Below are 113,138 nucleotides of genomic sequence, written 5' to 3'. Positions count from 1 at the left end.
AGCGTTCCGCCAGTTCCTCCGGCCAGAGCTGTTGCAGCGGCACCGTCACCTTCAAGACCTTCTTGTTGCTAATGGTTCGCGCCTTATGGCGGCGGGCCGCCCTTGGCAACCTGCCGATGCTGGACAGGGCGCGCCGTGCATGGCAGGCGCTGCGGCATGAGCAGCCAGCCCAATTCCTTCCGCAACCAGCCGGACGAGCGTGGCCATTTCGGCCAGTTCGGCGGCCGGTATGTCGCCGAAACCCTGATGCCGCTGGTACTGGATCTGGAGCGGGAATACCGTGCCGCGAAGGAAGATCCGCGCTTTCAGGCCGAGTTCGACGACCTGCTGGAACATTATGTCGGCCGCCCCAGCCCGCTCTATTATGCGGAGCGACTGACCGATGCGCTGCGGCTGGATGCGCCGGAAGGCATGGGGGCGGAGGTCTGGTTCAAGCGGGACGAGCTGAACCACACCGGCGCGCACAAGATCAACAATTGCATCGGGCAGATCCTGCTCGCCATCCGCATGGGCAAGACGCGGATCATCGCGGAGACCGGTGCGGGGCAGCATGGTGTCGCCACCGCCACGGTCTGCGCCCGCTTCGGCCTGCCCTGCGTGATCTTCATGGGCGCGACCGACGTGGCGCGGCAGCAGCCCAACGTGTTCCGCATGAAGCTGCTGGGTGCGGAGGTGATCCCCGTCACGAGCGGGGCCGCCACGCTGAAGGATGCCATGAACGAGGCGCTGCGCGACTGGGTCGCGAATGTGCACGACACGTTCTACATCATCGGCACCGCTGCCGGGCCGCACCCCTATCCGGAGCTGGTGCGCGATTTCCAGAGCGTGATCGGCCGCGAGGCGCGCGAGCAGATGCTGCGCCGTACCGGCCGCCTGCCCGACCTGCTGGTGGCCGCGATCGGCGGCGGGTCCAACGCGATTGGCCTGTTCCATCCCTTCCTGGACGATGCCGAGGTCAAGATGCTGGGCGTGGAAGCGGCGGGCTATGGCTTGGACCAGAAGCATGCCGCATCGCTGGCCGGCGGCGCGCCGGGCATCCTGCACGGCAACAAGACCTATCTGCTGCAGGACGATGACGGCCAGATCACCGAAGGGCATTCGATCAGCGCCGGGCTGGACTATCCCGGCATCGGGCCGGAACATGCCTGGCTGAAGGAGGTCGGCCGGGTGGAATATACCGCCGTCACCGATTTCGAGGCACTGGACGCGTTCCAGCTGCTGTGCCGCACCGAAGGCATCATCCCCGCGCTGGAGCCGGCCCACGCGATCGCCGCCATCGTCTATCGCGCGCGAGAGATGCCGCGGGACAAGGTGATCCTGGCCAATCTGTGCGGGCGCGGTGACAAGGACATCTTCACCGTGGCCGAACGGCTGGGCGTGCGGATGTGAAGTTCGTGACCTCGCTGGCGACCAGCTTCGCCATCTTCTTCACCGCCCTGGTCGGCGCGCGGCTACTGACGCGCTACCTGCTGTCGCGCGGCGTGACCGTGGGGATGAACGACCTGATCGAAATCGCCATCGGCGCGGCCATCATCGCGCTCGGTGCCACTTTGCTGGGACGCGCATGACCCGTCTTTCCGATGCCTTCGCCAAGGGGCGCCCTGCCCTAGTCTGCTTCATCACCGCCGGCGACGGCGACACGGGCGCCAACCTGGATGCGCTGGTCGCGGGCGGGGCCGACGTGATCGAGCTGGGCATGCCGTTCACCGACCCGATGGCCGATGGCTCGGCGATCCAGGCGGCGGACATTCGCGCGCTGGCGGCGGGCACCACCACGGCCGACGTGCTGGCGATCGCCACCGCCTTCCGCACGCGCCACCCGGCGGTGCCGCTGGTGCTGATGGGCTATGCCAACCCGATGGTGCGGCGCGGGCCGGACTGGTTCGCCGATGCGCTCGACGTGGCCGGCGTGGACGGCGTGATCAGCGTGGACCTGGCGCCGGAAGAGGATGCCGATCTCGGCCCCGCCCTGCGCGGCAAGGGCATCGCACTGATCCGGCTGGCCACCCCCACCACGGACGATGCCCGTCTGCCGGCGGTGCTGGCTGGCGCGGGCGGGTTCCTTTACTATGTTTCCGTCGCCGGGATCACCGGCAAGCAGCAGGCCGCCATGGCCTCCATCGAAGAGAACGTGATGCGCTTGAAACAACAGACCGACCTGCCCGTGGCAGTCGGCTTCGGGGTGCGGACCCCGGACCAGGCCGCCACCATCGCCCGCGTGGCCGATGGCGTGGTGGTCGGCTCCGCCTTCGTGGAACTGGTGGCCGAACATGGCGCCGCCGCGCCCGCGCACCTGCAGGCACTGGCCAGCGGCCTGTCCGCCGCGGTGCATGGCGCCCGGGGGGCCCGCGCATGAGCTGGATCAGCCGCGTCCGCAATTCGCTGCCCTTCGCGCCGCGCCGCGACACGCCCGACAATCTGTGGACCCGCTGCCCGGGCTGCAACGAGATGCTGTTCACCCGGGAATACGAGGCGAACCTGTATGTCTGCCCCAAATGCGACCATCATGGCCGCATCGGCGCCGACACGCGGCTGGCGCAGCTGCTCGACCCGGGATTCCACCTGCTGCCCGATCCCACCGTGGCCGACGATCCGCTGAAGTTCCGCGATACCAAGCGGTATCCGGACCGGCTGAAGCAGGCGCGCGCCAGCAACGCGCATTGCGATGCCTTCACCGCTGCGACCGGCGCGATCGAGGGCCGGCGGGCGGTGGTCGGTGTGCAGGACTTCATGTTCATGGCCGGCTCGATGGGGCAGGCGGTCGGCCAGGCCTTCTGCAACGGCGCTGACGCCGCCCTGCGGGAAGGCCTGCCCTATATCGTCGTCACCGCGGCGGGCGGCGCACGCATGCAGGAGGGTATCCTCAGTCTGATGCAGATGCCGCGCGCCACCGTGATGACGCGCCGCCTGCGCGAAGCCGGTCTACCCTACATCGTAGTGCTGGCTGATCCCACCACCGGCGGCGTCACCGCCAGCTATGCCATGCTGGGCGATATCCACATTTCCGAACCCAATGCCCTGATCGGCTTCGCCGGGCAGCGGGTGATCCAGGAGACGATCCGCGAGCAGCTGCCCCCGGGCTTCCAGCGGGCGGAATATCTGCTGGAACATGGCATGATCGACATGGTCCTGCACCGGCGGGATCTGCGCCCGACACTGGCCATGCTGCTGGATTACCTGTCACCGGCCAAGGCCGCCTGACTCCTGCGCCGGTGAAGGACTTCGCCGCCTCCAGCGATCCGGCGGTGCAGCGCCAGCTTGACCGGCTGGCCGCGCTCAGCCTGCCGCAGGGGCGGCTGGGGCTGGAGGTCGTCCGGGACCTGCTGGGCCGGCTGGGCGATCCGCAGCTGAACCTGCCGCCGGTGTTCCATGTCGCCGGCACCAATGGCAAGGGTTCCACCTGCGCCTATCTGGCGGCCATGCTGGAGGCCGAGGGCCTGGTGGTGCACAGCGCCACCAAGCCGCATCTGGTCCGCTACAACGAACGCATCCGAATCGCCGGCCGGCTGATCGACGATGCGCTGCTGGCCAGCCTGCTGGCCGAGGTGCTGGACGCCGGCGAGGATCTCACGCCCTCCTTCTTCGAGGTGACCACCGTTGCCACCTTCCTCGCCTTCGCCCGTCATCCGGCGGATGCCTGCGTGATCGAGGTCGGGCTGGGCGGGCGGCTGGATGCCACCAACGTGCTGGAGCATCCGGCGGCCACCGCCATTGCCAGCCTGGGCGTGGATCACGAGGCGTTCCTGCTGGTGCCGGAGGACGGCGCCCCGTCCGAACCGCTGGTCCGCATCGCGTTCGAGAAGGCCGGCATCGCCCGCACCGGTGCGCCGATGGTGACGCAGGCTTACGCCGAGGGCATGGAGCTGGAGATCCAGCGCCTGTGCGCCGCCGCCGGTGCCCCGCTGCACATGCGCGACGCCGACTGGTGGGCGGAAGTGGGCGACGATGCCATCGAGTACCGCGACCGGCATGGCGCGCTGACCCTGCCGCTGCCTGCCCTGCCCGGCCGGCACCAGGGCGACAATGCCGCCCTGGCGGTCGCCGTGCTGCGCCACCAGGACCGGGTGAGCGTCGGCCCGGCCGCCATGGCCGCCGGCATCCGCGCCGCCCGCTGGCCCGCACGGCTGCAATTGCTGGGTGATGGGCCGTTGACGGCGCAGGCACCTGGCCGGGCGATCTGGCTGGATGGCGGGCACAATGCCGATGCCGGCGCCGCCATCGCGCGGCACTTCGCCGGTCAGCAGGTGCATCTGGTGATCGCCATGCTCGCCAACCGCGATCCGCAGGCGATCATCGCGCCGCTGGCCGCCAGCATCGCCACACTCTCCGCCGTGCCGATCGAGGGCAGTGCGGCACATGAGGCCAGCGCCTTCGGTCCCGACGCGCGCGCCCATGGCACCGTGGCCGCGGCGCTGGCTGCCTTGCCGCCCGATGGCCTGCCGGTGCTGATCGCCGGCTCGCTCTACCTGGCAGGCAAGGTGCTGGCGGCGAACGGAGAAGCACCGGACTAGCCCCGGCCGGCTGCATCGGCGCTCCACGATACCGTTGCCGTGCAGGACGAGACGAGTTCTGCGGGGAGCCGAGCGGCCCAGCACGAGGCTGCCCGCACCCGTGATGCCGCCGCGCTCGACGCGATGATGCACCCGACCTTCCACGTGAACTCGCCTGAAGGGGAGATGTGGTCGCGCGAGCGGACGCTGGCCCTGTGGCTCAATCGCGGGATCGGCCACAACCGGTTCGAACGGTTCGTGGAAACCGTGTCGCTGGATGGCCACGTCGGCGTCGTGGCCGGACGGGAGGTCGTCCGACCCTCCACCGACAGCATCGCCGGACAGAGGCGGGCCGATGGCGGCCACGCCGTGGAGCGCCGGTTCACCAATGTCTGGCTGTGGAAGGACGGTCGCTGGTGGTTCTTCGCCCGTCACGCCAACGAGACGGTGGCGCGGCCGCCCGCGCCCTAGACCAGCCGCGACTGCGCCAGCGCCGCCTTGATGAAGCCGGCGAACAGCGGGTGCGGGTCGAACGGGCGGCTCTTCAGTTCGGGGTGGAACTGCACGCCGATGAAGAAGGGATGGTCCGGCCGCTCCACGATCTCGGGCAGCAGCCCGTCGGGCGACATGCCGGAGAACAGCAGGCCGCCAGCTTCCAGCCGATCCTTGTAGGCGGCGTTCACCTCGTAGCGGTGCCGGTGCCGTTCGCTGATCGCGGTACCGCCATACACCTGGGCGACATGGCTGTTGCCGGCCAGCACCGCGTCATAGGCGCCGACCCGCATCGTGCCGCCCAGATCGCCCTCGGCCGAACGCTGCTGCAGCCCCTCGGCGCTCATCCACTCGGTGATGATGCCGACCACCGGCTCCGGCGTGGGGCCGAACTCGGTGGAGCTGGCCTCGGCGATGCCGGCATTGTTCCGCGCCGCCTCGATGCAGGCCATCTGCATGCCCAGGCAGATGCCGAAGAACGGCACGCCGCGTTCACGGGCGAAGCGGACGCTGGCGATCTTGCCCTCGCTGCCCCGCTCGCCGAACCCGCCGGGCACCAGGATGCCGTCCATCGGCTCCAACTGGGCGGCGATGGTGGCATCGTCCTGCTCGAACAGCTCGGCATCGATCCACTTGATGTGGACCTTCACCTTGTTGGCCATGCCGCCATGCACCAGCGCCTCGTTCAGGCTCTTGTAGGCATCGGGCAGACCGACATACTTGCCCACCACCGCGATGGTCACCTCGCCTTCGGGGTTCTGGTAGCGGTCCACCACCTCGTCCCACGTGGTGAGGTCCGGCAGCGGTGCGGTCAGGCCGAAATGGCGCAGCACCTCGGCATCCAGCCCTTCGCGGTGGTATTGCAACGGCACGCTGTAGATGGAGTTGGCATCCAGCGCCTGGATCACCGCCTCCGGCCGCACATTGCAGAACAGCGCGATCTTCGCGCGTTCCGCCGGGGGCAGCGGGTGTTCGCAGCGGCACAGCAGCAGGTCGGGCTGCACGCCCAGGCTGGTGAGGTCCCGCACCGAATGCTGCGTCGGCTTGGTCTTCAGCTCGCCCGCGGCGGAGATGTACGGCACCAGCGTCACGTGGACCAGCGCGGTGCGTTCGCGCCCCAGCTCGTTGCGGAGCTGACGGATCGCCTCGATGAAGGGCAGGCTCTCGATATCGCCGACCGTGCCGCCGATCTCGCACAGCACGAAGTCCAGGCCGGCCGTGTCGGCCTGCGCGAATTCCTTGATCGCGTCCGTCACATGCGGGATCACCTGCACCGTCGCGCCCAGGTAGTCGCCGCGCCGTTCGCGCGCGATGATCTGCTGGTAGATCCGGCCGCTGGTGACATTGTCGCTCTGGTGCGCGGACACGCCGGTGAAACGCTCGTAATGGCCCAGGTCGAGATCCGTTTCCGCGCCGTCATCGGTCACGAACACCTCGCCATGCTGATACGGGCTCATCGTGCCCGGATCGACATTGAGGTAGGGATCGAACTTGCGAATGCGGACGGTGTAGCCGCGCGCCTGCAGCAGCGCCGCCAGGCTGGCAGCCATCAGCCCCTTGCCAAGCGAGGAGACCACGCCGCCGGTGATGAAGATGTACCGGGTCATGGGAGTCGGGCCTTAAGCGGGCAAGCGGATTCGGCGCAAGGCCGGGCCGTCACGCTGTGCACAGAAATCGTCGGAAACGCAGCAATGCCGCGCCAGGTGGAAAGCGGGCGCTTACTGCGCCACGCCGGCGAGCGGATCGTCCTGCGCCTGCGGCACGGGCTCGACCGGTGCCTGCCCGTCGAGGCCCGGGTCGCCCGGGATGACATCAGGCGCCTGCTGCGGGTTCTGCGCCGGCGTGGTGACCGTGCGATCCAGGCTGGTGTCCAGCTCGCGCGTACCCGCCTGGTTTACCGCCAGCCCGGCCAGCACGATGGCCAGCGAGACGAAGGCGACCGTCAGCCACTTGGTGGTGCGGGTCAGGAAATCGGCCGCACCGCGGGCCGACATCAGCCCGCCCGGGCTGCCGCCGCCGCCAACGCCCAGCCCGCCGCCTTCGCTGCGCTGCATCAGCACGACGGCGACCAGCGCCACGGCGATGATCCCCTGGATCACGGACAGAAAGATGAACAGCGACATGAACTACCTTAAGGCGAGGCGCGGCGGAGCGCGTGAAGCCGCGCATCTAGTCTGCCGGGCGTGTTTTCTCAAGCATTGCGGGAACCCCGGCCCGCAATGCCCTGCGATCGGGGGCGATCAGTGGTGGCTGTGCTCCAGCCGCTCCGCCGCGGCGACCACGATGCCGACGAAGCTTTCGGCCGTCAGGCTGGCGCCGCCGACCAGTGCGCCGCCGACCTCGTCCGCCGCCAGCAACTCGGCCGCATTGTCCGCCTTGACGGATCCGCCATACAGGATCCGCACCGCCTCCGCGCCGGGGCCATAGACCGCCAGCAATTGCGCGCGGATGGCCCGGTGCATGGACGCCACGTCCTCGACGGTGGGCGTGCGGCCGGTGCCGATCGCCCAGATCGGCTCGTAGGCGACGGTGACCCGCTCCATCACATGCTCGCCGCGGGGCAGCGATGCCTCCAGCTGCGCGGCGACGACCGCCTCGGCATTGCCGGCATCGCGCTGTTCCTCGCTTTCGCCCACGCACACGATCACGGCCAGGCCGACCGACAAGGCGGACTGCGCCTTGGCGCGGACCTCGGCATCGGATTCGCGATGATGGCTGCGGCGTTCGGAATGGCCCACGATCACGAAGCCGGCACCGGCATCCTTGACCATCGCGGCGGAAATGCCGCCGGTATGCGCGCCGCTTTCGGCCGCATGGCAATCCTGCGCGCCCACGCCGATCAGGCTGGCCTCCTTGCGGATCGCCTGGATCAGCGTGGCCGGCGGCGCCAGCGCCACCTCCACCTTGATCAGCCGCTCGGCCGCACGGTCGATGGCGCGCGCCTCCGCGACCATGGCACGGTTCCCGTGCATCTTCCAGTTGCCGACGATATAGGGGCGCTGGGCCATCTATAGTCCTTGATGCTTGTCAATGTACGAATGATCGGTCGATGCGCGGCGGTGCCGCCATCGGCCTGGTCGGATGCCGCTACCCCCGGCCGCCCTCATTGTCAAAGCTGCCGGTGCGGCCGGATGTCCGGCGCCGCCGGCACTGTTGCGGAAGGGTTGCAGGCCGGATACAGCGCCGCCTCGCATGCGTCCGGCCGGGCGCCTGTCGTCCTGTCCTTTCGCAAGAAGCGCCCTGCTCCCATGCTCCAGATGTTCCGCAATCTCACCAAGTCGAAGGTCGGCGTCGGCATCACGCTGGCCTTCCTGGCACTGATGGCCCTCGCCTTTGTCGGCGGCGACCTGGCGAACAGCAGCTTCTTCGGCGGCGTCGCCGGGGGCGACCGGGTGGCCGATGTGGGTGACGAGCGCGTCGACAGCGCCGACCTGGTCAGCAACATGAACAACGCGCTGGAGGCGGAGCGGCAGCAGAACCCCACCCTCACCATGCCGGCCTTCATCGCGCAGGGGGGCTTGCGCCAGGTGCTGGACCAGCTGCTGCGCCGCACCGCGCTGGCGGTGTTCGGGCAGGAGAACGGCCTGCGCGTCAGCGACCGGCTGGTGGACAGCGAATTGCTGCAGATCGGCGCCTTCCGCGGCGCGGATGGCCAGTTCGACGCCAATCTGTTCCGCGCCACGCTGGCTCAGCGCGGCCTGACGGAGGCCGCCGTGCGGGAAGATCTCGCTTCCGGGCTGTATGCCCGCCAGCTGCTGTCGCCGATCGCGCTGTCGCCGGTGATGCCCGCCAGCTTCGGCCCGCGCTATGCCGCGCTGCTGCGCGAACGGCGCCAGGGCGCGATCGCGCTGATCCCCAGCGATGCCTATGCCCCGACGGCCGCACCCACCGACGCCCAGCTGCAGGCCTTCTATCGCGAGACCAGCAGCAGCTACATCCGCCCCGAACGCCGGGTGCTGCGTTACGTCACCTTCGGCACCGATGCGCTGCCGGCCGTGCCCGCGCCGACGGATGCGCAGATCGCCCAGCGGTTCCAGCGTGATGCCGCGCAATATGGCGCCACTGAGCAGCGCCGCTTCACCCAGCTGATCGTGCCGACGGAAGCGGCGGCGCAGGCCATCGTGGCGGAAGTGCGCGGCGGCACCACGCTGCCCGCCTCGGCCGGGCGCAAGGGGCTGCGCACCGCCAGCATCGGCCCGATGACGCAGGGCGCGCTGACCAGCCAGTCCTCCGCCGCGGTCGCCACCGCCGCCTTCGCCGCGGCGAGCGGCGGCATCGCCACCCCGGCGCGCGGCCCGCTCGGCTGGTATGTGCTGCAGGTCGATGCGGTGGAGCGGAACCCCGCCCGCACGCTGGCGCAGGTCCGTGGCGAGATCGCCCAGACGCTGACGCAGGAGGCCCGCACCGCGGCCGTCGCCGGCCTCGGCGCCCGGGTGCAGGACCAGCTGGATGACGGCGCCACCCTGGCGGAGGTCGCTACCTCGGTGAAGGGTACCGTCGCCACCACGCGGCCGGCCACGGCCGAGGGCGTGCTGTATGGCACGACCAGCAACGAACGGGTTCCGGCCGAACTGGTCCGCGTGCTGCCGTCCGCCTTCGAGATGAAGGAAGGCGAGGCGCAGGTTGCCGAACTGGTGCCGGGCGAACGCTTCATCGCCTATGATGTGGGGGAAATCACCCCGTCGGCCACCGCCCCGCTGGCGGAGATCCGGGAGGAGGTTGCCGGCCTGTGGCGCCGGGACCAAGGCGCCGCTGCCGCCCGCGCCGCGGCGCAGCGCATCCAGCAGCGCATCGCCGGGGGTTCCACGCTCGCCGCCGCGCTGACGGCGGAGAACAAGGGGCTGCCCGCCCCGCGCGCCGTCAACCTGACGCGCGACCAGCTGGCCGGACAGCAGCAGGTGCCCCGTCCGCTGGCGCTGTTCTTCTCCATGGCGAAGGGCACGACCAAGACGCTGGAGGAACAGGGCGATGGCGGCTGGTACGTCATCCAGCTGGCCGACGTGCAGGCACCCGTGATCGCGCAGACCGATCCGCTGGTGCTCGCCTCGCTGCAGCAGCTCGGCACGGCCACCGGCGAGGAGTATGTGCAGCAGTTCCTGGCCGCGGTGGAGGCGGAGGTCGGCGTGACGCGCAACGCCGATGCGATCGCCGGCGTCACCGCACAGCTGACCGGCGCGCAGTAAGTGCCGCCGCTCGCCTCCCACGCCCTCGCCAATGCGGACGCCGCCCGCCGCCAGCTCGCCGCCGGGCAGCCGGCGCTGGTGTGGCGGCGCGTAGTGGCCGACACGGAAACCCCGGTCGGCGCCGCGTTGAAGCTGATCGAGCCGGGCCGGGGCGACTTCCTGCTGGAATCGGTCGAAGGCGGCGCCATCCGCGGCCGCTACAGCCTGCTCGGCCTCGACCCGGACCTGGTCTACCGCGCTACCGGCCTGTCTTGCGAGATCAACCGTGCGTGGCAGCAGGACCGTGCCGCCTTCGCCCCGCTGCCCGGCGGATCGCTGGCCGAACTGCGCGCACTGGCCGCATCCTGCCGCATCGACGTCCCGCCCGAACTGCCGCCCGCGCTGGCCTGCCTGGTGGGTTATTTCGGCTACGAGACGATCGGCCTGGTCGAACAGCTGCCCCGCGCGCCGCAGGGCGCGCTGGCACTGCCCGACATGCTGTTCGTGCGGCCGACCGTGGTGCTGGTGTTCGACGGGCTGACCGACGCGCTGTTCTGCGTCGCGCCCCTGTGGGCCGATGGCACCGGCGCCGACCATGCGCTGGCCCGCGCGGCAGAGCGGATCGACGACACGCTGCGCCGCCTGGCCGCACCCGCCCCGATGGCGCCGGCCGCCGCGCCCGAACTGCCGGAGATGGCGCTGAACCCGGTGCTCGCCCCCGGCGACTACCCGGCGATGGTGGCCCGGGCGAAGGAGTACATCACCGCCGGCGACATCTTCCAGGTCGTGCTGGCGCAACGCTTCACCTGCCCCTTCCCGCTGCCGCCGCTGGCGCTGTACCGCGCATTGCGGCGGGTGAACCCCTCTCCCTTCCTGTACTTTCTCGACCTGCCGGGCTTCGCGATCGTGGGCTCCAGTCCGGAGATCCTGGTCCGCGTGCGTGATGGCGAGGTGACCATCCGCCCCATCGCCGGCACCCGCCCGCGCGGGCTCAGCGAGGCGGCCGATCGCGCGGCGGAGGCCGAGCTGCTGGCCGATCCCAAGGAGCTGGCCGAGCACCTGATGCTGCTGGACCTGGGCCGCAACGATGTCGGCCGCGTGGCGACGGCGGGCAGCGTGACGGTGACCGACAGCTTCACCGTCGAACGTTACAGCCACGTCATGCACATCGTCAGCAATGTGGTCGGCCAGCTCGCGCCCGAACGTGATGCGCTCGACGCATTGTTCGCCGGCTTTCCCGCCGGCACCGTCAGCGGCGCGCCCAAGATCCGCGCCTGCGAGATCATCGCCGGGCTGGAGCCGGAGACACGCGGGCCTTACGCGGGTGGTGTCGGCTATTTCGCGCCCGACGGCTCGGTCGACAGCTGCATCGTGCTGCGCACCGCCGTGGTCAAGGACGGCACCATGCATGTCCAGTCCGGCGCCGGCATCGTCGCCGACAGCGACCCGGCCTACGAACAGCGCGAATGCGAGGCCAAGGCCGGCGCCCTGATCGCCGCCGCGCGCGAGGCAGCACGCATTGCCGCCGAACCCGGCTTCGGCCAATGAGTGCGCCCATGACCGCCCCCATCCTCGTCATCGACAATTACGACAGCTTCACCTTCAACCTGGTCCATTACCTGATGGAACTGGGCGCCCCGGTGGAGGTGGTGCGCAACGATGCGCTGACCGCCGCCCAGGCGCTGGACACCGGCGCCGCCGGCATCCTGATCTCTCCCGGCCCCTGCACGCCGACGGAGGCCGGCATCAGCCTGGACCTGGTCGGCGCCTGCGCAGATGCGCGCCGGCCGTTGCTGGGCGTGTGCCTGGGCCATCAGGCGATCGGGCAATATTTCGGCGGCACCGTCACCCGCGGCGGCCTGATGCACGGCAAGACCAGCCCGGTCACGCATGATGGCAGCGGCGTGTTCGCCGGCCTGCCCAGCCCGTTCACCGCCACCCGCTACCACTCGCTGGTGGTGGTCGACATTCCGGACGTGCTGGTGGTCAATGCCCATAGCGAGACACCGGGGCTGGACGGCACGGTCGCCATGGGCTTCCGCCATGCCACGCTGCCGATCCACGGCGTGCAGTTCCACCCGGAAAGCATCGCCACGGAACACGGCCACGATCTGCTGGCGAACTTCCTGCGCGATTGCGGCATCGAGCCCGCAGCACGGCCATGAGCCACCCGCTCCCCGCCGACGAGGCGGAGGCGCTGTTCGGCCGCATGCTCGACGGCGGGATGGACGATCAGGCGATCACCCGCACGCTGGTCACCATGACCGAACGTGGGGAGACCGCGGCCGAGATCGCCGGCGCCGCCCGCGCCATGCGCGCCCGGATGATCCGCGTCGCTGCCCCCGCCAGTGCCATCGACGTATGCGGCACCGGGGGTGACGGTCACCACACGCTGAACGTGTCCACCGCTGTCGCCATCGTCATCGCCGCCTGCGGTGTCCCGGTGGCCAAGCACGGCAACCGCGCTGCCAGCAGCAAGGCGGGCGCGGCCGATACGCTGGAGGCGCTCGGCCTCGACCTGGACGCTGCCGCGCGCACGGCGGAGACGACGCTAGGCACCATCGGCATCGGCTTCCTGTTCGCCGCCGCGCACCATCCGGCCATGGCACGGATCATGCCGATCCGCCGCGCGATCGGCCGGCGCACCATCTTCAACCTGTTGGGCCCGCTGGCCAACCCGGCCGATGTGTCCCGCCAGCTGATCGGCATCGCCCGGCCGGATTACGTCCCGATCTACGCCGACGCGCTGGCACAGCTGGGCACGGCGCATGCCCTGATCGTATCCGGCGACGAGGGGCTGGACGAGCTGAGCCTGGCCGGCGGCAACGAAGTCGCCACCATCCGCGGCGGCACCGTGCAGATGAGCCGGGTGGAGCCGGCCCTCGCCACGCTGCCCACCGCCCCCGTCAGTGCCATCCGCGGCGGCGATGCGGCGCATAATGCCGCCGCCCTGTCCGCCCTGCTGGCCGGGCAGGCCGGTCCTTATCGTGACGCCGTGCTGCTGAACGCGGCGGCGGCGCTGATCGTGGCGGAGGCCGCGCCCGACTGGCAGGCCGGCGCCGCCCGCGCGGCCGAGGCGATCGACAGCGGCGCTGGCCGCGATCTGCTGGCACGGTGGATCGCAGCGGCGCGGTAAGGGCGCGCCCGGGTCTGCAGGCAAGCCCATCCCTCGCCCCTGCCCGTCCACGGCCTGTCGAAGGACGCCGGCACCTCTTTCCATCCGCGCCACCGCAAGCCATAGCGCGCCCATGAACAAGCTGACCGAGATCTGCGCCACCAAGATGGCAGAAGTGGCCGACCGCAAGGCCTACGCCACCATCGCCGATCTCGATCGCCGCGCAGCCGGGGCTACCCCGCCTCGCGGCTTCCGCGCCGCGCTGGAGGCAAAGGCCGCGACCGGCTTCGCGCTGATCGCGGAGATCAAGAAGGCCTCGCCCTCGAAAGGCATGATCCGCGCCGATTTCCGGCCGGCGGAACACGCCATCGCCTATGAACAGGGCGGCGCCGCCTGTCTCTCGGTCCTGACCGACGCGCCCTATTTCCAGGGGCACGAGGACTACCTGATGGACGCTCGCGCGGCCTGCGGGCTGCCGGTGCTGCGCAAGGATTTCACGCTCGATCCGTGGCAGGTGGCCGAGGCACGCGCGATCGGTGCCGACGCGATCCTGCTGATCGTCGCCGCGCTGGAGGACAGCCAGATGGCCGAACTGGAAGCCGCCGCGCTGGAACGCGGGATGGACGTGCTGGTGGAGGTCCACGATGCTGCCGAGATGGAGCGCGCCGCTCGCCTCCGGTCCCGCCTGATCGGCGTCAACAATCGCGACTTGCGCACCTTCAGCACCGACCTCGGCATCACGCAGGCGCTGGCGCCACTGGCACCGGCGGGCACGCTGCTGGTCGGCGAAAGCGGCATCGCCACCCATGCGGATTGCGTCACGCTGGCGGACAGCGGCGTGCGCACCTTCCTGGTGGGCGAAAGCCTGATGCGCCAGCCCGACATCGCCGCGGCCACGCAGTCGCTGCTGAAGGGCTGACCGCGCCGGCGATCCGCCGCCGGTCAGGCTGATGCCGGACCTGCCTGGCGCGTCGCCTGCAGGATGACCGCTGCCGTCTCGCGCGGCATGTCCCACATGGGAAAATGGCCGCTCTGGTCGAACCAGTGCAGCGTTGCGGACGGGAACGCCGCCAGCGCCCGGTGTGCCTGACGCGGCAGGCACAGATGGTCGCGCCTGCCCCAGCCGATGACGATGCGCGCCGCCGGATCTGCGGCCGGGCCGCGCTGCTCCGGACCATTGGCAAGGTCCTCGACCAGGGCATCGAAGGTCGGCGTGTCGGTGATGGCGGTCAGCTCGCCGCAGACCAGGTCCGGCGACAGGGCGGCGGGCTTCGCCGATAGCTGCGCCAGCAGCGCGGTGCGCGCCGCGGCGCTGCGGCTGATCGCCGGCAGGCGTGACCGCAGCAGGCGCAGCAGCCGGGCGGACAGGCCGATGGTGGTGCTGAAGAACCTGCGCTCCCACCCGCGCCAGAACCCGCCCGGGTCCAGCGCGACGACATTGCCGACCTTGCCCCGCCGGGCCAGCTCCAGCACGATCCGTGCCCCCATCGAACTGCCCACGACATCGACGCCGAGCAGATCGTTGGCCACGAGATAGCGTTCGACGCTGCCGACCAGACCGGCGAAGCTGCCGCTGTCCGGCTCGGCCGGGCTGGCGCCGTGGCCCGGCAGGTCGATGGCAATGACTAACCGCTCCGCGGCGAGATCGTCCAGGATGGGCTGCCAGGCGCGCCAGCTGCTGCCCAGGCCATGGATGAGCAGCAACGGTGTGCCGCTGCCGCGGGTGATCTGATGCATGGGTGTACTCTCCTCTTCGCCCGGCAACGATCGGCCGGGCAGAACGGTCCAGGACCGGGGCGAAGACGTCGGTCGTCGCGCAGGCCACCACATCGCATGCGGCGCCTGTCCTACAGCGCCGCCCTGTGCCATGACCCGGCGATGATCCACGTCCGTCCTCCTGCCGCACCCTTCCTGCCCCCGCCGTCCGTGCCCGCGATTGCTCTGGCAGGGTTCCGCCCGGACAGTGTCAGATGTGTCAGCTTCGCCTCCGCATGGGACGTCCTTTCCCGGGCAATCCGGATCGCCGGACAGGGTCACATCGTCGACGCAGGGCCGGCATGGCAGGCAATGCCTTGCACAGTGTCACCCCTGTCACCCCCCCTCGCCGCCGGCACCGCCCGATGAGCCGCCTCACCCACCTGGACGAGACCGGCGCCGCCCGCATGGTCGATGTCGGCGGTAAGGCGCCGACCGCCCGCTCCGCCACCGCAACCGGACGCATCCGCATGACCGCGGAGGCGCTCACCGCCATCCGCGACGGCAGCGGCCCCAAGGGCGACGTGCTCGCGGCGGCGCGCATCGCCGGGATCATGGCGGCCAAGCGCACGGGCGAGCTGATCCCGCTATGCCATCCGCTGGCGCTGGACACCGTCAGCGTCGACTTCGCCTTTGCCGATGATCGTACGCTGGAGGTGACCGCCCGGGCCGCGCTGACCGGCAAGACCGGCGTGGAGATGGAGGCGATGACCGCCGCCTCGATCGCGCTGCTCACGATCTACGACATGGCCAAGGCGATCGACAAGGGCATGATGATCGACGGCGTGCGCCTGCTGGAGAAGACCGGCGGCAAGAGCGGCCACTGGCGCGCCGTCCCGGAACACTCCGTCGGCGATCACGGCGCATGAACCCGCCAATCCCGCTGGAAGAAGCGCAGGACCGCCTGCTCTCCGGCGTCACCCCGCTGGGTTCGGAGGAGGTTGCGACGGAGGCCGCCACCGGCCGCTATCTCGCGGCTCCGCTGGCCGCCCGCCGCACGCAGCCCGCGGCCGACCTGTCGGCGATGGATGGCTATGCCATGCGCGCCGACGACCTTGCCGGGCCGTGGCAGGTGATCGGCCGCAGTGCCGCCGGGCGCCCCTTCCCCGCCGCACTGCTGCCCGGGCAGGCGGTGCGGATCGCCACCGGCGCGCTGGTGCCGGCCGATGCCGGCGCGGTGCTGTTGCAGGAGGAGGCCTTGCGCGACGGCGACAGCCTGGTACTGCTGCCCGGCGGCACGGCCAGCGCACGGCACATCCGCCGTGCCGGGTTCGACTTTGCCACGGGCGCTCCGCTGTTGCACACCGGCACCATGATCGGCGCAGGCCAGATCGCACTGGCGCTGTCCGCCGGGCATGCCGCCCTGCCCGTCGGCCGGCTGCCAAGGCTGGCCGTACTGGACAGCGGCGACGAGCTGGCAACCGATCCCGCCGCCTGCGCGCCGCACCAGATCCCGGCCAGCAACGGCGCCATGCTCGCCGCCATGGCCATGCCGCATGTTGCCGCCATCACCCGCATCGGCCCGGTCGCCGATACGCTGGCCGCCCTGGCCGATGCGCTGGCCGGTATCGGCGACGCCGATGTGCTGGTCACCAGCGGCGGTGCCTCGGTCGGCGATCACGACCTGATCCGGCCGGCGCTGGAGGCCTGGGGGGCGGAAATCGCCTTCTGGCGGGTGGCGATCCGCCCGGGCAAGCCGCTGCTGGTGGCCCGGCGCGGGTCGCAATGGATCATCGGCCTGCCGGGCAATCCGGTGTCGAGCTACGTCACCGCCGTGCTGTTCCTGCTGCCCCTGCTGCGCGCCCTGGCCGGCGCCGCCGACCCGTTGCCCCGCACGCTGCACCTGCCGCTCGCCGCACCGCTGCCCGCCGCGGGTGCGCGCATGGAATTCGTCCGTGCCCGCCTCACCGCGGACGGCGTGCTGCCGGCGGACGAGCAGGACAGCAGCGCCCTGCTTTCGCTGGCGAGCAGCGATGCGCTGATCCGGCGCCCGGTGGGCAGCGCGGCGGCGTCGGCCGGTACCATGGCAGCGGTGCACCTGCTGGCTTGACGGCGCGGGGCGAGTTGCCTACTTGTTCCGTATCCGTTCACGAAACGGCCGGTCAATAATGGGAACAGGCGCCCGATGCTCACCGCCAAGCAGCACGAACTTCTCCAGTTCATCCAGCAGCGGCTGGAGGCGACCGGCATCTCGCCTTCGTTCGAGGAGATGAAGGAAGCACTCGACCTGCGCAGCAAGTCCGGCGTGCATCGCCTGATCTCCGCGCTGGAGGAACGCCAGTTCATCCGCCGCCTGCCGAACCGCGCACGCGCGCTGGAAGTGGTGCGGCAGCCGGACAATGTCACCCGTGTCACCCCCGCTGCCGCGGCCAACGACGTTGCGTCCACCGTGGTCGCCGCCCGCGCCCCGCAGGTGACGCCGGCCCCGGCCAATGATGTGATCGAGGTACCGCTGCACGGCCGCATCGCCGCCGGCATGCCGATCGAGGCGATGGAGGACAACCGCGTCCTCCCCGTCCCCGCCGCCCTGCTGGGCGCCGGCGAGCATTATGCGCTGGAAGTGTCCGGCGATTCCATGGTGGAGGCCGGCATCCTGGATGGCGACTATGCCCTGGTGAAGCGTACCGACAGCGCCCGTGACGGAGAGATCGTCGTCGCGCTGATCCGCGGGGAGGAAGCGACGCTGAAATATCTCTGGCGCGAGAAGGGCGGCATGATCCGCCTCGACCCGGCCAATGCGGCGTACGACCCGCAGCTCTACCCCGCCGGCGATGTGCTGGTGCAGGGCAAGCTGGCGGGTCTGCTGCGCCGCTACAACTGACGGGGTGCGGCGCGCAGCCTAGTGCGCGCCGACCTTCAGCACCTTGTGCAGCACCAGCGCGATGATCGTGCCCAGTACCAGGCCGACGATTGCCGAAATCCCGGCATAGCCCAGCCAGCCCAGCACGCCGCCACCCGCACCGCCATGCGCCGCCAGCCAGTGCTCGGCGCCGTGGGCCCAGTGGGCCGGCGCCGGCAGGCCCAGCACTTCGCCCGAATGCAGCACGATCCCGCCGCCGACCCACAGCATGGCGACCGTGCCGATCACCGACAGCGCCACCAGGATGCGCGGCATGGCATAGAGCAACCCGCGCCCCACACTCTGCGCCCCGGCACTGTCCCGCTTCGCCAAATGCAGCCCGACATCGTCCATCTTCACGATCAGCGCCACGACGCCATAGACCACCACGGTGATCACGATGCCGACCAGCGCCAGCGTGATCCCGCGGGTCACCAGCGTCTGGTCCGCCACTTCGGCCAGCGCGATCGCCATGATCTCCGCCGACAGGATCAGGTCGGTGCGCACCGCGCCGCTGACCCGCGCCTTCTCGAAAGCGACCGGGTCCTCGATCGGATCCTCCAGCGTTTCGCCATGCTTGGCGCCGCCCAGCTTCTCCATCACCTTCTCCGCGCCTTCATAGGCGAGGTAGAGCCCGCCCAGCAGCAGCAGCCAGGTGATCGCGGCAGGCAGCAGCTCGCTCAGCAGCAGCGCACCCGGCAGCAGGAACACCAGCTTGTTGATCAGGCTGCCCTTGGCGATGCGGGCGATCACCGGCAGCTCGCGGTCGGGCGTGAAGCCGGTGACGTAGGACGGGGTCACCGCCGCATCGTCGATCACCACGCCCGCGGCCTTGCTGCCCGCCTTGGCCGCCGCCACGCCGACATCGTCGATCGATGCGGCCGCGACCTTGGCGATCACCGTTATGTCGTCCAGCAAGGCAACCAGTCCACCGGCCAAGATCGTTCTCCATCAAAGATTCGCGCGGCGGTCGTAGCAGATCGCCCGGCGGGTGCGAGCGGATCAGCGTGCTTGCTTTCCGCCCGCCATGCGCTAAGGCCGCCGCTTCCCGCGCCGGCGAACCGCGCCGCGTGGGTCAGCAGAAAGCCGGAGGGGCCGATGCCAGCGCGGGTGACGTGCATGGCGGACAGCCAGCGATCGGCAGGAAGTGAAAGGAAGCGTTGGCATGGCTCTTTATGAGCATGTGTTCCTCGCGCGTCAGGATCTGAGCCAGGCTCAGGTCGACGCACTCGCCGCCTCGATCACGGAGATCGTGGAAGCGAACGAGGGCAAGGTCGTCAAGACCGAGAGCTGGGGCCTGAAGTCCCTGGCATACAAGATCGACCGTAACCGCAAGGCGCATTTCGTGCTCCTCAACCTCGAGGGTCCGGGCGCCATGGTCATGGAGCTGGAGCGCCAGAACCGCATCAACGAGGACGTGATCCGCTGGATCACCATCGCCGTTGAAGAGCACGAGGAAGGCCCGTCTGCGCAGCTGCGCAAGGTCGAGCGCGACCGCAAGCGCCGTGGGGATAGCAACTGATGGCCCGTCCGTTTTTCCGCCGCCGCAAGTCCTGCCCGTTCTCGGCCAAGGACGCCCCTGCGATCGACTACAAGGACACGCGCCTGCTGCAGGGCTTCATGTCCGAGCGTGGCAAGATCGTGCCGAGCCGTATCACCGCCGTCAGCGGCAAGAAGCAGCGCGAGCTGGCCAAGGCGATCAAGCGCGCCCGCCATCTGGGCCTGCTGCCGTATGTCGTGAAGTAAGGAGCGGACGACCATGGATATCATCCTGCTCGAACGGATCGAGAAGCTCGGCGCCATCGGCGATGTCGTGACCGTCAAGGACGGCTACGCCCGCAACTTCCTGCTGCCGCAGAAGAAGGCGTTGCGCGCCAACGACAACAACAAGCGCGTGTTCGAAGCCAACCGGGAACGGCTGGAAACCGAGAACGCGGAACGCCGGAGCGAGGCCCAGGCCGCCGGCCAGACCGTGGAAGGTGCTCAGATCGTCCTGATCCGCGCATCCTCCAACTCCGGCCAGCTGTACGGTTCGGTCAGTGCACGCGACATCGCCGTGGCGCTGGTGGAACAGGGTCACGACGTGGACAAGCGCCAGGTCGTGATGCCCACGCCGATCAAGACGCTGGGCATGTTCGACATCACCATCGCGCTGCACCCTGAAGTGCGCGTGACGGTGAAGGTGAACGTGGCGCGGTCGGCGGACGAAGCCGAGCTGCAGAGCCAGGGCGTCGACGTCATGGCCCGCATGTTCGAGGAAGACCGCGGCGAGAGCGAAGGCTTCACCGAGGGCTACGACCCCAATCGCGAGCTGGGCGAACTGCCGAGCGACGACGAAGAGGAAGCGGCTCCGGAGGCGACCGAGCAGTAAGCTCGGGTCCATCGCGAACCATCAGGAGGGGGCGTGGAACCGGTCGGTTCCGCGCCCCTTTTTCGTGCCGAACCGCTGCTGAACAATCCGCGACAGACTTGCGAGAGAATCGCATCTTTAATGTTGCAGTTGAGAATCACTCGTAGTAGCTGCGCCCTCGAGTTTACTTGGGGGTCTCATGTCTGCAATTCGAACCATTCCGTCGTCCCTCGCGCTCGGCTGCGTCAGCGCGCTGGCCTTTGCCGGCGGGGCGCAGGCCCAGCAGGCAGAGCCGCAGCGTCTCGGCTCCGCCACCGTCACCAGCACCGCGATCGATGACGAAGATGCGGTAAAGGTGGAGGAAGCGGAATCGCCCAAGTACACGCAGCCGCTGCTGGACATTCCGCAGACCATCACCGTGCTGAGCAACACGACGATCCGGCAGCAGAACCTGCTGACCCTGCGCGAGGCGCTGACGACAATCCCCGGCATCACCTTCGGGGCGGGCGAAGGTGGCGGCGGCTATGGCGACAGCATCAACCTGCGCGGCCAGAGCGCGAACAACGACCTGCAGATCGACGGCGTGCGCGACAGTGCGCAGTACAACCGCTCCGACACGTTCAACCTGGAACAGATCGAGGTGGTGAACGGCGCCAACTCCGTCTTCGCCGGCTCCGGCTCAATCGGCGGCACCATCAACCTGATCACCAAGCGTCCGCGCGCCGACGACCTGACGATCGTGTCGGGCGGGATCGGGACAGCCGACTATTATCGCGGCACGATCGACAGCAATGTGCGCGTGGCCGAGAACATCGCCGTGCGGCTGAACGCCATGGTCCACCATAACGAGTTCGCGGATCGCGATTTCGAGAGTTCGGAGCGGTGGGGCGTGGCGCCGTCCGTCACCTTCGGCATCGACGGGCCCACCAGCGTGACGCTGCTGTACCAGCACCAGGAGGACGAGAACACGCCGGTCTATGGCGTGCCTTACTACCCCGCGCTGGGCGGGCTGCTGCCGGGCGCCGATTATGGCGGCTATTACGGATACAAGGATATCGACCGACAGGACCAGAAGATCGATCTGGCGACCGCTATCGTGGAGCATCAGTTCAGCGACACGTTGTCGGTGCGCAACCTGTTCCGTCTCAGCCACATCGATGCCGACATCCTGGTCAATCCGCCGCAGGGTGCATTCTGCCTGGCGAGCGGTACGCTGACGTCGGGCGCGCGCTGCGATGCCGGTCAGGTGCCCGGCACCTTCTATCCCTCCGGTCCGCGCGGCACCACGCGGTTCACGGAAACGGAGCTGCTGTACAACCAGCTGGACCTGATGGCGCAGTTCGACACCGGCGGCGTGCAGCACAACCTGACCTTCGGCGCGGCCTACACCACCGAGGATTACCGGCTGGACAGCGGCAATTCGCTGCGCAACCCGGGCGGTGCCCTGCCCAACCCGGTGCTGCCGCCGATCAGCATCGCCGATCCCGACGCGGTCTATGGCGGCCCGGTCAACTTCATCCGCAACAGCCGGCAGCGCGGCACGACCAGCAACATCGCCGTATACCTGTTCGACGCGGTCGTGCTGAGCGAGCAGTTCGAGATCAATGGCGGCGTCCGGTGGGAGCACAATGATGCGACCTTCCGCGCCGATGCCGTCAGCACCGCCGGCGCGATCACGCCGGGCGTGGTGCAGGAGACGGAGGACGATCTGTTCAGCTACCGCATCGGCGCCGTGTTCAAGCCGGTTCCCAATGCCAGCCTGTATGCCGCCTATGGCAACAGCCGCACGCCGACCTCCAGCTCCGTGCGCGGCGGCTGCGGCACGGCCACGGTGGAGAACGTGCTGGCCGGAACGGAGCCGTGCGGGGTGAACCCGCAGGAGGCCGTGAATTACGAGATCGGCGGCAAGGTGGACCTGTTCGATGCCGGCCTGCAGCTGACGGCGGCCCTGTTCCGCAACGAGCGGACCAACTATCCCCTCGCCAGCAACGATCCCTCGATCGGCAACCTGCAGGTGAATGACGGGCGCAACCGGGTGGACGGCGTGGCGCTGGGTGCGGCCGGGCGGATCACGCCGGAATGGACGATCTTCGCCAACTATACCTATCTCGACAGCGAGGTGCTGCAGTCGACCTCCAACTACTGCCTCGCCAATCCGGGCAGCAGCTATATCTCGCCCAACCCGACCAATCCGCCGACGCGGGTCACCTGCCCGCTGACGGACACGCAGGCCGACAACCCGCTGACCAACACGCCCGAACATTCCGGCAGCCTGTTCACCACCTACACCCTGCCCTTCGGCCTGCAGGTGGGTTACGGCTTCACCTACCAGGGCAGCTTCCTGCTGACGAATACGGCCACGCCCTTCGTCAAGGCGGAGGACTGGATGACGCACCGGTTCTACGTGGCGTACACGATGGATAACGGTCTGGCCGCGCAGCTGAACGTGCAGAACGTGTTCGAGGAGCGGTACTTCACCGGCATCCGCAACAATGGCTGGGCAACCCCAGGCGAAGGCCGGTCCGCCGTGCTGACAGTAAGCTACAGCTACTGAAGCTACTATTGCGAGGTGATTGCATGATAGTGCTTGAGCTTCGGGGGCTTTGCGCGGAGAAGAACGGCCATGCTGATGCGACGCACCGATGGCCTGACGCATGAGGCGGACATGGAGCTGCTGCCAGCACCGAGCCGGTATGGCAGCAACCCGCGCCCCCGCCTTGCGGCGATCGGCATAACGCTGGGGGTGCATGTCGTGCTGGCGCTGGCCTTGCTGGGCCTGGGGGTCAGGGCCAGCCGGCAGGACAGCGCGCGCATCGTGGCGGTGAACCTGACGCCTGGCAGCGAGACGAAGCAGCCGCAGCCGGAACAGGCGCCGCAGCCTTCCCCGATGGAGCCACGCCAGCTGGAGACGGCGATCCGCGCGCCGGATCTGCCGGTGCCCACGGTGCGGCCGGCAATCGCCTTCTCGCCGGCGATGTTGCAGCCGGCCGCGGTGGCGCCGGCCGTAGCCGCGCCTGCGCCCCCGGCAGCGGCGGAGCCGGTGGCCGCCGCTCCGGCACCGCCGGCAGCCGCCGCCACGGTGCAGAGTGGTGATCTGGGTACGCGGGTGCTGTTGGCTCCCCCGCCCCGCTACCCTACGCAAAGCCGGCGTCGGCGTGAGCAGGGAACGGTGGAACTGCTGCTGACGCTGGGGACGGACGGGTCGGTCGAGGCGATCTCCGTCAGCCGCAGCAGCGGGTTCGAACGGCTGGACGATGCGGCGCTGAGCGCGGTGCGGCGGTGGCGGTGGCAGCCGACGGTACAGGCCGGCGCACCGGTGCGGGTGCGCGGCATCGTCGCCATCCCCTTTGTGCTGGCGGAGCGGGCCTGAGCGCCCATGCTGATCGCGATCCCCGATCTGCTGGATGCGACGCGGCTGGCGGCCGTGCGGGCGCTGATCGACGGCGGCGAGTGGGTGGACGGCAACGTCACCTCCGGCCCGCAATCCGCCCTTGCCAAGAGGAACTGCCAGTTGCCGGAGGACAGCGCGGCGGCGCAGCAGGCCGGCCGCCACGTGCTGGAGGCATTGGGGACCAACCCGCTGTTCATTGCCGCGGCGCTGCCGCAGGCGATCTTCCCGCCATTGTTCAACGCCTACGAGGGCGGGCAGCTGTTCGGCACGCATGTCGACAACGCCATCCGCATCCATGCGGGCAGCGGGCTGCGCGTGCGATCGGACCTGTCGATGACCGTGTTCCTGGAGGATCCGGCCAGCTACGATGGCGGGGAGCTGACGGTGGAGACGAATTTCGGAGTGCAGATGGTCAAGCTGCCGGCGGGCCATGCGGTGCTGTACCCCTCCTCCTCCCTGCACCGGGTGGAGGAGGTGACCCGCGGCCGGCGGGTGGCGAGCTTCTTCTGGGTCCAGTCCATGATCCGCGACGATGCCGCCCGCGCGATCCTGTTCGACCTCGACCGCTCGGTACAGGAACTGGCGGCTGCCCACGGCCATGCGGATGCCGCGGTGATCCGGCTGACGGGCGTGTACCACAACCTGCTACGCCGCTGGGCCGATGCCTGAATGATGCGTTGAGCGTTAGGGTCCTATGCGCCAATGCCCGGTGCGTCCTCACCGCTTCGATCGAGATTGCATCAATGCCCCCTTCAAGTCCCGACGCCGGCACGCCTTCCTGGTCGGAAAGTGACCGGGTCGCCGCGCTGGAAGCCTACGGCATCCTCGATACCCCGGCAGAGGCCGACTTCGACGATCTGGTGCGTCTGGCCACCGACACGTTCGACGCGCCGATCGCGGTCATCAACCTGGTCGGCGGCGATCGCCAGTGGTTCAAGGCGGAGCGGGGGATCGGCACGCGCGAGCTGCCGCTGGACGTGTCGATCTGCGCGCATGCCCTGCTGGGGGGCGACCTGACGATCGTGCCGGACCTGCAGGCGGATGCGCGGTTTGCCGCCAATCCGCTGGTGGCCGCGCCCGATGGCCTGCGCTTCTATGCCGGCGCGCTGCTGCGCAACCCCGCCGGCCTGCCGATCGGCACCGTCTGCGTGCTGGACCGCGTGGCGCGCCCGGGCGGCATCACCCCGCATCAGCAGCTGGTGCTGGAGGTACTGGCCCGTCAGGTGATGACGCAGCTGGAACTGCGGCGAGCCCTGGCGGAGCAGGCGCACCGCGCCGAGCTGATCTCTGCCATGACCACACAGCACGGCCATTCGCAGGATGCCCTGCGCGAGATCGAGCAACGCTACAGGCTGGCAGCGCTGGCCACGAACGACGCGGTGTGGGACTGGGATTTCGCCACCGATCAGGTGGTGTGGAACGCCGCGCTGGAGGAAAGCCACGGGCACCACCTGACAGGGGCGGAGGCGACCGGCGACTGGTGGATCGCGCAAATTCATCCGGACGACCGGGCGCGGATCGACGCCAGCATCCATGCCGCGATCGATGGCGGGGCCGACAGCTGGACGGACGAGTACCGCTTCCGCCGGGCCGATGGCACCTATGCCAGCATTCTGGACCGGGGCCATGTCATCCGCGATGCCGATGGCAGCGCCACGCGGATGATCGGCGCGATGCTGGACATGACCGAGCGGCAGGAAAGCCGTGCGGCGCTGGCCATCAGCGAGGAGCGGCTGCGGCTGGCGACGGAGGCGGCGGAGGTCGGCTTCTGGGATGTCGATGTGGTCGAGGACGTGCTGATCTGGCCGCCGATCGTGAAGCGCATGTTCGGCATTTCGGCGGACATGCCGGTAACTCTGGGCGACTTCTATGACGGCATCCATCCGGACGACCGCATGGCCACGGCCGCAGCCTTTACCGCTGCGGCCGATCCGGACACGCGCGCCGTGTACGATGTGGAGTATCGCACCGTCGGCAAGGAGGACCGGCTGGTCCGCTGGGTCGCGGCCAAGGGTCGCGGGATCTTCGCCGCCGACGGGCAATGCCTGCGCGTGGTCGGCACCGCGATCAACGTGACCACGCGCAAGCAGGCCGACCAGGCATTGCAGGAAAGCGAGCGGCGGCTGCGTTTCCTGCGCCTGCTGGACGAGGCGCTGCAATCCGCGGTCGACGCGCCGGACGCCATGGCCGCGGTGGCGGAACTGCTGGCGCAGCAGCTGGGTGCATCACGCTGCGCCTATGCCGATGTGGATGCCGACAGCGATCGCTTCATCATCCGCAACGATTATGCCGCGCCTGGCGTCGCCAGCTCCACCGGGATCTACCGCCTGGACCTGTTCGGATCGCGCGCCGTGGCGGACATGCATGGCGGGCAGACGCTGGTGGTCCGCGATGTCGGGCAGGAGCTCGCCCCGGCGGACGGCCAGGACATGTTCCGGTCGATCGGCATCGAAGCGATCATCTGCTGCCCGCTGGTCAAGGATGGCGGGCTGGTGGCCATGATGGCGGTGCATCAGGATCGACCGCGTGACTGGCAGGGTGCGGAGATTGCGCTGGTGGAGGCGGCGGTCGAGCGCTGCTGGGCGCATGTGCAGCGGATCGGCGCCGAAGCCCGGCTGCGGGAGAGCGAGGAACGGTATCGCACCCTGTTCGAGGCGGTCGATGCCGGCTTCACCATCGCCGAGCTGAAGTTCGACGCCGATGGCACCGCCACCGATTACCGGCTGGTGGAGATGAACCCGGCGTTCGAGCGGCAGACCGGCATGGCCGGCCTGCTGGGCCGGTGGGTGCGTGAGGCGATCCCCGATCTGGAGCAGCACTGGTTCGATACCTATGGCCGCGTGGCGGCCACCGGGAAGCCCGCACGGTTCGAGAACCATGCCGAGCCGATGGGCCGCTGGTTCGATGTGCATGCCTATCGCGTCGGCGAGCCGGGGCAGCATCAGGTCGCCATCCTGTTCAACGACATAACCGTGCGCAAGCAATCCGAACGGTTGCTGCACAAGCTGAACGACGAGCTGGAAAGCCAGGTTGCCGAGCGGACGGCGGAGCTGCGCTTCAGCCGCGACATCATCGAGGCGACCACCTCCCCCATCTGCGCCTTCGATACCGATTGCCGGATCATCGCCTTCAACACCGCCCATGCCCAGGAATTCCGCCGCGCCAACGGCTTCGATGCCGCGCAGGGCGATATCCTGTTCGACCTGTTCGAACCCGGCCAGCGCGAAACCATGCAAGCACTGATGGGCCGCGCCCTGGCCGGGGAGCGGTTCACCGCGGTGGAGGTGTTCGGCCGGGCGGACTGCGCCCTGCCCTGCTGGGAGATCGGCTTCACCCCGATGCGGGACGAGGCCGGCGCGATCGTCGGTGCCTTCTACCTGGCGAAGGACATCTCCGATCGCCTGCGGGCGGAGCAGGAACTGCTCGCCGCGCAGGAGGCCCTGCGGCAGAGCCAGAAGATGGAGGCGATGGGCAGCCTGACCGGCGGCGTGGCACACGACTTCAACAACCTGCTGACGCCCATCATCGGCGGCCTAGACATCCTGCAGCGCAAGGGTGTCGGCGGGGAGCGGGAGCAGCGGCTGATCGGCGGTGCGCTGCAATCGGCGGAACGGGCCAAGGTCCTGGTGCAGCGGCTGCTCGCCTTCGCGCGCCGGCAGCCATTGCAGCCGCAGCCGGTGAATGTGGGCATGCTGGTCAGCGGCATGGCCGACCTGGTGGCCAGCACCTCCGGCCCGCAGACGCGGGTGATCATGGAGGTCGCCGACGACCTGCCCGCCGCGCTGGCCGACCAGAACCAGCTGGAGATGGCCATCCTGAACCTCAGCGTGAATGCGCGGGACGCCATGCCCGATGGCGGGCGGCTGAGCATCACCGTCCGCCATGTGCAGGCAGGGGAAGACCAGCATCCCGGGCTGCAACCGGGCAGCTACGTCCGCCTGTCGGTTGCGGATACCGGCATCGGCATGGATGCCGAAACGCTGAAGCGCGCGGTGGAGCCGTTCTATTCCACCAAAGGCATCGGTCAGGGCACCGGCCTAGGCCTGTCCATGGTGCATGGCCTGGCTGCGCAGCTGGGCGGTGTGCTGACGATCGACAGCCGGCCGGGCCTGGGCACCGACGTCCAGCTATGGCTGCCAACCACCACGGTCAGCCCGGATGCCGCCGAGCGCGTGGAGGATGCAGCACCGGTCACGAGGGCCGGGCGCGCGCTGGTGGTGGATGACGAGGAGGCGGTGCGCGCCAGCACGGCCGACATGCTGGCCGATCTCGGCTACCACATCACGGAAGCGGACTCGGCGGAGCAGGCGTGGGACCTGATCCAGGGCGGGCTGGTGCCGGACCTGCTGGTGACGGATCACCTTATGCCCGGCCACACCGGGACCGACCTGGCGCGCGAGGTGCTGGTGCGTTTGCCCGCCACGCGCGTGCTGATCGTGTCCGGCTATGCCGAGGCGAACGAGATCGCGCCGGACCTGCCGCGGCTGGTCAAGCCGTTCCGGCAGGCCGAGCTGGCCGCCGCGCTCGCCGACGGTGGCTGACACCGCGCGCCGCCGGATGCAGTGGCTCGCCGCGCAGGATCAGGCGGCACGACGGTCTTGCCGCCGTGCCGCCCGTCCGTGTCAGGCCGCGTCGACCAGCACGATCTCCGCGTCGTCCAGTGCCGTGACGGTCAGCACCTCGACATCGCTGATCGCCGCGCCGTCACGCGCGTTCACGCGCACCCCGTCGATCTCCACCGCGCCGGCCGCCGGCACCAGATAGGCCTTCCGGGTCCGACCCAGCTGGTACTCCGCAGTCTCGCCTGCCTTCAGCGTGGCACCCAGCACGCGCGCTTCCGTGCGGATCGGCAGGGCATCATCGTCGCCGGCAAAGCCGCTGGCCAGCGTCACGAACTGGCCGGAACGCTCGCCCTTGGGGAAGGGCTTGGCACCCCATTGCGGGGCATCGCCGGTGGCGGTCGGGATGATCCAGATCTGGAAGATGCGGGTCTCCATATCCTCCATGTTGTATTCCGAATGACGCACGCCGGTGCCTGCGCTCATCACCTGCACGTCGCCGGCTTCGGTACGGCCCTTGTTGCCCAGGCTGTCCTCATGCGTGATCGCGCCTTCGCGGACATAGGTGATGATCTCCATGTCGCGGTGCGGGTGCGGCGGAAAACCGGTGCGCGGTGCGATGATGTCGTCGTTCCAGACGCGCAGATTGCCCCAGTGGACGCGGGACGGATCATGATAGTCGGCGAAGGAGAAGTGATGCTTGGCATTCAGCCAGCCATGATTGGCGCCGCCAAGGCTGTCGAAAGGGCGAAGGTCGATCATCGTGCGGTCTCCTTGTGGCCGGCGGGTCTCGCCGGCGTTGATCGTCATATGGACCTTCTACGCTGTTCCATGCAGAAGGATAAATCCTGACGATCTGTTCGATGGAGTTGAACAGTTGAGCGAACCCGGCACCCCCAGTCTCGATCAGTTACGCATCTTCCTGGCCATCGTGGACGAGGGCAGCTTTGCCGGGGCCGGGCGGCGGCTGAACCGGGCAGTGTCCGTCATCAGCTATGGCATCGCCAATCTGGAGGCGCAGCTCGGCCTCGTGCTGTTCGAGCGGGAGGGCACGCGCAAGCCGCGGCTGACCGAGGCCGGCCGGGCCGTGCTGACGGAGGCACGTGGACTGGCGGAGGGGATGGACGCCTTGCGCGCCAAGGCCCGCGGCTTGCTGCACGGGCTGGAGGCGGAGGTGTCCCTGTCGGTCGACGTGATGCTGCCGCCCGAACGGCTGGGCCGCGTATTGCGGGCCTTTGCGCGCGAATATCCCACCGTGTCGTTGCGGTTGCATGTCGAGGCGCTGGGCGCGGTGACCGCGATGGTGCTGGAACGCGCGGCGGTGATCGGCCTGTCGGGACCGCTGGCCATCGGGGTGCCGGCGATCGACAGCTGTGCTGCAGGATCGGTGCGGATGGTGCCGGTCGCCGCGCCCGACCACCCGCTGGCCCGCATGGACACGATCCCGTCCGGCGCGGCGCGCGGCCACACGCAGCTGGTGCTGACCGACCGTTCCAGCTTCACCGAAGGGCGCACCTTCTCCGTCATCAGCCATCGCACCTGGCGGCTGGCGGATCTGGGTTCCAAGCACGCGCTGCTGCGCGAAGGCATCGGCTGGGGCAACATGCCGCTGCCGATGATCGAGCCGGATCTGGCGGCGGGCACCCTGCTGCGGCTGGCACTGCCCGATCACCCGGGCGGCACCTACCGGTTCTGCGGCATCTGGCGCCGCGACGCCCTGCCCGGCCCGGCGGCCCGCTGGTTGCTCGACCAGTTCGTGGCCGAGGGCGGAGGCGATGCGACACAGGACGCACCGGGTGACCTGTGACCCCTAGCTGTCCGCCACGGCAAACGGGTCGTTCTGCGGGTCGTCGTTCCACCGGTATTCGGCCCGGTGGGCAGCCTCGTCGGCCGTTGCGCGGTCATAGAGCCGCTCGACCAGCGCCAGCGCCATGTCCGTGCCGGCCGACACGCCGGAGGAGGTGACGTACTTGCCGTCCACCACCCAGCGGGCGCGGCCGTGCCACGTTACCTTGTCGGACTGGCGCTTGACCCAGTCGAACGCCCGCTTGTTGCTGGTGGCGTTGCGCCCGTCGAGGACGCCGGCCCGCGCCAGGATCGCCGCGCCCGTACAGACGGAAGTGGTCCAGCTGGTGCTGCCATCCTGCTGCCGCACAAAGCCGAGCAGCGCCGCATCTTCCACCAGCGGCCGGGTGCCCTGCCCGCCCGGCACCATCAGCACATCGAACTGCGGGGCTGAGGCGAAGGACCAGTCGGGCACGATCACGCTGCCCTGGGACGAGCGGACCGGCTGCCCGTCCGCGGTGACGAAGCCGAGTGCGTGATCCGCCAGGCGGCCCCACATCTGCACCGGACCGAACACGTCCAGCGTCTCGAAATCCTGGAACAGCACGATCCCGATGGTGCGGGTCCTGGGCCCAGGCTGCGGTCCGGCAGCGCCGGCATCCTGCGAAACCTGTGCGGTGCCCGCACCGGGCAGCGACGCCAGCCCCATCAGCGTGGTCGCGGTGGCGGTGGACCGGATCATCGCCCGGCGGGAGTAATGGTCGGGCTTGGGCATGACGGCTCCTTCCAGCGAACGGCTTGCGCCATCGGGTGTATCGCAAGCCGGCGGTCGGCGGCAGGCAAAAAGACGGGCGCCGAGATCATGAACCTCGACGCCCGAGAATACGGCCGGCGATACGCGTCGCGGGGGGTCATGGGGTACGACGCGCACCCCGCCGGCCGGTGCGTCAGAACCCCATCTTGAGTGTTCCGCGCAGCGCCACGGCATTGGCATCGTGGCGATCTTCCAGGCGGAGTTCCCCCGCCAGTTCGAACCTGGCCCCGCCACCCAGGGCGCGCAGGCCAGCATACCAGCCGCTTTCCATCTGCTCCGGCGCCAGCGTGAAGCGTTCGCCGGTCTCGCCGAAGCGGGCGGTGGTCGAACCCAGCGTGCCGCCGGCAAGCTCGCGCCAGCCGCCTTCGCCTTCGACGCGGAACCAGCTTTCGTCGCCGCGCGCCTTGCCCATGAAGTCGATGCCGGCGGCGACACCACCATTCACGCCCAGCTCGTCACTGGTGCGGTCCTCCACGATCAGGTTCAGGCTGCCACCGCCGGTCTCGGTATAGCCGTCTTCCTTCAGGCGGGTATAATCGACCGTGACCTGCGGGCGCACGAAGAAGGCGCCGCTGCCAAGCTCGTAGGACAGACCGCCACTGGCCGCGACCACCGTGCCGTTCCAGTCGCCAGCGATATCGCGATCGACCTGCCGTTCGCCCGCATTGCCGGCGAAGGACCGCTCGGACTCGAAGTCGGATCGCCCGATCGAGCCGCGCAGATGCGTCTGGAAGTCGCCAAACGCGCCGCGCCACCAGGCGGCCAGGCCATAGGTGTTGCCGGTCGTCTGGCTGCCGGCATCATTGTCGTAATCGCTCCAGATCCAGCTGGCGCCCAGGCCGAAGGTGCCGAGGCCGGTGTCGACCTCCGCCCCTGCGCCATAGCCAAGCCCGTCCTGGGTGAAGCCGTCGGTCACCCCCTCGCCCTTCTCCGTGCTCCAGCCGGACATGTTCAGGACCACGTTGACCCCGCCGACCGTCCAGGTCGGGCTTTGCGGATCGGCTACCTGCCGGGCCAGCGCGCGCGTGCCCTGGCTGATGCTCTCGAACGTGCCGCCGGCATGATCGGGCAGCATCTGCCGCACGGTGGCGCGGAACTCGCCGCCATCGGTGATGCCCAGGAACACGTCCTCGATCTCGTCCTCGCCGGCGATGGCGGCGAAGATCGCGGGGTAGGCGCTGGTCTGCGAGCGGTTCAGGCCCAGTTCGATCGCCGAGCGGCGGGTGACATCGACCGCCAGCTGGTTGGCCGGCCCGTTGCCGGCGACGCTGGCCTTGAACAGGAACGGGATCAGGGTGGTGTCGGTGACCAGCCCGCCGACGCCGGCGAGGCTGCCGGCCCGCAGGACCGTGTAGCGCCCTTCCGCACTGCCGACATCTGCCAGGCGCAGCTGCAATCGGGTGTCCCTGGCGAAGCTGGCGGCGCCGGTGACGGTCAGGTCGGTGCCCTCGCCCGCCGCCTTGCTGAGCGTGACGCCCAGCGTGGTGCCGGCCGCGAGGTCGAGCGAGGCGATGGTCGCCGTCCGGGCGACATCGAAGGTCCCGCCGCTGACCCGCACCGACAGGTTGGCTGCATTCGCCAGCGAGCCGGCGAAGCGCGCGGTGCCGGCGATCGTCAGCTGGTCGGCTCCGCCGCCGAAATCCGCCGCGCCCGCGAAGATGGCGGTACCCGCCAGGCTGAGCGTATCGCTGCCGCCGCCGAAGGTCGCCGCACCGGCATGGATGGCGTCGCCTGACAGGGCCAGGACGTTGTTGCCCGCGCCGAACTGCACGGTGCCGGCCAGCGTACCGTCTGCCAGTTCCACGCGGTCATTGCCGGCGCCGAGGCGCACGTCCCCAATGATGGACGGGGCGGCAATGCCGGCCGCCACTGGCGTCTGGCGGATGGTCACGCCGGCATTGCTGGCTGACAGGTCGATGGCGACGTTCCGGTTCGATGCGGTCGTCGCCCCGCTGGCGGCGATGGTGCCGCTGTTCTCCACCAAGGTTACCGTGCCGCTGCGGTCCACGATGGCGGTGGCATTGCCGTCCGCCCCGCCGGCCGTGGCGCGGATGGCGCCGCTGTTGCGGATGGTGGGCAGGCTGGCGCCGGCATCGATGGCAATTGCGGTGGTCTGCGCCGCCGCGGCATTGCCGCCGCGCGCCTCCACCGTGCCGGACACCTGCAGCACCGGCGTCGTCGCGCCCGCGCCCAGGCGCAGCGCCGTGGCGCTTGCCCCGTTGGAGTTGGCGATCACCGTCCCCGCAACACCGATGCCGTTGACGACCGACACAGCCCCGCCGCGCCCGCCGATTGCCAGCCCGTTGCCGTTCACGCCGGCATAGACGCCGTCGCCGCCGATCCGCCCGTCGATCTGCAGCCCGAATCCGCTGGACGTGCCCGCGACCGGACCGATGGTGATGGCCCGGTCCGTAGCGCCGATCAGCATCGCAGGCGCCGCGCCCAGCGACACGACGGCTGCGCTGCCCTCGCGCGCATCCTCGATCCCGTCGGCATCCTCGTCATTGTTCGTAGTGGAGGCATCCCGCGGGGGCACGGCCAGCACGATGCCGCCGGTGACATTGCCTTCCACCAGCAGCGCCGGCCCGCCCTGCAGCAGATCGTCCGCATCCAGCCGGGTCGCGCCGGCGGGTGCGGCATTGTAGCGGTAGCCCGTGGCGGTGATCGCCCCCTGCACCACCATCGCGCCGGTCACGTCGCCCGCCAGGTGTGCCGCCATGGCATCCTGCCCGCGCGCCGTCATCGTGCCGGCGAGCCGGACATTGCCGGTGACGCCTTGCGCGCGCAGGCCGATCGCGCGGTCGCCGGTGACCGTGGTGGCGCCATCATGCACCAGCGCGCCGGTCTGCGGGCCACCCAGGCGGATGCCGGCAGAATCATTGCCTTCCACCACGATGGTGCCCGTGTGGCTGATCCGCCCGACATGCGCGCCGTCCGTACGGATGGCGAGGCGGTTGCGACCCAGCGCCAGCGGGCCGTCCAGATCGCCGTCATTGTCGCTGTCGGTGGGGGTATAGGGCTCGTCCAGCGTGATGGTGCCGGTGTTGATGATGTCACCAGTGGTGCCGGCCTGGGCCAGAATGCCGGTGGCATTGTCGGCATTGGCGACCGTGATCGCGCCGGCATTGCTGACCGCGTGGTTGCTGTCGATCGTCACCGCCGCGCCGCCTGTCGGCACGACCGAGCCAGCCGCTGTGATGGTGATGTTGCCGGCCGCGCCATTGGCGATGGTGGCGGTGCGCACCGGATTGGTCACGCGCGTGGTGAGGTCTTGCGCCGCCGCCGGCGCGGCAATGGCCAGCGCTGCCGTGGAGGCAAGCAGGTAACGATGCATTGGAGATCCCTTCCCGTCCAACTCTTGTGGATCAGGACGGACCGGTGCCGGCGCAGCCTTGGCCGCCGGCGCAGTTTTCGTCAGAACGCGGCTTCGAAGCCCAGGCGGACCGTGCGCGGCCGCAGCGGTGTAACCTGCAGGCGATCATCCACGAACGGGGTCCCCAGCGCGAAGCGATTGCCGCGCGTATCGGGAATGTTGGTGATGCCCAGCGTCAGGCCCATGCCGTCACGTCCCAGGCGGATGGCGAGCCCGCTGTCGAGGTAATCGCCCTGGCGCGCGCCCAGTTCGGGCCCGATGCCCAGCCGCGACCGGCCGACATAGCTGACCCAGCCGCGCGCGGTCAGGTCCAGTCCGCCGCCGACCGGCCGGCTCCAGTCGAACCCGGCACGGCCGGAGATATCGGCGATGTTGGGCACCTGGCGCGAACGTTCTATCAGCTCCGTCCGGCTGACGTTGCTGACCACATCCACGCCGGACAGGAAGGATACCGTGCCCGTCTGCACCCGGCTGTCGTTCAACGACAGGCCGCCTTCCAGCCGCAGGTTCCGACCGATGGCCATGCTGCCGGAGAGGGTGGCGGTCCAGACCCGGCCGTCGCCGATATTGGCGGTACTGGGAAAGCCGCTGGCATCGATGAAGTCGGCCTGGATGTCGTGCCAGTCGGTGAAGGACAGGCTGGCAGCCAGGTCGAACGGACCGTTGCGGGGCGTGCCGTGGCGGGCGCCCAGTTCGAAGGTGGCGGTGGAATCGCCTTCGAACCGGCGGACGATGTCACTCTCGATCGCCAGGCCGCCGGGGCGGAAGCCCTGCTGATATCGCAGATACAGGGTCGTATCCTCCCGCAATCGGGCCAGCAGCGCGGCGGAGGGAAGGAACACCGTCTCCGTCCGCTTGCCGGTCAGGGCGCGCAGGGCGGCGACCAGCGGCAAGGGCAGGTTCTCCCCCTCCCCACCCAGTTCCGAATGCGTCAGGCGCGCGCCCGCCGTGGCGGTCAGGCCCGGCATCAGGGACAGGCTGCCCTCGCCATAGATCGTGCCTTCGCGGATGCGGTTGGTGACGCCGGTGGTGAAGACGCGGCTCCCGTCCGGCAGGTCCAGCGCGCGGGTTAGGCGGACGCGGTTGCTGGTATAGCTGATACCCGCCAGCCAGCCGAAGCTGTCGCCCCCCGGCTGCCACAGGCGGGTCTCGTGTGCGAACATGCGGGTGTCGTTGTGCTGCACGAACAGGCGCGGAACCGCCGGGTCACGGGTCGCATCGTACCGTTCGCTCAGCTCCTGCCCGGTCAGGCCGGTGGTGGAGCGCAGACGGACCGAGCCGATCCAGCCGGACACGACCAGCTGCCCTTGCCCGAAACTGGCGTCGGAGCCTTCGGTCACCAGCGCGTCCCGCTCAAGCCCGTCGCTGCGGGCCGCTGCTATCCGGTCGGCATACTGGCTGTCGGCAGCGTCGATCCGCTGGCCGATGCCCATCAGGTCCACCGTCCAGCCGGGCGCCATCTCCACCCGGATCGTCGCGCGACCGCCCAGCACGTCGGACCGGTTGACGTCGTCCTGCCCGATCAGCGGCTTGTCGATGTAGCCACCGCTGCGCGATCCATCGACCACCAGCCGCAGCGCCGCGCTGTCGGATGCCAGCGGCAGGTTCAGCGTGGCGCCGGCATCGACCCCGGGCTCGCCATGCCAGGTGACCGACGCACCGATCCGCCCGGCGGCAGTGGTGACGCCCAGCTGGGGCACGTTGGGCACCAGGCGGATGATCCCGCCCAGCGAACCGGCACCGTACAGCGTGCCCTGCGGCCCCTCCAGCACCTCCACCCGCGCCAGGTCCGACAGGCGCAGGTCCGGGTCAGGCGCGTTGTAGCCGAGGCGCAGATCGCCCAGATATTGCCCCACCGTCGCCTGCGTCGGCCCGGTGAAACTGGAATCGGCCATGCCGCGGATGAACAGCTTGTTGCGGCCGCTGCCCAGATGGGTGGAGGAGACGCTGGCCAGTGCCTGCGTGATCCGCTCTGTCCCGCCGACCCCGCCGAAGGTCAGCTCGCGCCCGTCCAGCACGGCCACCTGACCGGCGAAGTCGGCCAGGCTGAGGTCGCGCTTGCTGGCGACGACCGTGATCGGCAGGGTCGGTTCTGCGGGCGGCGGCGGGGCCGGCCGGGGATGCGGGCGGGTCGCAGGCGGCACATCCCGGTGCGGAACGATGCGCCACGCGCCGGCGCCCACCGCGATGGCCTGACCGCCGATCGCGGAGGCGAGGCGCCGCACCGCGTCCTGCGCACTATGCCGCCCCCGGACCGCGCGCACGCGCCGCGCAGCCAGCGCCGGATCGGCGATGACCACGCTGGTGCCGCTCTGCCGGGCGATCGCGATCGCCGCCTGTCCGGCGGTGCCGGCGGGCACGTCCAGCACCACCCGCTCCCCTCGCGCGGCGGCGGGCGGCGATGCGGCGATGGCCAGCAGCAGGAGCAGCGCAGGCGCCGCGCGCCGCATCAGGGTGCCCCGATCATCCAGCTGTCGCCGACGCGGCGGATCGGAACCCCCAGCAGGGCGCCGGCCCTTGCCGGATCGCGGCGCACGGCATCGATCAGGATCGAACCCGTCAGGCTGCCGCGCGGCGCACCGGGTGCGACGGTGAAGACATGGCCACTCGCCCGCGCAAGATCGGCCGCGACCTCCAGCAGGGTGGCGCCGGCAAAGGTCAGCCGCCCGTCGCGCCAGGTGCCGATATCGGCCGGCGTAACCTCGCTGACGGTCAGCGTGTCGCTGCCGGGGGCGATCGCCAGCCGGTCGCCCGCGTCCAGTCGTACTGCGGCAGCGTCGGGATCGAACAGCACGGCCCCTTCCTGGACCGCCACCACGAAACCGGCGGCATCGTCGCGCACGTCGAACACGGTACCGACATCGAGCAGTTCATGACCGCCCGCCTCCACCCGGAAGGGGTCGGTATCGTCGTGACGGACGGTGAACAGGGCACGGCCGCGCTCCAGCCGGGCGAAACGCGGGTTCCTGCGGTCCAGTTCGATGCGGCTGTCCCCTGCAAGGTCGATCCGGCTGCCATCGTCCAGACTGATCGCCAGCACCTGCCCCGGCTCGGTCTGCCGGCTGTGCAGGTCGGGCGCGGTCTGCTGCCAGTAGCCGAAGGTCAGCAGCCCGGCAGCGCAGGCAGCCAGGCCACCGGCGAACCAGCGCCGGTTGACCCGGCGGACCGGCAACGTGTCCTCCGCATCATTGGCCGCCACCAGCGGAGCCGCCACCTCGCCCGCCTCGACAGCGGCACTGGCGATTCGGTCATAGGCCGCGCCATGGGCGGGGCTCGCCTCCAGCCAGCGGGTGAAGTCGTCCCAGTCGGCAAAGGCCGGATCCAGCGTGCGGACCGCCCAGGCCAGTGCCTCGTCCTCCTTCAACTGATCATCCGGCTGCATGACGCGGTCCTCCTGCAGGCAAGACGGAGACGTGACGGCACTGCCTCGACCAGGGAACGGCAATCAGTTCAGACTGCATCGAACTGCTCCCGCAGGTCGGCCAGCGCGCGATAGGCGATGCGCAAGTCGGCCTCTACCGTGCTGAGGCTGATGCCGAACTCGCCGGCGATCTGCCGCTGCGGCACCCCGTCGATCCGGTGGCGCCGGAAGACCGCCGCCACCCGCGGCGGGTGCAGCCGGGCCAGCAGCGCCTCTACCGCGCGGGCCAGGTCGCGGGCCAGCACGATCCGCTCGGCCGATGGTGCATCGGATACCGCCGGATCGCTGCCGCCCTGCGTCTCGCTCCATGCCCGGTCGCGCAAGGTGGCCTGCCGGCGCGCGCGGTAGCGGTCGATCAGGACGGTGTTCGCCGTGCGGTGCAGGTAGGACAGCGGATTGCCCACCGGGCCGGTCTGCGCGGCGGAGATGCGCAGCCAGACCTCCTGCAGCACATCCTCCGCATCCGTGCCGCCCCCGCGTGCGGCAATGAAGCGCAGCAGCTGCGCCCGATGCTGGAGAAAGGCAGCGTGCAGGCCGGAGTGGGGCAAACTGTCCGCCATTGTTCCCTTGCCAGCGATGATCCCGTGTCGCGCTTTGCGTCGCGGACCGATCGCCCGTCAAGCCGTTCGCTTGGCACAGCAGGGGGCCGACTTGTCAATCATCAAGTCCGGACCTGATCTGTCCGGCGGCACGTCAGTATAGCAAATGAATAGTTCAGGAGAGTAACCATGTCCGTTCTCGACAAGCTCGTAGCCGCCGTGACGCCGATGGAATCGGAGGAAGAGCGCGCGCAGGCTCATCGTGATGCTCAGGATCTGGCCGCGTCGAATCCGTGGCTCGACCGCGCCTTGCGCCATCACGAGCAGATCGGCGCCGCGTTCGAGCGTGCCCGCCACGCCACCACCGAAGGCGACGCGACGATGGCGGTGAAGCAGCTGGCCGAAGTGCTGATCGCCCATTCGGTGGCCGAGGAAGTGGTGCTCTATCCCGCGCTGGTGATGGAAGGGCACAAGGCCCATGCGACCATCGCATATGAGGAACAGACGCTGGTGAAGGTACAGATGGCCGAGCTGGAACGGCTGGCGCCGCTGAGCCAGGAATGGCGCGACAAGCTGGAGCATATCCGTGGCGCGGTGATGCACCACATCTATGAAGAGGAAAGCACCTGGTTTCCGGAGATCGCGCGCGAGGTCAGCGAGACCGATCGTGTGCTGCTGGACCAGCGCTTCGCCGAGGAGTTCAACCGCTACATGGGCAAGGCGGCCTGACCTCCACGGCCGACGCATGAATGAAGGGCGGGACCCCGGTCCCGCCCTTTTTCATTTGCGGTCAGCGCGTGGGGTAATTTGGCGCCTCGCGCGTGATCGACACGTCGTGCACGTGGGACTCGGACAAGCCCGCATTGGTAATGCGGATGAAGCGCGCCCGCTCCTTCAGGTCGGCGATGGTGGCCGATCCGGTGTAGCCCATCGCCGCCTTGATGCCGCCGACCAGCTGGTGCACCACATCGCGCGCCGGGCCCTTGTACGGCACCTGCCCCTCGATCCCTTCGGGTACCAGCTTCATCTGGTCCTTGATGTCCTGCTGGAAGTACCGGTCGGCGCTGCCCCGGGCCATGGCGCCGACGCTGCCCATCCCGCGATAGGCCTTGTAGGCGCGGCCCTGGTACAGGAACGTCTCCCCAGGGGCTTCCTCCGTACCCGCCAGCAGCGATCCGATCATCACCGCGGAGGCGCCGGCGGCCAGCGCCTTGGCCGCATCGCCGCTGGTGCGCAGGCCGCCATCGGCGATCACCGGTACGTCGCCTGCCGCCTTGGCACTTTCCATCACCGCGGTAAGCTGCGGCACGCCGACGCCGGCCACGATGCGGGTGGTGCAGATGGAGCCCGGCCCGATGCCGACCTTCACCGCATCGGCGCCCGCGCCGACCAGCGCGCGGGTTGCCTCCGCTGTGGCGACGTTGCCGGCGATGACCTGCACCGAATTGCTCAGCTTCTTGACCCGCTCCACCGCCTTGGCGACTTCGCGGTTATGGCCGTGTGCGGTGTCGATGATGATGACATCGCATTCGGCATCGACCAGCGCCTCTGTTCGTTCGAACCCCTTGTCGCCCACGGTGGTCGCGGCGGCGACCCGCAGGCGGCCCGTCGCATCCTTGGTGGCGTCGGGGTGCGATACGGCCTTCTCGATGTCCTTGACGGTGATCAGGCCGATGCAGCGATAAGCCTCGTCCACCACCAGCAGTTTCTCGATCCGGCGCTGGTGCAGCAGGCGGCGCGCCTCGTCGGAGCTGACGCCTTCGCTGACGGTCGCGAGATTGTCGCGCGTCATCAGCTCTTCCACCGGCTGCGCCGGATTGTCGGCGAAGCGGACGTCACGGTTGGTCAGGATACCACGCAGGCGGCCGGTCACGTCGGTGACGGGGATGCCGCTGATCCGGTGATGGGTCATCAGCGCCTGCGCCTCGCCCAGCGTCGCATCGGGGCGGATGGTGATGGGGTTCACCACCATGCCGCTCTCGAACCGCTTCACCCGGCGCACGGCATCGCATTGCTCTTCCACCGTCAGGTTGCGGTGGAGGACGCCGATGCCGCCCAGCTGCGCCATGACGATGGCCATGCCGGATTCGGTCACCGTATCCATCGCGGCGGAGAGGATGGGAATGTTCAGCCCGATCGCCCGCGTCAGCCGCGTGCGGGTGTTGGCCTGGCTGGGCAGGATGTCGCTTTCGGCCGGCCGCAGCAGGACGTCGTCGAAGGTCAGGCCGGTTTCGATTTCCATAGATGCCACTTTGTCTTGCGCGAAGGGACGAGTCGTGGCGGCCCATGTAACGACGGTGTGTGACGGGGGCTAGAGGGGGAGGCGCTCTGCGTGATCGCCGCGGCGCCGCCACGCCGCTGGCAGGCAGCCGCCGCTCGCGCTAGGCGGAGCTGATGGACCTGCAACTCCTTGTGATCTGCCTGCTGACCGCCGGCATCAACCTGATCGGCACGCTGGCCTATGGCGCGCGGATCGCAGGGGTGCGGACACGGCGCATCGCGATCAGCTTTGCCCTGTTCAACATCCTGGTGCTGGTCTCCCGCATGTCGAACAGCTTCCTCGGCCCGTTCCTGGCGAAGCGGATCGAGCTGCGGCTGGGCGATGGCGGCGGCGAGGCGCTGCTGGGCGATTTCCGGCTGGTGCTGCTGTCCGCCTCAGTCGCGGTGTTCGTCGGCATCCTGCTGGTGCCGACGGCGCAACGGCTGTTCGCCAGCGCGATCAGCTATTTCCAGCAGCACCGCTCCACCACCCGCATGTTGCTGCACACCGCCACGCCGGCGGGCATGCGCACCATCCGCAACGCGGTGGCCATGCCCAGCAGCGGGCAGTTGCAGGCACTGGGGCGCGAGCGCGGGGTCGGCTGGGGCGTGCTGCTGGCCAATTGCCTGGCGCAGGCGCTGCTGACCGTGGGGGTGCTCGCCTCGCTGTATGCCGGATACCTGAACCCGGAATATCGCGTCACCGCCTCGCAGCTGTCCGCCGTGATCAACGGGCTGGCCACCATCCTGCTGTTCGCGCTGATCGACCCTCAGCTGTCCGTCATGACCGACGATGTGATCGAGGGACGGGTCAGCGAGCCGCTGTTCCGCCGGACGATCGTGTGGATCTCCTTCAGCCGCCTGGCCGGCACCATCCTGGCGCAGGTGCTGTTCGTGCCGTCGGCCATGGCGATTGCCTGGGTGGCGAATTTCGTCTGACAGCCAGGCGCCCGACCATTCTAGCGGTTGCTCTCGCGCACCGATACCGCGACGAGGACCGCGGTCGACAGCAGGATGCTCGACACCAGCCCGCCGATTGCCAGGATGCCGCGGGAGGTCAGCTTCACGCGCACATCGAGCCCGACATTCCTGCCGAACCACAGCGATACCTCGCCGGTCTGGCGCACCGGGCCGGACGGCGTTGCGGGCTGTTCATGCGTCGCCATGCTATTCGACCGTCCAGCCGCCATCGATCGTGTAGTTGGCGCCATTGATGTTGCGCGCCTCGTCCCGGCACAGGAACACCGCCATGGCGGCGATCTCCTCCGGCTGGACGAACTGCTTGGTCGGTTGCTGCGCCAGCAGCACCTTGTCGATCACGTCCTCCCGGCTCATGCCGCGGCTCTTCATGGTGTCGGGGATCTGGTTTTCCACCAGTGGCGTCCAGACATAGCCGGGGCTGATGCAATTGGCGGTGATCCCGTCTGTCGCGCATTCCAGCGCCAGCACCTTGGTCAGCCCGGCAATGCCGTGCTTCGCAGCGACATAGGCGCTCTTGAACGGACTGGCGACCAGCGAATGCGCGCTGGCCGTGGCGATGATGCGGCCCCAGCCCGCCTCCCGCATATGGGGAATGGCCAGCCGCGACGTATGGAATGCGGCCGACAGGTTCAATGCGATGATCGCATCCCACTTGGCGGCCGGGAAGTCCTGGATCGGGGAGACATATTGCATACCCGCATTGTTGATCAGGATGTCGACCGGCCCGGCGCCCGCCATCAGTTCCTCGACGCCGGCCGTGGTGGTGAGGTCCGCCGCCACGAAATCGGCGCCAAGCTCCTTCTGCAGCTGCGCGATCGCATCTGCGTCGCCGAAACCGTTCAGCACCAGCTGCGCGCCTTCGGCTGCCAGCGCTCGCGCGATGGCGAGGCCTATGCCGGAGGTGGACCCGGTGACGAGTGCGCGCTTGCCCGAAAGGAACATTCCCTACCTCCTGCCAGTTGATCGGCGTAACCCAGCAGTGAAGCGTCGGGGGATCAAGGGGGTTCCATGCGGCTTAATCCATTCAACCCGGACAGCATCCAGGTGCGTCGCGGTGGCGGCGGCGGTTTTCCCGGTGGCGGCGGCGGGCAGCTTGGCTGCGGTGCGATCGTGATCGCGCTGGTCGGCGCACTGGTCTTCGGCATCGACCCGGGTCAGATGCTCGGCACGATGCAGGAGGCCGGCGTGCAGCAGCAGGCGGGACCGGGCAGCACCTATGGCGCCGGAGAAAGCGCGACGGAGATCTGCGACGACAATCCTTATGCGACCGAGTCCTGCAACGCGCTCGCCTCGCTGAACCAGACCTGGCAGCCGCTGTTCGCGCAGGCCGGCGCACAGTTCCAGCAGCCGACCCTCGTGTTCTATCAGGGTGGCACATCGTCCGGCTGCGGCAGCGCCACATCCGACGCCGGGCCGTTCTACTGCCCGGCGGATGCCGGCATCTACATCGACACCAGCTTCTACGACACCATGGCGCAGCAGCTGGGGGCACAGGGGGATTTTGCCCGCTATTACGTGATGGCGCATGAATATGGCCACCACGTGCAGACGCTGACCGGCATCTCGGCGGCGATCCGCCGGGCGCAGCAGCAGCGGCCCCAGCAGGCCAACCAGTTGCAGGTGCTGATGGAACTGCAGGCCGATTGCTATGCCGGCGTATGGGCCGGCCGCAACCGCAACCTGATCGAGCCTGGCGATTTCGAGGAAGGCATGACTGCCGCCAGTGCAATCGGTGACGATGCGTTGATGCAAGGTGCCGGACGAAGTGTTAACCCGGAGAACTTCACTCACGGTTCAAGCCAGCAGCGTATGCAGGCCTTGCGAATGGGTTTGGAATCAGGCGATGAAACACAGTGTGACCGAATTGTCGAAGCAGGCTAGCACGCTGGGCGCGGTGCTTGGCGTCGTCCTGGCGCTGCCCGTCTGTGCGCAGGAGGTGGTGACGGAGGAGCGGGTGGAGATGCGCGACGTCGCGCTGCTGCCGCTGGCCGACCTCAACCTGTCGCGTGACGAGATCCCGCCCGTGCTGGTGATGGCCAAGGCGACGCCTTATGCCAGCGACGGACTGACGGACTGCATGGCCGTGCGTTCGGCAATCGGTGACCTGGATGCGGTGCTGGGCGAGGATTTCGACATGCCCAATGTCGAGGCCGGCGGGCTGCAGGTCGGCAAGGTGGCGCGGGGCTTGCTGGGGATGCTGATCCCTTATCGCGGGGTGATCCGCGAAGTATCCGGCGCGAATGCCCATGCCAAGAGCTTCAAGGAAGCGATCGTCGCAGGCATGATGCGCCGTGCCTATCTGAAGGGTCTGGGACAGGCGATGGACTGTCCCTATCCCGCACGACCCGCCACCCCGGAAGTGATCGCCACCTCCATCCTGCTGCGCGACCCTGCACCCTACGCCACCCTGGGCGAGCAGCAGGAGCAGACCAGCGGCGGCGAGGTGCCGGTGGAGCCGGTCACGGCAACGCAGCTGGTCACCGCAGACAAGCGCGAACAGGCCCGGCCGTGAGCATGGGGCAGGTAGTGGCATCGTGCTGACGCGGTTCACGCTGTCGCTGGCGCTATTGCTGGCCTCGCCGGTGATGGCGCAGGATCAGACTGCTCCCGCAATGACCGAAGTGGTCATGCAAACCTCGCGCGGGCCGATCACCATCGCGCTGGAGACGGACCGCGCGCCCGTCACGGCGGGCAATTTCCTCGCCTATGTGGATGCAGGTAAGTTCGACGGAACAGTGTTTTACCGCGCAATGCGGCTGGAATGGGGGGAGCAGCCCAACGGACTGATCCAGGGCGGCACGCAGAATGATCCGGACCGCCTCCTGCCGCCGGTTGCGCATGAGCGTACCAGCGATACGGGCGTGCTGCATGGCACCGGCGCGATCAGCATGGCGCGGCTGGCGCCAGGCACGGCGACCGGCGACTTTTCCATTATGGTCAGCCCGCAGCCGGGGCTGGACGCCGATCCTGCCAGCGATGATCCCGATCGACGCGAAGGCTATGCTGCGTTCGGCCATGTCACCGCAGGCATGGATGTCGTGCGTCAGATCTTCGATGCGCCGCTCGACCCGGACAAGGGTGAAGGCTGGCTGAAGGGGCAGATGCTGGCAGAGCCGGTGCGGATCATCTCCGTCGATCGGGTATCGCCGCAAGAGGACTGAGCCGGGCCCTTCCGGCACAAAGGAAAAGGGCGGCCCTGCCGCAGCAGGACCGCCCTTCATCCGTTCAGCCGAAGCGGATCAGTACACCCGCTTCTTCGGCTTGATGTAGCTGATGTCGTCCGTCAGCGTGTATTCGTGCACCGGGCGGTAGTTGATCTGGACGTCGCCGCCCGTTCCGCCCCAGCCGTTGAACCAGGCGATCGTGTGCTTCATCCAGTTCGCGTCATCCCGCTCCGGAAAGTCCTCATGCGCATGGGCGCCGCGGCTTTCCTGGCGATTGGCGGCCGAATGCATCGTCACCACCGACTGCGAGATCAGATTGTCCAGCTCCAGCGTCTCGATCAGATCGCTGTTCCAGATCAGCGACCGGTCGGTCACAGAAACGTCGCTCATGCGCGAATAGATCTCGGCCAGCTTGGCCTTGCCTTCCTGCATCAGCTCGTCCGTGCGGAACACGGCGGCGTGGGTGGACATGGCGCGCTGCATGTCCGTCCGGATCGAAGCGGTCGGGCTGCTCCCGCTGGCGTGACGGAAATGATCGAGCCGGGTGAGCGCGAAGTCGGCGCTGGTCTTGGTCAGCTCCTCCTGCGCGGCGCCGGGCTTGATGATCTCCTTCAGCCGGTGACCGGTGGCCCGGCCGAACACGACCAGATCGATCAGCGAGTTGGAGCCAAGGCGGTTGGCGCCGTGCACGGACACGCAGGCTGCCTCACCCACGGCGAACAGGCCGGGCACCACGCTATCGGGGTTGCCGTCGGCACCCAGGGTGACGACTTCACCATGATAGTTCGTCGGGATGCCGCCCATGTTGTAGTGCACCGTCGGCACGACCGGCAGCGGCTGGCGCGTCAGGTCGACACCGGCAAAGATCTTCCCGGACTCGGTGATGCCGGGCAGCCGTTCGCCCAGCACGGCCGGATCGATGTGATCCAGGTGCAGGAAGATGTGGTCCTTGTTCGCGCCGACGCCGCGACCCTCGCGGATCTCCAGCGCCATGGAGCGGGACACGACATCGCGGCTCGCCAGGTCCTTGGCACTGGGGGCGTAGCGTTCCATGAACCGCTCGCCCTCGGAATTGGTGAGGTAGCCGCCCTCGCCCCGCGCGCCTTCGGTGATCAGCACGCCGGCGCCGTAGATGCCGGTCGGGTGGAACTGCACGAATTCCATGTCCTGCAGCGGCAGGCCGGCGCGCAACACCATGCCGCCACCATCGCCGGTGCAGGTATGGGCGCTGGTCGCGGTGTAGTAGCAGCGGCCATAACCGCCGGTCGCCAGCACCACGGCCTGCGCACGGAAGCGGTGCAGCGTGCCGTCATCCAGGCACATCGCAATCACGCCGACGCACTTGCCGCCCTGCATGATCAGGTCGATCGCGAAATATTCGATGAAGAAGTCCGCGTCGTACTTAAGGCTCTGCTGGTACAGGCTGTGCAGCATGGCATGGCCGGTGCGATCCGCCGCGGCGGCGGTGCGCTGCACGGGCGGGCCTTCGCCCATGTTCTGCATGTGACCGCCGAACGGCCGCTGGTAGATCGTGCCGTCCTTGTTGCGGCTGAACGGTACGCCGGCATGTTCCAGCTCGTACACCGCATGCGGCGCCTCGCGCACCATGTACTCGATCGCGTCCTGGTCGCCCAGCCAGTCCGACCCCTTCACGGTGTCGTACATGTGCCAGGTCCAGTGATCCGGCGAGTTGTTGCCCAGCGATGCCGCGATCCCGCCCTGCGCCGCCACGGTGTGGCTGCGGGTCGGGAACACCTTGGTGATGCAGGCGGTCTTCAGGCCCGCCTCGGCGCTGCCCATGGTGGCACGCAGGCCCGAACCGCCGGCGCCGACCACGACGACATCGTACATGTGATCGACGATCGGATAGGCGAGGCCCGTAGGCTTGTTCGCGGTCTGCTGCCCGCCAGTCGGCACGTCACCGGTATTGGGGGCTACGTTCTCGGCCATCATGCCACTCCAAATGCGATGCGGGCGACCGACACCAGGCCGAAGGCGCCACCGCCGAACACGGCCAGATTCATCAGCACGAGGGCGGTGAACTTGTTGCCGGATGTATGAAAGTAATCCTCGGCCACGACCTGCAGGCCCAGCCGTGCGTGCCAGAAGGTGTTGACCATGATCAGGCTGAGCACCGTGGCGACCAGCGGTTTCGCGATCCAGCCGGTCAGCGTCTCGTAGCCGAAGTTCGGCAGCAGCGCGAAGGAGATCACCAGAAAGCCGACCAGCAGCAGGTTGCCGACAGCGGTGAAGCGCTGCAGCAGCCAGTGGCTGACGCCGTGATGGGCGGAGCCGAGGCCCCGTACACGCCCGAGGGAGGTTCCTTTAGCCATTGTATCCCCGAAAAATAATGCGTCTTGCCGTCAGAACAACAGGATGGCGGCCCAGAAAACCGCCGTCAGGATGATGCCGCTGGCCGTGCATGCCATTGCCACGCGCTTGTTGGTGGTCAGTTCGTACCCGGCGCCGACATCCAGCACGAAGTGCCGCAGGCCGGAGCTCATGTGATTGAAGAACGCCCAGCTGACGCCGACCAGCACGATCATGCCCGGGATCGACCCGGCAATCGCCCGGAAGCTCTCGTACGCTTCCGGCCCGCTGGCCAGCGATCCCAGCCACCACAGCAGCACCGGCAGGCCGACAAAGGCCAGCCCGCTGCCGGATACGCGATGCAGGATGGAGGTCAGCATGTGCGGCCCCCATTTCCAGATCTGCAAATGTGGCGATAGCGGACGGTTTCTCATGTGAACTATACCGGTTGTGTGTGCAGTTCCGCCTCCCTTAGCGGAACCGCCCGGCAGGGCAAGGCTGTCGCTTGGCCGTAACCGCGAGATCGCGTAAGGCGCCGGCCCATATGCAGACGCCTACCATCCTCGTCACCGGATCCAGTCGCGGCATCGGCGCCGCCATCGCCATGCAACTGCGCGATCGCGGCGCCCGGGTCATCGGGCAGGCGACCCGCGCCGCGGATGCCGATACAATCGCGGCCGATTTCTGCGAGCCCGGCGCGCCCGACCTGCTGTGGCACGAGGCGATGGAGCGGGCCGGCGGACGGATCGATGCGCTGGTGAACAATGCCGGCCTGTTCACCGCCAATCCGCTGGACGGCAGCGACATCGCCTGGCTGGACGGGTGGGAGGACACGCTGCGCATCAACCTGACCGCAGCAGCACAGCTCAGCCGCTTCGCCGTGCGCCACTGGCAGGAGGGCAGGACAGGCGGTCGCATTGTCCATGTCGCCAGCCGCGCCGGCCATCGTGGCGACAGCCCGGCGCACTGGCACTATGCGGCTGCCAAGGGCGGGATGCTGGCGCTGCACAAGACCATTGCCCGCGCCTATGCGGCGGAGGGTATCCTGTCCTTCGCGGTCGCGCCCGGCTTCACCGACACGGCCATGGCCGGCGACTACCTGGCAAGCCGCGGCGGGCCCGGCCTGCTGGCCGACATCCCGCTGGGCCGCGTGGCCGAGCCACAGGAGATCGCCGCCATCGCCACCTTCTGCGCGCTGGATGCCCCGGCCAGCATGACCGGCACCACCATCGACGCCAATGGAGCAAGCTATGTCCGCTAGGATAGCCACGCTGGCCGCACTGCTGCTGGCGGGGTGCGCCAGTTCCGGGGTGGCGCAGGAACCTGTCGCAGGGCAGCGGGCCGACCGGGGCGAGGCCTGGGCCGCGCGCTGCACGGACGAGGATCCATGGGACCGCCCGGGCCCACCCTTCCGGGTGCATGGCAACACCTGGTATGTCGGCACCTGCGGCATCACCGCGCTGCTGGTGACGGGCGAGGATGGCCATGTGCTGATCGACGGCGGCACGGAGGCCGGCGCCGCACTGATCGCCGCCAATGTGGAGGCGCTCGGCTTCGCCCTGTCCGACGTCAAGCTGCTGCTGGCGAGCCACGAGCATCACGACCATGTCGGCGGCACGGCGGAGCTGCAGCGGCTGACGGGCGCCCGCCTGCTGTCCTCGGCCGAGGCTGCGCCGGTGCTGGCGAGCGGCAAGGCCGATCCGGCGGATCCGCAGTTCGCGATTGCCGAGACGTTCCCGGCGGCGCGGGTGGACGGCACGGTCACGCCCGGCGTGCCGGTGCGGCTGGGCGACCTGGCGCTGACACCGATCGCGCAGCCGGGCCACACGCTGGGCGCGCTCAGCTGGCAGTGGCAGGCTTGCGAAGGCGAGGTGTGCCGCACGATCGTCTATGCCGACAGCCTGACCCCGATCAGTGCGGACGGCTATCGCTTCACGGCCGCGCCTGCCCTGGTCGAGGAGATGCGCGCCGGGCTTGACCGGCTGGCCGCCCTGCCCTGCGACCTGCTGCTGACGCCGCACCCGATGGCCAGCAGCATGGACCAGCGGCTGCAGGCCGGCGCGCTGGCGGGCGAAGGTCAGTGCCGCGCCTATGCCGACACCAAGCGCCGCGCGCTGGACGAGCGGCTGGCCCGCGAGGCGGCGGGGACCGAACCATGAGCTGGAAATTGCTCGCCCATGCGCCGCGTGATGCCGTGCGGCAGGCGCTGGTGACGCATGAGCGGATGGAAGAGACCGGCGACTGGGACAGCGACATGGTGCTGACCGGCAGCGAGGTGGCGGAAGATCGGCCGCACGACTGGCAGCTGGAAGCCTACCTGCCGCGCAAGCCACTGGCTGCCGACCGCAAGCTGCTGGCGCAGCTGTTCGGCCATGATGCTCCGGAGATCCGGGCGGAGAAGCTTCCCGATACCGACTGGGTGACGGAGACGCAGCGCAGCGTCACCCCGATCCGCGCCGGCCGCTTCCATGTCCATACGCCCGACTTCCCGGCCGACCCCTCGCCGGAGGTGTTCGACTTCACGATCCCCGCGGCGCAGGCCTTCGGCACGGGGCAGCATGCGACCACCGCCGGATGCCTCGCCATGCTCGACGCCATGAAGCAGCGCGGCGTCACCGTGCGCGACAGCGTCGATATCGGCACCGGCACGGGCCTGCTGGCCTTTGCCGCGCTGGCGCTGTGGCCCCGCAACTGCGCGACGGCGAGCGACATCGACGCCGTGTGCGACAGCGTGGTGGCGGAGAACTGCCGGCTGAACGGCATTGCGCAAGGGCCCGGCCCCGGCGCGCTGGCGATGGTGGTGGCGCCGGGCACCGATCACCCGCTGACCCATGCGCGCGCGCCGTACGACCTGATCATGGCCAACATCCTGGCGGGGCCGCTGATCGAGCTGGCAGGCGACTTCGCCGAACTGGCCGCGCCGCGTGGCAATCTGGTCCTGGCCGGCCTGCTGCAGACGCAGGAGGCAGCGGTGCGCGCGGCCTATCGCACGGCAGGCTTCCGGCTGGCCGCGCGGATCGTGAATGGCGATTGGTCGATCCTGTGGCTGCGACGCCGCTGGCAACCCGCCTGATCCGCCGGACCCGGCTGGCCGCGCTCGCGGTAGCTGCCACGGTGGCGCTGTTTGCCCTCATGGCGGGGATCGGCAGCTCCATTCCGCGCAATGCGGGGTGGCAGGCGCCCGCGCATGGCGTGACCATCATGGTGGAGACCAACGGCGTCCACACCGCGCTGGTGCTGCCACTGGTGAGCGAGCAGGTCGACTGGCGACGCGTGTTCCCGGTGCAGCATGTCGCCGCCGCCGGACGGCCCTACACGCATCTGGCGATCAGCTGGGGGGAGCGGGAGGTGTTCCTCAACACGCCAACTTGGTGGGATCTGCGGCCCGGTACCGTCGCCCGCATCGCCGGGCTGGGCGGTGACGGGCTGCTGCACGTGGCGCACTATGTCCGCCCTGCCCCCTCTGCGCAGCTGCGCCCGCTGGTGCTGCGGCCGGAGGAATATCGCCGCCTGGTGGCAGCGATCGGCCGGAGCCTGCCGCCACCGGAAGCGCGGCACTATCCCGGCTATGGTGCGCAGGACGTGTTCTATGATGCGCCGGGCCGCTACACGGTGCGCAATACCTGCAACCAGTGGACCAGCGACATGCTGGCGGCCGCGGGCGTGCGGATCGGCTGGTGGACGCCGGCGGCGGGCGGCGTGATGAAGTGGGTGCCGGAGACGCCGGACGGAAACTCCTGAACCAGCTCAGCCACAAGCCAGCACGACCAAGATCGGACAGCAGGTATCAGACGCGGACGAGCAGGGACGTGTCGCCCATCTCGATCACGGGGATCTCCCATGGATGGGCCGCCACGATGGCCGCCACGGCTTCCGACACACGGGCGAGCGATGCGTCGGCCGGGATGTACACGGTCAGGATCGCAGTGTGTGATGCGGTGGGCGATCCTGCCTCCCCCATGGTGGGGTTGGCCATGCTGTCGGGCGTGAACAGTTCCCACCCGCAGGACAGCTCGACGACGGCCTTGTACATGCCGAAATCACCCAGCGCGTTATCATCCCTGATGATCGCCATGATCCTGGAGAAGGCGGACTGCTGCTCGATCTCGGCAAACCGACCTGCCGAAATCAGCTCCATCGTCCCGCGATCGACGGGGCAGTAGATCCTGAGCACCTTCGCGGCGCGCATCGCCGGGATTGCATCCATCATCGCATCCGCACCCTACCCGGCAGCAGCCACGATGGTCGCCCAGGCGGCCTCGTCGATCACCTCGATGCCGAGTTCCGCCGCCTTCTTCAGCTTGGATCCGGCACCCGGGCCGGCAACGATCAGGTCGGTCTTGGGACTGACGGAGCCGGCGGCGCGGGCACCCAGCCGTTCGGCCTGTGCCTTCGCCTCGTCACGGCTCATCGTCTCCAGCTTGCCGGTGAACACGACGATCTTGCCGGCCACCGCGCTGTCGCGGGTTTCCACCGCGAACGGCGGCGGGCTGACCTCGCCCAGCAGGTCGTCCCACAGTTCGCAGTTGTGCGGTTCGTGGAAGAAATCGCCCAGGGCCTCCACCACCACCGGGCCCACGCCGTCGATCGCCAGCATCTCCGCTGCGGCATCGGTGTCGCCGGCCCGGGCCGCCTCGGCCGCGCTGCGCAAGGCCGGCAGGGTGACGAAATGCTTCAGCAGGTCGCGCGCAGTGACAGCGCCGACATGGCGGATCCCCAGGCCGAACAGCAGGCGTGCGGCATCGGGCTGCCGGTGCCCCTCGATGTTTGCCAACAGATTATCCACAGACTTGTCCTGCCAGCCTTCGCGGCCGACCAGATCGCCGCGGTGGCGGTGCAGGCGGAAGATGTCGGCCGGGCCGTGGGCCAGCCAGCCAAGGTCCAGGAACTCGGCAATGGTCTTCTCGCCCAGACCCTCGATGTCGAGCGCCGCGCGGCTGGCGAAATGGCGCAGCCGCTCGAACGCCTGCGCACGGCAGACCAGCCCGCCGGTGCAGCGCACGTCGACCTCGCCCTCGGCCGCCACGGCCTCGCTGCCGCAGACGGGGCAATGGTCGGGGAACAGGTACGGATCGCGCGGCTCCTCGCGGGTGAGGTTCTCCACCACCTGCGGGATCACGTCGCCGGCGCGCTGGATCACCACCCGGTCACCCGGGCGCACCCCCAGCCGGGCGATCTCGTCGCGGTTGTGCAGGGTCACGTTGGTGACGGTGACACCGCCGACCAGCACCGGCACCAGCCGCCCGACCGGCGTCAGCTTGCCCGTGCGGCCGACCTGGATGTCGATCGCCTGCAGCACGGTCTCGGCCCGTTCGGCCGGAAACTTGTGCGCCAGCGCCCAGCGCGGCGCCTTCGCGACGAAGCCCAGCCGCTGCTGCAGCGCCAGGCTGTCCACCTTGTACACCACGCCGTCGATGTCATAGGGCAGCCCTGCCCGCCGCTCGCCGATGCCGCGATAATGGTCGAGCAGCGCCTCCATGCTGTCCAGACGCACCAGATCGGGCGAGACCGGGAAGCCCCACCCGCGCATGGCCTGCATCACCCCGAACTGGCTCTCGGCCGGCAAGCCGCCGACGGCACCCCAGCCATGGGCCAGAAACCGCAAGGCTCGCTGCGCGGTGATCGCCGGGTCCTTCTGCCGCAGCGATCCGGCCGCAGCGTTGCGCGGCGTGGCGAACTGACGCACCGCCGTCTCGTCGAACCCCTCGCCACCGCTGGCGCGCGCGCCTTCCATCAGGCCGGCGTTCAGCGCAGCAAACGCCTGTTTTTCCATGTAAACCTCGCCGCGCACCTCGAACAGGTCGGGCGCGCCTGCGGGCAGATGCTGCGGGATGTCGGGAATGTAAGCGACATTGGCAGTCACGTTCTCGCCCACGCTGCCATCGCCGCGGGTCGCGGCCAGGGCCAGCCGGCCCCCTTCGTACCGTAAGGAGCAGGACAGCCCGTCGATCTTGTCCTCGGCGGTGAACGCCAGCGGCTCCTCCGCGGGAAGGCTGAGAAACCGGCGGATGCGGGCGACGAACTCCGCTACCTCCTCGTCGCTGAAGGCATTGTCCAGGCTCATCATGCGTTGTGCATGGGTGACCTTCGACAGCGGCGAGGCGGCAACCTCGTGCCCGACGGCGCGACTTGGCGAATCCGGGCGGACGAGATGCGGAAAGGCGGCTTCCAGCTCCGCATTGCGGCGGACCAGCGCGTCATATTCGGCATCGCTGATCTCGGGCGCGTCCTGCGCGTGGTACAGGCGATTGTGGCGGGCGATGGTGCGCGCCAGCCGCATCAGTTCGTTGGCGGCATCGGCTTCGGTCGGATCCTGCGTCATGCCCCGCCCGTAACAATCACCCAGCCGAAGAACAGCACGCAGAAGGTGATCGGCACTGCCGCCAGCACATCGGCGATGCAGGTCAACACGAACAAGGTCCGCGATCGCCGCCCCCTGGCAAGCAGCACGGCCAGCACGATCGCATACGCGCACAGGCCGACCCACAGGAGCGCGGTGGCCTCCACGAGCGGCAGCGCGATCATCATCACCAGCGGCACCAGCGCCAGCAACGGCGCCGCCACCAGCCACCCGGTGCTGAGCAGATAGAACGCCAGCGAGGCGTTCGCATGAGGCACCTGCAACGCAGGGCGATGCTTGATCATTGTGCGATGATCCGCCGGTCGCCGGCAAAGGTCCATGCCCCGTCCACCCAACGCATGGTCCAGCGCGTAGCCGGGCGACCGGGCGCGTTGGTCCAGCCGGTGCAGGTCTGGGCATCGCTGCATGCAAAGCCATAGGCCTGCAGCAGCACGGCGCGCTCCCCGGTGATCCGGTCCATCAGGCCCGGCGCCTGCTCGCACCGGTCGCGCGGCGCAAGGCGCGGGAAGCGGGCCATCAGGGCCGCCTCCTGCTCGGCCGGCAGGGCGTCGGGCGACAGTTCGACACAGACGGTCGGCGGGTCGGGGGTTGCGCCGGGCCCATCGAAGAAGCCGGCCAGGGCATGTTCCAGCAGCGCGGCTCCGGGTGCGGCGCGGTCCTGCGCCAGCGCCGGCGCGGACACATCATGCAATGGCGGCGCGCAGGCCGGGACGGCCATGGCAAGCAGCGGGACCATACAGAGCTTCGGGATTGGCATGGCCGGTCAGAAATCCACTTTGGGCGGCGTGTTGCCGTCAAACGCATTGTCGGCAAACGGTCCATCACGATCGACCCAGTGCAGGAAGAGATGCGCGGACCAGCGGTTCGGATTGGGCGTGGTGCGCCCGTGATGGTGATGCACCCCCTGGTAAAGCACCGCATCGCCCGCCGCCATCGCCACCGACGCTGCCCGCTCCTCCGCCCGGAAGGCGGCATCGGCCCGCTCGTAAGGCGCGGCAATCGCCTCGCTCGCAACCTCCAGCGGCCATGCGAGGTCGTCCGCATAGGCCAGCGTTAGCGACAGGCTGTGCTGGCACGATGGCCGGTCGCCATGCACCCGACAGATGTCGCCCTGCCGATAGACCCGGAAATAGCAGTAGCTGGGCAGCAGCGATGCGCCGACCAGCCCTTCCACGATGGAGGTCAGCCCCCAGTGAAAGGTCGCGAACGGGGCATAGTGGTGCCCGTAGAGTTCGATCGCGGGGGAGGCCAGCAGCGGTCCCTGCTGGCGCAGCCGGGCAAGATCGACGCCCTGCCGGTGGAAGTCGGTCCGCATGCGGGCGAGCAGCCCTTGCGCTACCTCCGCCGATACCAGTGCCCGCAGATGCTGGTATCCGTCAGCCCGGTAATCGCCGGCGACCACTTCCACACTCACGATCAGACCCTTTCCAGCAGACGCTCTGCCTGCGCGCGGGCTTCGCTGGTGATCTCCGCGCCGGACAGCATCCGGGCGATCTCCTCCTGCCGGCCCGCTTCGTCAAGCAGGGTGACGGAGGTGCGGGTCACGGTGCCCTCGCTGGACTTGGCGATCAGGTAATGCGTGCCGCCCCGCGCGGCGACCTGCGGGCTGTGCGTCACCGCCAGCAACTGTCCGCCGCCGCCACCCACCGGGCCTGCCAACCGGGCCAGCCGCTCGCCGATCGCGCTGGCGACCGCGCCGCCCACGCCGCGGTCGATCTCGTCGAAGATGATCGTCGCCGCGCCGCCCTGTTCGGCCAGCGCCACCTTCAGCGCCAGGATGAAGCGGGACAGTTCGCCGCCACTGGCGATCTTGTTCAGCGGCGCGAACGGCGCACCGGGATTGGTGGCGATCAGGAACTCGACCGCATCCATGCCCTGCGGGCCCCAGCGGTCCTGCGGCAGCGCGGTCACCGCCGTGCGGAAGCGCGCGGCGTCCAGCCGCAATGGCGCCAGTTCCGCCGCGACGGCCTTGTCCAGCCGGACCGCCGCCTCCAGCCGGGTGGCATGCAGCGCTTCGGCCGCCTTGCGGTACATCGTACCGGTGCGACCGGCCTCCGTCACCAGGCCGGCAATCTCGGCATCGCCAGCCTCGATCGCATCCAGCGTCACGCGCATCTGCTGCATTCGTGCGGGCAGGTCGTCGGGCTCGCAGCCATGCTTGCGGGCCAGCGCGCGCAGGTCGAACAGGCGGGTTTCCACCCGGTCCAGCTCGTTGGGATCGAAGGCCAGCGCTTCGGCCGCCTCGTTCAGCTTGTCCTCGGCCTCGCCCGCCTCGATCACCGCACGGTCCAGGGCCGCGAGCGTCTCGTTCAGCAGGGGATGCTCGCCGGCGATCCGGTCCAGCCGGCGGGCGGCGATGCGGATCTGGGCGAGCGCGGAATCCGATCCGTCCCACACCTGGCGCAGTGCATCCAGGTCGCCCGCCAGCCGTTCGCCCCGCTGCATGTCCGCCCGGCGCAGGGCCAGCAGCTGCTCCTCGCCCACCTCGGGTTCGGCGGTGGTCAGTTCGGCCAGATGCGCCAGCAGCAGGTCCTGCTCGGCCCGCGCGGCCTCGACCGCGGCACGTGCGGTGGCCAGGCGGGTCTCGGCATCGCGCCAGGCGGCCCAGGCCTGCTCCACCCCGGCGACCTCGCCCCCGGCGTAGCGGTCCAGCAAGGCGCGGTGACCCCGCGGGTTGACCAGGCCGCGGTCGTCATGCTGCCCGTGCAACTCTACCAGCGCCGGCGCGATCTGCCGCAGCAGCGCGGCGCCGACGGGCTGGTCGTTGATGAAGGCCTTCGATCCGCCATCGGCGCGCACGCGGCGGCGCAGGATCAGCGGCTCGCCCCGTTCTGCCTCGACCTCGGCCTCGGCCAGTGCATCGGCGATCAGCGGCGGCAGGTTGCCGAATTCGAAGGTCGCGGTGACGTTGGCCTGATCGGTGCCGGCGCGAACCAGGATTGTCTCGGCCCGGTTGCCCAGCACCAAGCCCAGCGCATCCAGCAGGATCGACTTGCCCGCCCCTGTCTCGCCTGTCAGCACGCCGAGGCCCGGCCCGAAAGCCAGGTCCAGCGCCTCGATCAGGACGACATTGCGGATGGCAAGGGAGGTGAGCATCGTTCACCAACCGTTCTAGTGCATCAAAGGTTGCGCGTCACCTGCGATGCGCGCAACCGCAGCAGCAATCAGCCGCCGACAGCAGCCAGCTGCGCACCGGCATCCGGCGCATGCTTCTCCATCAGGGCGAAGGCCTTCTCGTACCACTCGCTGCCGGGATAGTTCGCGCCCAGCACGGCGGAGTACTTCTGCGCCTCGGCCGGGATGCCCAGCGCCAGGCTGGTCTCGGTCAGGCGATACAGGGCTTCCGCCGCATGGCTGGTGGTCTGGTAGTTCTCGACCACGTTCTGGAACCGCACCTGCGCCGACAGCCAGTTGCCGGCGCGCTGGTAATAGCGGCCGATCTCCATGTCCTTGCCCGCCAGGTGATCGTTGACCAGATCGACCTTCAGCCGGGCATCGGCGGCATATTCGCTGGCCGGATAGCGGCGCTGCACTTCGGTCAGCGCGGTCAGCGCCTGCTCGGTGATCCGCTGGTCGCGGTCGACGTCGCTGATCTGCTCGTAATAGGACATCGCGATCAGGTAATAGGCGTAGGGCGCGTCCTTGTTGCCCGGATGGATCGACAGGAAGCGCTGCGCCGACTGGATCGCCTTGTTGTAGTCGCGCTGCAGGTAATAGGTGAACGCGCTCATCAGCTGCGCCCGGCGTGCCCATGGCGAATAGGGGTGCTGACGCTCCACCTCGTCGAACAGGGCGGCGGCGCGCAGCGTGTCGCCCCGGTCCAGCCGGTCCTTCGCCGCGGTGTAGAGCGATTCCACGTCGCGCGCGACATAGGCGGTGTCCACGCCGCTGCCGCCATCGCGGCCGCCGCCACAGCCGGACAGGACGATCGCGGGAAGGAGAATGGCGGCGAGGGGCAGACGGCGCAGGTTCATGGCTGCGCTATAGCCGCGCGCCGCGTGAACGCCAAGTGAAGTGACGCGGCCCCGGCCGGTCATTCCTCGCCCATCCGCAATGCGGCGATGAACGCCTCCTGCGGGATCGAGACGTTGCCGTATTCGCGCATCCGCGCCTTGCCCTTCTTCTGCTTTTCCAGCAGCTTCTTCTTGCGGCTGATGTCGCCGCCATAGCACTTGGCGGTCACGTCCTTGCGCAGGGCGGCGATGGTCTCGCGCGCGATGACCTTGCCGCCGATGGCCGCCTGGATCGGGATCTTGAACAGGTGACGCGGGATCAGGTCCTTCAGCCGCTCGCACATGCCGCGCCCGCGTTCTTCCGCCACCGCGCGGTGGACGATCAGGCTGAGCGCATCGACCGGTTCGTTGTTCACCAAAATGCTCATCTTCACCAGGTCGCCTTCGCGCAGGCCGATCTGTTCGTAATCGAAGCTGGCATAGCCGCGGCTGATGCTCTTCAGCCGGTCGTAGAAGTCGAACACCACCTCGTTGAGCGGCAGTTCGTAGCTGACCTGCGCCCGTCCGCCGACATAGGTCAGTTCGGTCTGGATGCCGCGCCGGTCCTGGCACAGCTTCAGGATGGAGCCGAGATATTCGTCCGGCGTGTAGATCGTGGCCTTGATCCACGGTTCCTCGATCGTCTCGATCCGGCTGGGATCGGGATAGTCGGCCGGATTGTGCAGCAGGATCTCGGCGGCGTCCTCCGTCCGGCTTGCGCGCAGCTGGATGCGATAGACGACGCTCGGCGCGGTGGTGATCAGGTCCAGATCGTATTCGCGGCTGAGCCGTTCCTGGATGATCTCCAGGTGCAGCAGGCCCAGGAAGCCGCAGCGGAAGCCGAAGCCGAGTGCCGCGCTGGTCTCCATCTCGTAGGAGAAGGAGGCATCGTTCAGCCGCAGCTTGCCGATGCTCTCGCGCAGCTTCTCGAAATCGGCGGCATCGACCGGGAACAGGCCGCAGAACACCACCGGCTGCACTTCCTTGTAGCCGGCGAGCGCCTCCTTGGCGCCGTTCTTCACGGTGGTGATGGTGTCGCCGACGCGGGCCTGCTCCACCTCCTTGATCTGCGCAGTGATGAAGCCGATCTCGCCCGTGCCGATCTCCGGCAGTTCCTCGCGCTTGGGCGTGAAGCAGCCGACGCGGTCCACCAGATGCTCGGTACCGCCCTGCATGAACTTGACGTGCAGGCCCTTGCGGATCGAGCCGTCGATCACGCGCACCAGAATCACGACGCCCAGATAGGGGTCGTACCAGCTGTCCACCAGCATGGCCTTCAGCGGCGCGGTGCGGTCGCCGGACGGCGCGGGAATCTTCCTGACGACGGCTTCCAGCACGTCCTCGATCCCGATGCCCGACTTGGCGCTGGCCAGCACAGCGTCGCTGGCATCCAGGCCGATGATGTCCTCGATCTCGGCCCGCACCTTCTCGGGCTCGGCCGCGGGCAGGTCGATCTTGTTGATGACGGACACGATCTCGTGATCGTGTTCGATCGACTGGTAGACGTTGGCCAGCGTCTGCGCCTCGACCCCCTGCGCCGCATCCACCACCAGCAGCGCGCCCTCGCACGCGGCCAGCGACCGGCTGACCTCGTAGGCGAAGTCGACATGTCCGGGCGTGTCCATCAGGTTCAGCGCATAGGTCTCGCCATCCTTGGCGGTGTAGCTGAGGCGCACGGTCTGCGCCTTGATGGTGATCCCGCGCTCCTTCTCGATATCCATGTTGTCCAGCACCTGCTCGCTCATCTCGCGATCGGTCAGGCCGCCGGTGAACTGGATCAGCCGGTCCGCCAGGGTGGACTTGCCGTGATCGATATGCGCGATGATGGAAAAGTTGCGGATGCGGGAAAGCTCGGTCATTGCGCGCCGATAGCAGCGGGCGCGCCGCTTGGGGAGTGGTTCGGCGCTGGCCGGCGATGTTTACAGCAAACGGCCGAAAAGTGCGCGCACCTGCCGGTCGGCCAGCGGGTTGGTGGTGGCGTGCGCGGTGGCCCGGTCGAGATCGGCGATGGCGGCGAGAAGCGCGGTATCGCTGGACTTGCGCTGCACGCCCTTGAAGATGCCGCGCCACATGCGGGGTTGCACCGTGCCGGTGATGGCCAGTGGCAGGCGCTCGTCACGTGTGAACTTCCAGCGGGGCTGTGTGCGGCCGGACAGCGCCGTGGTCCAGGCGGCGATGAAGGAGCCGGCCGCCGGGTGACGGCGCAGGCGGTAAGCGCTTTCACGGCTGAGGCCGATCATGTGCGCGGCCTTGCGGACGCAACCGGTCTGCGCGAGGAGGCCGATGAAGCGGGCCTGGCGGGCCGGAGTCCAGCCGTCGCGGCGGGCGCGCAACGGCACGGGGAGGAAGGCGGGGAGGCGCAGGTAGCGCTGCATGGGCTTGCGGCGGCGTGCGGTGGTGCGACGGTTGCTCATGCGCGGCGGGGTAGCTGCGTGGTGGGCGTGTAGGAAAATGGTTTGGGGGTTTGCTATTCACCCGCGGTCGCCCCTGCGCAGGCAACGGCCTGTCGACGCTCGCCAACTGGCCCGACGTTGATGGTGGAGGGCTTATCTACGCCCCTGCCTGCGCAGGCGCGACGGTGATATGTTTCCCGGCGGCAGAGATGGGTGGAGAGCCGACACTCAGAAACTCGGTTCGCGTCGGCTTTTCCGCCATGCTTTAACAGCGGCGAAGAAGCAGAATGCAATCCAGAGTATCCCGATGGCAATGATGAACCAGAATGCCTCCGGGCTTTCTGCCCGCGTTATAGTGCCGCCTCTCGTATGAGTGACGCCTGAGCGCACCTCGTAGATCAGCCAAATGCCGCATAGCAAACCGAGTGCGGCCAGCGCGCCCGAGATGATCCTCCACCACATAGAGGCAACTCCAAGAGGCACTTTTCCACGCCATCTTGGCGGCCACCGCTAACGGCCGCAAAGGGGCGTAAGCCGCCACCCACAACCGCTTCGCCATGCCCTCCACCAGCCTGCAGCTGATCCGCTCCCCATGCGGCGCATGGGGAGGGACAGGTCGGATCAGGCGTGGGCGCCGTGGCAGTGCTTGTACTTGTTGCCGGAGCCGCACGGGCACGGCGCGTTGCGGCTGACCTCCTGCCCGGCCCAGGGGTCGGTCATGTCCGCCCCGCCCGGTCCGCTGGCCGCCACCGGCGAACCGGCGAGCGAGCCCAGGAATGCCTCCTGCCCCGTTGCGCGGCTCGACCCGTCGCTGTCATCGGTGCCGAACAGCGGATCGATATGGCCGGTCAGGAAGGCGGGCAGCTCGGGCAGCGGCGGCGGGGCCGGCTGCGGCATGCGCAGCTCGCTCTTCATCAGCACGCGGGTGACATCGGTGCGGATGCCTTCCAGCATCGCCTCGAACAGGCCGAACGCCTCCTGCTTGTATTCGCTGAGCGGGGTCTTCTGCGCATAGGCGCGCAGGAACACCACCTGGCGCAAGGCATCCAGCGTCGCCAGATGCTCCTTCCAGTTGTGGTCCAGCCGGTCGATCAGCACGCCCTTTTCCACGTGGCGCCAGATCTGCGGTTCGATCCCGTCCAGCTTGGCGGCCAGCTTGTCGTCGGCCAGCGCGACGATCCGCTCCTCGATCACGTCGGGCTCGACGGCTTCCTCCGCCAGCCACGCGTCGATCGGCAGGTCCAGGCCCAGCACGTCGTCCGCCCGTTCCCGCAACCCGGCGATATCCCACTGCTCCGGGTAGGAGCCCGGCGGGCAGGCATTGGCGACCATGGTGTTGATCGTGTCCTGCCGCATGTCGTGGACGACATCGTCCACCGTCTCGGCATCCATGACCTCCGCCCGCTGTTCGTAGATCACCTTGCGCTGATCGTTCATGACGTTGTCGTATTCGACGACCTGCTTGCGCGCCTCGTAATTGCGCGCCTCCACCTTCTTCTGCGCCTGCTCGATGGCCTTGCTCAGCCACTTGGAGCCGATCGCCTCCCCTTCGCCGAGATTGCTGTTCATCATCTTGGCGAACAGGGTGTCCGGGCCGAAGATGCGCAGCAGGTCATCTTCCAGGCACAGATAGAACCGCGACAGGCCGGGATCGCCCTGCCGGCCGGACCGGCCACGCAGCTGGTTGTCGATGCGGCGGCTTTCGTGCCGCTCCGTGCCCAGCACGAACAGGCCGCCGGCGGCGCGCACCTGTTCCCGCTCGGCAGAGATGGTCGCCTTGATGCGGTCGATCGCGGCGTCGCGCTCCGGCCCCTCGGGCATGTCGCGCAGTTCGTCCTCTACGGTGAACTCGACATTGCCGCCCAGCTGGATGTCGGTGCCGCGCCCGGCCATGTTGGTGGCGATGGTCACCGCGCCCAGCCGACCGGCCTGCGCCACGATGTGCGCCTCCCGCTCGTGGAAGCGGGCGTTCAGCACCTCGTGCTTCACGCCTTCTTCCGTCAGGAAGCGGCTGAGCAGCTCCGACTTCTCGATGCTGACGGTGCCGACCAGCACCGGCTGCCCGATCTCGTTCTTCTCGCGGATCGCCTTGGCGATGGCGCGGAACTTGTCCTGCGTGTTCTTGTAGAACTCGTCATCCTCGTCGATCCGCTTCACCGGCACGTTGGTGGGGATCTCGACGACGTTCAGCTTGTAGATGTCCCAGAACTCCATCGCCTCGGTCGCGGCGGTGCCGGTCATGCCGGACAGCTTGGGATACATCCGGAAATAGTTCTGGAAGGTGATGGAGGCCATCGTCTGGTTCTCGGGCTCGATCCGCACGCCCTCCTTGGCCTCGACCGCCTGGTGCAGACCGTTGGACCAGCGCCGGCCATCCATCATGCGGCCGGTGAACTCGTCGATGATGACGACCTTGCCGTCCTTCACGATGTAGTCGATGTCGCGCTTGAACATGACCACCGCCTTCAGCGCCTGGTCCAGATGGTGCACCACCATCGTGTTCTCGACATCGTAGAGATTGTCGGTCGCCAGCAGCCCGGCGGCGGCAAGGCGGCGCTCCACCTCCTCCGTGCCGTCCTCCGTCAGCGACACGTTGCGGGACTTCTCGTCCGCCTCGTAATATTCCGCCTCCAGCTCCTTCACGATCGCGTCGAGCGCGACATAGAGGTCGCTCTTGTCGTCGGTCGGGCCGGAGATGATCAGCGGGGTGCGCGCTTCGTCGATCAGGATGGAATCGACCTCGTCCACGATGGCGTAGTTGAACGGACGGTGGACCTGCTGGCTGCGCTCCTGCTTCATGTTGTCGCGCAGGTAGTCGAAGCCGAACTCGTTGTTCGTGCCGTAGGTGATGTCGGCGGCATAGGCCTCGCGCCGCACGGGTTCCGGCAGGTTGGGCACGATCACGCCGGTGGTCAGGCCCAGCCAGCCATACAGCCGGCCCATGGTCTGCGCATCGCGGCTGGCGAGGTAGTCGTTGACGGTGACGACATGCACGCCCTTGCCTGGCAGCGCATTCAGGTAGGTGGCCAGCGTCGCCACCAGGGTCTTGCCCTCGCCGGTGCGCATCTCCGCGATTTCGCCCCGGTGCAGCACGATGCCGCCGACCATCTGCACGTCGAAATGCCGCATGCCCATGACGCGGAGCGAGGCTTCCCGCACGGTGGCGAACGCCTCGGGCAGGATGTCGTCCAGCGACTTGCCGGCGGCCAGCTGCTCGCGGAACTTAGCGGTCTGGGCCTGCAGCGTGGCATCGTCCATCGCCTGGATCTGCGGCTCCAGCGCGTTGATCTGGTCGACGATCTTCAGCAGGCTTTTGACATGGCGTTCATTGGCCGAACCGAACAGCGACTTGGCGAGCGTCTGGAACATGGGTGGTCCTCGGGACTGGGTGCAGCGGCGCAGCGGGCCGGCAGAATGGGGTAAGGCGGCAGGCGCAGCGGGGCGCGGCCTGCAGGGTGGCGCCGACGGAAGGCGCCCGGAAGCGTGCCGGACGCGCTATTCGCGCGCGCGGTCTGCCTTCAGGTAGATCGTGACCGCAGCCACGGCCGGACGCGCACGCGGCACAGGCCCTGCCCGTTGCTCGCCCAACCGGGTGGCCGGGGCAGCGCCGATCAGGCGGACCACCGCCACCGGGGCGGATGCCACCGGCGGTGCCATCGCCTGATCCGCAGCCACCACCACCTGCGCAGCCTGCGCAGGCGTGCCGATTGCGGCAAAGCCGGCACACAGGGCCAGGAAGGTCAGCAAATGGCGGATCATCGGTCGCGGAAATAGGGCACCCTGCCCGGTTCGTCCAGATGGCAACAGGTGCGTTTACCCGGACAAGGCGTGCCGGTATGGGCATCGGCGATGGATATCGCCCGCTCGCCGCTCGCCCAGCCCTTCCCTGCCATTCCGCCGATCGCCGGCGTCACGCTGCGGATTGCCCGGGCACGCTACAAGGATTGGGACCGGGCCGACCTGACCTATGCCGAACTGGCACCGGGCACGGCCGTCGCCGGACTGTTCACGAAGAATATCTGCTGTTCCAGCGAGGTGGAGCTGGGGCGCGAACAGATGAAGGGCGGCCGCGCCCGTGCATTGGTGGTCAATGCCGGCAATTCCAACGCCTTCACCGGCTATCGCGGGCGGGAGGCAGTGGAAGGGATCATGGCGCAGGTCGCCGACCATCTGGGCTGCGCGGCGGCAGAGGTGTTCGTCTCCTCCACCGGCGTGATCGGCGTGCCGTTGCCGCAGGACAAGGCCCGTGCCGGCATCGCGGCGGCGCTGACCTCCGAACCCTGTTCGTGGGAGGATGCGGCCGAAACCATCGGCACCACCGACACCTTCACCAAGGGCGCCGTGGCGCAGGCGGTGATCGGCGGGCGCACGGTGACGCTGGCCGGCATCATCAAGGGCAGCGGCATGATCGCGCCGGACATGGCGACCATGCTGGGCTACATCTTCACCGATGCCGCGGTGGAGCCTGCCTTCCTGCAAGCCTGCCTCAGCGCGGCGAACGAGCGAACCTTCAGCTGCATCACGGTCGACAGCGACACTTCCACCAGCGACACCGTGCTGGCCTTCGCCACCGGCGCCGCCGGCAATGCGCCGCTGGCCTCATTCGACAGCGAAGGCGCCGATGCCTTTGCCGCCGCCATCGCCGACATCTGCCGCCAGCTGGCGCTGCTGGTGGTGCGGGACGGCGAAGGCGCGCAGAAGCTGATCGAAGTGCGCGTGAGCGGCGCCGTCAGCGATGCCAGCGCCCGCCGCGTCGGACTGGCCATCGCCAACTCGCCCCTGGTGAAGACCGCCATCGCGGGCGAGGATGCCAATTGGGGCCGCGTGGTCATGGCCGTGGGCAAGGCGGGCGAGCCGGCCGATCGCGACCGCCTGTCCATCGGCTTCGGCGGTCACTGGACCGCGCGGGAAGGACAGCCGCTGGCGAATTATGACGAGGCACCCGTGGCCGAACATCTGACGGGGCGGGAGATTGCCGTCGCCGTCGACCTGGGCCTGGGTGACGGTCAGGCCGTCGTCTGGACCTGCGACCTCACCCATGGCTACATCGCCATCAATGCGGATTACCGATCATGAGCATGCTTGACCGAGAGATCCTGGCGCTGTGCCGGGACGTGACCGAACGCATCATCCTGCCCCGCTACCGCAACCTGCAGGAGGGCGAGGTAGAGGACAAGGGCGGCAACGACCCCGTCACCATCGCCGACAGGGAAGCCGAGATCGCGCTGTTCGCGGCGCTGGCCCGACTGGAGCCAGGCATCGGTCATGTGGGGGAGGAAGCGACCTTTGCCGATCCCGCCGCGATCGAGCAGCTGCGCGGTCCGTGCTGGATCGTCGATCCGATCGACGGCACGCGCAATTTCGCCAGCGGACAGCCGCCCTTCGGCATCATGATCGCGCGCGCCGATGGCGGACTGGTGCAATCGGGCTGGATCTTCGACTGCCTGACGGAACGGTTCTGCGCCGCGCATCGGGCCGGCGGCGCCTTCGTGGATGGGGAGCGGATCACCGTCCGCACCACCGGCGCCGAGGTGCCGGTCGCGGCGATCTCGCTGATCTTCCTGGATGACGCGCACCGCCAGCGTGTGCTGGATGGCCTGGGTCCGCACTACACCCTGGCCGACATTCCCTACTGCGCGGCCGAGCAATATCCGCGGCTGGCGCTGGGCACGAACGACGTGTCGATCTTCGAACGGACGCTCGCCTGGGACCATGCGGCAGGCACGTTGTGGCTGGAGGAAGCCGGCGGCAAGGCAGCCCGCAATGACGGCAGCCCATATCGGGTAGACGAGTGGGACCGCCGCGGGCTGATCGCCGCCGCCAGCCCGGCGATCTGGCACGCCATGGCCGACCGCCTGAACGCGCTGTAGGGGCCGGCGCGATGAGATCGCGCTGTTTGCGATTGAATTGCAGCAGCAAGTGATTAGGTGGACACATCGCTATCGAGGATTGCATTGTGTCCACTGCCCGCCCCGCCCCTCGCCCGCTGACCGTGCTGGCCCGCCGGAACGTGACGCCCAACATGTTGCGGGTCACGCTGGGCGGGCCGGGCCTGGCCGGCTTCCCCGCAGGGCAGGCGGGCGGCTACCTCAAGCTGCGCTTACCGACCGGCACCGGCCGGCCATGTGTGCGCACCTATACCATCAGCGCGCAACGCGATGGCGAACTCGATGTCGACTTCGCGCTGCATGCTGATCCGCAGGGCCATGCCGGCCCGGCAACCCGCTGGGCCATCGGTGCCCGGACAGGCGAGGTGCTGGAAGTCGGCGGGCCGGGCCAGGCCAAGCCGTTGCCGCCGGGCCACGATTTCTACCTGATCGCGGGGGACATGACCTCGCTCCCGGCCATCGCCGTCAACCTTGCGGCCCTGCCCGCCGAAGCGCGCGGCTTCGCGGCGATCGAGATCAGCGATGCGGCCGACCGGCAGGACCTGCCCTGTCCGGCCGGGGTGGAGATCGCGTGGCTGGTCAAGGAACCGGGCAGCGATCCCGACCTGCTCGCCCGCACGCTGCGCGGGCAAGCCGTGCCTGCCGGATCGCTCTACGCCTGGGTGGCATGCGAGTTCGCCGCGATGCGCGCCCTGCGCAGCTACCTGCGCGAGGAGCGCGGCCTGGGGCCGGACCGGCTGTACATTTCCAGCTACTGGCAGGCCGGCAGCACCGAGGACCGCCACCGGGAGGTCAAGCGCGCTGACATGGAGGCGCTGGCGGCCTGAGCTTCAGACCGGCAGCCCGACATAGTTTTCCGCGATGCTGGTCTGTGCCGCCCGGCTGCTGGCGATGTAGTCCAGCTCCGCCACCTGCATGGCGCGTTCAAACGGGCCATCCTCCGGAAAGCGGTGCATCAGCCGGGTCAGCGACCAGCTGAACCGTTCCGCCTTCCATACCCGCGCCAGCGCCTTGTCCGAATAGCCGCCGATCGCATCCGGGTCATTCGCGCCGAAGAACGCGCGTAGCGCCTCCGTCGCATAGTACACGTCGCTGGCCGCCAGGTTCAGCCCCTTGGCGCCGGTCGGCGGCACGATATGGGCGGAATCGCCGCACAACAGCAGCGAGCCATGCCGCATGGGTGCGAACACATAGGATCGCAGCGGCGCGATGCTCTTCTCGATGCTCGGCCCACGGGTGATGTGCGCGGCCGCCTCGGGCCCCAGCCGGGTCGCCAGCTCGTCCCAGATCCGCTCGTCCGGCCAGTCCTCCAGCCGGTCGGTCAACGGCACGTCGACATAATACCGGCTGCGCGTCGGACTGCGCTGGCTGGCGAGCGCGAAACCGCGTTCGTGATTGGCATAGATCAGCCCGGCGCCGCAGGGCGGCACATCGGCCAGGATGCCCAGCCACCCGAACGGGTAGACCCGCTCGTACTCGCGGCCGACACTGGCCGGCACCGCCCGGCGGCTCGGCCCGTGGAACCCGTCGCAGCCGACCACGAACCGCGCCTCGACCCGGTGCTCGGTTCCGTCACTGCTGGTATAGGTCACGAACGGCGCGTCGGTGGCCACATCGTGCAGCGTGACGCCTTCTGCGCCATAGATCACCTGCAGCCCGCGCGCATCGCAGGCTTCCATCAGGTCGCGGGTCAGCTCGGTCTGGCCATAGACGGTCACCTGCTGACCGACGAGGTCCATCAGGTCGATGTGGATCAGCCGCTCGCCATCGGCCAGACTGAACTCGCCATGCGGCATCCCCTCCGCCTTCAGCCGGGCATCCAGGCCCAGCTGCTCCATCAGGGATACGGTGATCCGCTCCAGCACGCCGGCGCGGATGCGGCCGAGCACGTAACCGGGGGAACGCTGCTCCACCACCACGCAGTCGATGCCCTCGGCCCGCAGCAGATGCCCCAGCAACAGCCCGGCGGGCCCGGCACCGACGATGCAGACCTGTTTGCGCAAGGTGCTCATATCGGGAAATGTCCTGCCTGCGTCTCGACCGTGATCCAGCGCAGTTCCGTGAACGCGTCGATCCCCGCCTTGCCACCGAAACGGCCGTATCCGCTGGCCTTGGTGCCGCCGAACGGCATCTGCGCCTCGTCATGTACGGTGGGCCCGTTGACGTGGCAGATGCCGGACTGGATCTGCCGCGCCACCTTCAGCCCGTTGGCGATGTCGCGGGTGAAAACGGCCGCTGACAGACCATACTCGGTGTCGTTGGCCAGTTCGATCGCATGCGCCTCGTCCCGGGCGCGGGCAATGCCGACCACCGGGCCGAAGCTTTCGTCGCGGAACAGCTTCATGTCAGGCGTCACCCGGTCCACCAGATGCGCGGGCATCAGCACGTTGGCAGTCGTCTCGCCCCCCACCAGCAGCTCGGCGCCCTGCGCCACCGCATCCTCGACCAGCGCCATGCAGTGATCCACCGTCTTGCGGTCGACCACCGCGCCCAGCGGCGTGTTGCCGGCGGCGGGATTGCCCACCTCCATGGTCCGCACCTTGTCCGCCAGCTTTGCCACAAAGGCATCGGCGACCGCATCGACCACGATGATCCGTTCGGTGGACATGCAGATCTGCCCCTGGTTCATGAACGCCCCGAAAGCCGCCGCCTTCACCGCTTCGTCCAGATCGGCATCGGCCAGCACCACGAACGGGGCCTTGCCGCCCAGTTCCAGCAGCACCGGCTTCAGGTGCCCGGCCGCCCGCTGCGCGATGATCCGGCCAACGCCTGTGCTGCCGGTGAAGTTGATGCGCCTCACCTGCGGCGAGTCGATCAACGCGCCGACGACCTCTGCCGCGTCTTCCGGCGCATTGCTGACGACGCTGACGGTGCCTTCCGGGAAGCCTGCCTCGGCAAAGGCTTCGATGATCAGCGCGTGGGTGCGCGGGCATTGCTCGCTCGCCTTCAGGATTACCGCATTGCCGCAGGCCAGCGGCACCGCGATCGCGCGCACGCCCAGGATGATCGGCGCATTCCATGGCGCGATGCCCAGCAGCACGCCCACCGGCTCCCGCAGCCCCATCGCCAGACAGCCCGGCTTGTCGGACGGAATCACCTCGCCGCCGATCTGCGTGGTCAGGGATGCCGCCTCCCGCACCATGCCGGCCGCAAGCTGCAGGTTGAACATCGCCCAGCCCGCGGTCGCGCCGATCTCGCCCATCATGGCGGCAACGAACGCGTCCTTCTTCGCCTCCAGCGCGGCAGCCGCCTTCATCAGCACGGTCCGGCGGGCATTGGGGCCGAAGGTCGACCACTTGGCGAACCCGGCCTGCGCCTGCGCGGCGATGGCGGGAATATCGGCGGCGTGCATCGCCGGCGCCTCCGACGCGACCGCGCCGGTGACGGGATTGTGGCGAGCAAAACTGCGCGGGTTCTCGGCGTTCATCGGTGGCCTCTCCATGACCTGCTTTGTTATTAAACATAGCGGTATGCGGATCGGCCTGCAAGCGGCACGGCAAGGCACGCGGGATCAGCGTGCTGACGCCGTCGCCGTGGGCCCGGGAGCGGGTGATGCGATATGTATCTGAAGGATGGTAGCGGAGGAGGGACTCGAACCCCCGACACGCGGATTATGATTCCGCTGCTCTAACCGGCTGAGCTACTCCGCCCCGAAGGGAAAGCCGCGCCACATGGGCGTCGGCAAGGCGGCGCGTTTACGAAGGACCTGCGCGTTGGTCAACCGCGAAAAGGCCAGCTTTTTACATGGCTCCACGGACCCCCGGCATAGACATGCAGGCCCAGGCCCGCGAAGCGGAAAGCCTCGGCCCGGATCTCGGCCCCAAGCTGGGCCTGCAGAGCCTTCGCGGCAGCGGGCGTGACCTTGTTCTGCACTGTGACGTGCAGCCGGGGACGATGCTGGTCCTGCGCGCTCAGCAGCGACCAGAACCGTTCCGCCAGACCCTCCCGCAGGGCAAGCAGAGCGGGGCTGGCCAGGCGGATTGCCGTGCCGCGTCCCAGCGACATCACGCCTTCGACCTGCCCATCAGGCGCCGGACCGGCGGCCAGGCGCGCCAGCACCTCGCGCAGTTCCGCCTCGCACGAAGGCGGCAGGGCATGGAACAGGGTGACATGGGCGGACAGGTAGTTGCGCTCCGGCGGGAAGTGCGCCTGCCGCAGTGCATTCATCCGCGCCTGCAGGGCCGGCGGCAGCTCGGCCGTCACGATCAGCGCGCCACCGGCGCTTCCGTACCCGCTCAAGCAGGTGTGCAGTCGGCAGGCATTGTTTCGGGCATCGGATGGCACTGCATCGGCATGGCTCCTTCATCGCGCGCACGACTGACGCGCGAAGCGGCCTCCCTGTTCCGGAGCGTGCCGTCTACTCGATCTCGCCCCGTTGCCGGCGCAGCGCGAACCAGCGCGCCACGTTGCGGTTGTGCTCCTCCAGCGTGGCGGCGAACACATGGCCGCCCTTGCCGTCCGCCACCATGTAGAGCGCCTGGGTTGCCGCCGGGTTCAGCACCGCCTCGATGGAGGCGCGCCCGGGATTGGTGATCGGTCCGCGCGGCAGACCGGCCATGCTGTAGGTGTTATAACCATTCACCGCCGCGATTTCGGACTGGCGGATGCGGCGGCCCAGCGGCCGGCCCTGCGTCAGGGGGTAGATGATCGTGGGATCGGCCTGCAGCCGCATCCCTTGCCGCAGCCGATTGGAATACAGGCCGGCGACCATGCGTCGTTCGGCGGGTACGCCGGTTTCCTTCTCGACGATGGAGGCCAGCGTCAGCGCCTCCTGCGGGCTGCGGACCGCGATGTCCTTTGCCCGGGCCGCCCACAGTTCCGCCAGCGTGCGGCGCATGCCTGCCTGCATCCGGGCCAGCACGGCGGTCCGGGCCTCGCCACGTTCGAAGTCGTAGCTTTGCGGCAGCACGCTGCCTTCTGGCGGCACGGAGACGGTCCCGGTCAGCAAGGGCTCCGCCAGCAGCCGTTCCCGCACGAGCACCGACGGCATGCCTTCGGGAATGGTGACGAAGCGGCGGATCACCTCGCCATGCTGCAAGGTATCGAGGATGGCCGCCGCGCTGCTGCCGGCGGGCAGCAGGAACTCGCCTGCCTTCACCGGGTCGCTGCCGCCCAGGACCCGCGCCCGCAGCAGGAACGTGCCGGCGGAGCCGACCAGCTCCTCTGCCCCCAGCCGCCGGGCTACCTCCGCCAGCGTCGCGCCGTTCGGCACGATGAAGGTGGTATCCTCCTCCACGCGGGAGGTGATCCACCAGCCCCCCACGAACCAGCCGCCGGCCGCGGCGACGACGATCGCGAGCGCGATCGCAAGCAGGCAGCCGGTGCGGCGCATGTTATTCGGGACGCACCAGCACCAGGCTGGCATTGGTGCCGCCGAAACCGAAGCTGTTGTTCAGCACCGCGCGGATCTCCCGCTTCTTGGCCTGATGCGGCACCAGGTCCACGCCCACGCAATTCTCGGACGGATTGTCCAGGTTCAGCGTCGGCGGGGCGATCTGGTCGCGCATGGCCAGGATGCAGAAGATGCTTTCCACCGCCCCCGCGCCACCCAGCAGGTGACCGATGGCAGATTTGGTGCTGCTCATGCTGACATTGGCCATCGCATCGCCGAACAGCCGGCGGACGGCACCCAGTTCCAGTTCGTCGCCCAGCGGCGTGGAGGTGCCGTGCGCGTTGATGTAGTCGATGTCGTCCGGCGTCATGCCGGCTTTCTTCAGTGCCATCTGCATGGACCGGAACGCGCCCGAGCCTTCCGGATGCGGCGCGGTCACGTGATAGGCATCGCCCGACAGGCCATAGCCGACCACTTCGGCATAGATCTTCGCGCCGCGCGCCTTGGCGTGCTCGTACTCCTCCAGCACCACCACGCCCGCGCCTTCGCCCATCACGAAGCCGTCGCGATCCACGTCGTACGGGCGGCTCGCCCGTTCCGGCGAGTCGTTGAAGCCGGTGGACAGGGCCCGCGCCTGCGCGAAGCCGGCAATGCCGATCGGGCAGATCGTGCCCTCGGCACCGCCCGCCAGCATGATGTCGGCATCATCGTCGCGGATCATGCGCGCCGCATCGCCAATGGAGTGTGCGCCGGTGGAGCAGGCCGTCACCACCGCATGGTTCGGCCCCATCAGGCCGTACTTGATGGATACCTGCCCGCTGATCAGGTTGATCAGGCGGCCATGCACGAAATGCGGGGACACGCGCGACGGGCCCTTGGCGGCCAGCACCAGCGATTCCTTCTCGATCCCCGGCAAGCCGCCGATGCCCGATCCGATGGAACAGCCCGCGCGGAACCGGGTCGCCTCGTCCATGTCGAGCAGGCCGGCATCCTCGATCGCCTGGCCGGCCGCGTCGATGCCATAGATGATGAACGGATCGACCTGCCGCTGCACCTTGTGATCCACGCGCTGGTCGGGGTCGAAGCCCCACGGATGATCCTTGCCCTTCACCTCGCAGGCGATGCGACACTTCTGGTCGGATGCGTCGAAATGGGTGATCGGACCGGCGCCGCTCTTGCCGGCGATGATGTTCGCCCAGGTGGTTTCAACGTCCGCACCCAAGGGGGTAACGAGCCCCAGACCGGTTACGACCACTCGCCGCATAGTTCATCCTCTCAACGCATGTCCGCCGGATCGGCCGGCTTGTCCCCAAACGCACCAAGGCCCAGCCGCCAGGAAATCCCGGGGGCCGAGCCTTGAGTACCCGTCCGCGCCGGCGCGTGCCGTCGCGGCGGAACGGGTCCGGCAGGGGCGCAGCCGCACGGCCACCGCCCCCGACAGCTTACCCCTTGTGCTCTTCGATATACTTGTTGGCATCGCCCACGGTGTTGATCTTCTCGGCGGCGTCGTCCGGGATCTCGACCCCGAACTCTTCCTCGAAAGCCATCACCAGCTCGACGATGTCGAGGCTGTCCGCACCCAGATCATCGATGAAGCTGGCGTCCGGCGTGACCTTGTCCTCTTCGACGCCCAGATGTTCGACGACGATCTTCTTCACGCGGTCGGCGGTATCGCTCATGTTGTGCCCTCTTTGAAACACGAAGAAACTGTAGTTGGTCCGTTGCCCTAATGAACGCGGCGGAGGCTGGCAAGTGCCGCAGGGCGGCGCAAATTCGCGCCGGTCAGGCGCCTGCCTGATCCACCCGCACCGTTTCCGCCGCGCCGGCACCGGCCGCAGCCCTGGCCCCTTGATCGGCGGTGCGGATGTGCAGCTCGCGCAGTTGGCGCGGGCTGGCCGGGGTCGGCGCGCCCATCATCAGGTCCTGCGCACGCTGGTTCATCGGGAAGGCGATCACTTCACGGATGTTCGGCTCGTCCGCCAGCAGCATCACGATCCGGTCGATCCCCGGCGCGGAACCGCCATGCGGCGGCGCGCCCAGCTTGAACGCCTCGATCATGCCGCTGAAATTGGCGTCGACCTCGGCCTGCGAATAGCCGGCCAGCTCGAACGCCTTGTACATGATGTCCGGCCGGTGATTCCGGATGGCGCCGCTCGACAGTTCGTAACCGTTGCAGACGATGTCGTACTGCCACGCCAGGATATCCAGCGGATCCTGGGTTTCCAGTGCCTCCATCTCGCCCTGCGGCATGGAGAACGGATTGTGGCTGAAATCGACCTTCTTCTGCTCCTCGTCATATTCGAACATCGGGAAGTCGACGATCCAGCAGAACTTGAAGCAGCCCTGCTCGATCAGGCCCAGCTCCTCGCCCACGCGGGTGCGGGCAGCCCCGGCCAGCTTGGCCGCGTCCTTCTCCTTGCCCGCGGCGAAGAACAGCCCGTCGTCCGGGCCCAGGCCCAGCGCGTCATACAGCTGCGCCATCCGGTCCGCGCCGTGGTTCTTGGCGATCGGCCCGCCGAACTCGCCACCCTTACGCGTGACGTAGCCCAGCCCGGCAAAACCTTCACGCTTCGACCAGTCGTTCATGTCGTCGAAGAACTTGCGGCTGCGATCGGCGGTGTTCGGCGCGGGGATCACCCGCACCACGCCACCGCCGCCCACGATCTTGGCAAAGATGCCGAAGCCGCTTTCCGTGAACTCGGCCGACACGTCGCTGATCACCAGCGGGTTGCGCAGGTCCGGCTTGTCGCTGCCATACTTCAGCATGGACTCGGCATAAGGAATGCGCGGGAAGGTGCCCGCCGGCGTCACCGTCTTGCCGCCGCCGAATTCCTCGAACACGCCGGCCAGCACCGGCTCGATGGCGTTGAACACATCGTCCTGCGTGACGAAGCTCATCTCGAAATCGAGCTGGTAGAATTCCGGCGAGCGATCGGCCCGCAGATCCTCGTCGCGGAAGCAGGGCGCGATCTGGAAATAGCGGTCGAACCCGGCGACCATCAGCAGCTGCTTGAACATCTGCGGCGCCTGCGGCAGCGCATAGAAGGTGCCCGGATGCAGCCGGCTGGGCACCAGATAGTCGCGCGCGCCTTCCGGGCTGCTGGCGCCCAAGATCGGCGTCTGGAATTCGGTGAAGCCCTGGTCTGTCATCCGCCGACGCAGTGCCGTGATCACCTGGCTGCGCAGGATGATGTTGCGGTGCAGGCGTTCCCGCCGCAGATCGATGAAGCGGTACTTCAGCCGGATGTCTTCCGGATATTCCTGGTCGCCCGCCACCGGCAGCGGCAGTTCGTCCGCCCGGCTCTGCACCGTCACCGCGCGGGCATAGACCTCGATCGCGCCGGTCGGCAGGTTCGCGTTCACCGTGCCTTCGCTGCGCGCCTTCACGTCGCCGTCGATGGTGATCACGCTTTCCACCCGCAGGCCTTCCAGCACGGGCAGCGCGGGGCTGTCCTCGTCCACCACGATCTGGGTGATGCCGTAATGGTCGCGCAGGTCGACGAACAGCACGCCGCCATGGTCGCGCTTGCGGTGCACCCAGCCCGACAGGCGAACGCTTTCGCCGACATGATCCTGCCGCAGGGCGGCGCACGTATGGGTCCGGTAGGTATGCATGATGGCGCTCATAGCGAAAGTCACGACCGGGACAAGCGCGCGAACACAGCGCTTCTCCGGGGACAATCGCGCAGCCAGCCATTGGCGCGGGGCCCGGCAGTCGCTAACGGCCATCGGTTATGAAGATCCATCCGCTGATCACGGATACGCAGTCGCTCGCAGAACTGTGCACCCGCCTCGCTCAAAGTGATTTCGTCGCCGTGGACACGGAGTTCATGCGCGAGAACACATTCTATCCGCTGCTGTGCCTGGTGCAGATCGGCAACGAGGAGGAGGCCGCGGCGATCGATCCGCTCGCGCCGGGCATCGACCTGGCCCCCCTGCTCGAACTGCTGACCAACAACGAGGACGTGCTGAAGGTCTTCCATGCCGGCGGGCAGGATGTGGAGATCATCTACAACCTGACGGGCAAGACCCCTCACCCCATCTTCGACACGCAGATCGCCATGATGGCGGTCAGCCAGTCCGAACAGATCGGCTATGCCAACCTGGTCGAAAGCTGGATGAACAAGGTGATCGACAAGGGCGCCCGGTTCACGGACTGGAGCCGCCGCCCGCTGAGCGAACGCCAGATCGAATATGCGATCGGCGATGTCACCTATCTGGCCAAGATCTTCCCGCGCCTGCTGAAGAAGCTGATCAAGACCGGCCGCGGGCAATGGCTGGATGCGGAGATGGAGCGGCTCGCCGATCCGGCGAACTACGCCAACGAAGTGGACGAGGCCTGGCACCGCATCCGCCCGCCCAGCCGCAATGCCGCGGTGCTGGGCCGGCTGAAGGCGCTGGCCGCCTGGCGGGAGAAGGAGGCGCAGGGCAAGGACATCCCGCGTGGCCGCATCATGCGCGACGAGACGCTGGCCGACCTCGCCAGCCAGCCGCCGAAGAAGCAGGAGGAACTCGCCAAGGTGCGCGGCCTCAGCCAGGCATGGCGCGACAACGATATCGGCCGACGCCTGATGAAGGTGCTCGAATCTGCCGAGGACCTGCCGGCCGACGAGATGCCCGACCGGCCGCAGCGCGGCCCCGCGCTGGGCAAGGAAGGCGCACTGGTGGCCGACCTGCTGAAGCTGCTGCTGAAGATCCGCAGCCGGGAGATCGACGTCGCCCCGCGCCTGCTCACCCGGTCGGACGAGCTGGAGCTGCTCGCCGCAGGCGTGCGCAAGCTGCCGGTGCTGGAAGGCTGGCGCTATGACACGTTCGGGCGCGACGCGCTGGACCTGGTGGAAGGCAAGCTGGCCTTTGCGGTCGAGAACGGGCGGCTGAAGATGACCCATATCGACGACGCCGTGCCGGCGTCGGCCCCCACCTCGGCCGCTGCCGCTGCCGCAGCAATCGACGAGACCGACCCGGAGTGACCGGGCGATGAGCACCTACCTTCCCACCATCAAGCAGCTGCAATATCTCGTCGCGCTGCACCAGTCGGGGCATTTCGGGCGCGCGGCCGAGGCCTGCTTCGTCTCGCAATCCACCCTGTCGGCCGGCATCCGCGAGCTCGAATCGCTGCTGGGCGTCACGCTGGTCGAACGCAGCCGGCGCGTGGTCCGCTTCACCCCCCTCGGCAATCAGGTGGTGGCGAAGGCGCATCGTCTGCTGCGCGAGGCGGAGGAGCTGTCCGAGCTGGTGCAATCCGCCGGCATGCCGCTGGTGGGCGAGCTGCGGATGAGCGTGATCCCCACGATCGCCCCGTTCCTGCTGCCGCGCATGCTGCCCCGGCTGCGTAAGGAGCGGCCACAGCTGAAACTGTTCCTGCGGGAGGAGACCAGCGATGCGGCGATCGAGTCGCTGCATCAGGGCCGCGCCGATTGCGTGCTGCTCGCCCTGCCCTACGCGACCGGAGAGGTGGAGCACGAGCATATCTGCGACGATCCGCTGCTGGTCGCATTCCCCAAGGATGATCTGCGCGATCCGCCCAGCATCATCCTGCCGGGCACGATCGACCAGGGGCGACTGCTGCTGCTGGAGGACGGACACTGCCTGCGCGACCATGCGCTGGCCGCCTGTGACCGGCCGGGCGTGCGGGCCAGCGCCACGATGATCGGCACCAGCCTGCATACGCTGGTGCAGATGGTGGACAATGGCCTGGGCCTGACCATGCTGCCGCAGATGGCGATCGATGCCGGCATCCTGAACGGCACCAACATCATCGCCCGTCCGCTGCAATCGGACCATGCCAGCCGGGAGATCGCGCTGGTCTGGCGCCGCAACAGCCCCCGCGGAGAGGAATTCCGGCTCCTGGCGCAGGAACTGCGCGCAGGCTGAGCGGCGCGCTGATCTGTCGGCAGAACGCCACGCAGGGCGTGCCCCGCCTGCCGATCCACATACGACAAGGCACGCCTCGCAATGATCGCGAGGCGTGCCTGTCAGTCATTCATGCATGGCCAGCCGGTTAGTGCCGGCCGGCCATGTCGAAGGTCAGCCTACCTCGCCGGCAACCGGCGAACCGATGCCCAGCAGGCCCAAGATGCCTTCCAGCTGCCCCAGCAGGGATGCGTCGGTGCCGGCGAGCTGGACGACCGTGTTGCCGGCCAGCGTGATCTCCAGCAGCCCGTCGCCGCCAACGATCACATCGACCAGGCTGAGATTGGTGCCCGGCTCGAACGCAATGATGTCCGCACCGATGAACGTGCCGAGAAGGCCGGTGTCGAAGTCGACGATCACATCCTCGCCGCCGCTACCCAGCACGAAGGTATCGATGCCGGCGCCACCGACGAAATAATCCACGCCCGTGCTGCCATACAGCGTGTCGTTGCCGTCCATGCCGTACAGTTCGTTGTTGTTGCCACCCGTGGCGCGCAGAATGTCGTTGCCACTCTGGCCATAGATGAAGCTCGAACCTTCGCCAATGACGATGCCGGTCAGCGTGTCGTCGGTACCCAGGTTGAGGCCGGCAACATCACCACCGTAGATCTCGTTGTACACCGTCGAACCGGCAGCCCCCTGAATCGTGGCCGTGACCGTGTCGATGCCGGCACCGGCCTCGACATAGTTATATGCTACGGTCCCGACGCCACCCGTGGTGGACGCGTTCATCGTGATGTTGTCGCCACCGGTGCCGCCATAGGCTTCCTGCCACAGGTTGCCGCCACCGTTCAGGGCTGCCGTCATGTTGATCGTGTCGGCGCCATCGCCGCCGACAGCATAGGACTCCAGCAGCGTATCCGAGAACCCGTTCGACAGAGTGGTATTGGTAGTGATCGTGTCACCACCGATACCGCCATTCAGAACCGAGCCGAGATACCGTGCGCCCGCATTCACGTTCGCCGACAGGATGTCGGCACCGAGTTCGCCATTCTGATAGATGAATAGATCATCCGTGCGATTGGTGATCGTCGTGGAAACCGTGTCTCCGCCGCCGCCCGCATTCACGGTGACGTTGTTGGCCGTGACGGTGATGGTGTCAGCAGCGCCCGTGCCGGTGATCGTTGCGTTGTCGGTGATCCCGTTGATCACGGCGAAGATGTCGTTCTTGCGTGCCATAGTGCTACACTCCACACTGGTAACTGGGTCTTGCGGACCTCCTCGCTGGCAGAAAAGAATTATGGTTTCCAGAAAGATATGATCTTAGGTAATCGTCTGTCCGACAGGATACATCCCCGTCTTTTTTCGAGACAGCGGCCTGAACTGTTCGATAGAATACAGAAGAAAGTTTGGGCGGGACTTTGTCTTGCAGCTGCAATTCGGACCCGGCAATCTCTTCCTCCCACACAGAAACGCGCCGGCAGGGGATCCCTGCCGACGCGTCTGGCCAAGTCCGGCGCAGCCATCTGGCTGCACCGGCTATGACATGGGTTTCAGCCGAACAGCAGTGCTTCGTCCGCGATCGTCACGCCCTGCAGCAGAACGCTGCCACCATCGGCGAAGGTCACGAACGTGCTGCCGTTGGAGATTGCCAGCGAGTCGATGGTCTGCCCATCCGTCAGCACCAGCGTGTCGCTCCCGACCTGGAAGTCGGTGATCACGTCCGCGCCATTGTTCAGACCGATGAAGAAACGGTCTGCTTCGGTACCACCGCTCATGATGTCGATCCCGGTGCCGCCGAACAGCGTGTCGTTGCCGCCCTGGCCGTACAGCTCGTTGTAAAAGCCGCCGATCACCTGCAGCACGTCAGCGCCCGAGCCGCCCGCAATGTAGCTCTCGCCGTAGCCACCTTCGGTCCGCGCGATGATGATGTCGTTGCCGATCCCGCCGGACACTTCGTTGATCAGGTAGTCATCACCGTCACCGAAGGCCGTCGCGAAGATCGTGTCGTCACCGGTGCCGCCGTCGGCATAGTTGTACGCCAGTTCGACATCGGTGCCTTCCAGCACGCGTGCAGTCATGGTGACAGTGTCGTTGCCGGTACCGGCATAAACCTCGTTGTTGATGTTGCCGCCGCTCACGCTGCTCAGCGTGGCATCAACGTCGATCACGTCATCGCCGGTGCCGCCGGTCAGATAGTTCTCGATCAGGACCGTGGCATCTGCGTCTTCGTTGGTCAGCGTGCTGTTCACGGACAGCCGATCCGCGCCAGTGCCACCGTCCAGCTGCGTGTAGGCATAGTTGGTGAAAGCGTTGATCAGCACCGACATCGTGTCATTGCCGGTCCCGCCATTCTGGATCGCGTACAGCTCACCCGTGTAACCGCGCCCCAGCAGGCCGGTGGTCAGGGTGTCATTCCCCACAAGGCCGTTCAGCGTGGTCCGGTTGGTGCCGGTGTTCAGCGTATCATCGCCGGTGGTGCCGTTGACAACCACAGGCTCATTCTCGGCCTGAATAAAAGCGGCAGTATCGAACATCGAAGCCATACAATCTCCTGAGACTAAACCAGCTGCCAGCAAGTTTTCGCCCATTGCTTCGATATTCTTAAATCGAGCAAGCGCAACTTCGGCCGGCGGCGGGCACTTGGGACTTCCTTAGACCCTTTGTTGTGCGGCAGGTTAATGCCCGCTTCCGAGGTAAGTTCCATCCCTCAATCAGGCACGTCCACTTTCAGGACAGATTGCGTCGGTAAGCGTACAAAGTCATCCCGATTGCAATTGATCGCCCACGCAGAAGCCGGCCAGCCTGCGCCGACCGGCAACGGCATCGCCGGCTCCGATAATGTCAGTCCATGTGCTTGAGGCCGACGCGCAGGTAATCCCACCCGGTCACCAGCGTCAGGATCGCGGCGCCCCACAGGCTCACCAGGCCGCACAGCCGGATCCATGCTTCCGCCGGCAGCGCGCCGGCCAGGATCAGCGCACCCAGCGCGATCAGCTGCAGCGTGGTCTTCCATTTGGCCAGCTTGCTGACCGGCACGCTCACCTGCAGCCCGCCCAGAAATTCGCGCAGGCCAGACACCGCGATCTCGCGAATCAGGATGATCAGCCCCGCAACTGCATGCAGGTCCCCGACATAGGGCCCAGTCAGCTGCCCCTTCGCCGTCAGCACCAGGATGACGGCGGCCACCATGATCTTGTCGGCGATCGGGTCCAGGAAGATGCCCAGCCGGCTGACCGCCCCGCTGGAGCGGGCCAGCAGCCCGTCGAAATAGTCGGTAATGCCCATCAGGCAGTACAGCGCGAAAGCCAGGGCATAGCCCGCGTGCCAGGCGGGCCACCACAGCAAGGCGGCGAGCAGGGGGACCGCGACGATGCGCGACAGGCTGAGGAGGTTGGGCAGCGTAAGCATTGTGCCTGCCCTAGCGCGTCCGGGCTCCGACAAAAAGCGTCGCATGCGGCTTGTTCTTGCCGGTCACGTGGCTAGGAACGCTGCTGCCATGCTCACCTCCCTTCACCTGCTGCGCAAGCGGCGCTTTCTGCCGCTGTTCGCCACGCAGCTGCTGAACGCGTTCAACGACAACCTGTTCAAGAACGCCATGGTGCTGTTCGTGGTCTACACCTTCTACGATTCGCAGGCGGAGGAAGCGCAGTTCAGCGCCATCGCCTCGGGCGTGTTCATCCTGCCCTTCTTCCTGCTCTCGGCGCTCGCGGGGCAGCTGGCGGACCTGACGGACAAGGCGGCGATCATCCGCCGGGTCAAGGCGGCGGAGATCGGCATCATGGTGGTGGGCGCCGCCGGGCTGTACCTGGCGTGGCAGAGCGGGCGCGACAGCGACTTCGCCATGCCCCTGCTGCTGGCGGCGCTGTTCGCCATGGGCGTCCATTCCACCTTCTTCGGCCCGATCAAATACGCCATCCTGCCCCAGCACCTGAAACGGGAAGAGGTTCTGGCCGGCACCGGGCTGGTGGAGGCTGGCACCTACGTCGCCATCCTGGCCGGCACCATCCTGGCGGGCTACATCTCCGTCCGCTGGGCTGCGCTGGTGGTGATCGTGGCGGCGCTGATCGGCTATGTCACCAGCCTGCAGGTGCCCCCTGCGCCCCCGTTCGAGAAGCACGGCAAGCTGGACCTCAATGTCTTGCGGTCGTCCATTACCCTGATCCGCAACACCACCGCCCAGCGGGAGGTGTTCTACGCCATCCTGGCGATCAGCTTCTTCTGGACGATCGGCGCGGTCCTGTTCATCCAGTTTCCGCCCCTGGCCAAGAACGTGCTGAACGCCAGCAAGGAGGTCGCCAGCCTGTTTCTGGTGATCTTCTCCGTCGGGGTGGCAATTGGATCGGTCGCGATCAACACGCTGCTGAAGGGCGAGGTGTCGGCCCGCCATGCGCCGGTCTCGGTGCTGTTCATGGGCGGGTTCGTCGCGGTGTTCTATTTCGTGTGCCGTGCCTGGGAACGGCAAGCGACACCGACCGGCCTGCTGGATGTGCCCGGCTTCCTGGCACAGCCACTCGCGCCGCTGGTGCTCGGCACGCTGCTGCTGATCGCCATTGCCGGTGGCATGTTCGTGGTCCCGCTCTACGCCTTCCTGACCACCAAGTGCGATCCCTCGCAGGCGGCCCGCACGGTGGCGGCGAACAACATTGTCAATTCCGGCGCGATGGTGGTCGGGTCGCTGATCGCCGGCGGCCTCTCGGCGCTGGGCATCCCGCTGGTCGAGCAATTGCTGCTGAGCGCCGGGATGTCCGTCATCTCGGCGTGGTTGGGTGCCCTGCTGCACCGGGCGGAGCGTCTGGCCGCCGCTCCCGCCTGATCCGGCCTTGAACGATCAGGCCGGGCCTTTGGGGTCCAGCGCCGTCCCCGGCGCAAGGCCACCCCTGCCATACAGGTAGCTGGAGTCGAACATGCCGTACTCCTCCAGTCGGCGCCGGTCCGAGACATAGAGCGTGCCCCGGCGCAATTCGCCGATCCCTTCCTTGCGCAGCTGCGCCAGTGCCCGGTTCATGTGAATGGCGGTGGTGCCGCACATGTCGGCCAGATCAGCCTGGATCAGCGGTGTCCGCACGCTGTCATTCCGGCCCAGACCCACATGGTCCAGCCGCTGCCACAATTCGGCAAAGACATGCGCCACCCGCCGGGCGGCGGTCAGCTGCTCCAGCTTCATGATCCACTCGCGATGGATTGCAGCATCAAGCAGCGTCGCGAACCACAGGATGCGCGCCAGATGCGGCTCCTTCTGCATGACCTCTTCCAACCGCTCGTGCGGCACGATCCCGACCCGCGCGGGACCGGCGGCCACGAGATCGTGATCCAGCCGCTTCAGCGCGAAGCCATGCAGATCGACGAAGTCTCCCGGGACCTGCAGGCCCAGGATGAAACGGCGGGAGCCCTCTTGCCCGGTGCGCATCATGTAGCCATCGATCAGGATCGTGCTGTGATCGACCAGCTGGCCGCGGTGCAGCATGATGGCGCCGGCTTCGACGGACCTGGTCTCGACAACCAGCTCTTCCAGCAGCTGCCGTTCCCTTGCGCTGATGGAATGTCGCAGGCGGCCCATCAGGAATCGTCCGGTCAGCGGAAAGGCAGCCAGTTCATCGGCAATGCTCTCATCGGTCCCGAAGACGACAGCACCCGTCGACAATCCGTCGGTAAGCTCTCCCTTCACGCCGCGCTCCCGGCTCCGGGGCGCCCGCCCCTGCTATCGAGCCGGACCACTGCGCGATCCTCCAGCCAGTCGACCAGATGATTGCTGCCCGGCCACACCTGGCCTTCCGGCGGATTGGTCATTTCGTGATCGGCGTCGGTCGGCTCACGCAGCTTGCGCCAGGCCCCGGACGATCCATCCCCGCGGCGGCATGGCGCGATCAGGCCCATCAGTGCAAATGCCCGCAGCCAACGCTCCGGCGCCGGCTGGTTCCAGGTGACATGGAACTGCGCCGCGTCGGCCAGCAAAGCGTCCAGCTGCTCCAGCGGCGGCAGCGGACGGGCGCGATATTGATGCAGTGCGACGGCACCTTCGATCCAGCGCGGGGGCATCCCGCGAGCGGCCGCACGCCGCGCCAGGTCCGCCTCGCCGACCGAAAGCGTCCGGTAGGCTTCGTCGAACCCGCCCAAAGCCTGCAGGTCAGCCACCCGGATCGCCCAGTTCGCGCCCCACAGGCCCGTCGCAGTTCCGTCAGCCGGCACCAGGCCGGCTGACGGCACCGGCCGATCGGGATGCGTCTGCGCATCGTCCGCCAGTGCCACCAGATCGGGAACCATCGGCAGGTGCGGGCCGCGCTTCTCAGGCTGCTGCGCTGCCGGCGGCAGGAAGCCGATCCCGCCGGCCATGATGCCGCGCTGCCGCTGGGCGGCGGCGGCGTAATCGTCCATCATCGTGGTCGTGGCCATGCATTGCGGGTCCAGGAATACCAGCAATTCACCCTGGGCCTCGTGCGTCAGCGTATTGCGGACAACCATCGGTCCGGTGCCTTCGGGCAGACGCAATTGCCGGATCGGAAAACTGGCCTGCGGGAGGCGAAGCCGAGCCTCGCCAGTGACGGCTACGATCACCTCGCGCGGGGGGCGCGCGGAAAGGCGCAGCGACAGCAGGGTCTGTTCAAGCGCCTGGGCGGCGCGGCTTTCCTGCGCCGCATACGCGTCACCATCCATGTCGAACGGCATTGCCCAAGCGATACAGACGGAAATAGTCATGGCCTGATCATTGTCTCCAACCCCTCACGGCCGCCCCTCATCGGCGGTGCCATGCACACGGCACGGGCCACCTTACCGGAAACAACCACATGCTTGTTAACCTGTGATACAGGCACCGCGTTCCCGGGTTGATATAAATTGATTTGGATCAAGTTCCATGGGATCGCTGGACAACGCGTTGGCGCAATCACCGGTTCACCTGCGTCGGCTTATATGCTCCAACCAAGCCCATGATCGCCGCCCCGCCCCGCCCTGAACGACCAGCCGTGTTGGTGACCGGTGCCGCACGCCGTATCGGGGCTGCCATCGCCCGTTGCTTCGCCGATGCCGGCTGGCATGTTGTGATCCATGCCCGCCGTCCGGACATCGACGCACAGGCGCTGGCTGACGAACTTCCCAGCGCGGAGGTCATGATGGCCGATCTTGCCGACATCGATGCCGCCCCTGCGCTGGTGCAACGCCTGGCCGCGCGTCTGCCGGACTGGCGCGTGCTGGTGAACAATGCCGCACGGTTTGGCCCGGCACCGAATGCGGCGGATGCCATGGGCACCTTCCGCCTCAATGCGCTGGCGCCATGGACGCTGGCCGATGCATTCCTGCGCCTGCCTCCGCTCGCCGGCGGGCGGCGGGTGATCCACCTGACCGACCAGAAGGTCGCGCACCCCAATCCGGACTTTCCCCATTATACCATGGCCAAGCACGCGCTGGCCGGCGCCGTGGCCGGACAACAGATGGCGCAGGACCAGGCTGGCCGAGCACAGGACCGGATCTTCGCGCTTGCCCCGGGCGCAATCCTGGCCAGCCTGGACCAGAGCGAGGCGGAGGCCGACCGGACGCATCGGCTCAACCTCCTGCGACGCCGCGTCTCTCTGCCGGACATGGCCGACGCGGCGCTGTTCCTTGCCACCGGGCCGCTGGTGGGCGGGCAGACGCTGTTCGTCGATTGCGGCCAACATCTGCTGCGCCAGCCGCGCGACGTCATCTTTCTGGGGCAGGACAGGCAGGCCGACATATGAAACAGCGCCACACCTTCGCCACGCGGCTGTGGCACTGGCTGAATGCGCTGTGCCTGCTGGTATTGCTGATGAGCGGGCTGAACATCTCGAATGCGCACCCATGGCTATACTGGGGCGACTCCGGATTCCAGCCCGCACACGCATGGGCCGCGCTGCCGCGCTTTCCGCACTGGATGACCATCCCGGACCGCTACAGCCTGGCGATCGCGCGGGACTGGCATGTGCTGTTTGCCTGGGTGTTCGCCCTGTCGCTGCTTGCCTACATGCTGGCCTCCCTGCGCAACCGGCATTTTGCGCGCGATCTGGTAACGCGCCGGCGCGAGTGGCGGGTGGGTGCCATTCTTGCCGATATCGCCGCGCACCTCCGCCTGCGCTTTGCGGCGCACGGGGCGAAGTACAACTTCCTCCAGAAGCTGAGCTACGGTGTCGTCATCTTCATCCTGCTGCCGCTGATGATCCTCACCGGCATGGCGCTCAGCCCGGGCGCGGATGCTGCATGGGGGTGGCTGGGACAGGCGCTGGGCGGGCGGCAGAGCGCGCGCTCCATCCACTTCATCACCGCCGCGGCGCTCACCGGCTTCACGATCGGCCATGTGCTGCTGGTGTTGCTGTCCGGCCCCTGGGGGCAGCTGCGCGCCATGATCGGCGGAGGACGGATAGATGAACAGGCGTAACCTCTTGGCGACCCTGCTCGGCACGCTGACGGCCGGCTGTACGAAGATCGGGGAAACCGCACCCTTTGCCTGGGCGGTCGATCAGGCGGAAGGCCTGCACCGTGTCGCGCACCGTGCCATCGGCGGACCGCGTCCGCTGGCGCGCGAATATCCGCCTTCTGCCATCTCCGCCGATTTCCGCGGCAACGGCAGCACGGATGTGCCCACGCCTGCCTATCGCGCGCACCAGGCGGCCGGCTTTGCCGATTGGCGCCTGGTCGTCGGCGGGCTGGTCGAACGCCCGCTCTCGCTCTCCATGGCCGATATCCGCGCACTGCCGCAGCGCACGCAGATCACCCGGCACGATTGCGTGGAGGGCTGGAGCGCGATCGGCCAGTGGACCGGCCCGCAGCTTGGCCCGATCCTCGACCGCGCCGGCCTGCTGCCCGATGCCAGGTTCGTCATCTTCCGCTGTGCCGACCTGCTGTATGGCGCGCCGTACTACGAAAGCTGCGACCTAACGGACGCCTTCCACCCGCAGACCATCATCGCCCATCGGCTGAATGGCGGCGACCTGCCGGTGAAGAACGGCGCGCCCCTGCGGCTGCGGCTGGAACGGCAGCTGGGCTACAAGCATGCCAAGTACCTCACAGGCATCCAGGCCGTCGCCAGCCTGGACGGGTTCGGCGACGGCAATGGCGGCTTCTGGGAAGATCGCGGCTATCAGTGGTATGCCGGGATCTAGCTCAGATAGCGCACCCGCGGCCGCTGCCACGCCAGGCCGATCAGTCCGGCCAGTACAGCTGGGCGGGCCGATGACAGCAGGCAATTGACACGCGGACGAGCGCCCGGTCTATCCTTCTTGCACACTGCCAGGCTGCCGAAAGGAACACCCATGCCGCACCGCGCCCCGACACACCGGCGCCACCGCGCATGAGATCGGCTGAACGCCTGCTGGCGCGCGTGCTCGACCGGCTCGTGCGGCAGGGTACGCTTGCGCTGACCTTTGCCGACGGGACCACCCGCACCTTCGGCACGCCTGCCGCCGCGTTCCCCGATGTCGCGATGCGCTTCGCCGATGCCCGGGTCGCGCGGGACACGCTGCTGGACATGCGCCTGGGCTTCGCGGAAGCGTGGATCGACGGACGCGTCATCATCGAACAGGGGGACATCATGCAGGTGGTCACCCTGCTGCGGCACAATACCCGGTGGGAGGAACGCCGCGACCTCGCCCCGCCCTCCCCTACGCGGAAGCTGGCGGTCCGCCTGCGCCATCTGGCCAAGAGCTTCAACCGCCCGGGCAGCGCCCGCCGCAACGTGGCGCATCATTATGACATCGGCAACGCGCTTTACCGCCTGATGCTGGACGAAACGCACATGCAGTACAGCTGCGCCTACTGGCCGCGCCCGGATATGGAACTGGCCGAGGCGCAGACGGCGAAGCTGGCGCATATCGCCGCCAAGCTGGCGATCACGCCCGGCATGCGCGTGCTCGATATCGGGTGTGGCTGGGGCGGGATGGCGATCTACCTGGCACAGCACACCGGTGCGCAGGTGCTGGGCATCACCCTCAGCGCCGAGCAGCTGGCCCTGGCGCAGGAACGGGCGGCGGCGGCCGGCGTGGCCGACCGTGTGCGGTTCGAACTGGTGGACTACCGCGATCTTGCCACCCGGGGCGAGAGGTTCGACCGCATCGTCTCCGTCGGGATGTTCGAACATGTCGGGCAGCCGCAATTCACCACCTTCTTCCGCGCCTGCGCCGCGCTGCTGGCGCCGGACGGCGCGATGCTGCTGCACACGATCGGTCGCATGGGCGGACCCGGCCGGACCGATGCCTTCACGGCCAGATACATCTTCCCCGGCGGCTACATTCCCGCGCTCAGCGAGACACTCGCCGCCAGCGAGAGTGTGCGGCTGATTGCCACCGACGTGGAGGTCTGGCGGCGCCACTACGCCCCCACCCTGCATGCCTGGTACCGCAAGTGCCTGGCACACCGGGCGGAGATCGAGGCGCTGTTCGACGAGCGCTTCTTCCGCATGTGGACCTTCTACCTGGCGGGCGCCGCCACCGCCTTCGAGACCGGGGGCATGTGCAATTACCAGGTGCAATACGTGCTGGATCGCGACGCCCTGCCCCTGACGCGGGACTACATGGCGGAGCGGGAGCAGGCGCTGCTGGCGGGCTGAGCCGTCACCAGCAACAGAAAACGGCCGGCCCGGGATGATCCGGACCGGCCGTTTCTGTTTGCGCCGCAGGCAGTGGCCGGCAGGTCGAGACCTGCCGGCCAGTCGATCATGCCCAGGCCACGTTCTCCTGGTGGGCCAGGCTGGTCTGGCTGAACGAGCCGGACATCATCGCTGCCGTGCCGCTCTGGCCGATCTCGCCCTGCATGTCCGCCGCGCTGACGCCGATGAAGTCCGCCACCAGCTGGCCACGGAAGAACATCTGCGCACCTTCGGAGCTGTCGAGGAAGGTGACGTTGCGTGCCGCCACGCCCAGCTCCAGGCTGTCCTGCGCGACATTGTAGTCCAGCACCCGGTCGACGCCCTCGTTGGCGGCGGCGAAGCGGAACGTGTCCGCGCCGTTGCCACCCACCAGGATGTCGTTGCCGCGACCACCATACAGGTAGTCGGCGCCGTTGCCGCCTTCCAGGTAGTCGTCGCCATTGCCGCCGAACAGCCGGTCGGCACCGGCACCACCGTACAGGTAGTCATTGCCGGCAGCGCCATCCAGCTGGTCGTTGCCGTTGTTGCCGTACAGGTAATCGTCCTGGTTGCGGCCGTTGATGATGTCCGCACCACCCAGACCACTGATGACATTGGCCTGGTTGGCCCGGCCGGTCAGCGTTTCGGCCTGGTTGTTGCCATACAGGATGAAGCCGTTGTTCACGCCGTCGACCACGAGCTGGACCGACTGCACCTGGAACTCGTACTCCTGCGAGGCCAGCACATCGCGGGCGGCGGTGTTCTCGATGGTCGCGACCGCCACGCCGTTGGCGTAGACGATGGTGTCACCGTCGACTTCCTCGTAACGCACCCGGCCATTGCCCAGCGAGTTGATGCGGAAGGTGTCACCCTCTTCCCAGTCGGTGATCGTGGCGTAGCTGGCATTCAGGAAAGCACCGCTCACCACGAAGGTGTCGTTGCCCGCACCGCCGGTCAGCGTGTTGTTGCCACGGCCGCCCAGCAGCGTGTCGTCGCCTTCGCGGCCGAGCAGCGTGTCGTCGCCATCATTGCCGGTCAGCACGTTGTTCGCCGCATTGCCCAGCAGCACGTCGTCGCCCGCACCACCCGTGGCGTTCTCGATCATCACCCCGCGCGCGATGAGGTAGCCGCCCCAGATATCGTCCACGTACGACACCACGCCACCACCCGTCGGGGTGTAGTCGATGGTCGCCGCGAACAGGTCGATCTGTGCATCACGTGCGCCATCGTACTGGATGGTATCGACGCCGGCCGTATCCCAGATCGTCTCGTAATAGGTGCCGGCATCGTTGACGTCACCCAGCAGGTACACGTTGTCGCCCGTGGCATACTGGTTGATGACGTCATACCGTTCCTGCAGCGCCGCGATGTCGAAGGCGCTCAGCGTGCCGGACCAGCCGCTGTCGATGTTATTGACCGAGTACGGCGTCGGGCCATCCGGATGGAAGTCCCACGCATCGTTGTAGGACATCACGGTATAGATGCCCTGGTTCAGGTCATAGACGCCGTAGGAACCGGTCGCGGAGGTGACGCCCGGCATGATTTCGGACCCGCCACCCCGGTCGTGCGGATGCGCCAGGCCATGTGCATGGCCGAACTCGTGCAGGATGACGGCGAAGGAATAACCGCCCTGCTCCAGGCTGATCTGGTCGCCCGGGATGTTCTGGGTGGAGAAGCCATCCTTGTCCCAGCCGCCGCTGTTCACGTTGAACGCGCCGATGCCCTTGGCATCGCCGTAGGCCGGATCCTGCGGGTAGAAGTAGGCGCCATACTGCGTGCTGGTGGTGGTCAGCAGGCGGAAGGTCGCCGCCGACGCATCGGTGGTGATCTCGTAATTGGTGCCCAGGATCTTCGAATACTCGCCCAGCGCCAGCATGACCTGCTGGATCTCGCGCTCGTTCCAGCCATAGGACGGGATCGGGCTGGTGCCGTCATCCGCGGTCTCGCCGAAGGTCTCGCCGGCATTGGCGAAATAGACATAGGCCGTGTTCGACGAGTCGAACGGCACGTTGGCCGCCGAGTCCCAGATGATCGAGTCGAGCGGATCGAGATCGGCCAGGTCCACAGCGCTGGTCGTGATCGAGAAGCCGCCGGTCTGACCCGAATAGGCAGTCACGTCGAGGTAGTAGGTGCCGGTCTCGGACACGAGGAAGCTGATGCTCGACGACACGTCATTGGGGAAGTTGATGTCGTCACTTTCCGCAACCAGGGCGAAGCTGGCATTGTACAGCGCGATATAGGTGTCCAGCTCGCCCGGCCGTACTTGGAAGCCGGACTCGTAGTCGGCGCCGCCGTTCACTTCGATCGTAACGATCGTGCCCGCAGTGGCCGTGAACTTGTAGGTGTCGATGTCTCCGCCCAAGGACGGGCTGATCGGGTTCGTGGCGGTACTGGCGTCGATGAAGCCGTAGACCACGTCACCGCCGATGATGATTTCCGGAGCCGCTTCCACGGTGTCCGACACGACGTCCGCGCCCGTGTACTCGATCGCGTCCAGCGTGAAGTCGCCGCTGTCGGTCGGATCGAAGGACGCTGCCACGATATAGTACAGGCCGGCAGTCGCCGCCGTGAAGGTGATCAGCGAGTTGATGCCGGCGCCACCGTCATCGTCGCTGACGAGCAGGTTGAACTGCGCATCGTAGATTTCGAGCAGCGGGTCGGCCAGCGGGTTCTCGCCACGACCGAACAGGGAGAACAGGACGGTCTCGCCCGCAGCCAGGTTGATCGTGAACAGTCCGATATCACCCGGCTCGACCGTGCCGTCGATCATCAGTTCGCCCGGCACGGACGTCGACGCACTCGCGGCGCTCAGGGAAACATGGGTGGCGGCGGCGAGTTCGCCCGCGCCATAATAGCCGGCGGACAGCACGTCGCCTGTCTTCGCCATGCACATGGTGCAACCGCAACCCAGGACGTCGGGCGTGTCGGTCTTGTCCATCAGATGTACGTTATTGCGCATGAAGAGATAGTCCTCAACGTTAAGGGCGCCCTCTATGCCTGTCCGCTGTACGGATCCGGTGGCCCGACCCCAAGAGAGCAATGCCGTCTTGTTCATCCAATTTTAACCGAACGCAATAGATGAACATACAAGACGATGAATTTTGTTTTCACAGGAAATCAGCACCCGTGCCTGGCGCAACCACACTGCTCCTGTTCCTGCTTGCCGGCGCCCCCGCCGGCCACCCCGTCACCGCGCAGGAATCGCCGGTGAAGGAAGCCGCGGCCCGGCCCGCCACGCCCGCCCGCCTGCCCTGGGCACGTGGCCGCAGCTTTGCGACGCTGGATGCCTACCTGGCCTATCTGGAGCAGTATAATGGCCCGATCGATCTGCCCTGGTGGCGGGAGATCCGGCCGGGCGTGTACGAGAAGATGGTGCGGTTGCCGGAGGGCAGCCGCGAGGTCGTCACCCGTACGCAGCTGGAACGTCGCTGGGGCTTCGCGCCCCTGCGCTGACCACGCTTGCGCCAGGCGACACCGGGCCGTAGCGTCGCCTCCATGACAGCCTTGCCGGCCCTGCTGCGCCGCTTCCCCCCGCTCGTTCTGCTGTTGCTGGCGCTGGTCCCGGCTTGCGCGCGGGCGGAGGTGACGGCACATTTCCACAGCTTCAACGGATCGGTGATGTTCGGCCGGTACCCGCACACCTTCGTGGTGTTCGACGGGCATCTGGATGACACCAACACGCCCGTGCACGAAAACTGGGGCTTCTCGGCCCGCCGGGTGACGCCGGCGATCCTGTCCGGCCCGGTGGAACACATCGTGATGGTGGAGGAGGAGGCGCAGATCGCCCGTACCAACCGCCATTTCAGCGTGACCCTGTCCGATGCGACCTACCGCCGGATGCGTGCGGAGGTGGACGCATGGCGCGATGCGCCCGGCCGCTATTATGACCTGGACCGCCGCAACTGCATCCACTTCGTCGGCCGCCTGGCGCAGATGGCAGGGCTGACCGTGGACTATCCGCCGGGATTGCTGCGCAAGCCGCGTGCCTGGCTGAACCATGTCGCCGCACTGAACCCGCAGCTGCACGCCGCGCCGATCTGATTTCTGCTTTCCTACGTCTTTGCGGCCATGGCAGGGGCACTGCCCACATTGCCGCGCGCGGATCGTGCTGGTAGGCGCGCGGCGATTTCTTGTCCGGAGCTTTGCATGACAGATCGGCCCCCCATCAAGCGCGTTGTCCTCGCCTATTCGGGCGGGCTCGACACCAGTGTCATTCTGAAATGGCTGCAGGTGACCTACAATTGCGAGGTCGTGACCTTCACCGCCGATCTCGGCCAGGGCGAGGAGCTGGAGCCTGCCCGCGCCAAGGCCCGCCTGATGGGCGTGCCGGACGAGCACATCCATATCGAGGACCTGCGCGAGGAATTCGTGCGCGACTTCGTGTTCCCGATGATGCGCGCCAATGCCCGCTACGAAGGCGACTACCTGCTCGGCACCTCGATCGCCCGCCCGCTGATCGCCAAGCGGCTGGTGGAGATCGCGCGGGAGACCGGCGCCGACGCCATCTCTCACGGCGCCACCGGCAAGGGCAACGACCAGGTCCGGTTCGAACTGGGTGCCTACGCCTTGGCGCCCGACATCCGCGTGATCGCCCCGTGGCGCGAATGGGACCTGACCAGCCGCACCGCGCTGATCGCATGGGCGGAGGCGCACCAGATCCCGGTGCCCAAGGACAAGCGCGGCGAGAGCCCGTTCTCCGTCGACGCCAACCTCCTGCACACCTCGTCCGAGGGCAAGGTGCTGGAGGATCCGTGGGAGGAAGTGCCGTCCTACGTGTTCAGCCGCACGGTCGATCCGGAGGATGCGCCGGACCTGCCGGAATACATCACCGTGGATTTCGAACGCGGTGACGGCATCGCGCTGAATGGCGAGGCGATGAGCCCGGCCACGCTGTTGGCCGCGCTTAACGAGCTGGGGCGCAAGCACGGGATCGGGCGGCTCGACCTCGTCGAGAACCGCTTCGTCGGCATGAAGAGCCGCGGCATGTACGAGACGCCGGGTGGCGAGATCTATGCCCGGGCGCATCGCGGGATCGAGCAGATCACCCTGGACCGCGGCGCCGCCCACCTGAAGGACGAGTTGATGCCCCGCTATGCGGAGCTGATCTACAATGGCTTCTGGTTCTCGCCGGAGCGGGAGATGCTGCAGGCCGCGATCGACCATTCGCAGGCGCAGGTCAGCGGCACCGTCCGGCTGAAGCTGTACAAGGGGCTGGCCAGCGTGGTCGGTCGCAAGTCGCCCAACTCGCTCTATTCTGAGGCGCATGTTACCTTCGAGGATGATGCCGGCGCATATGACCAGCAGGATGCGGCGGGGTTCATCCGGCTGAACGCCTTGCGGCTGAAGCTGCTGGCCAAGCGGGACGGAAAGTAACGATTCGCCACGTCGGGATCGTTCGGGAGCCGTAGCGGCGAGCCGAACGATCCCCGCGACGGGCTGATTCCGAGCCTGCGCGAACGTTCCGGCGAAAGGGACGAGTGGAGCCGAGGACGGGGCCGGCGGAGGCTGATGGGGTTACCGCCAGCGATCATGCACCGTATCCAGTCCGTGGATGGACGGGATGACAAACATGAAGCGGATCGCACTGGCCCTGGCAGCCCTGACGGCTACCGGCACAGCACTCAGTCCGCTGAACGCGACCGAGGTCGCGCAGCCTCTGCCAGCCGAGTATGTCGAGTACGATCCGGCCGAACCCCGGTTCCAGATCGCCGACGATATTTCCGCCGAGATCGCCGAGAATGGCGACCCGATCGATGGCGGCGTGGCCAGCTGGTACGGCCCGGGCCTGGCCGGCCGGCCGACCGCCAGTGGCGAGGCGTTCAATCCGTCCGAACTGACCGCCGCCCATCGCACGCTGCCGTTCGGCAGCATGGTGCGGGTGAGCCATCGCGGCGAATCCGTCGTCGTGCGGATCAATGATCGTGGTCCGTTCCATGGCAACCGCGTGATCGACCTGTCCTCCGCCGCCGCAGAGCGGATCGGCCTGCGCCGCGCCGGATCGGGCCGCGTGCAGCTGGCGCTGCTCGACAGCTGAGCGCCGGTGGCGGGGCATGGCGCCCTGCCCTTCTTCTCCCCGCTACATCCGCGTGATCCTGGGTTCGCACCGGGCCGGTGACACGGCATGGGGGGTGACAGGGGTTGCACTGTGCAGGAGGGCGGCCTTCAGCGCCTTCCCGATCCCTGGATCCGGCCGCAGGCCCGCCTCTGGCTCCCCCTTCACCTCCGGCGCCGCCAAGCCGTCCACCCGGGCGTGGAGCGCGGTGGCGTCCTTGTCCCATTCGGCGCCGGCCTGCTCCTTCGCACTGACGAGCGCGGCGGCACGGGACAGGCGGGCGGCCTGCAGGGCGACGATCTCCGGGTCCTCCGGCTCCTCCTCGTCCGTCGCCTGCTCCCATGCCGCGCCCGCCTTGGCCGCCGCATTGGCGCACCAGGTGGCGCGGGGCGTGGCGGCGCGGGTGGGCGCGTCACCGGCGATGGCGGCGAGCAGCGCATCCAGCCCGGCCTCGTCCGCCGCGATGCGCGGGTCCTCGGCCGCCTTGTCCAGCCGCCCGGCCAGCGCCAGCAGCAGGCGGTTGTCGTAGCGGCGACGGGTGGCGACGACCTCCCCGCGATAGAGCACCGGCTCCTCGATCCCGTTCAGCGCACGGTCGTGGATCACCGCCTCCACATGCACCCGCGCCGCCGCCTGCGCCCCGGCCCAGCCGCGCGCGAACAGCGGATCGCGCCGGCGCAGCTTGTAGGCGGTGTGCGCCGAGGTGCCGACCGCCGCGCAGGCGCTACGCACATTGCCGTTGGTGGCCAGCGCGGAGAGGAACTGCACCTGCCGTTCGGGCGTGAGCTGGTTGGTGGCGGCATCCTCCAGCCCGGGCCACAGCGCGGCGAAGGCCACCTGCGCGCGCGCCTCCGCCTCCCGCCACTGTGTGTAACGCCAGGCGTGATCGTTCTCCTCCTCCGTCAGCGCGGGATCCCACATGTCGTCCTGCTGCGAGGAGATGCGCGGCAGCCGATCGTCGGGCAGGCCGATGTCGCGGTCGCCCGGCACCCAGCCACGTCCGGCATCATGCGACAGGCCGCGCTGCGTGGCGGGGGTGTGCGCGGCGGGTGCGGGTGCGTCCAGGCCGACCGAGCGGCGATACTCCGCCACCTCCGCCCGCAGCTTCAGCTCCCGCTCGAAGGCGTTGGGGGCGTGGATGCGGTCGATCTCGTCAATGCCGATGCACTTCTCCGGGATGGGCCCGAGCGCCGGGTGGCGCGGGGGCTGTTCGGTGTAGGTGCTGGTGCTGGCATGCGGAGCGGGGTGCGGGTGGGAGGCCATGGATCACCTTTGGTCGTGGGCGCGCGGGCGCCGGTGATCGAGGCAGGTATGCTATGTGGGGGGCTGTAGGAAAGTATGTGCGTTCTGTGCAAAGTGACGGGCAAGCCGTTGACCCGATCAACTAGCTGTCTACCCATACTGGTATGAAGCTCAGCCTCAAACATCGCGATCAACGTTTAGGCCCTATGATCAATAAGAGATTGCGTCGGCGAACTGCATCTCAGCGCAAGATTAAAGTTAAGAATCTTCGATCTGCCTGGCCCTACACTCAAGATCGTTATGTGATAAAAGCTCCGCACGCCATCAACGTGCAAGGAAAATCAAACCGGAGACAAAACTCGAAGTTCTTTAATCAAATTAGAAAGTCCATTATAGACCGTGAGATGAAAGCCATCCTTGACTTTTCTGATACTCAACACATACACCCAACAGGAGGTTTGCTCCTGACTGCAGAGCTCGATCGAGCGAAGCGGATCTCGGAGCAGCTCTTTGATGTAAAGATTGTGAACTCCGAGGTGCCAACCATCAATGCTGTGTTAAACCAAATCGGGATAGCGGAAATTTGCGGCGTCGCGCTTGAAGTTGAAGACGCTGATAAAGCTGAGAACGTCCGTCATTGGCGGTTTGCGACAGGCGAGCGGATTAATCATCAGACAACACGGGCGTTTGAGCAGTTTGAAGGTAAGCTAGCGGGTAATCTGCGCAAAGGCATGTGGAAGAGTATTTCTGAAGCATTGGGAAACAGTGCCCTTCACGCCTACGTCGCGCCTCGCGGAACAGGTACGAAACGCATGGGCCACAAGCGATGGTGGATGTTCTCTCAAGAACGAGACGAAAGGCTTACCGTCGTAGTTTGCGACCTTGGCATCGGAATCCCCAACTCCCTCCCGTTGAAAATGGAACCTAGTGCCCTTAGTAGGCTTTATGACGGAATAGTCGGGCAAGGCCGGGATTGCCGCGCAATTCGAGGCGCTATCAAACTGGGTGCGTCTAGTACCGGCGAGGCGCATCGAGGCAAAGGCCTGCCTCAGATTTGGCATGAATTACGTGATTTGAACGCTGATAGTGTAACCATTCTCAGCAACAAAGGAGCGGTATCATGGAGCCGAGAAACCAATTCTGAAAGGAGCTTTGAGTATAACGAAAGTATTTTCGGCACCGTAATTTCTTGGGTCGTGCCATTGGGTTAGTAGGATGACAGAGACTGTGAATATCAACATCGGTCGACAGTTCTCACGGTTTCCGTCAGGTCGGACGCCGATTGATAGCGCATTTTCCGGTGAGGCTTTCCGAGAGAAGTTTCTGCTTGCCCCGTTGAAGGCGGGAAAAGTCGTACAGGTTGAGTTAGACGACGCGATATCTTACGGCTCGTCATTCCTGGATGAGGCGTTCGGCGGATTAGTTCGGAAACACGCCATGTCTGTTCCGTTTTTAAAAGAAAGTTTAAAGTTCGTTTCTTTTGATCGGTCGCTAAAAAGCGAAATTTGGTCATACATTCAAAATACGTAAATAGCTGTGACGGATTTCATAAAGCTCACGGTTCCTGCCATTCTAGTAATAGCTGGCTGGTACGTAGTTTACCGCAACGCGCTGAAACTGGAGTTCCGGAAAGACACGAGAAAGCTGATTGAGATCACAATTGGCATTGTTGAATCAGTCACAGAGGATTCGCGCGATTACTATTCCGAAAGCAATCGCGATCACATCGGTTATCTGTCAGCTCGCATAAAGGCTGACCTCTCGCTCATTTCTCACTATATCTTTATGATCGAGTCCTGTGGCGTGAAGTTCAAAGGTTCTGATGCGTTAGTTGACTTTCGCAAATGCGTGTCGGGATCATACTTCGAAACGACCGATTTCCGGAAGCAAATCGATCTTCCTGGATGGCATTCAGAGCTTTCGGTATCGTCAGCGCGTCTCAAGATGCTGCTTGACAGGTGTTACTTTGAATGGACCAATGCTTTGAAGTCGAAGCATATTGTCAGAACGTACTTGCAGAAGAACTTCAAAGAGTCGCTATAAATAGCAAATGATCCCGCGACCAAGTTACCCGTTATACTTAGGCTCCGAGTAGATCCAGGGCTCGCGCCGCCTCTTCCCGGCAAAGCTATTTCCGCGCGAACGGCATCCTTCACGCATGGTCGGCTAATAACAATCCCCTCTTCGCTCCGTTCTACGACCCGCCGCAATCCTCACGGTAATCAGGGTCAAAGAACTAAATGGCGCCCGGGGCGCATGGGACGCTGTATGTCGGGGTGACCGCCGCCATTGCGGCGCGCGTGATGCAGCATCGGGAGGGGCGTGGGTCCGTGTTCTGCAAGGAGCATGGGTGCCCGCGGCTGGTCTATGTCGAGCGGCATGAGGGGATCGAGGAGGCGATCCGGCGGGAGAAGCAGGTGAAGGCCTGGAAGCGGCAGTGGAAGTTGCGGTTGATCCGGGCGGGTAATCCGGAGTGGCGGGATCTGTTTGAGGATGTGCTGGCGTAGCGCTCGGCCGTCGCCCCTGCGGAGGCAGGCGCGTAGCTGAGCTCTCCAACTTCGATGCCGTACACGGTGGAGGGCTTATCTGGGCCCCTGCCTGCGCAGGGGCGACGGCAATGGTTCGTTGCGCCAAACCCCTCCACCACCCGGCTGCGCCGGGCGGTCCCCCTCCCCATCTTGCGATGGGGAGGATTGGTGTGGCGCTACTTCAGCAGCAGCGGCGCCAGGTACTGGCCGGTGTAGCTGCGTTCCACCTTCACCACCTGTTCGGGCGTGCCTTCGGCGACGATCTCGCCGCCGCGGACGCCGCCTTCGGGGCCGAGGTCGATGATCCAGTCGGCGGTCTTGATGACGTCGAGATTGTGCTCGATCACCACCACGGAATTGCCCTGCTCCACCAGGCGGTGGAGGACTTCCAGCAGCTTGCGCACATCCTCGAAATGCAGGCCGGTGGTCGGCTCGTCGAGGATGTACAGCGTCTGCCCGGTGGAGCGGCGGGCGAGTTCCTTGGCCAGTTTCACGCGCTGCGCCTCGCCGCCCGAGAGCGTGGTCGCCTGCTGGCCGACCTTGACGTAGCCCAGGCCCACCTCGTTCAGCATGTGCATCCGGTCGCGGATGGGGGGGACGGCCTTGAAGAACTCCTCCGCATCCTCGACGTTCATGTCCAGCACGTCCGCGATGGACAGGCCCTTGAACTTCACCTCCAGCGTTTCGCGGTTGTAGCGGCGGCCGTGGCATTCCTCGCAGGTGACGTACACGTCGGGCAGGAAGTGCATCTCGATCTTGAGCAGGCCGTCGCCCTGGCACGCCTCGCACCGGCCGCCCTTCACGTTGAAGGAGAAGCGGCCGGGCTTGTAGCCGCGGGCCTGCGATTCCGGCAGGCCGGCGAACCAGTCGCGGATCAGGGTGAAGCTGCCGGTATAGGTGGCCGGGTTGCTGCGCGGGGTGCGGCCGATGGGCGACTGGTCGATCTCGATCACCTTGTCGCAATGCTGCAGCCCGGTGATCTTGTCATGCGCGCCGGCCAGGATGCGCGCACCGTTGAGCTGGCGGCTGGCGCCGGCCTGCAGCGTGTCGATAGTGAAGGAGGACTTGCCCGAGCCCGACACGCCCGTGATGCAGGTAAAGGTGCCCAGCGGGATGGAGGCGGTCACGCCCTTGAGGTTGTTGGCGCGGGCATTGTGGACGGTGATCTGCTTGCCGTTGCCCTTGCGCCGCTTGCCCGGCACCTCGATCTTGCGGGTGCCGTTGAGGTAGGCGGCGGTGAGCGAGCGCTTGCTCTTCAGGATCTGCTTGAGCGTGCCCTGCGCCACGATCTCGCCCCCATGGACGCCGGCGCCGGGGCCGAGATCGACCACATGGTCGGCGGTGCGGATGGCATCCTCGTCATGCTCGACCACGATGACGGTATTGCCGAGGTCGCGCAGGCGCTTCAGCGTTTCGAGCAGGCGGTCATTGTCGCGCTGGTGCAGGCCGATGGAGGGTTCGTCCAGCACGTAGAGCACGCCGGAAAGGCCGCTGCCGATCTGCGACGCGAGGCGGATGCGCTGGCTCTCGCCGCCGGACAGGGTGCCCGAGGTGCGGTCGAGGTTGAGGTAGTCGAGGCCGACATTGTCGAGGAAGCCGAGCCGCTCGTTGATCTCCTTCAGGATGGCCTTGGCGATCTGGTTCTGCGTGTCGGTCAGCTTCTGCGGCAGGTCGGTGAACCAGGCGAGCGCGTTGCTGACGGAGAAGCGGACGGGGGTGGCGATGTCCTCGTTGGCGACCTTCACCGCCAGCGCCTTGTCGTTGAGGCGCTTGCCGTGGCAGGTCTCGCACGGCTGCGCGGTCTGGTAGCGTTGCAGCTCCTCGCGCATCCAGGCGGATTCGGTCTGCAGCATGCGGCGGTTGAGGTTGCCGATGACGCCCTCGAACGCCTTGTCCACGGTGTAGCTCTTGCGGCCGTCCTTGAAGGTGAGCGGGACCTTCTTGCCGCCGGTGCCGTGCAGGATGGCGTGCTGGTGCTCGGCCGAGAGCTGGTCCCACGGGGTGGCGAGGTCGAAGCCGTAATGCGCGGCCAGGCTGGCGAGGACCTGCATGTAGTAGGGCGATGGCGGGTTGGACTTGGCCCAGGGCACGATGGCGCCCTGCTTCAGGCTGAGCCCTTCGTTGGGGACGACCAGCTGCGGGTCGAACAGCTGCTTCTCCCCCAGCCCGTCGCAGGTGGCGCAGGCGCCTTGCGGGGCGTTGAAGGAGAACAGGCGGGGCTCGATCTCCTCGATGGTGAAGCCGCTGACCGGGCAGGCGAAGCGTTCGGAGAAGGTGATGCGGTCCCCCTGCCCGTCCGCCGGCTCGACATAGGCGAGGCCGTCGGCGAGTTTCAGCGCGGTCTCGAAACTGTCGGCCAGGCGCGTCTCGATCCCTTCGCGCACGGCGATCCGGTCGACCACGACCTCCAGGTCATGCTTGAACTTCTTGTCGAGCGCCGGGGCCTGCTCGATCTCGTACAGCTCGCCATCGATGCGGACGCGGGTGAAGCCGGCCTTCTGCCATTCGGCCAGTTCCTTGCGGTACTCGCCCTTGCGGGCCCGGACCACGGGGGCGAGGAGGTAGAGGCGCGTGCCTTCCGGCAGGGCCATCACGCGGTCGACCATGTTGGACACGGTCTGCGCCTCGATCGGCAGGCCGGTGGTCGGGCTGTAGGGGGTGCCGATGCGGGCCCACAGCAGGCGCATGTAGTCGTAGATCTCCGTCACGGTGGCGACGGTGGAGCGCGGGTTGCGGCTGGTGGTCTTCTGCTCGATGGAGATGGCGGGGCTGAGGCCCTCGATATGCTCCACATCGGGCTTCTGCATCATCTCCAGGAACTGCCGCGCATAGGCGCTCAGGCTCTCGACGTAGCGGCGCTGCCCTTCGGCGTAGATCGTGTCGAAGGCGAGGCTCGACTTGCCGGAGCCGCTGAGGCCGGTGATGACGATCAGCGCATCGCGCGGCAGGTCGATGTCGATGCCCTTGAGGTTGTGCTCTCGGGCGCCGCGGACGGAAATCTGGGTAAGACTCATGGCGCGTATATGTTCGCGCCCCGTTCCGGGTGCAAGGCGGACGCGCGGCCGACCGGGGCTGATCCCGCACTTTCCGGAACCAGCCCCCGATCCGCGCGAGCCGCTACCCGGGCCCGCCGAAGCGGAAGCGTGCGCCGCCGTTCAGGACGAAGCCTTCGAGCGGCGCCCAGGCATCGACCGTCCAGCGTCCGTCGGCGGCCCGGACCGGTCTGAGCAGCGGATCGTACCTGGTCTGTCGGATGCCGAGGATGTTCTCCGCATTAAGGAACAGGCGCGCCTTGCCGACTGCGATCTCGCCCATCAGGCCGAGGTCGAGATAGGCGCGCGAGCGTGTGCGATACGGATTGTCGTCCAGGGACTGGTGGCCGGTGTAGTAGATCTCGAGCCCGAGCCGGCCCTTGTCGTGCTGCTCCCACATGGCGACAAGTCCGGCCGTGTGCCTGGGGGTGAGCGGCACGGGCCTGCGTCCTGATCCATCGGGGTTGCCCTCCTCAGCATCGACATAGACGTAGCTGCCGGTCACCGTGAGGTCCTGCCAGCGGTAACGGAGCAGCAGCTCCGTCCCCCGCGTCCGGGTGGTGCCCGGGACATTGACGAGCCGGACCCGCCCTGCCCCGTTGCCGGTGTCGACCGGCACCAGTTCGGTGCTGTTGCGCATGTCGGCGCCGAACACGGTGATGTTCGCCTCCAGCGGCCCGCGGCGGTAGCCAAGATCGACCGAGGCATTCGTGGCCGTTTCCGCCCGGAGACGGTCGAGGGGGCTCAGCCGCGACAACCCCGCCGCCTCGATCTCCTCCACGAACGGGGTTGGTGCGTAGAACCCGCGGCCGCCCGACAGCCGGACGGTCCAGAAGCCCGGCCGGTAGAGCAGCGACAGGCGCGGGCTGACCCGGGTGCCGAACTCGTCATGAAAGTCGATCCTGGCGCTGCCGGCTATCGTGAGGTCCGGGGAAAGGTCCCGTTCCAGCTGGCCGAACACCCCCGGCACATCGTAGGCATAATCGAAGACCGGGAAGGTCCGCGACCGGAAGGTGTCGCGCTGGAAGGCCACCCCGCCGATCCACGCCGTGCCGCCGGCCATCCCCGACACGGATGCCTCCGCAAAGGCGGTGCCGTGCCGGTCATCTTCCACGATGTCGCCAAACAGGTGCCGGTGGGTCTGGGTCATGCCCGAGCCGCGCAGATGCATGGTCACGCCATCCCCGACGGGCGCCTCGGCGACCAGACCGACATCAAAGCGGTCGGTATCCTGCGCCTGGGGAAAGGCACTGCCGTCGGCGACCGTCCGCCCTTCCAGCGTTCCACCGCGCCGTCGTTCGGTCATCGCGCCGGCCGTCAGGAAGACCTGCGCACCATTGGCCCCTTCCCAGAACAGGCGCGGCCGTACCGTCCACCTGTCGTAGCCCGGCATGTCCACCCAGCCATCATCATCGAGATCCTTGCGCGCCTGACGATGGTAGCCCCCGGTGATCGACCCGCCGATGCCGCCGCCCAGCGGCGCGGCGGCATAGACGGTGACGTCCTGGCCATTGCGCGAGGTGGCATTGAGCAGGGTCTCCGCCTCCGGCATGTCGCCCGGCCGGCGCGATACCAGGTTGATCACCCCGGCAAGCGCCGACGGACCGTAGAGCGCGGAGGCCGCCCCCTTGATGACCTCCACCTGGCCGAGATCGGTGGGCGGGATCTGCAGCAGACCGAGGGACGATGCCTGCCCGCCATAGAGCGGCAGCCCGTCCGCGAGCAGCTGGGTATAACGGCCTTCCATCCCCTGCACCCGGACGTTGGCCGAGCCGAGCGCGGGAGAGGTGATCTGCACGCGCAAACCGCCGGTCTCGCTGAGGATCGTTGCGATGTTGCCGGGCCGCATGAGGATCTTCTCCTCGATCTCCTCGCGGGCGATCACTTCGACCCGGACGGGCTCGTCCTGCACACGGCGGTTGGACCGGGTCGCCTGGACGATGATCTCGTCCTCTCCCTCCACTGCTCCGCCGGGGTCGGGCGGAACGGTCTGGGCGAAGGCGGCGGCGGGCATGAGCAATGATGCGCCCACCAGCAGGGCGCGACGAAACGTGATGGTCAATCCTTGAACTCCTGAGCACGATGTCAGCAAGCAGGCGCGATGCCTGCGGCTTGCAGTGCTCAGGCGGCAGGCGGCTCGATCGGCGGCGCCTGTGCAGCGGAGGTCAGCGCCCAGGTGGGCAAGGCCCAGAGCAACACCCGAACGAGGTGCCGGGTGCCGATGGCCGGCCCGGAGCCGACCGCCGGTGCGACCGGGCAATGATTGTGACATCCATGCACGAGATCGGCCTGCGGGTGACCGTCACCGGCATGATCGACGGAGCGGGCGTGCGCGACAGCACCCGCCTCTGTCCAGACACCGCCATCGGCCTCCGCCGGGGACAGGTGGAGGCCGCACCAGAGCACCGCGATCGCGAGCAGGAGACGGACGATGCGGTGCATGCGGCAGCCCTTAGCCCAGTTCGGCGCCAAGGCCCAGAACCTCTGTCAGATCAGCGATCCTGCGCGATCGCGGGTGGCGGCTTGTCGCGGGCCGTTCCGTGCCCGGCGCCATTGCAGCGAGCGGGCATTGGCGGCGGGCAGGTCCAGCGCGCCGTCCCGCGCGGCGCGCGCGAGGGCGACCGCCGCGGTCAGCTGGGCGTCCGTGGCGTGACGGTAGGCGGGGCGGCGGGGGATGGCGTCGTACCAGCAGCCGCCCACCGCATTGTCGAGCAACACCCGGGCGAAGCAATGGTCGAGCGCGATCGGCCATCCGCGCGCGGCGGCAAGCGCAGGGAGATCGTGGCGGGTCAGCGCCAGCCATTCCTGCTGCAGCGCGGCCCGGTCGGCGGCGGAAAGTGGCGGCATCGCAGACATTCGTTCCGGCTGTGCTCCGCATGCGGCAGGGATGCCTGCCATAAACCGGCGCGGCGGCTTGACAAACGGCCCTGTCGGCCGGGAAGTTGCGCCTGGCGATTGCAGGGGGATTAGGCAGGTCATGCGGCATATTCTTGCGAGCGCGTTCCTGCTGGCGACGGGGCTGCCGGGCGCGCCGGCAGCGGCGGCACGAGGCGAAGCGGAGTTCCGGGCGCTGCTGACCGAGGCGGTGGCGATCGACACCAGCGCGGAGAGCGGATCGTGCACCCCGCTGGCCGAGCTGACCGCGCAACGCCTGCGCGAAGGCGGGCTGCCGGCAGAGGACGTCCACGTCTTCGTCCCGGAGGAGGATGCCAAGGCCGGCATCGTGGTGGCGACTTACCCCGGCACCGACGCAGGCGCCGCGCCGCTGCTGCTGGTCGGTCACCTGGACGTGGTCAACGCCCGGCGGGAGGACTGGACGCGCGATCCGTTCACCCTGTTCGAGGAGGATGGCGTGTTCTACGGCCGGGGGGTCGCGGACATGAAGGCACAGAACGCCATCTGGATCGACACCCTGCTGCGCTTCGCCGAAGAAGGCCATCGCCCGCGCCGCACGGTGAAGCTGGCGCTGACCTGCGGCGAGGAAGGCAGCGGCTTCGTGAACGGCGCCAGCTGGCTGGTCGAACACCAGCGCGACCTGATCGATGCCGGCATGGCGCTGAACGAGGGCGGCTATGGCGAGCTGACGGCCGATGGCGTGCCGGTGGCGCAGACCTTCCAGGCGGCGCAGAAGGTGGTGATGAGCTTCCAGCTGGAGGTCACCAACCCCGGCGGCCATTCCAGCGTGCCGCGGCCGGACAACGCGATCTACAGCCTGGCGCGCGCGCTGGACCGGATCGGCCACCACGAATTTCCAGTGCAGTTCATCGATGCCAATCGCGCCTATTTCACGCAGATGGCCGATGTCGTCGGCGGAGAGGCCGGCGCGGCCATGCGGCGGCTGGTGGCCGATCCCGGCGACGGGGAGGCTGACCGGCTGCTGAGCGCCAACCCGTCATGGCATACGATGCTGCGCACGACTTGCGTCGCCACCATGCTGACCGGCGGCCATGCGCCCAACGCCCTGCCGCAACGGGCGCGGGCGCACATCAACTGCCGGGTCTTGCCGGGGGTCGACCAGGCCGCGGTGCTGGCCGCGCTGGTCGCGGCGGTCGACGATCCGGAGGTTGCGGTCGAGGCGGTCGGCACCTGGCGCCCGATGGAGCCGGCGCCGGTGACCGAGGCATTGCTGGCGCCGGCGCGGGCGGCGGCGGAGGCGGTGTGGCCGGGCGTGCCCGTGGTGCCGTACCTAGCGCCGGGCGCGACCGATGCCGTCGCGCTGACGCCGGCGGGCATTCCGACCTATGGCGTCACCGGCTTGTTCCGCGATCCCGACAATAACGGGGTCCACGGGTTGAACGAGCGGCTGCGGGTGAAGTCCGTGATGGACGGCCGGCGGTTCCTGTATGCGCTGGTGAAGGCCTATGCGGAATGAGGGCCGGCCGGGGGTACGCTCCCTGCCGGTGATGGGCCGGACAGAACGTCAGGCGACCGAGATGCCGGGCTTCACCGTGGCGCGTTTCAGCGCCTCGGCCGCCTGCACCGCCTCCAGCCGCGCGGCGTGGATGGTGGCGGGCTCGCCGGGGATGGCGGCGCGGATGGCGGTGAGGGCCTCCTCCACCTCCTGCTTCACCGGGTCGTACGCCGCGCTGTCCTGACCGTGGGCGGGGCTGATCGCGAGGGCCTGCGTGGCGGAGACGATCATCAGCGCGTCGGTGGTGAAGGCGGCGCGCACCTTGGCGTCGAAGCGGCGGTTGTTGGCGCCTTCGAACAGCGCGGCGCCGAGGGTGGCGGCAGAGGTCAGCACGTCGACAAGCGTGGTCATGGCAGCAGGGTCCCGATCCCGAGCAGCCCCGGCAGCGGGGAGGCGCCGATCCGTGCCAGCCGGTCGAGCAGGCCGAGCACCTGCCGGCCGCCTTCGCGCCGGATGCGCAGCTGCTGTTCGCTGGTGGGCTGGTTCCCGGCGAGCTGCACCAGCCCGGCATGCTGCGCGGTGATGTCGCGCAGCAGGGCGGCGGCTTCGTCATAGGCGGCGGCGGCGGCGGATTGCTGCTCGCCTTGCTCGATCAGCTGGAGCAGCACGGCACGGCGGGCCTCGAAATCCTGCAGCTGCGCCAGGTTGCGATTGGCGACCTGCAGTTGCGCGTTGGCGGCGACCTGATCCGCAGTGCCGACCACGCCGATGCGCCAGGCCTGCATCTGCGCGGCGAGTGCGATCACCGCCCGGTCGAAGGCAGGGCCGCGTTCGCGCACGGTGCGGGCGACGGCATCGCCCTGCCCGCGCGTCTGCGCGATGGCAGCGAAATAGTCGGCCAGCTCCGCCACCGGCCCGGCTGCGCCGACCAGATCGGGCGGTTCGTCGCCGGCGGGTGCCAGCAGCGATGCAAGCAGGTCGAGCGCGTTGGCGGCATCACTGACTGCAACGGTGAACTGCGGCTCCGTCTCCGGCGTGAGCTGCGACAGTTCGCCGAGATAGGCGCCGAGCGCGCCGATCAGCTGCATGGCCCCTTTCGCGGCGCGCGGGTCGATCGGGCGCAGGCTGTAGGTCGTGGACGGGGCGCCGGCGGCCAGCTCCGCATCGGACAGGCACAGGCTGTCTCCGGCGGTGAAGTCGGTCCGCAATTCTATGGCCGGGCCCCACAAGCAGGAGGGTTCGGACGCGACCAGGATGGCGTTCGCCTCCAGCTGGCGGCGGTGGGCCTCGTCGAAGAAGCTGGCGGCCCGGTCGCCCGCCTCCCGCCCGGCGGTGACGAATTCGCGCGTGTCGGTGACGAGCACCGCCTGCCGCGTGGCGCAGCCGGGCAGCAGGAGGACCAGCACTGGAACGAGCAGCAGAGTTGGGTTGCGCATGGTCGGCCCCCGGGGGTTCGGCCGCATCATCCGCCAGTCGGCGCCCGGGTGCAAGCCGGTTTGCTGCGGCCGGCGCCCTTGCCCTACTCCGTGATGTTGGTGCTGAGCATGGTGTAGGGCGGCTGGATGTATTCCAGCGCGCTGGCGGCGGCGCGGCCGTAGCGGTTGCCGCCGGCGAACCGGCGCACGATCTCGCTGAAATTGAGGCTGACGCCGACGAAGACGTGGCGCTTGGGCCGGATGCCGGCCTCGCGATCAGGATTGGTAAAATCCTCCGCCCGGTAGCCGAGATCCAGTTCGAGATAGCGCAAGGGTGTCTCGCGCAAGCCTTCGAACCCGGCGAGCTTGAGCGCGAAGAAGTGCCACTGCGCCTCGAAATGCTTCTTGCCGGACAGACGGTAGCGGCCTTCCTGCGGCTGGATCATCAGCCGGTAGTCAAGCTTCTCGTCCAGCCCCGGGACGGAGTTGCGCAGGGCGGAGAAGCCGGCGCCGAGCGCGTTGAAGGTCACGTCCTCCCACGACCAGCCGCCGCTGGATTCGATCGAGTCCCAAAACTCGGTATAGGCCATCGCGCCGAAGGCCAGCGCGGCGGCGGTGTACTGGATGCCGGGCGCCTCCCCCGTCTTGCGGCGCAGGCGGTGGTGCAGCAGTTCGGCGATGACGTAGGAGCTGTAGGCGTGGGCCAGCTTGTCCACACCCATATTGTTGGTGTCGCGGCCGAACCACCCTTCCACCTGACCGTGCGGCCAGGTCGGGTCCTCGAACAGCTTGGCCCCGTTGGTGGCGGTGTAGAACAGCATGACCGCGCCGAATTCGTACTTCACCGCATCGGCCTGGGACGCGAAGCTGAGCCGCTGCCCGCCGGTATCGGGGTCCGCCCAGCGCGCGGCGGCGGCGGCATCCCGCGGGCCGTAGGTTTCCCGCCGGGGAACGGGGTCGCTGGTGATGGTGTCGAGCGCGGCGTCGCCATCGTCGGTGCCCGCCTGGGTGAAGGCGGAGGCAGGTTCGGCCGTGATGCGCGACAGGTCCGTCGCGGCCGACGGCAGGCGCCAGCCGGCAAGCGCCGGCGCCTGTGTCGTAATGGTGGCGAGGTCGGTCGCGAGAGCCAGGTCGCCGGCCTGCGCGGGGAGCGCGGACAGCATGGCGGCAACGGGGAGAGCGGCGAGGAACACGCCGGGCTTGCAGGTCAAAGGTCGGTTTTCCTGAGGTATCTGGGCATTGCCCGGCGGCTTAGCCTGATCAGGCGATAAACGCCAAGGTCGCGGCAAGGCCGCCGCTGTAGGTGGTGATCACCTGCCGCAGCATGGACCGGCCGGGCTGCGCCGCTGCCGCATCTGCCGCGGGACAGGAGGCACCTGCGGGGAGGAGGGTGCGGAGCCAGTGCCGGGCGATAGCGGGTTGCATGGGCACAGGTTAACAACCCGTAAACCTTCGCCCAAGTGAAATCGCGCGGCCACGGCACATACGAAAAGGGCCGCCCCGCTATGGAGCAGCCCCGTTCGCGTGACGATTACGTCAGGCCGTTGGCGTCAGACCTTGTCGCCCAGCGCGCCCTTGACCGAACCCTTCAGGTTCTGGGCCTCGCCCTTCTTCTCCTGCGCGACGCCTTCGCTGCGGGTCGCCGGATCGTTGGAAGCCTGCTTGGCATTGCCGACCAGTTCGTTGACGGCACCCTTGGCCTTGTCGATGAATTCACCCATGATGGTGTCCTTCTCTGTTGGGCGGCACCGGAGAGTGCCGCGCTTAACATTAGTAACGTTGCGGGCCCGGTGCGGTTCCGGATCAGCCCTCTTCCTGCTGCTTGCTCATGGCGATGATCCGGTCCCAGTGGTCCTGCGTGACCTCCCCCACGGAAAGGCGCGACAGGCGTACCAGCTCCATCTCGGCAAGCGCCGGCTCCGCCTTCACCTCCGCCAGGGTGACCGGGCGGGCGAGCGGCGTCACCGGGGTGACGCGGACGCTGGCCCATTTCGGATCGTCCGAGTCCATCAGCCCGGCTTCCGCCACCTCCATGATGCCGACGATCTCCTTGCCGGTGACCGAATGGTAGAAGAAGGCACGGTCGCCCACTTGCATGGCGCGCAGATTGTTGGCCGCGCGGTGGTTGCGCACGCCGTCCCACAGCGTGTCCCCGTCACGCACCAGATCGTCCCAGCCGAAAGCTTCCGGTTCCGACTTCAACAGCCACAGGCGCTTGGACATGGCGAGGTACGCTCCTTGAATGATTGCCCTGCCCCCTTCTGCTCATTAGGTGGCAGGCGATGCGCGCTTCCTTCACCAAGATGCACGGACTGGGCAATGATTTCGTCGTGCTGGATGCGCGCGGTGGTGCCCTGCCGCCGCTGCATGCGGGCACGGTACGGGCACTGGCGGACCGGCAGACCGGCATCGGCTGCGACCAGCTGCTGCTGCTGGAGCCGAGCCAGGTCGCCGACCTGAAGGTGCGGATCTTCAATGCCGACGGCAGCGAAGTGGCCGCCTGCGGCAATGCGATGCGCGCGGTGGCGCTGCGGGTGGCGGATGACGGCCTGCAGCGGGTTACGATGGAAACCGGCGCGGGCCTGATCGCGGCGGAGGCGGATGGCGCGGAGTTCCGCGTGGACATGGGTGTGCCGCGCACAGAGTGGGACACGATCCCGCTGGCCTACCCGCTGGACACCCTGGCGCTGCCGGTCGGGTGGGACGGGCTGGAGAAGCCGACCTGCGTGAACGTGGGCAACCCGCATGTCGTGTTTTTCGTGCCCGATTGCGATGCGGTACCGCTGGCGCGACTGGGCCCGCGGATCGAGGCCGATCCGCTGTTCCCCGAACGGATCAACGTCAATGTGGCGACGGTGGTGGACCGGGCACGCATCCGCCTGCGCGTATGGGAGCGCGGCGCGGGCCTGACACGCGCCTGCGGCACCGGCGCCTGCGCCACCGCTGTCGCGGCCATGCGGCGCGGGCTGGTGGAGCGCGAGGTCGAGGTCGCCCTGCCCGGCGGTACCCTGCGGATCGGCTGGGGCGCGGACGGGCGGATCAGCATGGCCGGGCCGGCGGCGGAGTCCTATCGCGGATCGTTCGACTGGGGCGATTATCTTTGAGCATCGAGATCATCAGCCTCGGTTGCCGGCTGAACCTGGCGGAGGCGGAACGGATGCGCGGGCTGCTGGCGGGCGCGGATGATCTGGTGGTGATCAACAGCTGCGCCGTGACGGCTGAGGCGGTGCGCCAGACGCGGCAGGCGATCCGCCGGGCGCGGCGGGCGCGGCCCGATGCGCGCCTGCTGGTGACCGGCTGCGCGGCGGAAGTGGAGCGCGACGCCATCGCCGGCATGCCGGAGGTGGACGGGCTGATCGCCAATGCCGCCAAGCTGGATGCGCGCAGCTGGAACGTGGCCGCGCGCGCGGGGCCGGTGCAGCCGCTGCATTCGCGCGGCTTCGTCGCGGTGCAGAACGGGTGCGACCATGCCTGCACCTTCTGCGTGATCCCGCAGGGGCGTGGTCCGAGCCGGTCCTTGGCGGTGACAGAGGTGCTGCGCGAGGTGGAGCGCGACCTTGCGCGCGGCGCGGCGGAAATCGTGCTGACGGGCGTGGACCTGACCAGCTGGGGGCGTGATCTGCCGGAAGCGCCGGCGCTGGGCGTGCTGGTGGCGGCGGTGCTGGAGGCCTTCCCGCAGCTGGCGCGGCTGCGGCTGTCCTCACTGGACGGGGTCGAGATCGACGGCCTGCTGCTGGAACTGCTGGCAGGCGAGGCGCGGGTCATGCCGCATCTGCACCTGTCCCTGCAGCACGGGCACGACCTGGTGCTGAAGCGGATGAAGCGGCGGCACAGCCGGGCGGATGCCGTGCGGCTGGTGCAGACCTTGCGCGCGCGCCGGCCGGAACTGGCGCTGGGCGCTGACCTGATTGCCGGCTTCCCCACGGAGGATGACGCGATGCACGCCGCCAACCTGTCGATCGTGGAAGAACTGGGCATCGTGCACGGCCATGTGTTCCCCTACTCCCCGCGCCCCGGCACACCGGCTGCGCGGATGCCGCAGGTACCGGCGCCGGTGGTGAAGGCCCGCGCGGCCGAACTGCGCCGCCGGGTGGCGCAGGTGCGCGAGGCGTGGCTGGAGACGCTGATCGGGCAGGAGCTGGACGTGCTGGCGGAGCGGGACGGCACCGGCCATGCGGGCAATTTCGCGCGGGTCGCCCTGCCCGCGGACACGGCGCCGGGCACGTTGGTGCGGGTGGTGCCGCAGGTGATACAAGAAGGATTGTTGCGATGAGTGATGCGGGCTGGAGCGAGCGGCTGCTGGGCGCGTTCCGCAAGACCTCCGAACGGTTGGGCGGCAATCTGGCAGGCGTGGTCGGCACGGCCAGGCTGGACGACGCCACGCTGGACGAGGTGGAGGACGCGCTGATCCTGTCCGACCTCGGCCCCGCCGCCGCCGGCCGCATCCGGCGGCGCCTGTCCGACAAGCGGTTCGGCCTGAGCATGACCGAGCGCGAGCTGAAGGAAGCGGTGGCGGAGGAGATCGCCGCCATCCTGCGCCCGGTGGCCAAGCCGCTGGAGGTGACCGCCTTCCCCCGCCCCCAGGTGGTGCTGGTGATCGGCGTGAACGGCAGCGGCAAGACCACCACCATCGCCAAGCTGGCACACCTGTTCCAGGAAGAGGATTATGGCGTGCTGCTGGCCGCCGGCGACACCTTCCGTGCGGCGGCGATCGGCCAGCTGGGCGTGTGGGCGGACCGGATCGGCGTGCCGCTGGTGCGCGGGCCCGAAGGCGGCGACCCGGCCAGCGTGGTGTTCGACGCGGTGAAGCGGGCGACCGATACCGGCATCGACGCGCTGATCGTGGATACGGCCGGCCGGTTGCAGAACAAGCGCGAGCTGATGGACGAACTGGCCAAGATCCGCCGCGTGCTGGGCCGGCTGAACCCCGCCGCCCCGCATGACGTGGTGCTGGTGCTGGACGCCACCAACGGGCAGAATGCGCTGAACCAGATCGACGTGTTCCGCGAGGTAGCCGGGGTGACGGGCCTGATCATGACCAAGCTGGACGGCACCGCACGCGGCGGCGTGCTGGTGGCGGCTGCCGAGCAGTACGGCCTGCCGATCCACGCGATCGGCGTGGGCGAGACGCTGGACGATCTACGCCCGTTCGATCCCGACCTGGTGGCGCGTGTGATCGCGGGGGTGGCGTAATGACCGAGAGCAGGCCCAAGGCGAAATCCGGCTGGATCAACGTGGCGGTCGATTACGGGCCGCTGGTGGTGTTCTTCCTGGCCTATCGCCACTTCTCCCCCACCGGCGAGGATGCCGCGGGCGAGATCCTGGCGGTGGTGAAGAGCACGGCCGCGTTCATCGTCGCATCGCTGGTGGCGCTGGCGGTCAGCAAGTGGCGGCTGGGCAAGATCAGCCCGATGCTGGCGCTGTCCACAGCGCTGATCGTGGGCTTCGGCGCCCTGACCATCTATTTCCAGGACCAGCGTTTCATTCAGTGGAAGCCGACGATCATCTATCTCGGGTTCGGCATCGCGCTGCTGCTGGGCTGGCGCCGCGGCAAGGCGCTGCTGAAGATGCTGCTGGAGGCCGCGTTCGACGGGCTGAGCGACGAGGGCTGGCTGAAGCTGTCGCGCAACTGGGGGCTGTTCTTCCTGCTGCTGGCGGGATTGAACATCGCGCTGACCTACGCGCTCAGTTTCGAGGCGTGGCTGGCCGCCAAGCTGTGGCTGTTCATGCCGCTGAGCTTCCTGTTCACCTTCACCCAGCTGCCCATGCTGCTGCGGCATGGCCTGGCCACCGGCGCGGAGGAACAGGTGCCGCAGAACCCGCCGGTGGAGTGAGCGGACGTGGCCGGCGACATCCCTGCAGGCACGGTGCACCAGCTGCCCGATGATCTGCGGGCGATGCTGGAAGACCGGCCCGACCTCCTGCCCCTGTGGACCGCGCTGACGCCGCTGGGGCGCAACGAATTCATCTGCTGGGTCGAGGATGCCAGGCAGATCGCCACGCGCCGGCGCCGCAGCGTGCGGCTGGCGGAGGAGCTGCTGGAGGGGCGCAGGCGGCCGTGTTGCTGGCAGGGGTGCATCCACCGCACCGACAAGGCGCCGGGCCGCTGGCAGCAGGCGGTGCTGGTCGACAAGGAATGGCGGTGACGGAGCACGACCGGATGGTGCGCGGCGAGCTGTACGACGCGCTCGACCCGGAGCTGGTGGCCCGCCGCAACGCCGTGCGCGCCCTGTGCCGGCAGCTGAACGCCTCCGCCGAAGAGGAGGAGACGCTGCGGCGCGACCTGTGCCGGCGGATCTTCGGCGCCGGCGGGGACAGCGTGTGGATCCAGCCGCCGTTCTTCTGCGATTACGGATCCAACATCACGCTGGGGCAGCGGGTGTTCTTCAACTTCAACTGCACCGTCCTGGACGTCTGCCCCGTGACGATCGGCGACTACACGATGTTCGGCCCGGGCGTGCAGGTGCTGACGCCCATGCACCCGCTGGATGCGGCGCTGCGCCGGCAGCAGGAATATGGCCGGCCGGTGATCATCGGGTCCGATGTATGGGTCGGTGCCGGCGCGCTGATCCTGCCGGGGGTGACGATCGGATCGGGCAGCGTGATCGGCGCCGGCAGCGTGGTGACGCGCGACATACCGCCTAGCGTTCTTGCAGCGGGCAATCCGTGCCGGGTGATACGCGCGCTGGCAGAGAGTGACCGGCCGCTGGTGCCGGCCGATGATGCACGAGCGGCGGAAAAGCGCATTTAGATGCGGGGGTTGCGCAACCCGCGCATCAGGCCCATATGAGTGTTGCTACAGTCGCATATAGACGGTCTATCGGCGCTTTGCGGCTCCTTTCTTCCTTCTTTCCCTGCCCTCGCGCACTCGTCGTCTCACGCGGAGCCGACGTTCAACAAAGAAGGAAATACCATGAGCTTTACCGGAACCGTCAAGTTCTTCAACGCCGACAAGGGCTATGGCTTCATTGCTCCCGATGGTCAGGGCGCCGATGCGTTCGTCCACATCAGCGCCGTCGAGCGCGCCGGCATGACCACGCTGAAGCAGGAGCAGCGCGTGCGTTACGAGCTGGAGCAGGACCGTCGCGGCAAGACCAGCGCGGTCAACCTCGAAGCGGCTGACTAACCCTCAACCGGATGACCGCCGCGCAGGGATGACCTGCGCGGCGGTCTTCGACCACAAGGACGATCCATGGCCCAGGACGCTATCTTCTACCGTGCGCAGGCGGCCAAGGCTCGTGAAGAGGCCGGCGCGGCCGTTCTCGATAATGTGCGCGACCGTGCACTGCGCTCCGTTGCTGCCTTCGAGACGATGGCTGCTTCCGCCGAG

General features: G+C 67.9%; 109 protein-coding genes and 1 tRNA gene (2 of these 110 running past the window's edge). 57 read left to right on the top strand and 53 right to left on the bottom strand.

Going from position 1 to position 113,138, the window contains the following annotated elements; all coding sequences use genetic code 11:
- Positions 1 to 49, bottom strand: the 5' end (the start) of a protein-coding gene (locus PK98_RS03425; protein ID WP_235425384.1) for a (2,3-dihydroxybenzoyl)adenylate synthase. The gene continues 1,571 nt to the left of window position 1, outside the view; the window shows 49 of its 1,620 coding nt (coding positions 1-49); its start codon is at positions 47 to 49; its stop codon lies beyond the left edge, outside the window.
- 107 nt (positions 50 to 156) lie between these two features.
- Here PK98_RS03425 and trpB point away from each other — a divergent pair, with 107 nt between their 5' ends.
- Genes trpB through PK98_RS03395 form a run of 6 tightly spaced genes read left to right on the top strand, consistent with a single transcriptional unit; the run spans position 157 to position 4,961 of the window.
- The gene (gene trpB, locus PK98_RS03420) at positions 157 to 1,389 is read left to right on the top strand and encodes a tryptophan synthase subunit beta (RefSeq protein ID WP_039094304.1); all 1,233 of its coding nucleotides are present in this window, start codon (positions 157 to 159) and stop codon (positions 1,387 to 1,389) included.
- Positions 1,386 to 1,568, top strand: a complete 183-nt coding sequence (locus PK98_RS03415) for a hypothetical protein (protein ID WP_039094302.1) — start codon at positions 1,386 to 1,388, stop codon at positions 1,566 to 1,568. Before trpB ends, PK98_RS03415 begins: the two co-directional genes overlap by 4 nt.
- Entirely contained in the window at positions 1,565 to 2,356 is a 792-nt protein-coding gene (gene trpA / locus PK98_RS03410; RefSeq protein WP_039094300.1) for a tryptophan synthase subunit alpha, read from the top strand. Before PK98_RS03415 ends, trpA begins: the two co-directional genes overlap by 4 nt.
- Entirely contained in the window at positions 2,353 to 3,201 is an 849-nt protein-coding gene (gene accD / locus PK98_RS03405) for an acetyl-CoA carboxylase, carboxyltransferase subunit beta (protein ID WP_039094298.1), read from the top strand. The genes trpA and accD overlap by 4 nt, the downstream gene beginning before the upstream one ends.
- 11 nt (positions 3,202 to 3,212) lie before the next feature.
- Positions 3,213 to 4,511: a bifunctional folylpolyglutamate synthase/dihydrofolate synthase gene (locus tag PK98_RS03400; RefSeq protein ID WP_039094296.1), complete on the top strand. Its 1,299-nt coding sequence runs from the start codon at positions 3,213 to 3,215 to the stop codon at positions 4,509 to 4,511.
- Between the two features lie 39 nt (positions 4,512 to 4,550).
- Positions 4,551 to 4,961 (top strand): nuclear transport factor 2 family protein, encoded by a 411-nt coding sequence (locus tag PK98_RS03395; protein WP_081996017.1) that lies wholly within the window; start codon positions 4,551 to 4,553, stop codon positions 4,959 to 4,961.
- Here PK98_RS03395 and PK98_RS03390 read toward each other — a convergent pair.
- The 3 genes from PK98_RS03390 to tpiA form a co-directional block, all read right to left on the bottom strand.
- Positions 4,958 to 6,589 (bottom strand): CTP synthase, encoded by a 1,632-nt coding sequence (locus tag PK98_RS03390; protein WP_039094293.1) that lies wholly within the window; start codon positions 6,587 to 6,589, stop codon positions 4,958 to 4,960. The two genes, PK98_RS03395 and PK98_RS03390, sit on opposite strands and share 4 nt — an antisense overlap.
- A gap of 111 nt (positions 6,590 to 6,700) precedes the next feature.
- Positions 6,701 to 7,105, bottom strand: a complete 405-nt coding sequence (secG, locus tag PK98_RS03385) for a preprotein translocase subunit SecG (protein WP_052207973.1) — start codon at positions 7,103 to 7,105, stop codon at positions 6,701 to 6,703.
- Positions 7,106 to 7,222: 117 nt separating this feature from the next.
- Positions 7,223 to 7,990 carry a triose-phosphate isomerase gene (gene tpiA, locus PK98_RS03380; RefSeq protein WP_039094292.1) on the bottom strand — a complete coding sequence of 256 codons (768 nt, stop codon included), beginning with the start codon at positions 7,988 to 7,990 and terminating at the stop codon, positions 7,223 to 7,225.
- Between the two features lie 240 nt (positions 7,991 to 8,230).
- On the opposite strand from tpiA, the gene PK98_RS03375 reads away from it, so the two are divergent.
- The 5 genes from PK98_RS03375 to trpC all read left to right on the top strand — a co-directional run bounded on the left by PK98_RS03375 (position 8,231) and on the right by trpC (position 14,178).
- Complete coding sequence (locus PK98_RS03375; RefSeq protein WP_039096177.1) at positions 8,231 to 10,165, top strand: peptidylprolyl isomerase; 1,935 nt, start codon at positions 8,231 to 8,233, stop codon at positions 10,163 to 10,165.
- Positions 10,166 to 11,692 (top strand): anthranilate synthase component I family protein, encoded by a 1,527-nt coding sequence (locus PK98_RS03370; protein ID WP_039094291.1) that lies wholly within the window; start codon positions 10,166 to 10,168, stop codon positions 11,690 to 11,692. It begins immediately after the preceding gene.
- An 8-nt stretch (positions 11,693 to 11,700) separates the two neighbouring features.
- The gene (locus PK98_RS03365; RefSeq protein WP_039094289.1) at positions 11,701 to 12,309 is read left to right on the top strand and encodes an anthranilate synthase component II; all 609 of its coding nucleotides are present in this window, start codon (positions 11,701 to 11,703) and stop codon (positions 12,307 to 12,309) included.
- Positions 12,306 to 13,280, top strand: coding sequence for an anthranilate phosphoribosyltransferase (trpD, locus tag PK98_RS03360; RefSeq protein WP_039094287.1), 975 nt, complete (start codon positions 12,306 to 12,308; stop codon positions 13,278 to 13,280). Before PK98_RS03365 ends, trpD begins: the two co-directional genes overlap by 4 nt.
- A 112-nt stretch (positions 13,281 to 13,392) precedes the next feature.
- On the top strand, positions 13,393 to 14,178 hold the full coding sequence (trpC, locus tag PK98_RS03355) for an indole-3-glycerol phosphate synthase TrpC (RefSeq protein WP_039094285.1): 786 nt from the start codon (positions 13,393 to 13,395) through the stop codon (positions 14,176 to 14,178).
- Between the two features lie 23 nt (positions 14,179 to 14,201).
- Here the strand turns inward: trpC and PK98_RS03350 are convergent, their stop codons facing one another.
- On the bottom strand, positions 14,202 to 14,996 hold the full coding sequence (locus PK98_RS03350; protein WP_039094283.1) for an alpha/beta fold hydrolase: 795 nt from the start codon (positions 14,994 to 14,996) through the stop codon (positions 14,202 to 14,204).
- Between the two features lie 383 nt (positions 14,997 to 15,379).
- Here PK98_RS03350 and moaC point away from each other — a divergent pair, with 383 nt between their 5' ends.
- The 3 genes from moaC to lexA all read left to right on the top strand — a co-directional run bounded on the left by moaC (position 15,380) and on the right by lexA (position 17,835).
- On the top strand, positions 15,380 to 15,883 hold the full coding sequence (gene moaC / locus PK98_RS03345) for a cyclic pyranopterin monophosphate synthase MoaC (RefSeq protein ID WP_039094281.1): 504 nt from the start codon (positions 15,380 to 15,382) through the stop codon (positions 15,881 to 15,883).
- Entirely contained in the window at positions 15,880 to 17,064 is a 1,185-nt protein-coding gene (locus PK98_RS03340; protein WP_039094278.1) for a molybdopterin molybdotransferase MoeA, read from the top strand. The genes moaC and PK98_RS03340 overlap by 4 nt, the downstream gene beginning before the upstream one ends.
- Before the next feature lie 75 nt (positions 17,065 to 17,139).
- The gene (gene lexA / locus PK98_RS03335) at positions 17,140 to 17,835 is read left to right on the top strand and encodes a transcriptional repressor LexA (protein WP_039094276.1); all 696 of its coding nucleotides are present in this window, start codon (positions 17,140 to 17,142) and stop codon (positions 17,833 to 17,835) included.
- An 18-nt stretch (positions 17,836 to 17,853) separates the two neighbouring features.
- Here the strand turns inward: lexA and PK98_RS03330 are convergent, their stop codons facing one another.
- On the bottom strand, positions 17,854 to 18,792 hold the full coding sequence (locus tag PK98_RS03330; protein WP_039094274.1) for a DUF808 domain-containing protein: 939 nt from the start codon (positions 18,790 to 18,792) through the stop codon (positions 17,854 to 17,856).
- Between the two features lie 226 nt (positions 18,793 to 19,018).
- Between PK98_RS03330 and rpsF the strand changes: the two genes are divergently transcribed.
- The 7 genes from rpsF (at position 19,019) to PK98_RS16655 (ending at position 28,135) form a co-directional block, all read left to right on the top strand.
- Complete coding sequence (gene rpsF, locus PK98_RS03325) at positions 19,019 to 19,375, top strand: 30S ribosomal protein S6 (RefSeq protein WP_039094272.1); 357 nt, start codon at positions 19,019 to 19,021, stop codon at positions 19,373 to 19,375.
- Positions 19,375 to 19,599 (top strand): 30S ribosomal protein S18, encoded by a 225-nt coding sequence (gene rpsR / locus PK98_RS03320; protein WP_039094270.1) that lies wholly within the window; start codon positions 19,375 to 19,377, stop codon positions 19,597 to 19,599. Before rpsF ends, rpsR begins: the two co-directional genes overlap by 1 nt.
- Before the next feature lie 13 nt (positions 19,600 to 19,612).
- The gene (gene rplI / locus PK98_RS03315; RefSeq protein ID WP_039094268.1) at positions 19,613 to 20,224 is read left to right on the top strand and encodes a 50S ribosomal protein L9; all 612 of its coding nucleotides are present in this window, start codon (positions 19,613 to 19,615) and stop codon (positions 20,222 to 20,224) included.
- A gap of 178 nt (positions 20,225 to 20,402) precedes the next feature.
- On the top strand, positions 20,403 to 22,757 hold the full coding sequence (locus PK98_RS03310; RefSeq protein ID WP_039094266.1) for a TonB-dependent receptor: 2,355 nt from the start codon (positions 20,403 to 20,405) through the stop codon (positions 22,755 to 22,757).
- Between the two features lie 69 nt (positions 22,758 to 22,826).
- Complete coding sequence (locus tag PK98_RS03305; RefSeq protein WP_052207969.1) at positions 22,827 to 23,573, top strand: energy transducer TonB; 747 nt, start codon at positions 22,827 to 22,829, stop codon at positions 23,571 to 23,573.
- Positions 23,574 to 23,579: 6 nt separating this feature from the next.
- Positions 23,580 to 24,263 (top strand): Fe2+-dependent dioxygenase, encoded by a 684-nt coding sequence (locus PK98_RS03300; protein ID WP_039094265.1) that lies wholly within the window; start codon positions 23,580 to 23,582, stop codon positions 24,261 to 24,263.
- Between the two features lie 74 nt (positions 24,264 to 24,337).
- Positions 24,338 to 28,135 (top strand): PAS domain S-box protein, encoded by a 3,798-nt coding sequence (locus tag PK98_RS16655; RefSeq protein WP_152608521.1) that lies wholly within the window; start codon positions 24,338 to 24,340, stop codon positions 28,133 to 28,135.
- An 81-nt stretch (positions 28,136 to 28,216) separates the two neighbouring features.
- Here the strand turns inward: PK98_RS16655 and PK98_RS03285 are convergent, their stop codons facing one another.
- Positions 28,217 to 28,915, bottom strand: a complete 699-nt coding sequence (locus tag PK98_RS03285) for a pirin family protein (RefSeq protein WP_039096173.1) — start codon at positions 28,913 to 28,915, stop codon at positions 28,217 to 28,219.
- A 115-nt stretch (positions 28,916 to 29,030) separates the two neighbouring features.
- Between PK98_RS03285 and PK98_RS03280 the strand changes: the two genes are divergently transcribed.
- The gene (locus PK98_RS03280; protein ID WP_039094264.1) at positions 29,031 to 29,960 is read left to right on the top strand and encodes a LysR family transcriptional regulator; all 930 of its coding nucleotides are present in this window, start codon (positions 29,031 to 29,033) and stop codon (positions 29,958 to 29,960) included.
- Positions 29,961 to 29,963: 3 nt separating this feature from the next.
- Here the strand turns inward: PK98_RS03280 and PK98_RS03275 are convergent, their stop codons facing one another.
- The 5 genes from PK98_RS03275 to PK98_RS03255 all read right to left on the bottom strand — a co-directional run bounded on the left by PK98_RS03275 (position 29,964) and on the right by PK98_RS03255 (position 38,106).
- Positions 29,964 to 30,713, bottom strand: a complete 750-nt coding sequence (locus tag PK98_RS03275; protein WP_200884965.1) for a DJ-1/PfpI family protein — start codon at positions 30,711 to 30,713, stop codon at positions 29,964 to 29,966.
- Positions 30,714 to 30,885: 172 nt separating this feature from the next.
- Positions 30,886 to 34,086 (bottom strand): autotransporter outer membrane beta-barrel domain-containing protein, encoded by a 3,201-nt coding sequence (locus tag PK98_RS03270; protein ID WP_039094262.1) that lies wholly within the window; start codon positions 34,084 to 34,086, stop codon positions 30,886 to 30,888.
- Positions 34,087 to 34,166: 80 nt separating this feature from the next.
- Positions 34,167 to 36,575, bottom strand: coding sequence for a TonB-dependent receptor (locus tag PK98_RS03265; protein WP_039094261.1), 2,409 nt, complete (start codon positions 36,573 to 36,575; stop codon positions 34,167 to 34,169).
- The gene (locus tag PK98_RS03260) at positions 36,575 to 37,507 is read right to left on the bottom strand and encodes a FecR family protein (RefSeq protein WP_052207967.1); all 933 of its coding nucleotides are present in this window, start codon (positions 37,505 to 37,507) and stop codon (positions 36,575 to 36,577) included. The genes PK98_RS03265 and PK98_RS03260 overlap by 1 nt, the downstream gene beginning before the upstream one ends.
- 68 nt (positions 37,508 to 37,575) lie before the next feature.
- Complete coding sequence (locus PK98_RS03255; protein ID WP_039094260.1) at positions 37,576 to 38,106, bottom strand: RNA polymerase sigma factor; 531 nt, start codon at positions 38,104 to 38,106, stop codon at positions 37,576 to 37,578.
- Positions 38,107 to 38,274: 168 nt separating this feature from the next.
- On the opposite strand from PK98_RS03255, the gene PK98_RS03250 reads away from it, so the two are divergent.
- On the top strand, positions 38,275 to 38,814 hold the full coding sequence (locus PK98_RS03250) for a hemerythrin domain-containing protein (RefSeq protein ID WP_039094259.1): 540 nt from the start codon (positions 38,275 to 38,277) through the stop codon (positions 38,812 to 38,814).
- A 61-nt stretch (positions 38,815 to 38,875) separates the two neighbouring features.
- On the opposite strand, the gene guaB is transcribed toward PK98_RS03250, so the two are convergent.
- Positions 38,876 to 40,327, bottom strand: coding sequence for an IMP dehydrogenase (gene guaB / locus PK98_RS03245; protein ID WP_039094258.1), 1,452 nt, complete (start codon positions 40,325 to 40,327; stop codon positions 38,876 to 38,878).
- A 152-nt stretch (positions 40,328 to 40,479) separates the two neighbouring features.
- On the opposite strand from guaB, the gene PK98_RS03240 reads away from it, so the two are divergent.
- Positions 40,480 to 41,283, top strand: coding sequence for a lipid II flippase Amj family protein (locus PK98_RS03240; protein WP_039094257.1), 804 nt, complete (start codon positions 40,480 to 40,482; stop codon positions 41,281 to 41,283).
- A 20-nt stretch (positions 41,284 to 41,303) separates the two neighbouring features.
- Here the strand turns inward: PK98_RS03240 and PK98_RS03235 are convergent, their stop codons facing one another.
- Together PK98_RS03235 and PK98_RS03230 are read right to left on the bottom strand one after the other, a co-directional pair.
- Entirely contained in the window at positions 41,304 to 41,510 is a 207-nt protein-coding gene (locus tag PK98_RS03235) for a hypothetical protein (RefSeq protein ID WP_039094256.1), read from the bottom strand.
- 1 nt (position 41,511) lies between these two features.
- Positions 41,512 to 42,267: a 3-hydroxybutyrate dehydrogenase gene (locus PK98_RS03230; protein ID WP_039094254.1), complete on the bottom strand. Its 756-nt coding sequence runs from the start codon at positions 42,265 to 42,267 to the stop codon at positions 41,512 to 41,514.
- A gap of 66 nt (positions 42,268 to 42,333) precedes the next feature.
- On the opposite strand from PK98_RS03230, the gene ypfJ reads away from it, so the two are divergent.
- The 3 genes from ypfJ to PK98_RS03215 are packed head-to-tail and all read left to right on the top strand — an operon-like array spanning position 42,334 to position 44,486.
- Complete coding sequence (gene ypfJ / locus PK98_RS03225) at positions 42,334 to 43,206, top strand: KPN_02809 family neutral zinc metallopeptidase (protein ID WP_039094252.1); 873 nt, start codon at positions 42,334 to 42,336, stop codon at positions 43,204 to 43,206.
- Entirely contained in the window at positions 43,181 to 43,837 is a 657-nt protein-coding gene (locus PK98_RS03220; RefSeq protein WP_052207965.1) for a hypothetical protein, read from the top strand. Before ypfJ ends, PK98_RS03220 begins: the two co-directional genes overlap by 26 nt.
- Positions 43,838 to 43,859: 22 nt before the next feature.
- Positions 43,860 to 44,486: a peptidylprolyl isomerase gene (locus PK98_RS03215; protein WP_039094250.1), complete on the top strand. Its 627-nt coding sequence runs from the start codon at positions 43,860 to 43,862 to the stop codon at positions 44,484 to 44,486.
- Between the two features lie 78 nt (positions 44,487 to 44,564).
- Here PK98_RS03215 and sdhA read toward each other — a convergent pair whose 3' ends face one another.
- From sdhA to sdhC, 3 genes are all read right to left on the bottom strand, one after another.
- Positions 44,565 to 46,340: a succinate dehydrogenase flavoprotein subunit gene (sdhA, locus tag PK98_RS03210; RefSeq protein WP_039096170.1), complete on the bottom strand. Its 1,776-nt coding sequence runs from the start codon at positions 46,338 to 46,340 to the stop codon at positions 44,565 to 44,567.
- A gap of 98 nt (positions 46,341 to 46,438) precedes the next feature.
- The gene (sdhD, locus tag PK98_RS03205; protein WP_039094248.1) at positions 46,439 to 46,822 is read right to left on the bottom strand and encodes a succinate dehydrogenase, hydrophobic membrane anchor protein; all 384 of its coding nucleotides are present in this window, start codon (positions 46,820 to 46,822) and stop codon (positions 46,439 to 46,441) included.
- 30 nt (positions 46,823 to 46,852) lie between these two features.
- Positions 46,853 to 47,233: a succinate dehydrogenase, cytochrome b556 subunit gene (sdhC, locus tag PK98_RS03200; protein ID WP_039094246.1), complete on the bottom strand. Its 381-nt coding sequence runs from the start codon at positions 47,231 to 47,233 to the stop codon at positions 46,853 to 46,855.
- A 110-nt stretch (positions 47,234 to 47,343) separates the two neighbouring features.
- On the opposite strand from sdhC, the gene PK98_RS03195 reads away from it, so the two are divergent.
- The 4 genes from PK98_RS03195 to PK98_RS03180 are packed head-to-tail and all read left to right on the top strand — an operon-like array spanning position 47,344 to position 50,540.
- Positions 47,344 to 48,060, top strand: a complete 717-nt coding sequence (locus PK98_RS03195) for an SDR family NAD(P)-dependent oxidoreductase (protein ID WP_039094244.1) — start codon at positions 47,344 to 47,346, stop codon at positions 48,058 to 48,060.
- Complete coding sequence (gene bla / locus PK98_RS03190) at positions 48,050 to 48,958, top strand: subclass B3 metallo-beta-lactamase (protein WP_039094242.1); 909 nt, start codon at positions 48,050 to 48,052, stop codon at positions 48,956 to 48,958. The genes PK98_RS03195 and bla overlap by 11 nt, the downstream gene beginning before the upstream one ends.
- On the top strand, positions 48,955 to 49,872 hold the full coding sequence (locus PK98_RS03185) for a 50S ribosomal protein L11 methyltransferase (protein WP_039094238.1): 918 nt from the start codon (positions 48,955 to 48,957) through the stop codon (positions 49,870 to 49,872). Before bla ends, PK98_RS03185 begins: the two co-directional genes overlap by 4 nt.
- Positions 49,842 to 50,540, top strand: coding sequence for a DUF2459 domain-containing protein (locus tag PK98_RS03180; RefSeq protein ID WP_235425382.1), 699 nt, complete (start codon positions 49,842 to 49,844; stop codon positions 50,538 to 50,540). Before PK98_RS03185 ends, PK98_RS03180 begins: the two co-directional genes overlap by 31 nt.
- Positions 50,541 to 50,586: 46 nt before the next feature.
- Here PK98_RS03180 and PK98_RS03175 read toward each other — a convergent pair whose 3' ends face one another.
- The 11 genes from PK98_RS03175 to PK98_RS03120 form a co-directional block, all read right to left on the bottom strand.
- Positions 50,587 to 51,009, bottom strand: a complete 423-nt coding sequence (locus PK98_RS03175; protein ID WP_039094236.1) for a hypothetical protein — start codon at positions 51,007 to 51,009, stop codon at positions 50,587 to 50,589.
- A 12-nt stretch (positions 51,010 to 51,021) separates the two neighbouring features.
- Positions 51,022 to 53,121 (bottom strand): NAD-dependent DNA ligase LigA, encoded by a 2,100-nt coding sequence (gene ligA, locus PK98_RS03170; protein ID WP_039094234.1) that lies wholly within the window; start codon positions 53,119 to 53,121, stop codon positions 51,022 to 51,024.
- Positions 53,118 to 53,444 carry a hypothetical protein gene (locus PK98_RS03165; protein ID WP_039094232.1) on the bottom strand — a complete coding sequence of 109 codons (327 nt, stop codon included), beginning with the start codon at positions 53,442 to 53,444 and terminating at the stop codon, positions 53,118 to 53,120. The genes ligA and PK98_RS03165 overlap by 4 nt, the downstream gene beginning before the upstream one ends.
- On the bottom strand, positions 53,441 to 53,851 hold the full coding sequence (locus PK98_RS03160) for a hypothetical protein (RefSeq protein ID WP_152608519.1): 411 nt from the start codon (positions 53,849 to 53,851) through the stop codon (positions 53,441 to 53,443). Before PK98_RS03160 ends, PK98_RS03165 begins: the two co-directional genes overlap by 4 nt.
- A 72-nt stretch (positions 53,852 to 53,923) precedes the next feature.
- Complete coding sequence (locus PK98_RS03155) at positions 53,924 to 54,574, bottom strand: hypothetical protein (protein WP_235425381.1); 651 nt, start codon at positions 54,572 to 54,574, stop codon at positions 53,924 to 53,926.
- 2 nt (positions 54,575 to 54,576) lie between these two features.
- Complete coding sequence (gene recN, locus PK98_RS03150; RefSeq protein ID WP_039094228.1) at positions 54,577 to 56,256, bottom strand: DNA repair protein RecN; 1,680 nt, start codon at positions 56,254 to 56,256, stop codon at positions 54,577 to 54,579.
- A gap of 68 nt (positions 56,257 to 56,324) precedes the next feature.
- Positions 56,325 to 57,134, bottom strand: coding sequence for an outer membrane protein assembly factor BamD (locus PK98_RS03145; protein ID WP_039094226.1), 810 nt, complete (start codon positions 57,132 to 57,134; stop codon positions 56,325 to 56,327).
- Between the two features lie 59 nt (positions 57,135 to 57,193).
- Positions 57,194 to 59,011: a translation elongation factor 4 gene (gene lepA, locus PK98_RS03140; protein ID WP_039094224.1), complete on the bottom strand. Its 1,818-nt coding sequence runs from the start codon at positions 59,009 to 59,011 to the stop codon at positions 57,194 to 57,196.
- A 60-nt stretch (positions 59,012 to 59,071) separates the two neighbouring features.
- Positions 59,072 to 59,566: a hypothetical protein gene (locus PK98_RS16650; RefSeq protein WP_052207963.1), complete on the bottom strand. Its 495-nt coding sequence runs from the start codon at positions 59,564 to 59,566 to the stop codon at positions 59,072 to 59,074.
- A gap of 600 nt (positions 59,567 to 60,166) precedes the next feature.
- Complete coding sequence (secA, locus tag PK98_RS03125; protein ID WP_039094220.1) at positions 60,167 to 62,914, bottom strand: preprotein translocase subunit SecA; 2,748 nt, start codon at positions 62,912 to 62,914, stop codon at positions 60,167 to 60,169.
- A 126-nt stretch (positions 62,915 to 63,040) separates the two neighbouring features.
- Complete coding sequence (locus PK98_RS03120) at positions 63,041 to 63,304, bottom strand: hypothetical protein (RefSeq protein ID WP_039094218.1); 264 nt, start codon at positions 63,302 to 63,304, stop codon at positions 63,041 to 63,043.
- A 90-nt stretch (positions 63,305 to 63,394) separates the two neighbouring features.
- On the opposite strand from PK98_RS03120, the gene argJ reads away from it, so the two are divergent.
- The 3 genes from argJ to PK98_RS03105 all read left to right on the top strand — a co-directional run bounded on the left by argJ (position 63,395) and on the right by PK98_RS03105 (position 66,260).
- Complete coding sequence (gene argJ / locus PK98_RS03115) at positions 63,395 to 64,621, top strand: bifunctional glutamate N-acetyltransferase/amino-acid acetyltransferase ArgJ (protein ID WP_039094216.1); 1,227 nt, start codon at positions 63,395 to 63,397, stop codon at positions 64,619 to 64,621.
- Entirely contained in the window at positions 64,618 to 65,415 is a 798-nt protein-coding gene (locus PK98_RS03110; protein WP_039094214.1) for an inositol monophosphatase family protein, read from the top strand. Before argJ ends, PK98_RS03110 begins: the two co-directional genes overlap by 4 nt.
- An 86-nt stretch (positions 65,416 to 65,501) precedes the next feature.
- Positions 65,502 to 66,260, top strand: a complete 759-nt coding sequence (locus tag PK98_RS03105) for a siderophore-interacting protein (protein ID WP_039094212.1) — start codon at positions 65,502 to 65,504, stop codon at positions 66,258 to 66,260.
- A gap of 3 nt (positions 66,261 to 66,263) precedes the next feature.
- Here the strand turns inward: PK98_RS03105 and pobA are convergent, their stop codons facing one another.
- From pobA to aspS, 8 genes are all read right to left on the bottom strand, one after another.
- On the bottom strand, positions 66,264 to 67,436 hold the full coding sequence (gene pobA / locus PK98_RS03100; protein WP_039096166.1) for a 4-hydroxybenzoate 3-monooxygenase: 1,173 nt from the start codon (positions 67,434 to 67,436) through the stop codon (positions 66,264 to 66,266).
- 5 nt (positions 67,437 to 67,441) lie between these two features.
- Complete coding sequence (locus PK98_RS03095) at positions 67,442 to 68,860, bottom strand: aldehyde dehydrogenase (protein WP_039094210.1); 1,419 nt, start codon at positions 68,858 to 68,860, stop codon at positions 67,442 to 67,444.
- A gap of 146 nt (positions 68,861 to 69,006) precedes the next feature.
- Positions 69,007 to 69,083: transfer RNA gene (locus PK98_RS03090), tRNA-Met, on the bottom strand.
- 67 nt (positions 69,084 to 69,150) lie between these two features.
- Complete coding sequence (locus tag PK98_RS03085) at positions 69,151 to 69,672, bottom strand: 2'-5' RNA ligase family protein (protein WP_039094208.1); 522 nt, start codon at positions 69,670 to 69,672, stop codon at positions 69,151 to 69,153.
- A 118-nt stretch (positions 69,673 to 69,790) separates the two neighbouring features.
- On the bottom strand, positions 69,791 to 70,765 hold the full coding sequence (gene mltG / locus PK98_RS03080) for an endolytic transglycosylase MltG (protein WP_039094206.1): 975 nt from the start codon (positions 70,763 to 70,765) through the stop codon (positions 69,791 to 69,793).
- Between the two features lies 1 nt (position 70,766).
- On the bottom strand, positions 70,767 to 72,029 hold the full coding sequence (fabF, locus tag PK98_RS03075) for a beta-ketoacyl-ACP synthase II (protein ID WP_039094204.1): 1,263 nt from the start codon (positions 72,027 to 72,029) through the stop codon (positions 70,767 to 70,769).
- Positions 72,030 to 72,207: 178 nt separating this feature from the next.
- Positions 72,208 to 72,444, bottom strand: coding sequence for an acyl carrier protein (locus PK98_RS03070; RefSeq protein ID WP_039094202.1), 237 nt, complete (start codon positions 72,442 to 72,444; stop codon positions 72,208 to 72,210).
- A gap of 103 nt (positions 72,445 to 72,547) precedes the next feature.
- Positions 72,548 to 74,380, bottom strand: coding sequence for an aspartate--tRNA ligase (aspS, locus tag PK98_RS03065; RefSeq protein WP_039096165.1), 1,833 nt, complete (start codon positions 74,378 to 74,380; stop codon positions 72,548 to 72,550).
- Between the two features lie 119 nt (positions 74,381 to 74,499).
- Between aspS and rnd the strand changes: the two genes are divergently transcribed.
- Positions 74,500 to 75,735, top strand: a complete 1,236-nt coding sequence (gene rnd / locus PK98_RS03060; protein WP_039094200.1) for a ribonuclease D — start codon at positions 74,500 to 74,502, stop codon at positions 75,733 to 75,735.
- A gap of 7 nt (positions 75,736 to 75,742) precedes the next feature.
- Positions 75,743 to 76,639, top strand: coding sequence for a hydrogen peroxide-inducible genes activator (locus PK98_RS03055; protein WP_039094198.1), 897 nt, complete (start codon positions 75,743 to 75,745; stop codon positions 76,637 to 76,639).
- A 153-nt stretch (positions 76,640 to 76,792) separates the two neighbouring features.
- Here PK98_RS03055 and PK98_RS03050 read toward each other — a convergent pair whose 3' ends face one another.
- From PK98_RS03050 to pgsA, 3 genes are all read right to left on the bottom strand, one after another.
- The gene (locus PK98_RS03050) at positions 76,793 to 77,857 is read right to left on the bottom strand and encodes a calcium-binding protein (RefSeq protein ID WP_039094196.1); all 1,065 of its coding nucleotides are present in this window, start codon (positions 77,855 to 77,857) and stop codon (positions 76,793 to 76,795) included.
- Positions 77,858 to 78,171: 314 nt separating this feature from the next.
- Complete coding sequence (locus tag PK98_RS03045) at positions 78,172 to 79,155, bottom strand: calcium-binding protein (protein WP_152608518.1); 984 nt, start codon at positions 79,153 to 79,155, stop codon at positions 78,172 to 78,174.
- Between the two features lie 307 nt (positions 79,156 to 79,462).
- Complete coding sequence (gene pgsA / locus PK98_RS03040) at positions 79,463 to 80,029, bottom strand: CDP-diacylglycerol--glycerol-3-phosphate 3-phosphatidyltransferase (RefSeq protein WP_039094193.1); 567 nt, start codon at positions 80,027 to 80,029, stop codon at positions 79,463 to 79,465.
- A gap of 88 nt (positions 80,030 to 80,117) precedes the next feature.
- Between pgsA and PK98_RS03035 the strand changes: the two genes are divergently transcribed.
- Positions 80,118 to 81,434: an MFS transporter gene (locus PK98_RS03035; RefSeq protein WP_039094191.1), complete on the top strand. Its 1,317-nt coding sequence runs from the start codon at positions 80,118 to 80,120 to the stop codon at positions 81,432 to 81,434.
- A 15-nt stretch (positions 81,435 to 81,449) separates the two neighbouring features.
- Here the strand turns inward: PK98_RS03035 and PK98_RS03030 are convergent, their stop codons facing one another.
- Positions 81,450 to 82,286: a Crp/Fnr family transcriptional regulator gene (locus PK98_RS03030; RefSeq protein ID WP_235425380.1), complete on the bottom strand. Its 837-nt coding sequence runs from the start codon at positions 82,284 to 82,286 to the stop codon at positions 81,450 to 81,452.
- Positions 82,283 to 83,314, bottom strand: coding sequence for a glycosyltransferase family protein (locus PK98_RS03025; protein WP_152608517.1), 1,032 nt, complete (start codon positions 83,312 to 83,314; stop codon positions 82,283 to 82,285). The genes PK98_RS03030 and PK98_RS03025 overlap by 4 nt, the downstream gene beginning before the upstream one ends.
- Positions 83,315 to 83,586: 272 nt before the next feature.
- Here PK98_RS03025 and PK98_RS03020 point away from each other — a divergent pair, with 272 nt between their 5' ends.
- The 4 genes from PK98_RS03020 (at position 83,587) to PK98_RS03005 (ending at position 87,170) form a co-directional block, all read left to right on the top strand.
- Positions 83,587 to 84,330, top strand: a complete 744-nt coding sequence (locus tag PK98_RS03020; protein ID WP_235425379.1) for an SDR family oxidoreductase — start codon at positions 83,587 to 83,589, stop codon at positions 84,328 to 84,330.
- Positions 84,327 to 85,004, top strand: coding sequence for a cytochrome b/b6 domain-containing protein (locus tag PK98_RS03015; protein WP_039094185.1), 678 nt, complete (start codon positions 84,327 to 84,329; stop codon positions 85,002 to 85,004). The genes PK98_RS03020 and PK98_RS03015 overlap by 4 nt, the downstream gene beginning before the upstream one ends.
- Positions 84,991 to 85,728, top strand: a complete 738-nt coding sequence (locus PK98_RS03010; protein WP_039094183.1) for a molybdopterin-dependent oxidoreductase — start codon at positions 84,991 to 84,993, stop codon at positions 85,726 to 85,728. The genes PK98_RS03015 and PK98_RS03010 overlap by 14 nt, the downstream gene beginning before the upstream one ends.
- A 188-nt stretch (positions 85,729 to 85,916) precedes the next feature.
- Complete coding sequence (locus PK98_RS03005) at positions 85,917 to 87,170, top strand: SAM-dependent methyltransferase (protein WP_039094181.1); 1,254 nt, start codon at positions 85,917 to 85,919, stop codon at positions 87,168 to 87,170.
- 106 nt (positions 87,171 to 87,276) lie between these two features.
- Here the strand turns inward: PK98_RS03005 and PK98_RS17325 are convergent, their stop codons facing one another.
- On the bottom strand, positions 87,277 to 90,147 hold the full coding sequence (locus tag PK98_RS17325; RefSeq protein WP_161792394.1) for a M10 family metallopeptidase C-terminal domain-containing protein: 2,871 nt from the start codon (positions 90,145 to 90,147) through the stop codon (positions 87,277 to 87,279).
- A gap of 167 nt (positions 90,148 to 90,314) precedes the next feature.
- Between PK98_RS17325 and PK98_RS02995 the strand changes: the two genes are divergently transcribed.
- From PK98_RS02995 to PK98_RS16220, 4 genes are all read left to right on the top strand, one after another.
- On the top strand, positions 90,315 to 90,641 hold the full coding sequence (locus tag PK98_RS02995; RefSeq protein ID WP_039094177.1) for a hypothetical protein: 327 nt from the start codon (positions 90,315 to 90,317) through the stop codon (positions 90,639 to 90,641).
- 42 nt (positions 90,642 to 90,683) lie between these two features.
- A complete protein-coding gene (locus tag PK98_RS02990) occupies positions 90,684 to 91,229 on the top strand; it encodes a hypothetical protein (protein WP_235425378.1) in 546 nt (181 codons plus the stop codon).
- A 105-nt stretch (positions 91,230 to 91,334) separates the two neighbouring features.
- Positions 91,335 to 92,561: an argininosuccinate synthase gene (locus PK98_RS02985; protein WP_039094175.1), complete on the top strand. Its 1,227-nt coding sequence runs from the start codon at positions 91,335 to 91,337 to the stop codon at positions 92,559 to 92,561.
- Between the two features lie 196 nt (positions 92,562 to 92,757).
- Positions 92,758 to 93,222: a septal ring lytic transglycosylase RlpA family protein gene (locus tag PK98_RS16220; protein ID WP_200884964.1), complete on the top strand. Its 465-nt coding sequence runs from the start codon at positions 92,758 to 92,760 to the stop codon at positions 93,220 to 93,222.
- A gap of 42 nt (positions 93,223 to 93,264) precedes the next feature.
- Here PK98_RS16220 and PK98_RS15885 read toward each other — a convergent pair whose 3' ends face one another.
- Positions 93,265 to 94,503, bottom strand: a complete 1,239-nt coding sequence (locus PK98_RS15885; RefSeq protein WP_052207961.1) for a hypothetical protein — start codon at positions 94,501 to 94,503, stop codon at positions 93,265 to 93,267.
- Between the two features lie 143 nt (positions 94,504 to 94,646).
- On the opposite strand from PK98_RS15885, the gene PK98_RS16645 reads away from it, so the two are divergent.
- From PK98_RS16645 to PK98_RS02965, 3 genes are all read left to right on the top strand, one after another.
- Complete coding sequence (locus tag PK98_RS16645) at positions 94,647 to 95,693, top strand: hypothetical protein (RefSeq protein WP_152608516.1); 1,047 nt, start codon at positions 94,647 to 94,649, stop codon at positions 95,691 to 95,693.
- A 4-nt stretch (positions 95,694 to 95,697) separates the two neighbouring features.
- On the top strand, positions 95,698 to 96,012 hold the full coding sequence (locus PK98_RS17540) for an STAS-like domain-containing protein (RefSeq protein WP_081996011.1): 315 nt from the start codon (positions 95,698 to 95,700) through the stop codon (positions 96,010 to 96,012).
- 710 nt (positions 96,013 to 96,722) lie between these two features.
- On the top strand, positions 96,723 to 96,989 hold the full coding sequence (locus PK98_RS02965) for a GIY-YIG nuclease family protein (protein ID WP_039094171.1): 267 nt from the start codon (positions 96,723 to 96,725) through the stop codon (positions 96,987 to 96,989).
- 197 nt (positions 96,990 to 97,186) lie between these two features.
- On the opposite strand, the gene uvrA is transcribed toward PK98_RS02965, so the two are convergent.
- The 4 genes from uvrA to PK98_RS02945 form a co-directional block, all read right to left on the bottom strand.
- Positions 97,187 to 100,024: an excinuclease ABC subunit UvrA gene (gene uvrA, locus PK98_RS02960; protein WP_039094169.1), complete on the bottom strand. Its 2,838-nt coding sequence runs from the start codon at positions 100,022 to 100,024 to the stop codon at positions 97,187 to 97,189.
- 103 nt (positions 100,025 to 100,127) lie between these two features.
- On the bottom strand, positions 100,128 to 102,104 hold the full coding sequence (locus PK98_RS02955) for a TonB-dependent receptor plug domain-containing protein (protein WP_039094167.1): 1,977 nt from the start codon (positions 102,102 to 102,104) through the stop codon (positions 100,128 to 100,130).
- Positions 102,105 to 102,163: 59 nt separating this feature from the next.
- The gene (locus tag PK98_RS02950; RefSeq protein ID WP_039094165.1) at positions 102,164 to 102,484 is read right to left on the bottom strand and encodes a hypothetical protein; all 321 of its coding nucleotides are present in this window, start codon (positions 102,482 to 102,484) and stop codon (positions 102,164 to 102,166) included.
- 45 nt (positions 102,485 to 102,529) lie between these two features.
- Positions 102,530 to 102,889, bottom strand: a complete 360-nt coding sequence (locus tag PK98_RS02945) for a hypothetical protein (RefSeq protein ID WP_039094163.1) — start codon at positions 102,887 to 102,889, stop codon at positions 102,530 to 102,532.
- 130 nt (positions 102,890 to 103,019) lie between these two features.
- Between PK98_RS02945 and PK98_RS02940 the strand changes: the two genes are divergently transcribed.
- Positions 103,020 to 104,414 carry a M20/M25/M40 family metallo-hydrolase gene (locus PK98_RS02940; protein ID WP_039094161.1) on the top strand — a complete coding sequence of 465 codons (1,395 nt, stop codon included), beginning with the start codon at positions 103,020 to 103,022 and terminating at the stop codon, positions 104,412 to 104,414.
- 48 nt (positions 104,415 to 104,462) lie between these two features.
- Here the strand turns inward: PK98_RS02940 and PK98_RS02935 are convergent, their stop codons facing one another.
- From PK98_RS02935 to PK98_RS02915, 5 genes are all read right to left on the bottom strand, one after another.
- Positions 104,463 to 104,804, bottom strand: coding sequence for a hypothetical protein (locus PK98_RS02935; protein WP_039094159.1), 342 nt, complete (start codon positions 104,802 to 104,804; stop codon positions 104,463 to 104,465).
- Positions 104,801 to 105,829 (bottom strand): hypothetical protein, encoded by a 1,029-nt coding sequence (locus PK98_RS02930; RefSeq protein WP_152608515.1) that lies wholly within the window; start codon positions 105,827 to 105,829, stop codon positions 104,801 to 104,803. The genes PK98_RS02935 and PK98_RS02930 overlap by 4 nt, the downstream gene beginning before the upstream one ends.
- Before the next feature lie 83 nt (positions 105,830 to 105,912).
- Positions 105,913 to 107,019, bottom strand: coding sequence for a DUF2279 domain-containing protein (locus PK98_RS02925; protein WP_152608514.1), 1,107 nt, complete (start codon positions 107,017 to 107,019; stop codon positions 105,913 to 105,915).
- 339 nt (positions 107,020 to 107,358) lie between these two features.
- Positions 107,359 to 107,529: a CsbD family protein gene (locus PK98_RS02920; protein ID WP_039094155.1), complete on the bottom strand. Its 171-nt coding sequence runs from the start codon at positions 107,527 to 107,529 to the stop codon at positions 107,359 to 107,361.
- Positions 107,530 to 107,611: 82 nt separating this feature from the next.
- Complete coding sequence (locus tag PK98_RS02915; protein ID WP_039094153.1) at positions 107,612 to 108,031, bottom strand: EVE domain-containing protein; 420 nt, start codon at positions 108,029 to 108,031, stop codon at positions 107,612 to 107,614.
- Positions 108,032 to 108,090: 59 nt separating this feature from the next.
- Between PK98_RS02915 and dapF the strand changes: the two genes are divergently transcribed.
- The 8 genes from dapF to PK98_RS02875 all read left to right on the top strand — a co-directional run.
- On the top strand, positions 108,091 to 108,912 hold the full coding sequence (gene dapF, locus PK98_RS02910; protein ID WP_039094151.1) for a diaminopimelate epimerase: 822 nt from the start codon (positions 108,091 to 108,093) through the stop codon (positions 108,910 to 108,912).
- Positions 108,909 to 110,081 (top strand): MiaB/RimO family radical SAM methylthiotransferase, encoded by a 1,173-nt coding sequence (locus tag PK98_RS02905; protein ID WP_039094149.1) that lies wholly within the window; start codon positions 108,909 to 108,911, stop codon positions 110,079 to 110,081. The genes dapF and PK98_RS02905 overlap by 4 nt, the downstream gene beginning before the upstream one ends.
- Positions 110,078 to 111,001, top strand: a complete 924-nt coding sequence (ftsY, locus tag PK98_RS02900) for a signal recognition particle-docking protein FtsY (protein WP_039094147.1) — start codon at positions 110,078 to 110,080, stop codon at positions 110,999 to 111,001. The genes PK98_RS02905 and ftsY overlap by 4 nt, the downstream gene beginning before the upstream one ends.
- Complete coding sequence (locus tag PK98_RS02895; RefSeq protein WP_039094145.1) at positions 111,001 to 111,642, top strand: inner membrane-spanning protein YciB; 642 nt, start codon at positions 111,001 to 111,003, stop codon at positions 111,640 to 111,642. Before ftsY ends, PK98_RS02895 begins: the two co-directional genes overlap by 1 nt.
- 6 nt (positions 111,643 to 111,648) lie before the next feature.
- Positions 111,649 to 111,954: a YdeI/OmpD-associated family protein gene (locus PK98_RS02890; RefSeq protein WP_039094143.1), complete on the top strand. Its 306-nt coding sequence runs from the start codon at positions 111,649 to 111,651 to the stop codon at positions 111,952 to 111,954.
- Positions 111,945 to 112,559: a sugar O-acetyltransferase gene (locus PK98_RS02885; protein ID WP_052207958.1), complete on the top strand. Its 615-nt coding sequence runs from the start codon at positions 111,945 to 111,947 to the stop codon at positions 112,557 to 112,559. The genes PK98_RS02890 and PK98_RS02885 overlap by 10 nt, the downstream gene beginning before the upstream one ends.
- Before the next feature lie 162 nt (positions 112,560 to 112,721).
- Positions 112,722 to 112,934, top strand: coding sequence for a cold-shock protein (locus tag PK98_RS02880; RefSeq protein ID WP_039094141.1), 213 nt, complete (start codon positions 112,722 to 112,724; stop codon positions 112,932 to 112,934).
- Positions 112,935 to 113,000: 66 nt separating this feature from the next.
- Positions 113,001 to 113,138, top strand: partial view of a hypothetical protein gene (locus PK98_RS02875; RefSeq protein ID WP_039094140.1) — the 5' portion only. The gene runs 54 nt beyond the window's last position; 138 of the gene's 192 nt are visible here — the first part of the coding sequence; its start codon is at positions 113,001 to 113,003; its stop codon lies off the right edge, out of view.

The organism is Croceibacterium mercuriale (assembly GCF_000802385.1).
In the GTDB taxonomy this organism is placed as follows: Bacteria; Pseudomonadota; Alphaproteobacteria; order Sphingomonadales; family Sphingomonadaceae; genus Croceibacterium; species Croceibacterium mercuriale.
The sequence above is the reverse complement of the archived record's forward strand: the minus strand, read 5'-3'. Positions and strand labels throughout refer to the sequence as shown.

Coding starts and splice junctions, on each gene's coding strand:
- trpB (WP_039094304.1), top strand. CDS start 157: ATGAGCAGCCAGCCCAATTCCTTCCGCAACCAGCCGGACGAGCGTGGC.
- trpA (WP_039094300.1), top strand. CDS start 1,565: ATGACCCGTCTTTCCGATGCCTTCGCCAAGGGGCGCCCTGCCCTAGTC.
- accD (WP_039094298.1), top strand. CDS start 2,353: ATGAGCTGGATCAGCCGCGTCCGCAATTCGCTGCCCTTCGCGCCGCGC.
- PK98_RS03390 (WP_039094293.1), bottom strand. CDS start 6,589: ATGACCCGGTACATCTTCATCACCGGCGGCGTGGTCTCCTCGCTTGGC.
- secG (WP_052207973.1), bottom strand. CDS start 7,105: ATGTCGCTGTTCATCTTTCTGTCCGTGATCCAGGGGATCATCGCCGTG.
- tpiA (WP_039094292.1), bottom strand. CDS start 7,990: ATGGCCCAGCGCCCCTATATCGTCGGCAACTGGAAGATGCACGGGAAC.
- PK98_RS03375 (WP_039096177.1), top strand. CDS start 8,231: ATGCTCCAGATGTTCCGCAATCTCACCAAGTCGAAGGTCGGCGTCGGC.
- PK98_RS03365 (WP_039094289.1), top strand. CDS start 11,701: ATGACCGCCCCCATCCTCGTCATCGACAATTACGACAGCTTCACCTTC.
- trpD (WP_039094287.1), top strand. CDS start 12,306: ATGAGCCACCCGCTCCCCGCCGACGAGGCGGAGGCGCTGTTCGGCCGC.
- trpC (WP_039094285.1), top strand. CDS start 13,393: ATGAACAAGCTGACCGAGATCTGCGCCACCAAGATGGCAGAAGTGGCC.
- PK98_RS03350 (WP_039094283.1), bottom strand. CDS start 14,996: ATGCATCAGATCACCCGCGGCAGCGGCACACCGTTGCTGCTCATCCAT.
- moaC (WP_039094281.1), top strand. CDS start 15,380: ATGAGCCGCCTCACCCACCTGGACGAGACCGGCGCCGCCCGCATGGTC.
- PK98_RS03340 (WP_039094278.1), top strand. CDS start 15,880: ATGAACCCGCCAATCCCGCTGGAAGAAGCGCAGGACCGCCTGCTCTCC.
- lexA (WP_039094276.1), top strand. CDS start 17,140: ATGCTCACCGCCAAGCAGCACGAACTTCTCCAGTTCATCCAGCAGCGG.
- rpsF (WP_039094272.1), top strand. CDS start 19,019: ATGGCTCTTTATGAGCATGTGTTCCTCGCGCGTCAGGATCTGAGCCAG.
- rpsR (WP_039094270.1), top strand. CDS start 19,375: ATGGCCCGTCCGTTTTTCCGCCGCCGCAAGTCCTGCCCGTTCTCGGCC.
- rplI (WP_039094268.1), top strand. CDS start 19,613: ATGGATATCATCCTGCTCGAACGGATCGAGAAGCTCGGCGCCATCGGC.
- PK98_RS03310 (WP_039094266.1), top strand. CDS start 20,403: ATGTCTGCAATTCGAACCATTCCGTCGTCCCTCGCGCTCGGCTGCGTC.
- PK98_RS03305 (WP_052207969.1), top strand. CDS start 22,827: ATGCTGATGCGACGCACCGATGGCCTGACGCATGAGGCGGACATGGAG.
- PK98_RS03300 (WP_039094265.1), top strand. CDS start 23,580: ATGCTGATCGCGATCCCCGATCTGCTGGATGCGACGCGGCTGGCGGCC.
- PK98_RS16655 (WP_152608521.1), top strand. CDS start 24,338: ATGCCCCCTTCAAGTCCCGACGCCGGCACGCCTTCCTGGTCGGAAAGT.
- PK98_RS03285 (WP_039096173.1), bottom strand. CDS start 28,915: ATGATCGACCTTCGCCCTTTCGACAGCCTTGGCGGCGCCAATCATGGC.
- PK98_RS03275 (WP_200884965.1), bottom strand. CDS start 30,713: ATGCCCAAGCCCGACCATTACTCCCGCCGGGCGATGATCCGGTCCACC.
- PK98_RS03270 (WP_039094262.1), bottom strand. CDS start 34,086: ATGCATCGTTACCTGCTTGCCTCCACGGCAGCGCTGGCCATTGCCGCG.
- PK98_RS03265 (WP_039094261.1), bottom strand. CDS start 36,575: ATGCGGCGCGCGGCGCCTGCGCTGCTCCTGCTGCTGGCCATCGCCGCA.
- PK98_RS03260 (WP_052207967.1), bottom strand. CDS start 37,507: ATGCAGCCGGATGATCAGTTGAAGGAGGACGAGGCACTGGCCTGGGCG.
- PK98_RS03255 (WP_039094260.1), bottom strand. CDS start 38,106: ATGGCGGACAGTTTGCCCCACTCCGGCCTGCACGCTGCCTTTCTCCAG.
- PK98_RS03250 (WP_039094259.1), top strand. CDS start 38,275: ATGTCCGTTCTCGACAAGCTCGTAGCCGCCGTGACGCCGATGGAATCG.
- guaB (WP_039094258.1), bottom strand. CDS start 40,327: ATGGAAATCGAAACCGGCCTGACCTTCGACGACGTCCTGCTGCGGCCG.
- PK98_RS03240 (WP_039094257.1), top strand. CDS start 40,480: ATGGACCTGCAACTCCTTGTGATCTGCCTGCTGACCGCCGGCATCAAC.
- PK98_RS03235 (WP_039094256.1), bottom strand. CDS start 41,510: ATGGCGACGCATGAACAGCCCGCAACGCCGTCCGGCCCGGTGCGCCAG.
- PK98_RS03230 (WP_039094254.1), bottom strand. CDS start 42,267: ATGTTCCTTTCGGGCAAGCGCGCACTCGTCACCGGGTCCACCTCCGGC.
- ypfJ (WP_039094252.1), top strand. CDS start 42,334: ATGCGGCTTAATCCATTCAACCCGGACAGCATCCAGGTGCGTCGCGGT.
- sdhA (WP_039096170.1), bottom strand. CDS start 46,340: ATGTACGATGTCGTCGTGGTCGGCGCCGGCGGTTCGGGCCTGCGTGCC.
- sdhD (WP_039094248.1), bottom strand. CDS start 46,822: ATGGCTAAAGGAACCTCCCTCGGGCGTGTACGGGGCCTCGGCTCCGCC.
- sdhC (WP_039094246.1), bottom strand. CDS start 47,233: ATGAGAAACCGTCCGCTATCGCCACATTTGCAGATCTGGAAATGGGGG.
- PK98_RS03195 (WP_039094244.1), top strand. CDS start 47,344: ATGCAGACGCCTACCATCCTCGTCACCGGATCCAGTCGCGGCATCGGC.
- bla (WP_039094242.1), top strand. CDS start 48,050: ATGTCCGCTAGGATAGCCACGCTGGCCGCACTGCTGCTGGCGGGGTGC.
- PK98_RS03185 (WP_039094238.1), top strand. CDS start 48,955: ATGAGCTGGAAATTGCTCGCCCATGCGCCGCGTGATGCCGTGCGGCAG.
- PK98_RS03175 (WP_039094236.1), bottom strand. CDS start 51,009: ATGATGGATGCAATCCCGGCGATGCGCGCCGCGAAGGTGCTCAGGATC.
- ligA (WP_039094234.1), bottom strand. CDS start 53,121: ATGACGCAGGATCCGACCGAAGCCGATGCCGCCAACGAACTGATGCGG.
- PK98_RS03165 (WP_039094232.1), bottom strand. CDS start 53,444: ATGATCAAGCATCGCCCTGCGTTGCAGGTGCCTCATGCGAACGCCTCG.
- recN (WP_039094228.1), bottom strand. CDS start 56,256: ATGCTCACCTCCCTTGCCATCCGCAATGTCGTCCTGATCGAGGCGCTG.
- PK98_RS03145 (WP_039094226.1), bottom strand. CDS start 57,134: ATGAACCTGCGCCGTCTGCCCCTCGCCGCCATTCTCCTTCCCGCGATC.
- lepA (WP_039094224.1), bottom strand. CDS start 59,011: ATGACCGAGCTTTCCCGCATCCGCAACTTTTCCATCATCGCGCATATC.
- PK98_RS16650 (WP_052207963.1), bottom strand. CDS start 59,566: ATGAGCAACCGTCGCACCACCGCACGCCGCCGCAAGCCCATGCAGCGC.
- secA (WP_039094220.1), bottom strand. CDS start 62,914: ATGTTCCAGACGCTCGCCAAGTCGCTGTTCGGTTCGGCCAATGAACGC.
- PK98_RS03120 (WP_039094218.1), bottom strand. CDS start 63,304: ATGATCCGCCATTTGCTGACCTTCCTGGCCCTGTGTGCCGGCTTTGCC.
- argJ (WP_039094216.1), top strand. CDS start 63,395: ATGGATATCGCCCGCTCGCCGCTCGCCCAGCCCTTCCCTGCCATTCCG.
- PK98_RS03110 (WP_039094214.1), top strand. CDS start 64,618: ATGAGCATGCTTGACCGAGAGATCCTGGCGCTGTGCCGGGACGTGACC.
- PK98_RS03095 (WP_039094210.1), bottom strand. CDS start 68,860: ATGAACGCCGAGAACCCGCGCAGTTTTGCTCGCCACAATCCCGTCACC.
- mltG (WP_039094206.1), bottom strand. CDS start 70,765: ATGCGCCGCACCGGCTGCCTGCTTGCGATCGCGCTCGCGATCGTCGTC.
- fabF (WP_039094204.1), bottom strand. CDS start 72,029: ATGCGGCGAGTGGTCGTAACCGGTCTGGGGCTCGTTACCCCCTTGGGT.
- PK98_RS03070 (WP_039094202.1), bottom strand. CDS start 72,444: ATGAGCGATACCGCCGACCGCGTGAAGAAGATCGTCGTCGAACATCTG.
- aspS (WP_039096165.1), bottom strand. CDS start 74,380: ATGCATACCTACCGGACCCATACGTGCGCCGCCCTGCGGCAGGATCAT.
- rnd (WP_039094200.1), top strand. CDS start 74,500: ATGAAGATCCATCCGCTGATCACGGATACGCAGTCGCTCGCAGAACTG.
- PK98_RS03055 (WP_039094198.1), top strand. CDS start 75,743: ATGAGCACCTACCTTCCCACCATCAAGCAGCTGCAATATCTCGTCGCG.
- PK98_RS03050 (WP_039094196.1), bottom strand. CDS start 77,857: ATGGCACGCAAGAACGACATCTTCGCCGTGATCAACGGGATCACCGAC.
- PK98_RS03045 (WP_152608518.1), bottom strand. CDS start 79,155: ATGTTCGATACTGCCGCTTTTATTCAGGCCGAGAATGAGCCTGTGGTT.
- pgsA (WP_039094193.1), bottom strand. CDS start 80,029: ATGCTTACGCTGCCCAACCTCCTCAGCCTGTCGCGCATCGTCGCGGTC.
- PK98_RS03035 (WP_039094191.1), top strand. CDS start 80,118: ATGCTCACCTCCCTTCACCTGCTGCGCAAGCGGCGCTTTCTGCCGCTG.
- PK98_RS03025 (WP_152608517.1), bottom strand. CDS start 83,314: ATGACTATTTCCGTCTGTATCGCTTGGGCAATGCCGTTCGACATGGAT.
- PK98_RS03015 (WP_039094185.1), top strand. CDS start 84,327: ATGAAACAGCGCCACACCTTCGCCACGCGGCTGTGGCACTGGCTGAAT.
- PK98_RS03010 (WP_039094183.1), top strand. CDS start 84,991: ATGAACAGGCGTAACCTCTTGGCGACCCTGCTCGGCACGCTGACGGCC.
- PK98_RS03005 (WP_039094181.1), top strand. CDS start 85,917: ATGAGATCGGCTGAACGCCTGCTGGCGCGCGTGCTCGACCGGCTCGTG.
- PK98_RS17325 (WP_161792394.1), bottom strand. CDS start 90,147: ATGCGCAATAACGTACATCTGATGGACAAGACCGACACGCCCGACGTC.
- PK98_RS02990 (WP_235425378.1), top strand. CDS start 90,684: ATGACAGCCTTGCCGGCCCTGCTGCGCCGCTTCCCCCCGCTCGTTCTG.
- PK98_RS02985 (WP_039094175.1), top strand. CDS start 91,335: ATGACAGATCGGCCCCCCATCAAGCGCGTTGTCCTCGCCTATTCGGGC.
- PK98_RS16220 (WP_200884964.1), top strand. CDS start 92,758: ATGAAGCGGATCGCACTGGCCCTGGCAGCCCTGACGGCTACCGGCACA.
- PK98_RS15885 (WP_052207961.1), bottom strand. CDS start 94,503: ATGGCCTCCCACCCGCACCCCGCTCCGCATGCCAGCACCAGCACCTAC.
- PK98_RS16645 (WP_152608516.1), top strand. CDS start 94,647: ATGAAGCTCAGCCTCAAACATCGCGATCAACGTTTAGGCCCTATGATC.
- PK98_RS17540 (WP_081996011.1), top strand. CDS start 95,698: ATGACAGAGACTGTGAATATCAACATCGGTCGACAGTTCTCACGGTTT.
- PK98_RS02965 (WP_039094171.1), top strand. CDS start 96,723: ATGGCGCCCGGGGCGCATGGGACGCTGTATGTCGGGGTGACCGCCGCC.
- uvrA (WP_039094169.1), bottom strand. CDS start 100,024: ATGAGTCTTACCCAGATTTCCGTCCGCGGCGCCCGAGAGCACAACCTC.
- PK98_RS02950 (WP_039094165.1), bottom strand. CDS start 102,484: ATGCACCGCATCGTCCGTCTCCTGCTCGCGATCGCGGTGCTCTGGTGC.
- PK98_RS02945 (WP_039094163.1), bottom strand. CDS start 102,889: ATGCCGCCACTTTCCGCCGCCGACCGGGCCGCGCTGCAGCAGGAATGG.
- PK98_RS02940 (WP_039094161.1), top strand. CDS start 103,020: ATGCGGCATATTCTTGCGAGCGCGTTCCTGCTGGCGACGGGGCTGCCG.
- PK98_RS02935 (WP_039094159.1), bottom strand. CDS start 104,804: ATGACCACGCTTGTCGACGTGCTGACCTCTGCCGCCACCCTCGGCGCC.
- PK98_RS02930 (WP_152608515.1), bottom strand. CDS start 105,829: ATGCGCAACCCAACTCTGCTGCTCGTTCCAGTGCTGGTCCTCCTGCTG.
- PK98_RS02920 (WP_039094155.1), bottom strand. CDS start 107,529: ATGGGTGAATTCATCGACAAGGCCAAGGGTGCCGTCAACGAACTGGTC.
- PK98_RS02915 (WP_039094153.1), bottom strand. CDS start 108,031: ATGTCCAAGCGCCTGTGGCTGTTGAAGTCGGAACCGGAAGCTTTCGGC.
- dapF (WP_039094151.1), top strand. CDS start 108,091: ATGCGCGCTTCCTTCACCAAGATGCACGGACTGGGCAATGATTTCGTC.
- ftsY (WP_039094147.1), top strand. CDS start 110,078: ATGAGTGATGCGGGCTGGAGCGAGCGGCTGCTGGGCGCGTTCCGCAAG.
- PK98_RS02895 (WP_039094145.1), top strand. CDS start 111,001: ATGACCGAGAGCAGGCCCAAGGCGAAATCCGGCTGGATCAACGTGGCG.
- PK98_RS02885 (WP_052207958.1), top strand. CDS start 111,945: ATGGCGGTGACGGAGCACGACCGGATGGTGCGCGGCGAGCTGTACGAC.
- PK98_RS02880 (WP_039094141.1), top strand. CDS start 112,722: ATGAGCTTTACCGGAACCGTCAAGTTCTTCAACGCCGACAAGGGCTAT.